The organism is Streptomyces sp. NPDC006339, from assembly GCF_040612775.1.
GTDB lineage: Bacteria > Actinomycetota > Actinomycetes > Streptomycetales > Streptomycetaceae > Streptomyces.
In genome coordinates this window covers 111,983-224,265 of sequence record NZ_JBEXQW010000004.1, presented here as the reverse complement: position 1 = coordinate 224,265, position 112,283 = coordinate 111,983, and the positions used below count along the sequence as shown (strand labels likewise).

At 73.0% G+C, this 112,283-nt stretch carries 102 protein-coding genes (2 of these 102 running past the window's edge); 64 read left to right on the top strand and 38 right to left on the bottom strand.

The genetic code is table 11. From position 1 onward, the window contains the following. The 3 genes from ABZ135_RS05025 to ABZ135_RS05015 form a co-directional block, all read left to right on the top strand. Positions 1–1,556: the 3' portion of a lytic murein transglycosylase gene (locus ABZ135_RS05025; protein ID WP_356691863.1), read on the top strand. 208 nt of this gene lie to the left of the window's left edge; the window shows 1,556 of its 1,764 coding nt (coding positions 209–1,764); its start codon lies beyond the left edge, outside the window; the stop codon is at positions 1,554–1,556. Between the two features lie 158 nt (positions 1,557–1,714). Beyond that, a complete protein-coding gene (locus ABZ135_RS05020) occupies positions 1,715–1,855 on the top strand; it encodes an SPW_0924 family protein (RefSeq protein WP_356691861.1) in 141 nt (46 codons plus the stop codon). Between the two features lie 11 nt (positions 1,856–1,866). Further along, complete coding sequence (locus tag ABZ135_RS05015) at positions 1,867–2,841, top strand: DUF3068 domain-containing protein (protein WP_356691859.1); 975 nt, start codon at positions 1,867–1,869, stop codon at positions 2,839–2,841. Here ABZ135_RS05015 and hrpB read toward each other — a convergent pair. Next, a complete protein-coding gene (hrpB, locus tag ABZ135_RS05010; protein ID WP_356691857.1) occupies positions 2,825–5,398 on the bottom strand; it encodes an ATP-dependent helicase HrpB in 2,574 nt (857 codons plus the stop codon). The two genes, ABZ135_RS05015 and hrpB, sit on opposite strands and share 17 nt — an antisense overlap. Before the next feature lie 92 nt (positions 5,399–5,490). Further along, positions 5,491–6,324, bottom strand: coding sequence for a class I SAM-dependent methyltransferase (locus tag ABZ135_RS05005; protein ID WP_356691855.1), 834 nt, complete (start codon positions 6,322–6,324; stop codon positions 5,491–5,493). A 361-nt stretch (positions 6,325–6,685) separates the two neighbouring features. On the opposite strand from ABZ135_RS05005, the gene rpsA reads away from it, so the two are divergent. Continuing rightward, positions 6,686–8,188: a 30S ribosomal protein S1 gene (rpsA, locus tag ABZ135_RS05000; protein WP_345489430.1), complete on the top strand. Its 1,503-nt coding sequence runs from the start codon at positions 6,686–6,688 to the stop codon at positions 8,186–8,188. Between the two features lie 142 nt (positions 8,189–8,330). Here rpsA and ABZ135_RS04995 read toward each other — a convergent pair whose 3' ends face one another. Continuing rightward, positions 8,331–9,281: a right-handed parallel beta-helix repeat-containing protein gene (locus ABZ135_RS04995; protein ID WP_356691853.1), complete on the bottom strand. Its 951-nt coding sequence runs from the start codon at positions 9,279–9,281 to the stop codon at positions 8,331–8,333. Positions 9,282–9,543: 262 nt separating this feature from the next. Between ABZ135_RS04995 and ABZ135_RS04990 the strand changes: the two genes are divergently transcribed. The 3 genes from ABZ135_RS04990 to ABZ135_RS04980 all read left to right on the top strand — a co-directional run bounded on the left by ABZ135_RS04990 (position 9,544) and on the right by ABZ135_RS04980 (position 11,727). Next, complete coding sequence (locus ABZ135_RS04990) at positions 9,544–10,482, top strand: PAC2 family protein (RefSeq protein WP_356691851.1); 939 nt, start codon at positions 9,544–9,546, stop codon at positions 10,480–10,482. 31 nt (positions 10,483–10,513) lie between these two features. Further along, entirely contained in the window at positions 10,514–11,119 is a 606-nt protein-coding gene (coaE, locus tag ABZ135_RS04985; RefSeq protein WP_356691849.1) for a dephospho-CoA kinase, read from the top strand. Positions 11,120–11,355: 236 nt separating this feature from the next. After that, entirely contained in the window at positions 11,356–11,727 is a 372-nt protein-coding gene (locus tag ABZ135_RS04980; protein WP_356691847.1) for a tetratricopeptide repeat protein, read from the top strand. A 17-nt stretch (positions 11,728–11,744) separates the two neighbouring features. Here the strand turns inward: ABZ135_RS04980 and ABZ135_RS04975 are convergent, their stop codons facing one another. Further along, entirely contained in the window at positions 11,745–12,017 is a 273-nt protein-coding gene (locus ABZ135_RS04975) for a DUF6343 family protein (protein WP_356691845.1), read from the bottom strand. A 177-nt stretch (positions 12,018–12,194) separates the two neighbouring features. Between ABZ135_RS04975 and ABZ135_RS04970 the strand changes: the two genes are divergently transcribed. Then, complete coding sequence (locus ABZ135_RS04970; protein WP_356691917.1) at positions 12,195–12,896, top strand: class I SAM-dependent methyltransferase; 702 nt, start codon at positions 12,195–12,197, stop codon at positions 12,894–12,896. A 23-nt stretch (positions 12,897–12,919) separates the two neighbouring features. Here ABZ135_RS04970 and ABZ135_RS04965 read toward each other — a convergent pair whose 3' ends face one another. Continuing rightward, complete coding sequence (locus ABZ135_RS04965; RefSeq protein ID WP_356691843.1) at positions 12,920–13,327, bottom strand: hypothetical protein; 408 nt, start codon at positions 13,325–13,327, stop codon at positions 12,920–12,922. 178 nt (positions 13,328–13,505) lie between these two features. On the opposite strand from ABZ135_RS04965, the gene ABZ135_RS04960 reads away from it, so the two are divergent. The 4 genes from ABZ135_RS04960 to ABZ135_RS04945 are packed head-to-tail and all read left to right on the top strand — an operon-like array spanning position 13,506 to position 20,443. After that, on the top strand, positions 13,506–16,376 hold the full coding sequence (locus ABZ135_RS04960; RefSeq protein ID WP_356691841.1) for a DEAD/DEAH box helicase: 2,871 nt from the start codon (positions 13,506–13,508) through the stop codon (positions 16,374–16,376). Then, positions 16,373–17,707 (top strand): SWIM zinc finger family protein, encoded by a 1,335-nt coding sequence (locus ABZ135_RS04955; RefSeq protein ID WP_356691839.1) that lies wholly within the window; start codon positions 16,373–16,375, stop codon positions 17,705–17,707. The genes ABZ135_RS04960 and ABZ135_RS04955 overlap by 4 nt, the downstream gene beginning before the upstream one ends. Positions 17,708–17,750: 43 nt before the next feature. Further along, positions 17,751–18,215, top strand: a complete 465-nt coding sequence (locus ABZ135_RS04950; protein WP_356691837.1) for a hypothetical protein — start codon at positions 17,751–17,753, stop codon at positions 18,213–18,215. Further along, positions 18,212–20,443, top strand: a complete 2,232-nt coding sequence (locus ABZ135_RS04945; protein ID WP_356691835.1) for a tetratricopeptide repeat protein — start codon at positions 18,212–18,214, stop codon at positions 20,441–20,443. The genes ABZ135_RS04950 and ABZ135_RS04945 overlap by 4 nt, the downstream gene beginning before the upstream one ends. Here ABZ135_RS04945 and ABZ135_RS04940 read toward each other — a convergent pair. Further along, positions 20,415–22,232, bottom strand: coding sequence for a hypothetical protein (locus ABZ135_RS04940; protein WP_356691834.1), 1,818 nt, complete (start codon positions 22,230–22,232; stop codon positions 20,415–20,417). The two genes, ABZ135_RS04945 and ABZ135_RS04940, sit on opposite strands and share 29 nt — an antisense overlap. A gap of 159 nt (positions 22,233–22,391) precedes the next feature. On the opposite strand from ABZ135_RS04940, the gene ABZ135_RS04935 reads away from it, so the two are divergent. Beyond that, positions 22,392–23,141: a chaplin gene (locus tag ABZ135_RS04935; RefSeq protein ID WP_356691832.1), complete on the top strand. Its 750-nt coding sequence runs from the start codon at positions 22,392–22,394 to the stop codon at positions 23,139–23,141. Between the two features lie 224 nt (positions 23,142–23,365). Here the strand turns inward: ABZ135_RS04935 and ABZ135_RS04930 are convergent, their stop codons facing one another. The 3 genes from ABZ135_RS04930 to ABZ135_RS04920 form a co-directional block, all read right to left on the bottom strand. Continuing rightward, positions 23,366–24,025, bottom strand: coding sequence for a DUF2293 domain-containing protein (locus tag ABZ135_RS04930; RefSeq protein WP_356691830.1), 660 nt, complete (start codon positions 24,023–24,025; stop codon positions 23,366–23,368). Positions 24,026–24,072: 47 nt separating this feature from the next. Further along, positions 24,073–24,531 (bottom strand): hypothetical protein, encoded by a 459-nt coding sequence (locus tag ABZ135_RS04925; RefSeq protein ID WP_356691828.1) that lies wholly within the window; start codon positions 24,529–24,531, stop codon positions 24,073–24,075. Positions 24,532–24,636: 105 nt separating this feature from the next. Further along, positions 24,637–25,848, bottom strand: a complete 1,212-nt coding sequence (locus tag ABZ135_RS04920; protein ID WP_356691826.1) for a pyridoxal phosphate-dependent aminotransferase — start codon at positions 25,846–25,848, stop codon at positions 24,637–24,639. An 84-nt stretch (positions 25,849–25,932) separates the two neighbouring features. On the opposite strand from ABZ135_RS04920, the gene ABZ135_RS04915 reads away from it, so the two are divergent. Then, positions 25,933–26,550, top strand: a complete 618-nt coding sequence (locus tag ABZ135_RS04915; protein ID WP_356691824.1) for a helix-turn-helix domain-containing protein — start codon at positions 25,933–25,935, stop codon at positions 26,548–26,550. Here ABZ135_RS04915 and ABZ135_RS04910 read toward each other — a convergent pair. Together ABZ135_RS04910 and ABZ135_RS04905 are read right to left on the bottom strand one after the other, a co-directional pair. Further along, positions 26,547–26,999: a MerR family transcriptional regulator gene (locus tag ABZ135_RS04910; protein ID WP_356691822.1), complete on the bottom strand. Its 453-nt coding sequence runs from the start codon at positions 26,997–26,999 to the stop codon at positions 26,547–26,549. The two genes, ABZ135_RS04915 and ABZ135_RS04910, sit on opposite strands and share 4 nt — an antisense overlap. A 26-nt stretch (positions 27,000–27,025) precedes the next feature. Next, positions 27,026–27,805, bottom strand: coding sequence for an SDR family oxidoreductase (locus ABZ135_RS04905; RefSeq protein ID WP_356691820.1), 780 nt, complete (start codon positions 27,803–27,805; stop codon positions 27,026–27,028). A 215-nt stretch (positions 27,806–28,020) separates the two neighbouring features. Here ABZ135_RS04905 and ABZ135_RS04900 point away from each other — a divergent pair, with 215 nt between their 5' ends. Further along, a complete protein-coding gene (locus ABZ135_RS04900; protein ID WP_356691818.1) occupies positions 28,021–28,656 on the top strand; it encodes a uridine kinase in 636 nt (211 codons plus the stop codon). 24 nt (positions 28,657–28,680) lie between these two features. Here ABZ135_RS04900 and ABZ135_RS04895 read toward each other — a convergent pair whose 3' ends face one another. The 4 genes from ABZ135_RS04895 to ABZ135_RS04880 form a co-directional block, all read right to left on the bottom strand. Further along, positions 28,681–29,571, bottom strand: a complete 891-nt coding sequence (locus tag ABZ135_RS04895) for a PfkB family carbohydrate kinase (RefSeq protein ID WP_356691816.1) — start codon at positions 29,569–29,571, stop codon at positions 28,681–28,683. Then, positions 29,568–30,479: a pseudouridine-5'-phosphate glycosidase gene (locus ABZ135_RS04890; RefSeq protein ID WP_356691814.1), complete on the bottom strand. Its 912-nt coding sequence runs from the start codon at positions 30,477–30,479 to the stop codon at positions 29,568–29,570. Before ABZ135_RS04890 ends, ABZ135_RS04895 begins: the two co-directional genes overlap by 4 nt. A 49-nt stretch (positions 30,480–30,528) precedes the next feature. Beyond that, positions 30,529–31,440 carry a hypothetical protein gene (locus tag ABZ135_RS04885; protein ID WP_356691812.1) on the bottom strand — a complete coding sequence of 304 codons (912 nt, stop codon included), beginning with the start codon at positions 31,438–31,440 and terminating at the stop codon, positions 30,529–30,531. A 289-nt stretch (positions 31,441–31,729) separates the two neighbouring features. Beyond that, the gene (locus ABZ135_RS04880; protein WP_356691810.1) at positions 31,730–32,602 is read right to left on the bottom strand and encodes a hypothetical protein; all 873 of its coding nucleotides are present in this window, start codon (positions 32,600–32,602) and stop codon (positions 31,730–31,732) included. Positions 32,603–32,954: 352 nt separating this feature from the next. Between ABZ135_RS04880 and ABZ135_RS04875 the strand changes: the two genes are divergently transcribed. The 4 genes from ABZ135_RS04875 to ABZ135_RS04860 all read left to right on the top strand — a co-directional run bounded on the left by ABZ135_RS04875 (position 32,955) and on the right by ABZ135_RS04860 (position 37,416). Next, the gene (locus ABZ135_RS04875) at positions 32,955–33,329 is read left to right on the top strand and encodes a cupin domain-containing protein (protein WP_356691808.1); all 375 of its coding nucleotides are present in this window, start codon (positions 32,955–32,957) and stop codon (positions 33,327–33,329) included. A gap of 264 nt (positions 33,330–33,593) precedes the next feature. After that, positions 33,594–34,943 carry a discoidin domain-containing protein gene (locus ABZ135_RS04870; protein WP_356691806.1) on the top strand — a complete coding sequence of 450 codons (1,350 nt, stop codon included), beginning with the start codon at positions 33,594–33,596 and terminating at the stop codon, positions 34,941–34,943. After that, positions 34,943–36,424, top strand: a complete 1,482-nt coding sequence (locus ABZ135_RS04865; RefSeq protein WP_356691804.1) for an MFS transporter — start codon at positions 34,943–34,945, stop codon at positions 36,422–36,424. The genes ABZ135_RS04870 and ABZ135_RS04865 overlap by 1 nt, the downstream gene beginning before the upstream one ends. Beyond that, positions 36,421–37,416 (top strand): hypothetical protein, encoded by a 996-nt coding sequence (locus ABZ135_RS04860; RefSeq protein ID WP_356691802.1) that lies wholly within the window; start codon positions 36,421–36,423, stop codon positions 37,414–37,416. The genes ABZ135_RS04865 and ABZ135_RS04860 overlap by 4 nt, the downstream gene beginning before the upstream one ends. Positions 37,417–37,508: 92 nt before the next feature. Here the strand turns inward: ABZ135_RS04860 and ABZ135_RS04855 are convergent, their stop codons facing one another. Next, on the bottom strand, positions 37,509–38,768 hold the full coding sequence (locus ABZ135_RS04855) for an MFS transporter (RefSeq protein WP_356691915.1): 1,260 nt from the start codon (positions 38,766–38,768) through the stop codon (positions 37,509–37,511). A gap of 170 nt (positions 38,769–38,938) precedes the next feature. Beyond that, a complete protein-coding gene (locus ABZ135_RS04850; RefSeq protein ID WP_356691800.1) occupies positions 38,939–39,502 on the bottom strand; it encodes a methylated-DNA--[protein]-cysteine S-methyltransferase in 564 nt (187 codons plus the stop codon). A 156-nt stretch (positions 39,503–39,658) separates the two neighbouring features. Between ABZ135_RS04850 and ABZ135_RS04845 the strand changes: the two genes are divergently transcribed. The 5 genes from ABZ135_RS04845 (at position 39,659) to ABZ135_RS04825 (ending at position 46,643) form a co-directional block, all read left to right on the top strand. Then, positions 39,659–40,564, top strand: a complete 906-nt coding sequence (locus ABZ135_RS04845; RefSeq protein WP_356691798.1) for an MHYT domain-containing protein — start codon at positions 39,659–39,661, stop codon at positions 40,562–40,564. 106 nt (positions 40,565–40,670) lie between these two features. Further along, positions 40,671–42,803 carry an excinuclease ABC subunit UvrB gene (gene uvrB, locus ABZ135_RS04840; RefSeq protein ID WP_356691796.1) on the top strand — a complete coding sequence of 711 codons (2,133 nt, stop codon included), beginning with the start codon at positions 40,671–40,673 and terminating at the stop codon, positions 42,801–42,803. A 125-nt stretch (positions 42,804–42,928) separates the two neighbouring features. Further along, positions 42,929–43,507, top strand: coding sequence for a TerD family protein (locus ABZ135_RS04835; RefSeq protein WP_352078609.1), 579 nt, complete (start codon positions 42,929–42,931; stop codon positions 43,505–43,507). A 46-nt stretch (positions 43,508–43,553) separates the two neighbouring features. After that, on the top strand, positions 43,554–45,413 hold the full coding sequence (locus tag ABZ135_RS04830) for a TerD family protein (protein WP_356691794.1): 1,860 nt from the start codon (positions 43,554–43,556) through the stop codon (positions 45,411–45,413). A gap of 219 nt (positions 45,414–45,632) precedes the next feature. Next, positions 45,633–46,643 (top strand): TerC family protein, encoded by a 1,011-nt coding sequence (locus ABZ135_RS04825; protein ID WP_356691792.1) that lies wholly within the window; start codon positions 45,633–45,635, stop codon positions 46,641–46,643. A gap of 85 nt (positions 46,644–46,728) precedes the next feature. On the opposite strand, the gene ABZ135_RS04820 is transcribed toward ABZ135_RS04825, so the two are convergent. The 3 genes from ABZ135_RS04820 to ABZ135_RS04810 form a co-directional block, all read right to left on the bottom strand. Next, positions 46,729–48,015, bottom strand: coding sequence for an MFS transporter (locus ABZ135_RS04820; RefSeq protein WP_356691790.1), 1,287 nt, complete (start codon positions 48,013–48,015; stop codon positions 46,729–46,731). Positions 48,016–48,149: 134 nt separating this feature from the next. Beyond that, on the bottom strand, positions 48,150–48,806 hold the full coding sequence (locus tag ABZ135_RS04815; RefSeq protein WP_356691789.1) for an MBL fold metallo-hydrolase: 657 nt from the start codon (positions 48,804–48,806) through the stop codon (positions 48,150–48,152). Between the two features lie 61 nt (positions 48,807–48,867). Next, positions 48,868–49,569, bottom strand: a complete 702-nt coding sequence (locus ABZ135_RS04810; protein WP_356691788.1) for a maleylpyruvate isomerase family mycothiol-dependent enzyme — start codon at positions 49,567–49,569, stop codon at positions 48,868–48,870. A gap of 215 nt (positions 49,570–49,784) precedes the next feature. Here ABZ135_RS04810 and uvrA point away from each other — a divergent pair, with 215 nt between their 5' ends. Further along, positions 49,785–52,793, top strand: coding sequence for an excinuclease ABC subunit UvrA (gene uvrA / locus ABZ135_RS04805; protein WP_356691786.1), 3,009 nt, complete (start codon positions 49,785–49,787; stop codon positions 52,791–52,793). A gap of 54 nt (positions 52,794–52,847) precedes the next feature. Here uvrA and ABZ135_RS04800 read toward each other — a convergent pair whose 3' ends face one another. Then, positions 52,848–53,741, bottom strand: a complete 894-nt coding sequence (locus tag ABZ135_RS04800) for a carbohydrate kinase (protein ID WP_356691784.1) — start codon at positions 53,739–53,741, stop codon at positions 52,848–52,850. Positions 53,742–53,869: 128 nt separating this feature from the next. On the opposite strand from ABZ135_RS04800, the gene ABZ135_RS04795 reads away from it, so the two are divergent. Continuing rightward, positions 53,870–54,295: a Rieske (2Fe-2S) protein gene (locus ABZ135_RS04795; protein ID WP_356691782.1), complete on the top strand. Its 426-nt coding sequence runs from the start codon at positions 53,870–53,872 to the stop codon at positions 54,293–54,295. Between the two features lie 29 nt (positions 54,296–54,324). Here the strand turns inward: ABZ135_RS04795 and ABZ135_RS04790 are convergent, their stop codons facing one another. Next, the gene (locus tag ABZ135_RS04790; protein WP_356691780.1) at positions 54,325–55,254 is read right to left on the bottom strand and encodes a hypothetical protein; all 930 of its coding nucleotides are present in this window, start codon (positions 55,252–55,254) and stop codon (positions 54,325–54,327) included. A gap of 234 nt (positions 55,255–55,488) precedes the next feature. Here ABZ135_RS04790 and ABZ135_RS04785 point away from each other — a divergent pair, with 234 nt between their 5' ends. From ABZ135_RS04785 to ABZ135_RS04730, 12 genes are all read left to right on the top strand, one after another. Further along, positions 55,489–56,079: a papain-like cysteine protease family protein gene (locus tag ABZ135_RS04785; RefSeq protein WP_356691778.1), complete on the top strand. Its 591-nt coding sequence runs from the start codon at positions 55,489–55,491 to the stop codon at positions 56,077–56,079. Between the two features lie 5 nt (positions 56,080–56,084). Beyond that, positions 56,085–56,906: a hypothetical protein gene (locus tag ABZ135_RS04780; protein ID WP_356691913.1), complete on the top strand. Its 822-nt coding sequence runs from the start codon at positions 56,085–56,087 to the stop codon at positions 56,904–56,906. Positions 56,907–57,080: 174 nt separating this feature from the next. Next, positions 57,081–59,078, top strand: a complete 1,998-nt coding sequence (gene uvrC, locus ABZ135_RS04775; RefSeq protein WP_356691776.1) for an excinuclease ABC subunit UvrC — start codon at positions 57,081–57,083, stop codon at positions 59,076–59,078. A 71-nt stretch (positions 59,079–59,149) separates the two neighbouring features. Then, positions 59,150–60,058 (top strand): RNase adapter RapZ, encoded by a 909-nt coding sequence (gene rapZ, locus ABZ135_RS04770; RefSeq protein ID WP_356691911.1) that lies wholly within the window; start codon positions 59,150–59,152, stop codon positions 60,056–60,058. After that, positions 60,055–61,092, top strand: a complete 1,038-nt coding sequence (gene yvcK, locus ABZ135_RS04765) for a uridine diphosphate-N-acetylglucosamine-binding protein YvcK (RefSeq protein WP_356691774.1) — start codon at positions 60,055–60,057, stop codon at positions 61,090–61,092. Before rapZ ends, yvcK begins: the two co-directional genes overlap by 4 nt. Continuing rightward, positions 61,083–62,072 (top strand): DNA-binding protein WhiA, encoded by a 990-nt coding sequence (gene whiA / locus ABZ135_RS04760; protein WP_121830017.1) that lies wholly within the window; start codon positions 61,083–61,085, stop codon positions 62,070–62,072. The genes yvcK and whiA overlap by 10 nt, the downstream gene beginning before the upstream one ends. A gap of 192 nt (positions 62,073–62,264) precedes the next feature. Then, the gene (locus ABZ135_RS04755; protein ID WP_356691772.1) at positions 62,265–65,222 is read left to right on the top strand and encodes a M14 family zinc carboxypeptidase; all 2,958 of its coding nucleotides are present in this window, start codon (positions 62,265–62,267) and stop codon (positions 65,220–65,222) included. A gap of 247 nt (positions 65,223–65,469) precedes the next feature. Next, a complete protein-coding gene (gap, locus tag ABZ135_RS04750; RefSeq protein ID WP_356691770.1) occupies positions 65,470–66,477 on the top strand; it encodes a type I glyceraldehyde-3-phosphate dehydrogenase in 1,008 nt (335 codons plus the stop codon). Between the two features lie 108 nt (positions 66,478–66,585). After that, positions 66,586–67,797: a phosphoglycerate kinase gene (locus ABZ135_RS04745; protein WP_356691768.1), complete on the top strand. Its 1,212-nt coding sequence runs from the start codon at positions 66,586–66,588 to the stop codon at positions 67,795–67,797. A gap of 7 nt (positions 67,798–67,804) precedes the next feature. Beyond that, positions 67,805–68,581: a triose-phosphate isomerase gene (gene tpiA / locus ABZ135_RS04740; RefSeq protein WP_356691766.1), complete on the top strand. Its 777-nt coding sequence runs from the start codon at positions 67,805–67,807 to the stop codon at positions 68,579–68,581. A 121-nt stretch (positions 68,582–68,702) separates the two neighbouring features. Beyond that, complete coding sequence (gene secG, locus ABZ135_RS04735; RefSeq protein WP_030205174.1) at positions 68,703–68,933, top strand: preprotein translocase subunit SecG; 231 nt, start codon at positions 68,703–68,705, stop codon at positions 68,931–68,933. 77 nt (positions 68,934–69,010) lie between these two features. Further along, the gene (locus ABZ135_RS04730) at positions 69,011–69,346 is read left to right on the top strand and encodes an RNA polymerase-binding protein RbpA (protein ID WP_003957010.1); all 336 of its coding nucleotides are present in this window, start codon (positions 69,011–69,013) and stop codon (positions 69,344–69,346) included. 75 nt (positions 69,347–69,421) lie between these two features. On the opposite strand, the gene ABZ135_RS04725 is transcribed toward ABZ135_RS04730, so the two are convergent. Next, entirely contained in the window at positions 69,422–70,273 is an 852-nt protein-coding gene (locus ABZ135_RS04725; RefSeq protein ID WP_356691764.1) for a MurR/RpiR family transcriptional regulator, read from the bottom strand. A 66-nt stretch (positions 70,274–70,339) separates the two neighbouring features. Here ABZ135_RS04725 and ABZ135_RS04720 point away from each other — a divergent pair, with 66 nt between their 5' ends. The 5 genes from ABZ135_RS04720 (at position 70,340) to ABZ135_RS04700 (ending at position 75,876) form a co-directional block, all read left to right on the top strand. Then, a complete protein-coding gene (locus tag ABZ135_RS04720; RefSeq protein WP_356691762.1) occupies positions 70,340–71,254 on the top strand; it encodes a BadF/BadG/BcrA/BcrD ATPase family protein in 915 nt (304 codons plus the stop codon). Positions 71,255–71,332: 78 nt separating this feature from the next. Next, positions 71,333–72,097 (top strand): SIS domain-containing protein, encoded by a 765-nt coding sequence (locus tag ABZ135_RS04715; protein WP_356691760.1) that lies wholly within the window; start codon positions 71,333–71,335, stop codon positions 72,095–72,097. 91 nt (positions 72,098–72,188) lie between these two features. Next, on the top strand, positions 72,189–73,868 hold the full coding sequence (pgi, locus tag ABZ135_RS04710) for a glucose-6-phosphate isomerase (protein WP_356691758.1): 1,680 nt from the start codon (positions 72,189–72,191) through the stop codon (positions 73,866–73,868). Positions 73,869–73,873: 5 nt separating this feature from the next. Continuing rightward, complete coding sequence (locus tag ABZ135_RS04705; RefSeq protein ID WP_356691756.1) at positions 73,874–74,374, top strand: PH domain-containing protein; 501 nt, start codon at positions 73,874–73,876, stop codon at positions 74,372–74,374. Then, positions 74,371–75,876 carry a PH domain-containing protein gene (locus tag ABZ135_RS04700; RefSeq protein WP_356691754.1) on the top strand — a complete coding sequence of 502 codons (1,506 nt, stop codon included), beginning with the start codon at positions 74,371–74,373 and terminating at the stop codon, positions 75,874–75,876. Before ABZ135_RS04705 ends, ABZ135_RS04700 begins: the two co-directional genes overlap by 4 nt. Before the next feature lie 45 nt (positions 75,877–75,921). Here the strand turns inward: ABZ135_RS04700 and pgl are convergent, their stop codons facing one another. From pgl to tkt, 5 genes are read right to left on the bottom strand one after another with little or no spacing between them, the layout of a single operon-like run. Continuing rightward, on the bottom strand, positions 75,922–76,704 hold the full coding sequence (gene pgl, locus ABZ135_RS04695) for a 6-phosphogluconolactonase (RefSeq protein ID WP_356691752.1): 783 nt from the start codon (positions 76,702–76,704) through the stop codon (positions 75,922–75,924). Further along, entirely contained in the window at positions 76,701–77,780 is a 1,080-nt protein-coding gene (gene opcA / locus ABZ135_RS04690; protein ID WP_356691750.1) for a glucose-6-phosphate dehydrogenase assembly protein OpcA, read from the bottom strand. The genes pgl and opcA overlap by 4 nt, the downstream gene beginning before the upstream one ends. Next, positions 77,777–79,309 carry a glucose-6-phosphate dehydrogenase gene (gene zwf / locus ABZ135_RS04685; protein WP_356691748.1) on the bottom strand — a complete coding sequence of 511 codons (1,533 nt, stop codon included), beginning with the start codon at positions 79,307–79,309 and terminating at the stop codon, positions 77,777–77,779. Before zwf ends, opcA begins: the two co-directional genes overlap by 4 nt. Positions 79,310–79,313: 4 nt before the next feature. Then, positions 79,314–80,432 carry a transaldolase gene (tal, locus tag ABZ135_RS04680; protein WP_356691746.1) on the bottom strand — a complete coding sequence of 373 codons (1,119 nt, stop codon included), beginning with the start codon at positions 80,430–80,432 and terminating at the stop codon, positions 79,314–79,316. 32 nt (positions 80,433–80,464) lie between these two features. Then, positions 80,465–82,552, bottom strand: coding sequence for a transketolase (gene tkt / locus ABZ135_RS04675; RefSeq protein WP_356691744.1), 2,088 nt, complete (start codon positions 82,550–82,552; stop codon positions 80,465–80,467). Positions 82,553–82,898: 346 nt separating this feature from the next. Here tkt and ABZ135_RS04670 point away from each other — a divergent pair, with 346 nt between their 5' ends. The 3 genes from ABZ135_RS04670 (at position 82,899) to ABZ135_RS04660 (ending at position 85,528) form a co-directional block, all read left to right on the top strand. After that, a complete protein-coding gene (locus tag ABZ135_RS04670) occupies positions 82,899–83,846 on the top strand; it encodes a heme o synthase (protein ID WP_356691742.1) in 948 nt (315 codons plus the stop codon). Positions 83,847–83,939: 93 nt separating this feature from the next. Beyond that, positions 83,940–84,287: a hypothetical protein gene (locus ABZ135_RS04665; RefSeq protein WP_356691740.1), complete on the top strand. Its 348-nt coding sequence runs from the start codon at positions 83,940–83,942 to the stop codon at positions 84,285–84,287. Positions 84,288–84,448: 161 nt separating this feature from the next. Then, positions 84,449–85,528, top strand: coding sequence for an amidohydrolase (locus tag ABZ135_RS04660; RefSeq protein ID WP_356691738.1), 1,080 nt, complete (start codon positions 84,449–84,451; stop codon positions 85,526–85,528). A gap of 110 nt (positions 85,529–85,638) precedes the next feature. Here ABZ135_RS04660 and ABZ135_RS04655 read toward each other — a convergent pair whose 3' ends face one another. The 3 genes from ABZ135_RS04655 to ABZ135_RS04645 form a co-directional block, all read right to left on the bottom strand. Then, positions 85,639–86,610: a COX15/CtaA family protein gene (locus tag ABZ135_RS04655; RefSeq protein WP_356691736.1), complete on the bottom strand. Its 972-nt coding sequence runs from the start codon at positions 86,608–86,610 to the stop codon at positions 85,639–85,641. A gap of 98 nt (positions 86,611–86,708) precedes the next feature. Beyond that, the gene (locus ABZ135_RS04650) at positions 86,709–87,473 is read right to left on the bottom strand and encodes an ABC transporter permease (protein ID WP_356691734.1); all 765 of its coding nucleotides are present in this window, start codon (positions 87,471–87,473) and stop codon (positions 86,709–86,711) included. Continuing rightward, complete coding sequence (locus tag ABZ135_RS04645) at positions 87,470–88,405, bottom strand: ABC transporter ATP-binding protein (protein ID WP_356691732.1); 936 nt, start codon at positions 88,403–88,405, stop codon at positions 87,470–87,472. The genes ABZ135_RS04650 and ABZ135_RS04645 overlap by 4 nt, the downstream gene beginning before the upstream one ends. Before the next feature lie 120 nt (positions 88,406–88,525). Here ABZ135_RS04645 and ABZ135_RS04640 point away from each other — a divergent pair, with 120 nt between their 5' ends. From ABZ135_RS04640 to ABZ135_RS04600, 9 genes are all read left to right on the top strand, one after another. Then, on the top strand, positions 88,526–89,335 hold the full coding sequence (locus tag ABZ135_RS04640; protein ID WP_356691730.1) for a DUF72 domain-containing protein: 810 nt from the start codon (positions 88,526–88,528) through the stop codon (positions 89,333–89,335). A gap of 103 nt (positions 89,336–89,438) precedes the next feature. Beyond that, positions 89,439–90,170, top strand: a complete 732-nt coding sequence (locus ABZ135_RS04635; protein ID WP_356691728.1) for a metalloregulator ArsR/SmtB family transcription factor — start codon at positions 89,439–89,441, stop codon at positions 90,168–90,170. Further along, entirely contained in the window at positions 90,167–91,582 is a 1,416-nt protein-coding gene (sufB, locus tag ABZ135_RS04630; protein WP_352078648.1) for a Fe-S cluster assembly protein SufB, read from the top strand. Before ABZ135_RS04635 ends, sufB begins: the two co-directional genes overlap by 4 nt. A gap of 66 nt (positions 91,583–91,648) precedes the next feature. Then, on the top strand, positions 91,649–92,830 hold the full coding sequence (gene sufD, locus ABZ135_RS04625; RefSeq protein ID WP_356691726.1) for a Fe-S cluster assembly protein SufD: 1,182 nt from the start codon (positions 91,649–91,651) through the stop codon (positions 92,828–92,830). Then, positions 92,830–93,147, top strand: a complete 318-nt coding sequence (locus ABZ135_RS04620; RefSeq protein WP_356691724.1) for a non-heme iron oxygenase ferredoxin subunit — start codon at positions 92,830–92,832, stop codon at positions 93,145–93,147. Before sufD ends, ABZ135_RS04620 begins: the two co-directional genes overlap by 1 nt. Positions 93,148–93,154: 7 nt before the next feature. Beyond that, entirely contained in the window at positions 93,155–93,919 is a 765-nt protein-coding gene (sufC, locus tag ABZ135_RS04615) for a Fe-S cluster assembly ATPase SufC (protein ID WP_356691722.1), read from the top strand. Continuing rightward, a complete protein-coding gene (locus ABZ135_RS04610) occupies positions 93,916–95,184 on the top strand; it encodes a cysteine desulfurase (protein WP_356691720.1) in 1,269 nt (422 codons plus the stop codon). Before sufC ends, ABZ135_RS04610 begins: the two co-directional genes overlap by 4 nt. Before the next feature lie 10 nt (positions 95,185–95,194). Beyond that, entirely contained in the window at positions 95,195–95,656 is a 462-nt protein-coding gene (sufU, locus tag ABZ135_RS04605; RefSeq protein WP_017238621.1) for a Fe-S cluster assembly sulfur transfer protein SufU, read from the top strand. 98 nt (positions 95,657–95,754) lie between these two features. Continuing rightward, a complete protein-coding gene (locus ABZ135_RS04600; protein ID WP_356691909.1) occupies positions 95,755–96,069 on the top strand; it encodes a metal-sulfur cluster assembly factor in 315 nt (104 codons plus the stop codon). A 101-nt stretch (positions 96,070–96,170) separates the two neighbouring features. Here ABZ135_RS04600 and ABZ135_RS04595 read toward each other — a convergent pair whose 3' ends face one another. Then, positions 96,171–97,244, bottom strand: coding sequence for an oxidoreductase (locus ABZ135_RS04595; protein ID WP_356691718.1), 1,074 nt, complete (start codon positions 97,242–97,244; stop codon positions 96,171–96,173). A gap of 207 nt (positions 97,245–97,451) precedes the next feature. On the opposite strand from ABZ135_RS04595, the gene dapD reads away from it, so the two are divergent. The 3 genes from dapD to ABZ135_RS04580 all read left to right on the top strand — a co-directional run bounded on the left by dapD (position 97,452) and on the right by ABZ135_RS04580 (position 99,566). Next, positions 97,452–98,435 (top strand): 2,3,4,5-tetrahydropyridine-2,6-dicarboxylate N-succinyltransferase, encoded by a 984-nt coding sequence (dapD, locus tag ABZ135_RS04590; protein ID WP_356691716.1) that lies wholly within the window; start codon positions 97,452–97,454, stop codon positions 98,433–98,435. Between the two features lie 64 nt (positions 98,436–98,499). Further along, a complete protein-coding gene (locus tag ABZ135_RS04585) occupies positions 98,500–98,727 on the top strand; it encodes a hypothetical protein (RefSeq protein ID WP_356691714.1) in 228 nt (75 codons plus the stop codon). Positions 98,728–98,828: 101 nt separating this feature from the next. Beyond that, positions 98,829–99,566 (top strand): SDR family NAD(P)-dependent oxidoreductase, encoded by a 738-nt coding sequence (locus ABZ135_RS04580; protein ID WP_356691712.1) that lies wholly within the window; start codon positions 98,829–98,831, stop codon positions 99,564–99,566. Positions 99,567–99,626: 60 nt separating this feature from the next. Here the strand turns inward: ABZ135_RS04580 and ABZ135_RS04575 are convergent, their stop codons facing one another. Continuing rightward, positions 99,627–100,076: a GNAT family N-acetyltransferase gene (locus ABZ135_RS04575; protein ID WP_356691710.1), complete on the bottom strand. Its 450-nt coding sequence runs from the start codon at positions 100,074–100,076 to the stop codon at positions 99,627–99,629. Positions 100,077–100,176: 100 nt separating this feature from the next. On the opposite strand from ABZ135_RS04575, the gene ABZ135_RS04570 reads away from it, so the two are divergent. Continuing rightward, a complete protein-coding gene (locus ABZ135_RS04570; RefSeq protein WP_356691708.1) occupies positions 100,177–100,842 on the top strand; it encodes an antibiotic biosynthesis monooxygenase in 666 nt (221 codons plus the stop codon). A 21-nt stretch (positions 100,843–100,863) separates the two neighbouring features. Here the strand turns inward: ABZ135_RS04570 and ABZ135_RS04565 are convergent, their stop codons facing one another. Continuing rightward, on the bottom strand, positions 100,864–102,741 hold the full coding sequence (locus tag ABZ135_RS04565) for an endonuclease/exonuclease/phosphatase family protein (RefSeq protein WP_356691706.1): 1,878 nt from the start codon (positions 102,739–102,741) through the stop codon (positions 100,864–100,866). Positions 102,742–102,945: 204 nt separating this feature from the next. Between ABZ135_RS04565 and ABZ135_RS04560 the strand changes: the two genes are divergently transcribed. Continuing rightward, entirely contained in the window at positions 102,946–104,430 is a 1,485-nt protein-coding gene (locus ABZ135_RS04560) for a hypothetical protein (RefSeq protein WP_356691704.1), read from the top strand. 683 nt (positions 104,431–105,113) lie between these two features. Here the strand turns inward: ABZ135_RS04560 and ABZ135_RS04555 are convergent. Next, on the bottom strand, positions 105,114–105,881 hold the full coding sequence (locus tag ABZ135_RS04555) for an SDR family oxidoreductase (RefSeq protein ID WP_356691702.1): 768 nt from the start codon (positions 105,879–105,881) through the stop codon (positions 105,114–105,116). 88 nt (positions 105,882–105,969) lie between these two features. Here ABZ135_RS04555 and ABZ135_RS04550 point away from each other — a divergent pair, with 88 nt between their 5' ends. The 3 genes from ABZ135_RS04550 (at position 105,970) to ABZ135_RS04540 (ending at position 109,200) form a co-directional block, all read left to right on the top strand. Beyond that, positions 105,970–107,382, top strand: coding sequence for an alkaline phosphatase PhoX (locus ABZ135_RS04550; protein ID WP_356691700.1), 1,413 nt, complete (start codon positions 105,970–105,972; stop codon positions 107,380–107,382). A 61-nt stretch (positions 107,383–107,443) separates the two neighbouring features. Beyond that, a complete protein-coding gene (locus tag ABZ135_RS04545; RefSeq protein ID WP_356691698.1) occupies positions 107,444–108,100 on the top strand; it encodes a GntR family transcriptional regulator in 657 nt (218 codons plus the stop codon). 80 nt (positions 108,101–108,180) lie between these two features. Further along, positions 108,181–109,200, top strand: a complete 1,020-nt coding sequence (locus ABZ135_RS04540; RefSeq protein WP_356691696.1) for a 1-aminocyclopropane-1-carboxylate deaminase — start codon at positions 108,181–108,183, stop codon at positions 109,198–109,200. Between the two features lie 39 nt (positions 109,201–109,239). On the opposite strand, the gene ABZ135_RS04535 is transcribed toward ABZ135_RS04540, so the two are convergent. Together ABZ135_RS04535 and ABZ135_RS04530 are read right to left on the bottom strand one after the other, a co-directional pair. Further along, complete coding sequence (locus ABZ135_RS04535) at positions 109,240–110,484, bottom strand: TerD family protein (protein WP_356691694.1); 1,245 nt, start codon at positions 110,482–110,484, stop codon at positions 109,240–109,242. Between the two features lie 36 nt (positions 110,485–110,520). Next, entirely contained in the window at positions 110,521–110,760 is a 240-nt protein-coding gene (locus ABZ135_RS04530) for a hypothetical protein (protein WP_356691692.1), read from the bottom strand. A 54-nt stretch (positions 110,761–110,814) separates the two neighbouring features. Here ABZ135_RS04530 and ABZ135_RS04525 point away from each other — a divergent pair, with 54 nt between their 5' ends. Continuing rightward, positions 110,815–111,780, top strand: a complete 966-nt coding sequence (locus ABZ135_RS04525) for an AraC family transcriptional regulator (protein ID WP_356691690.1) — start codon at positions 110,815–110,817, stop codon at positions 111,778–111,780. Positions 111,781–112,024: 244 nt separating this feature from the next. Here the strand turns inward: ABZ135_RS04525 and ABZ135_RS04520 are convergent, their stop codons facing one another. Beyond that, positions 112,025–112,283, bottom strand: the final stretch of a protein-coding gene (locus ABZ135_RS04520) for an NAD(P)-dependent oxidoreductase (RefSeq protein WP_356691688.1). It continues 563 nt past the right edge of the window; 259 of the gene's 822 nt are visible here — the last part of the coding sequence; the start codon falls outside the window, past its right edge; it ends in the stop codon at positions 112,025–112,027.

Genomic DNA, 112,283 nt, shown 5'->3' with positions numbered 1-112,283 from the left:
AGCTGCCCCCGCTGAACACGCCCAACAAGCCGGGCGCTCCCGCCGATCCGCCGCTCATCACCGGCCCCGCCCAGGCCGGCATACCCGCGACCGTCCTCGCCGCCTACCAGCGCGCCGAGCAGTCGATCCGCTCCACCGACCCCTCGTGCAACCTGCCCTGGCAGCTCCTCGCCGGCATCGGCAAGGTCGAGTCCGGGCAGGCGCGCGGCGGTGCGGTCGACGCCAACGGCACCACCACCTCGGCGATCCTCGGCCCCGCCCTCAACGGTGTGGGCTTCGCCAACATCTCGGACACCGACGACGGCGCCTACGACGGCGACAAGGTCCACGACCGCGCGGTGGGCCCGATGCAGTTCATCCCGTCCACCTGGGCCACCTGGGGCCAGGACGCCAACGGCGACGGGAAGAAGGACCCGAACAACATCTACGACGCGGCCCAGGCCGCCGGCCTCTACCTCTGCGCCAACGACCGCAACCTCGCCGTCAAGGCCGACCTGGACCGGGCGATCCTCAGCTACAACCGCTCGCGGGAGTACCTGAACACGGTCCTGTCCTGGTTCGAGTACTACAAGCGCGGCACCCACCAGGTGCCCGACGGCACGGGCGTGCTCCCCGGCGCGCGCAACGACGACCGGGTCACCACCCCCGGCCGGACCACCCCGCCCGCGACGACGCCCGCCAAGCCGACGCCGACGCCCACGCCCACGCCGAAGCCGACGCCTTCCAAGCCCGTCACCCCGAAGCCGACCGACCCGCCGACCACCTCCCCGGCCGCCAAGGTCGTACGGATCGAGAAGACCGGCTCCGGCACGCTCACCGCCACCGCCGGCGGCACCTTCGCCACCCGGCCCACGGTCCTGGCCGTCGACCTCGCCGGCAAGCCGGTCGCCGGCGTCCAGGTCCGCTTCCGGATCACGGGCGACACCGACGCCCGCTTCGGCATCGGCGCGCGGGAGATCACCGCCACCACCGGCAGCACCGGCAAGGCCGCCGCGCCGAGCATCAAGGCCGGCGAGCGGACCGGCGGATTCACCGTCGGCGTCACCGTGGTGGGCCGCAGCCTGAACGCGGTCTCGTTCGCCGCGACCGTGACCGAGCGGGCCGCCGACACGCTCACCCGCCTCGACGCCAAGGAGCCGGCGGCCACCACCGGCGCCCAGTTCGCCGACCGGGTCCGGGTGAAGGCCACCCACGGCGGGGCGGCCGCCGCCGGCGTCGCCCTCACCGCCACCTTCGTCACCTCGGCGGACGGCTCGCAGACCGCCACCGACGGCCCCTTCTTCAAGACCGCCGACGGCACCGCCGTCCGCACCCTCACCGGCCTGAAGACGGACGCCGACGGGTTCCTCACCCTGCCCGCGATGTACGCGGGCGAGAAGACCGGCACCTTCCTGCTGCGTCTGACCGCCCCCGGCGGCGGCACGGTGACCGTCCAGCTCAAGGTCACCGCCCCGGCCCCCGAGCCGACCCCGACCCCGACGCCGTCCCCGGACTCCTCGTCCTCGCCGTCTCCGTCGCCCTCCACGAGCACGCCGGAGACCACCCCCTCCTCCTGACACCGGCGCCCCCGGTGTCCGACGCCGCCTCCGCGTCCCTCCCGGGACGCCGAGGCGGCGTCGCGCGTTCCGCGCGCGAGCTGTTCTCATCTCACGGCCGCGTTGCTACGGTGCCCCCGCCCTGACGACCTATCAGATCGAGCACCGGGAGGCCGACCATGCGCGCCCTTGCCGCCGCCGCCATCGGACTCGTCCCCGTCCTCCTGTTCATGCTGCTCGTCTCCCTGGTCGACCTCCCGCCGGACGGGCCCACCTCGCCCCAGCCGCTGCTGACCGCCGATCCCGGCCCCAAGAAGTGAGGGGCCGACCGATGCGCCGACGCGCCGGCCTCGTCCTGCTCTCCTTCGCCGTCTTCTTCGCCGCCATGGCCCCGACCCTGCGCTGGTACGCCTTCCCCCGTCTCGCGAAGATCCCGCCGAACCAGTACCAGGAGACCGTCCTGGAGGCGAAACCCGCCACCCTGCTCAACTACACGACCCTCAAGGCCGAGAAGGTCGAGAGACTCACGATCGTCCAGACCCTCAAGGGCAATGTGGAGGAGTCCCGGAAGATCGAGCGCGACGCCGGCCGGGACGTCGTCGTCTGGGACTCCCTCTCCTACGTCATCGGCCCCGACGGCACGATGGTCTCCAAGATCCCCGAGCGCTACATCTTCGACGCCCACACCCAGGACCCGGTCCACGCCACCGGCGAGATGGTCGACGGCGACCCGGTCCGGCGCGAGGGCATCGAGTTCAAGTGGCCCTTCCTCACCGAGAAGCGGGACTACCAGTACTTCGACGCCCAGACCCGCACCTCCGCCCCCATCCACTACAAGGGCACCCGCACCTTCCGCGGCCTGGAGGTCTACTACTTCGAGCAGACCGTGCCCTGGACCAAGGTGCCCATGCCCAAGACCATGCCCGTCCAGGGCATCACCCCCGACGTCCTCGCCAAGACCGGACTCACCCGCTGGTACACCACCAAGCGCATGTTCTGGGTCGACCCCGTCACCGGCGCCCCCGTCAACGGCGAGGAGATCCACACGGAGGAGCTCCGCAACGCCCGGGCCCTCATGGGCCAGGACACCGTCACCGTCTTCGACGGCCACGTGAAGATGCGCGAGGACTACATCGCCCACATCGTCGAACTCGTCGAGTCCAACCGCCTGATGGTGCTGCTGCTCGTCTCATACCTCCCCTGGGGCTTCACCGCCCTCGCCCTGCTCCTGCTCGGCCTCTCCCTCTGGCTCGAAGCCCGCTCCCGCCGCCCCGCGGCCGCCCCACCCGTCACCGCTCCCGCCTGAGCCGGGCACTGGTGTGCCGGGTCGGCTCCGCCGTCGAAGGGTCCTCCGGCCACGGGTGCCTGGGATAGCGCCCCCGCAGCTCCGCCCGCACCGCGCGATAACCCTCCCGCCAGAACGAGGCCAGATCGGACGTCACCGCCGCCGGCCGCCCGGCGGGGGAGAGCAGATGCACCAGCACCGGAACCCCCGCCACCCGCGGTGTCTCCGCGAGCCCGAACATCTCCTGGAGCTTCACCGCGAGCACCGGCCGCTCCCCGCCGTACTCCACCCGGATCCGTGAACCGCTCGGCACCTCGATCCGCTCCGGCGCCAGCTCGTCGAGCCGCCCCGCCTCACCGGTCGCCCACGGCAGCAGCCGCCGCAGCCCCTCACCGGCGTCGATCCGGCCCAGATCCGCCCGCCGCCGCGCCCGGGACAGCTCCGGCTCCAGCCACTCCCCGGCCCGCCCGAGCAGCGCCTCCTCCGACACGTCCGGCCACGGCTCACCCCTCTCTCGGTGCAGAAACGCCAGACGTGCCCGCAGCTCCTCGGCCTCCCGGCTCCAGCGCAGCAGCCCGGTGCCCTCCCGGCGCAGCCCGTCGAGCAGCGCCTCCCGAACGAGGGCCGGATCGGCGTCCCGCAGCGGGCGGACCGTCAGCTCCACCGCCCCGAGCCGCTCCACCGACCGGGCCACCACGTCCCCGCCCTCCCAGCGGACCTCCTCGCCCGCCCGCAGCAGATGCCCCGCCGCCCGCCGGGCGACCCGCTCGTCCACCACGGCCGCCAGCCGCACCCGGGCCGTGGCGCTCTGCGCCGTACGGTCCGCCACCGCCACCGCCAGCCACGCGCCGGTCCCCAGCCGCGACCCCTCGGCCAGCCGGGCACCCGTACCGGACACCATCAGATAGCCGCCCAGCTCCCGGGCCCGCGCCACCCGCTCCGGGAAGGCGAGCGCCGTCACGAGCCCGGCCACCCCCTCCTCGCCGCCGGCCGCTCCCGCCGCCTCGACCGTCCCGGCACCCGCACCCGCATCCGCGCCCGGTCCCGCCCCGGAGGCCGCCGAGCGCTCCAGCCGCCGCGCCTCCGCCTTCCACCGCGCCGCGTACCCGTCGCCGCCCCGCCGCGCCTCACGCCAGGCCGCCGCCAGATCGTCCCCGTACTCCCGGGGCGGCTCCTCGCTCAGCAGCGCCACCACCTCGGCAGCCCGCCGGGCACCCACCTCGGCGGCCCCGTCGAGCAGCGCCCGCGCCAGCCGCGGGTGCAGCCCGAGCCGGGACATCCGCAGTCCCCGCTCCGTCGCCCTGCCGTCCGCGTCCACGGCACCGACCGCCGCCAGGACCTGCCCGGCGGCCGCCATCGCGCCGGCGGGAGGCGCGTCGAGCAGCGCAAGGCCGGCCGCCGTCGGATCGCCCCAGCACGCGACCCGCAGGGCGAAGTCCGCCAGGTCGGCGATCCGGATCTCGGGGGAGGGGAAACGGGCCCGGTTCCCGTCCTCCGCCTCGGACCAGCAGCGGTACACCGTGCCGTGGGCCTCACGGCCCGAGCGGCCCGCCCGCTGGGTCGCCGCCGCGATCGACACCGGCACCGTGGCCAGCGAGCCCAGCCCCCGCGCGTGATCCATCCGCGGCTCCCGGGCGAGCCCCGAGTCCACCACGATCCGCACGCCCGGCACCGTCAGGCTCGACTCCGCCACCGAGGTCGACAGGACCACCCGCCGCCGCCCGTCCGGCCCGGGCCCCCGCAGCACCGCGTCCTGCACCGCCGCCGGAGCCCGCCCGTGCAGCGACAGCACCTCGGCGTCCAGATCCGCCAGGAGCCCCGCCGTCCGCGCGATCTCCCCGGTGCCGGGCAGGAAGCACAGCACGTCGCCCTCGTGCCGCTCCATCGCGATCCGCACCGTCGCCGCCACATGGCGCAGCAGCGCCGGATCCACCCACGTGCCGTGCGCCGGCCGGATCCCGGCGGGCGGCGCCGCGTAGTGCACCGCGTACCCGTGCACCTCTCCCTCGGCCCACACGACGGGAGCGGGCCCGCTCCCGTCCAGGACCGTCAGGAGCTGCGCCCACGCCTCCGCGTCGCTCGTGGCCGACGCGGCGATCAGCTTCAGCTCGGGACGCAGCGTGGCCCGCACGTCCACCAGGAACGCCAGCGCCGTGTCGGCGTCCAGGTGCCGCTCGTGGCACTCGTCCAGCAGGACCACGTCCACCCCCGCGAGCTCCGGATCACGCTGGAGCCGCTGGAGCAGGACGCCCGTCGTCACCACCTCGACCCTGGTCGCGGGGCCGGCCCGCCGCTCGCCCCGCACGGAGAAGCCGACGGACCCGCCGACCTCCTCGCCGAGCAGCCACGCCATCCGCCGCGCCGCCGCGCGCACCGCCATCCGGCGCGGCTCGGCCACCAGCACCCGCCGCTCCGGCCCGTCCCCTATGAGTCCCGCGAGCGCGAGCGGGACCAGCGTGGTCTTGCCGGTCCCGGGCGGGGCGTACAGCACGGCCGTGCCGCGCTCGTCGAGCGCGGTCAGCAGCTCGGGGACGGCATGGCGGACGGGAAGGCGGTCGAGTGCGTCGTTTCGGATCACGCGGCAAGTCTCGTACGCCGGACCGACCCCGTGCGCCCCGTCATCCACAGGACCGCCGATTCATACGACTAACGGGATCGGACGCCTGTCCCCTATCTGTCGACGCGCTCGCACACGAAGATCGCCGTACCCGGGATCAGATTCCCCCGCAGCGGGGACCAGCCGCCCCACTCCTGGCTGTTCCACTCCGGCCACTCCGGCTCCACCAGGTCGAGCAGCCGGAAGCCGCCCGCCACCACGTCCCGCACCCGGTCGCCGATGGTCCGGTGGTGCTCGACGTACACCGCCCGCCCTTGCTCGTCCTGCTCGACGTACGGCGTGCGGTCGAAATAGGAGGCCGCGACCGAGAGCCCCTCGGGCCCCGGCTCGTCCGGGAACGCCCAGCGGATCGGGTGCGTCACCGAGAACACCCACCGGCCGCCCGGCCGCAGCACGCGGTGCACCTCGCGGAAGACCCGGACCGGATCCGCGACGAACGGCACCGCGCCGTACGCCGAGCAGGCCAGGTCGAACGAACCGTCCCGGAAGGGCAGCGCCCCCGCGTCCGCCTCCACCAGCGGCACGTCCCCGCCGATCCGCAGCGCGTGCTGGAGCTGCCGGTGCGAGAGGTCGAGGGCGACCGGCCGGGCGCCCTGGGCGGCCAGCCAGCGCGAGCACTGCGCCGCGCCCGCTCCGATCTCCAGGACGTCGAGACCCTTCAGCGAGCCGGCCGGTCCGAGCAGCCCGGCGTCCGCCTCGTCCAGGCCCTCCGGCCCCCAGACGAACCGGTCGTCGCCGAGGAACGCCCCGTGCTCGGTCTGGTACTCGTCGGCGTTGCGGTCCCACCAGCCCCGGCTGGCCCGGCTGCTCTCCGTTTCCCCCGCGTCACGCCGGGTCGCCTCCGCCTCTTCCCCGGGGCCGTCTTCCTGTCCGTAGTCTTGGTTCATCTCGCCCGTCGATGTAGTTTGCGCTCAGAGCCGCCGCGCGAGAGCGCGGGCGGTTTTCCGCGGCCAGGACGGCCTGGGGCGACACGAGTTGTGCCGGGTATGCGGCGATCCGCCCCCGGTGCGCGCTTCGCGCATTGACCCTGTCCGGCCGCCCCCGTATGCTAAAGGTTGCGCTGCGGGCCTGCGCGCCTCAGACGGAGCAGGCCGCGCTCGCACCTGTTGTATGTCCCCTCGGTTTTCGAGGCGTCCCCCGCTTTCGCGGGAAGGCGCTTCATTGGCTGTCCGGCTTCTTCAGTGCGATACGGGCTCACGGCGTAGCAGTACCTACGACTTTCTGTCCGTAACCGGAGCCCTTTCCCACATGACGAGCAGCACCGAGACCACCGCCACCACCCCGCAGGTTGCGGTCAACGACATCGGTAACGAGGAAGCCTTCCTCGCCGCGATCGACGAGACGATCAAGTACTTCAACGACGGCGACATCGTCGACGGCGTCATCGTGAAGGTCGACCGGGACGAGGTCCTGCTCGACATCGGTTACAAGACCGAAGGTGTCATCCCGAGCCGCGAGCTCTCGATCAAGCACGACGTCGACCCGAACGAGGTCGTCAAGGTCGGCGACGAGATCGAGGCCCTGGTTCTCCAGAAGGAGGACAAGGAAGGCCGCCTGATCCTCTCGAAGAAGCGCGCCCAGTACGAGCGTGCCTGGGGCACCATCGAGAAGATCAAGGAAGAGGACGGCATCGTCACCGGTACCGTCATCGAGGTCGTCAAGGGTGGTCTCATCCTCGACATCGGCCTCCGCGGCTTCCTCCCGGCCTCCCTGGTCGAGATGCGTCGCGTCCGCGACCTCCAGCCCTACGTGGGCAAGGAGCTCGAGGCGAAGATCATCGAGCTGGACAAGAACCGCAACAACGTGGTCCTGTCCCGCCGTGCCTGGCTCGAGCAGACCCAGTCCGAGGTCCGCCAGACCTTCCTCACGACCCTGCAGAAGGGTCAGGTCCGCTCCGGCGTCGTGTCCTCGATCGTCAACTTCGGTGCCTTCGTGGACCTGGGCGGCGTCGACGGCCTCGTGCACGTCTCCGAGCTGTCCTGGAAGCACATCGACCACCCGTCCGAGGTTGTCGAGGTCGGCCAGGAGGTCACCGTCGAGGTTCTCGACGTGGACATGGACCGCGAGCGCGTCTCCCTGTCGCTGAAGGCGACCCAGGAGGACCCGTGGCAGCAGTTCGCCCGTACCCACCAGATCGGCCAGGTCGTCCCGGGTAAGGTCACGAAGCTGGTTCCGTTCGGTGCGTTCGTCCGCGTGGACGAGGGCATCGAGGGTCTGGTCCACATCTCCGAGCTGGCCGAGCGCCACGTGGAGATCCCGGAGCAGGTCGTCCAGGTCAACGACGAGATCTTCGTCAAGGTCATCGACATCGACCTCGAGCGTCGTCGCATCAGCCTCTCGCTGAAGCAGGCCAACGAGTCCTTCGGTGCCGACCCGGCCTCGGTCGAGTTCGACCCGACCCTGTACGGCATGGCCGCGTCCTACGACGACCAGGGCAACTACATCTACCCCGAGGGCTTCGACCCCGAGACCAACGACTGGCTGCCGGGCTACGAGGCCCAGCGCGAGGCGTGGGAGACCCAGTACGCCGAGGCGCAGCAGCGCTTCGAGCAGCACCAGGCTCAGGTCATCAAGTCCCGCGAGGCCGACGAGGCCGCCGCTGCCGAGGGTGGCGCCGCCGCTCCGGCCGGTGCCCCGGCGGGCGTGTCCGGTGGCTCCTACTCCTCGGAGTCGGACGACAACTCCGGCGCCCTGGCGTCGGACGAGGCGCTTGCCGCCCTGCGTGAGAAGCTGGCCGGCGGCCAGAGCTGAAACGCTCACCGCTGAGCTTCCGTAGCTAGCGTCGAGGCCCGCCTCCCTTCGGGGAGGCGGGCCTCGGTCGTTTCCACGGGACCACCGAACCGCAGGGCCGCCGGACCACCGGGCCGCCGGACCGTCCCCGCGTCGCGTCGCGTCAGGAAGTGACGGCGATGTTCGTCAGCCCGTAGCCGCCCGTCACCGTGTTCGAGCTGTAGACCGTGGTCGTGCAGGACCCGCTCTGGTTGGTCACGTAGACGGCCAGCCGCTTGGCGCCCGTCGCGCCGGTGAGGTCGGAGCGGTTGCCGCGGAAGACCGTGCCGCAGCCCCAGCCGCTCTGCTGGGTGTGGGTCTCGTAGCCGTTGTTGGTGGTGCCGCGGCCGGTGTTGTTCTCCACCAGGACGTTGTTCCCCTTCACGTCCACCCAGGAGTCGTCGTAGTGCACGCCCGTCAGGCCGCTGCCGTCGAAGCTGTTGCCGATGATCCGCGCGCCGGTCGTGCCCTCCTTGATGTCGATGTTCTCGCCGCCGACGTCCGGGCCGATGACGTTGTTCAGGATCTGCGCGTGGTCGCTGCGGTCGGAGAGCGTGTTGGCCGTGCCGACGTAGACGCCCTCGCCCATGCCCCGGCCGTCGTTGCCGGTGTCGTAGATCCGCGAGTTCTTGATGACCGCGTTCTTGCTGGAGTTGCGGAAGTGCACGCCCTCCATGTCGAGGTCGTGCACGGTCACCCCGTCGATGACGACGCCGTTGGCGTAGTCGGTCATGATCCCCTTCTGGCCGCCGGTCACGGTGACGCCCTGGACCGTCCAGTAGGAGGCGCCGTTCAGGTGCAGCCCGTAGCCGCCGCCCGCCTTGAGGACGGCCCGGGGCGAGCCGGTGAGCGTGATGCGTGCCGTGGAGGTGCCCGCGACCGTGGCCTTGAAGTTGCCGGTGTAGGTGCCGTCCGCGAGGCGGATGGTGTCGCCGGGGCGGGCGTTGGTGAGGGCCGTCTTCAGTTGGGTCGCGGTGGACACCTCGATGGTGGCCGCCGAGGCCGGCGCGGCCGTGGCGAGGGGGAGGGCGAGGAGCGCCGGGAGCAGGGGGACGAGCAGCGTTCGGGTGCGCATGGGGGATGCCTTCCGCTCGATGCCAGAGGTTCGGTCGATGCCAGAGGTTCTCAAGGGTGTTCTCGTATGTGTACGAGGAACGAGATGCTGAACGCGGTGCTGTCCCGTGACGGTAGGGAGACGCTGTGGGCATGTCAAGGTCTGGACCAGTGGGCCGAGGTGCCGTGACGGAACGCCGGGCCGGCACGGGAAATCCGCCCGGCGGGAATGGTGCCGGGCCGGACCGCGTTGTCCAGGGAGAACGCGAGGAGGAGCGGAAATCGTGCTTGATCCCCAGGGTTTGTACGAATGGGACCAGAAGGGCCTGGCCGTGGTCGACATGGCCCTGGCTCAGGAGTCGGCCGGACTGGTCATGCTCTACCACTTCGACGGTTACATCGACGCCGGGGAGACCGGCGAGCAGATCATCGACCGCGTGCTCGACACCCTGCCCCACCAGGTGGTCGCCCGCTTCGACCACGACCGGCTCGTGGACTACCGCGCCCGCCGGCCCCTGCTGACCTTCCGCCGCGACCGCTGGACGTCGTACGAGACGCCCGTCATCGAGGTCCGCATCGTCCAGGACGCCACCGGGGCGCCCTTCCTGGTGCTGTCCGGCCCCGAGCCCGACGTCGAATGGGAGCGGTTCGCCGCCGCCGTGCGCCAGATCGTCGACCGCCTCGGCGTCCGGCTCGCCGTCAACTTCCACGGCATCCCGATGGGCGTCCCGCACACCCGCCCCGTCGGACTCACCCCGCACGGCAGCCGCACCGACCTCATGCCCGGCCACCGCAGCCCCTTCGACGAGGCGCAGGTGCCCGGCAGCGCCGAGTCCCTCATCGAATTCCGGCTCACCGAGGCGGGTTACGACACCCTCGGCGTCGCCGCCCACGTCCCGCACTACGTCGCCCGCTCGCCGTACCCGGACGCCGCCCTCACCGCGCTCGAGGCCGTCACCGCCGCCACCGGCCTCGTCCTGCCCGGCGTCGCCCACGCCCTGCGCACCGAGGCGCGCCGCACCCAGACCGAGATCGACCGCCAGATCGGCGAGGGCGACGAGGAACTGGTCGCGCTCGTCCAGGGCCTGGAGCACCAGTACGACGCGATGGCCGGCGCCGAGACCCGCGGCAGTCTGGTCGCCGAACCCGTCGACCTGCCCTCCGCCGACGAGCTGGGCCGCGAGTTCGAGCGCTTCCTCGCCGAGCGCGAGGGCGACGTCTAGCCGCCCGCCGGCGGGCTCTAAGCTGCCGCTCATGCTGAAAGTGGGCCTGACCGGCGGAATCGGTGCCGGCAAGAGCGAAGTGTCCCGGCTGCTCGTCTCGTACGGAGCCGTACTGATCGACGCCGACCGGATCGCCCGCGAGGTCGTGGAGCCCGGCACCCCCGGGCTCGCGGCCGTCGTCGCGGAGTTCGGGCCGGAGATCCTTGACGCCCGGGGCGCCCTGGACCGGCCGAAGCTCGGCGCGATCGTCTTCGCCGACCCCGAGCGGCTCGCCGCCCTGAACGGCATCGTCCATCCGCTCGTCGGCGCCCGCTCCGCCGAGCTGGAGGCCGAGGCCGGCCCCGACGACGTGGTCGTCCACGATGTCCCGCTGCTCACCGAGAACGGACTGGCGCCCCTGTACGACCTGGTCGTCGTCGTGGACGCCTCCCCGGAGACCCAGCTCGACCGCCTCGTCCGACTGCGCGGCATGACCGAGCCCGAGGCGCGTGCCCGCATGGCCGCCCAGGCCACCCGCGCGCAGCGCCGCGCCGTCGCCGACGTCCTCGTCGACAACGACGGCCCGCTGGAGGCGCTGGAGCCGCAGGTGCGCAAGCTCTGGGACGAACTCCGGCAGCGGGCCGCGGACTCCCGGTGACCGAGCCCCGGCGGAGGCACTGACAGGGCCTTGACGGGGTCGGCGGCTCCGACGGGTCCGACGGCTCCGACGGCTCCGACGGTCCGATCCGCGAACGGTCGGGGCACGGCGCGTCGCAAAGGCCCCCCGGCGGGGTAGAGATGACCTTCGCGAGGATCGGCGCACCGGTCGGGCCCCGTGGAATACGGCCGCCGTGCCCACTGTTGAACCGCCGGAGCGAGGGAAGGAAGACCACTGTGGCCGAGAGGAACCCGGAGACCCACGTCATCGACTTCCGCGCCGCCGAGCAGTTGCTGGCCGCGCGGGACCCGCGCGGTGCGGTCAAGCTGCTGGACTCGGTGATCGCCGCCCACCCCGAGAACACGGCCGCGCGGCTGCTGCGTGCCCGTGCCTTCTTCGCCGCCGCCCAACTCAGACCCGCCGAGCTCGAGTTCGAGCTGGTCCTGGAGCGCGAGCCGGACAACGCGTTCGCGCACTTCGCCCTCGCCCGGACCTACCAGCGCTCCGGCCGCCCCGAGCAGGCCACCCGCCATTTCCGCCTCGCCGCCGCGCTCGACCCGAAGCCGGAGTATCTGGAAGCGGCCCGCTTCGACCCGACGCCCGAGTAGCCCCGGGCCCGGGAGGCTCAGCGGCGCCCGCGGCCGCCGCGATCGGGCTCGTACGGCGGGATGTCACGCCCCGGCTGCCAGTGAGGCCCCTGCCGGATGTGCCGGGACACCACGATCAGGTCGACGGCCGCCACCACGAACAGCACGCCGCACGCCGCCGCCCACCCCGGGCGCCCGACCAGCGAGAACGCCGCCGTCCCGAAGGCGCCCCACAGCACGCCCCACAGGCTCAGCCAGAACCGCAACCGCAGCGCACTGCGCGCGGTCGCGGGTTCACTCCCCGTACGCATCACGTCGCCTCTCCCGGGTGAGAGGACCCCGAGAACACTTCCAGCATCCACCCACACCCCACGATCCGAAAGGGCGGCCGAGGTCCGACGGATGCGTCGGCGGACGGTCGGACCCTGGAGGGAGAGGACGCGAGAGGCATGGACGCAGACAGCGACACGGGCAGGCGGGAGAACCCGATGCGGAACGGGCACCAGGGGACCGGACCGGGGCCGATCACCCCGGACGGCTGCGCCGTGGAGCTCTACCGGCGTCTGTCCGTCGGCAGCGAACCGGACATGATCGGAGCGGCCGTACCCGCCGGCGCCACACTGCTCGAACTGGGCAGCGGCGCCGGCCGGGTGACCGTCCCGCTCGTGGAACGCGGCTTCGCCGTCACGGCCGTGGACGAGTCCGCGGAGATGCTGGTGGCCCTCGCCGAGCGGGCGCCGGGCGTCCCGACCGTGCACAGCTCCATCGAGACGCTACGGCTGCCCCGCCGGTTCGACGCGGTCGTCCTCGGCTCGTTCCTGGTGCACACGGCCGACCACCGGACCCGTCAGGCCCTTCTGGAGACCTGCCGGCGGCACGTGAAGGACGACGGGCTCGTCCTCGTCCAGCGCGAGGGAGCGGACTACCACGACGACGTGCCCCGCGAACGCCGGGACCCCGCCGGATGCACCGTCCGCATCGTGTCCTCGGAGCCGATCGGCGACGGCGTCGACCGCGTCTTCGCCGAATACCTCTTCCCGGACGCGCGCTGGACCCAGACCTTCCTGTCCCGGCGGCTGACCAGGGATGCCTTCGAAGGCCATCTCGCCGAGGCCGGACTCGTCGTCGACCGCTATCCCACCGACGACGGCACCTGGGCGCTGGCCCGGCCCGCGCCGGCCGGCCGCTGACGCCGGTCCGTGGACGACGTCCGTCAGTGCACGAAGCTGTAGCTGCGCCAGGGCGGTGTCCCCGGCACGATCTCGTCGCCGCTGTTGCTCGGCAGATACGTGTACTCCCCGCCCCGGCAGTCCGGCGTCGCGTACAGCCGCATGTCCACCAGCGTGCCGTTCTCCACCCGGCTCGCGCCCTCCGGGGCCAGCTTGTGGCAGCCCTTCACCGAGGGGCTGGTCACCAGCGCCGCGGCCGCCGGCTCCGCCGTGTGCGCCCCCTCCGGCTCGGCCTCCTGCCCGGCCTCGTGTCCGGCCTCCTGCCCGGCCCGGGGCCCCGTCTCGTACGAGATCGTGCCCACCGCGGTGCGCCCCAGGTCCGAGCAGCCCGCGACGGCGAGCGAGAGCAGGGCGGCCCCGGTGGCGATGGTGAGACGCCGGTGAAGGGACATGGCGGGATCCTCGTCTGTCGGGCGCGGGCGGCCGAAGCCTGTTCCCCGCCACCCTGCCGCCTCCCCGCAGCGGGTGTCATGTCCGGTTGGGCCGCCCGGGGGAAGCGCCGCGGAGGTCCGTTGTCAGACCCCACCCGTAAGGTCGGAGGTCCAGTCGGAAACCGTCGCGGACCGGGAGGTGAGCATCGCCGTGACCAGCGCCCTGATCGGCCGTGCCGCCGTCTTCCTGCCCGCCGCCCTGCCCCGGGAGGGCCGGGTCGCCTTCTGGTCGCCCGACGGGACCGACCCGGCGGCGGGTGAGCTTCCGTCCGGCTCCGCCGAGCGCGGTGAGATCACCGTCGTGCGCCGCCACGGCGCGGGGGTGCGCGGCCGGACCGTGCCCGCCGTTCTGATGCCCGTCGGCGAGGCCCTGCCCCACCTGGTCGCCGCCCGCCACCACCCGGCCGCGCACCCCGCGGCCGCCTGCTGGGGCGCCGCCGCCCTTCACGCCCTGCACCTCGTCGCCCGCGGCCGCCTGCTGCCCGGGCTCACCGCCGACGACCACGACGCCTGGCGAGCCGGGCCGCTCGACGCCGACGACATCGCCCACCTCCGGGCCGTCGCCGCCGCCATGCCGTACGAGGCCCACGCCACGCCCGTCCCCGGCCGCGTCCCGCTCCACCTGCCCGAGCCCGAGGCACTGGTCCGGGCCTTCCTGGACGCCGTCGCCGACACGCTGCCCCGGACACCCGCGGCGCCGCACGCGGTCGGCGCGCCCTTCGCCGCGCGCGAGCCCCGACACCTGCCCCGCGCCCGAGCCTGGGCCGCCGAGGCCGCCGCCGGCATGGACGCGGGCGTGCGCGTCTCGCTCCGCCTCGACCTGTCCGGATACGAGCTGTTCGACACCTCGGACGACGGCACCGGCGAGGAGCGGCAGGCCGCCGCGGCCCTCCTCCAGGTGCACAGCCTCGCCGACCCCACCCTCGTCATCGACGCCGCCGCCCTCTGGGCCGGGGACGGCGACGAGCACTTCGGGCCCCGCGCCAGGATCGACGCCGTCCTCGCCCTGCGCCGGGCCGCCCGCGTCTGGCCACCGCTCGGCCGCCTCCTGGAGCGGGACGTGCCCGACGTGCTCGCCGTGTCCGAGGACGAGCTCTACGAGCTCCTCGGCCCCGCCGCCGCCCGCCTGGCCGACGCGGGGGTCGCCGTGCACTGGCCCCGGGACCTCGCCCGCTCCCTCAGCGCCTCCGCCGTCGTCCGGCCGGCCCGCTCCGCGCCCGGCTCCGCCACCGACGGCACCGCCTTCTTCGACAGCGAGGAACTCCTCCGCTTCAACTGGCAGCTCGCCCTCGACGGCGACCCCCTCACCGAACGGGAGATGGACGCGCTCGCCGAGGCCCACCGCCCGGTCGTCCGCCTGCGCGACCAGTGGGTGGTCGTCGATCCCGACCTCGTCCGCAAGGCCCGCAAGCGCGAGCTCGGCCTCCTCGAACCGGTCGACGCGCTCGCCGTCGCCCTCACCGGCACCGCGGACATCGACGGCGAGACCGTCCCCGCCGTCCCCGTCGGCGCCCTCGCCGCCCTCCGCGACCGGCTCCTCGCCGGACCCGAGGACGTCCCGCAGCCACCCGGCCTCGACGCCACCCTGCGCGACTACCAATTGCGCGGCCTCGCCTGGCTCGACCTGATGACCTCCCTCGGCCTCGGCGGCTGCCTCGCCGACGACATGGGCCTCGGCAAGACCGTCACCCTCATCGCCCTCCACCTGCGCCGCGCCCGCCGCGCACCCACCCTCGTCGTCTGCCCCGCCTCGCTCCTCGGCAACTGGCAGCGGGAGATCCGCCGCTTCGCGCCCGGAGTGCCCGTCCGCCGCTTCCACGGCGCCGACCGCACCCTCGAAGGACTCGACGGCGGCTTCGTCCTCACCACCTACGGCACCCTGCGCACCAGCGCCCCCCAGCTCGCCGAGCAGGAATGGGGCATGGTCGTCGCCGACGAGGCCCAGCACGTCAAGAACCCCTTCTCGGCGACCGCCAAGGCGCTCCGCACCGTCCCCGCACCCGCCAGGATCGCCCTCACCGGCACCCCCGTGGAGAACAACCTCTCCGAGCTGTGGGCGCTGCTCGACTGGACCACCCCCGGACTCCTCGGCCCCCTCAAGGCATTCCGCTCCCGGCACGCCCGCGCCGTGGAGAACAGCGAGGAGATCGACAACGAGGAGGCGGTCGAGCGCCTGGCCCGGCTGGTCCGGCCGTTCCTCCTGCGCCGCCGCAAGTCCGACCCCGGCATCGTCCCCGAGCTGCCGCCCAAGACCGAGTCCGACCACCCCGTCGCCCTCACCCGCGAGCAGGCCACGCTCTACGAGGCCGTGGTGCGCGAGACCATGGCGCAGATCGAGGGCGCCGAGGGCATGGCCAGGCGCGGGCTGATCATGAAGCTGCTGACCTCGCTCAAGCAGATCTGCAACCACCCCGCCCAGTACCTCAAGGAGCAGCCTGCGCACGGGCCCGGCGGCAGGCCCGGCACGGTCCGGCTCGCCGGCCGCTCCGGCAAGCTCGCCCTGCTCGACGAACTCCTCGACACGATCCTGGCCGAGGACGGCTCCGTCCTCGTCTTCACCCAGTACGTGTCGATGGCGCGGCTCCTCGCCGACCACCTGGCCGGCCGCGGCATCCCCGCCCAGCTCCTGCACGGCGGCACGCCCGTCGCCGAGCGCGAGCGCATGGTCGACCGCTTCCAGGCCGGCGAGGTCCCCGTCTTCCTGCTCTCCCTGAAGGCCGCGGGCACCGGCCTCAACCTCACCCGGGCCGGCCACGTCGTCCACTACGACCGCTGGTGGAACCCGGCCGTCGAGGACCAGGCCACCGACCGCGCCTACCGCATCGGACAGACCCAGCCGGTCCAGGTCCACCGGCTGATCGCCGAAGGCACGGTCGAGGACAGCATCGCCGAGATGCTGCGCGCCAAGAAGGCCCTCGCCGACGCCGTCCTCGGCTCCGGCGAGGCCGCCCTCACCGAACTCACCGACCGCGAACTGGCCGACCTGGTGTCCCTGAGGAGGCCCGCATGAGCCCCGACGGCCCCCGCCTCCCCGGCACCCCTCCCGGCCGCCCCCGGTCCTCCTCCCGGCTGCGCGCCGGCGCCGCCCGCCCCGCCACCCTGCCCCGGCACGACGACCGGCGCAGGACCTTCCCGGCCCTCGCCCCGCACGAGGCCCCCGACGGCCGGTTCGCCGCCACCTGGTGGGGCAACGCCTGGGTGGACGCCCTGGAGGACACCGCCCTCGACGCCGCCCGGCTCGCCCGCGGCAAGGCGTACGCCCAGCGCGGCCACGTCGACGCGATCACCGTCACCCCCGGCCGGGTCGTCGCCTACGTCCACGGCAGCAGGCCCCGCCCGTACCGCACCGAGATCCGGCTGCGGACCCTCGGCGACGACGACTGGGAACGGTTCCTCGACGAGGCCGCCGCCCGCCCCGAGCACATCGCCGCCCTCCTCGACAAGGACGTCCCGCACGCCCTGGAGGCCGTCACCGGACTGCTGCCCGCTCCCGGCGACCTCGTCCCCGACTGCTCCTGCCCCGACGACGGCTACCCCTGCAAGCACGCCGCCGCGCTCTGCTACCAGTCCGCCCGCCTCCTCGACGAGGACCCCTTCGTCCTCTTCCTCATGCGCGGCCGCGGCGAGCAGGAGCTCCTCGCCGCCCTCACCCGGCGCAACGCGGCCCGCTCCGCCGCCGAGAGCGCCACCACCGCACCCGCCCTGCCCACCGTGCCGGCCCGCACCGTGCTCGCCCCGACCACCGGCCACCACCTGCCGCCGCTGCCCGCGCCGCTCCCCGCGCCCGCGCACCCCGGCCGCCCCGCCGTCTTCCCGGCCGACCCCGACGCGCCCGACCCCCTGGCCCTGGACCTCCTCGCCACCGAGGCCGCCGCCCGCGCCCACACCTTCCTCACCACCGGACACGACCCGGTCGCCGACCTCACCCCCTGGCAGGACGCCGTCCGGCTGGCCGCAGCCCACCCCGGCTCCGGTCTCACCGCCTCCACCCGCGCCCTCTACCGGGACCTTGCCTACGCCCTCGACCGCACCCCCACCGACCTGGCCCGCGCCGTCGCCGCCTGGCGCCAGGGCGGCATCGCCGGACTCGCGGTCCTGGAGGAGCCCTGGGACCCGCCCGCCGGCCCCTTCGACCGCGCCCGACCCGCCCTGCTCGCCGCCGACCTCCCCGCCTTCCGCCCTTGGCGCAACCGGCTGTCCACCCGGTCCCTCCAGCTCCGCTTCGGACGTGACGGACTCTGGTACGGATACGAGTCGGACACCGACCGCGAGGACTGGTGGCCGCGCGGCACCCCCGACGCCGACCCCGTCGGAGTGATCACCGACCTGCTGGGACGGTGACCGATAGGCTGAGGACGACGAACGACGCTTCGAAGGGGGACCGATGGAAGCCGAGTTGGTGGCACTGGCGTCGGCGGGGGCGACCGCCCTCGTCCAGCAGATGGTCGGCGAGGGCTGGGAGCGGGCGCGGACCAGGATCGCGGCGTTCTTCGCCGCCCGCTCCGGCACCGACGCGGAAGCCGTCGGCGCCGACCTCGACGCGGCCCGCGACGACCTGCTGCGCGCCGAACGGACCGGCGACCAGGACGCCGTGGACACGGCCAGGGACGAAGCCCGCGTCGAATGGCGCGCCCGCATGCGCCGCAGCCTGCTCGCCGACCCCCGGTCCGCCGACGAACTGCGCGCCATCCTCGACGAGTTGGGTACGGAACCTCAGCCACAGCCCGGCACGGTGATCAACAACACCCTGTCCGGCGACGTCCACGGGATCGCCTTCCAGGTCGGCACGGTCGGCCGGATGACGAACCACCTGAGCGGCGACGGCGGTGCGGACGGACGACGGCCGTGAACCCCGCCGTGCGCAACGAGGTCGGCGGCGCGGTGCACGGAACGGTCGTGCAGGCAGGTCACATCGCCACCCTCACCGTGGAGCACGCCGTCGTGCCGGCGATCCTCCCCGGCAGTCCACCGCCCCGGTTACTTCCCGCGCCCACCCGCCACTTCACCGACCGGCACACCGAACTCGACCGGCTCACCGCCCTGCTGGAAGGCGGGGACGACGACCCGGCGCCCCGCGTGGTCGTCCTCACCGGGACGGGCGGCATCGGGAAGTCGGCCACCGCGCTCCACTTCGCCGCCCGCCTCAAGGACCGCTACGACGGCGGCCAGCTCCACGCCGACCTGCACGGCGACGCCACGGCCACGGCGGCCACCCCCTCCACCGTCCTCGTCCGCTTCCTGCGCGCCCTCGGCGTCGCCCCGCAGTACGTACCGGCCGACGAGCAGGATCAGATCGACTGGTTCCGCAGCCTCACCGCCGACCGCCGCCTCCTCACCGTCCTCGACAACGCGCACTCGGTCGCCCAGGTGCTCCCGCTGCTGCCCACCGGACCCGGCTCGCTCACCCTCGTCACCAGCCGCCGCCGGCTCGCCGGCCTCGGCAGCGCCGTCGGCGCCCACCACCTCGCCCTCCCCCCGCTCGGCCCCGCCGACGCCGCCCTGCTCCTCACCCGGCTCGCCGGCCGGCCCACCGCCGCCACCACCGGCGAGGCCGGTTCCGACGGCGCCGAGGCCGTCGCCCGCCGCTGCGGCGGACTCCCGCTCGCCCTCTGCATGGCCGGCGAACGCCTCGCCGTACGCACCCACCTCACCTGGCGGCAGTTGGAGCAGGACATGGCCTCAGCGGCAGCGCACGACGGCCCCGGCGCCCCCGGTGGTCCGGACGGCCCGGAGCGCGACCCCGTCAGCGCCGCCGCCGACACCTCCTACGGCGACCTCGGCCCCGACGCCGCACGCCTCTACCGCCTCGGCGGACTGCGCCCCTGGACGGCCGGACTCACCGCCCCGGCCGCTGCCGCGCTCGCCGAGGTCCCCGAGGAGCGCGCCGCCGCCCTGCTGGAGGAACTCGCCTCCCTCCACCTCGTGGAGGAGCACGCACCCGGCCGCTACCGCCACCACGACCTGCTGCGCGCCCACGCGGAGCGCCTCGCCCTCCGGACCGACGGACACGCCCGCTCGGCCGCCGCCGTCGGAAGGCTGCTTCGCCACCACCTGGCCGCGGCCGCCGCCGCGGACGCCCGCGTCATGCCCGGCCGCTGGCACCTCGGCCCCGCCTACGACCGCCTGCCCGACGACCCCAGGACCACCGACCCCAGGACCGCCGACCAGGCCACCGACTGGCAGCTCGCCGAGCGCGAGAACCTCGTCGAGGCGGTGCGGGCCGCCGACGAGTACGGACTCGACGACCTCACCTGGCAGTTGTGCGAGGCCCTGTGGAGCCTGTTCTTCCGGCAGGGCTACCACCAGGACTGGCTCGCCACCCACCGGCTCGGCGTCCGCGCCGCCGCCCGCTGCCCCGCGACCCCCGAGGCGGAGGGCCGGATGCACGCCCAGCTCGGCTTCGCCCTGCTCGGTCTCGGCCGGCACGACGAGGCCGAGCAGGCGTTCAGCGCCGCGGCGGAGGCCGACCGGCGCTGCGGACACCGCAGGGGAGAGGCGACCGCGGTCGAGTCCCTCGGTCTGGTACGGCTCGCCCAGGGCCGGTACGAGGAGGCCGCGGACCACTTCCGGGCCGCACAGGACCTCGCCGAGGACCCCCGCGCCCGCGCCCTCCTCGCCCACCACCTGGGCCGCGCCCTCTCCGGCCAGGGCCGCCACGCCGACGCCGCCGCCGCGCTGCAACGGGCCGGGCGGCTGATGGCCGCACTCCCGGTTCCCGACCCGTACAACGAGGCCCGGGTCCTCACCAGCCTCGGCGAGGCGGCGCTCGCCGCCGGTGACCCCGCGCGCGCCGCCGACCTCCTCGCGGAGGCGGCCCGGCGGATGTCCCTGGAGCGGGTCCCGGTCCAGGAGGCGGCCATCGCGGCCCTCCGCGCCCGGGCCGCGGCCACCCCCGAGGAGCGCGAGCGCTTCCTGACGGAGGCGATCGAGCGGTACGAGCGCCTCGGCTCTCCCACGGCGGCCACCCTGCGCGCCGAACGGGACCAGGCGGACCGGGACCAGGCGGACCGTGACCAGGCCGACCGGGACCGTGCCGCAGAGGGCGCCGTCAGCCCGCCGGGGCAGCCCGCACCGTGACTTGGTGGCGGACGGCTCCCGTCACCACCGTCATGACGCCCGCGTCGACGAGCGCCGCGAGCGGCCGGCCGCCGGTCCACCAGGCGTACGCGGCGGAGGCGTACGCGAACGGGTCGCAGGGATCGGCGAAGCCGTCGGGGCGGGGGAGCGCGGCCAGTTCGAGGACCGTGCCCTCCCGGCCGCGGATCAGACAGCGCCCGCGGCCGGTCCGTACGGCGGCGAGGCCGGCGTACGGGTGCTCCATGAGCAGCTCCGCCGCGCGCGGGCCCGCCGCCTCGCCGCTCCTTCCGTCGTCCAGCACCACGTCGGCGAGGGACAGCCGCCCCTCGTCGCCGGTCCAGGCGTCCACCGCCGTGTGCGCGTCCTCGGCCTCGGGCGCGTCCGGTTCCGCGGCGGGGTCGGCGAACCGGATGACGGCGATCTCGGGCAGCCCCTCCGCCGGCACCCGGACCGTGGTGAGGACCCGGACGGGCACGGTGAGGTGCGGTGTGCCGGTGTCCTCGGGCAGCAGGGGCCGCGGGCGGGCCGGCCGTACGGGCTCGGGCAGGTCCAGCATGGAGTGGAAGAGCGACCGCAGCAGCCCGGCCGAGGCACCCGGGTCGGACGTCGCCGCCGCCGCGAACGCGTCGTAGCGTCCCGGCACATGGCCGTCGATCACCGCGTCCACCTGCGGGCGCAGCGGCGCGTCCGGGCGCAGTCGAGGGGCCGCCCGCCCGAGCGCGGCGACCGGCGACGCGGGGTCCAGGTCCCGCTGCGCGAACGCCCCCAACAGAACGGGGACTCCGAGGGCGGCCGCGTAGTAGGTGACGGAACCGTGGTCGCCGATGACGCAGTCGGCCGCCGCGACCGCCTGCCGCCAGGGCCCCAGGGGATCGACCGGGGTGAGCCCCGCGTCGGCGGCCCGGCGCAGCCAGGCGCGCACCTGTCCGGGCCCGTGGCCGTACCAGATGTTGGGGTGCAGCACCGCGCACAGCCGGTACTCGTCGACCGGGAAGGTCTCCGTCAACTCCCGCAGCAGAACGGGAAAGGTGTCGGAGCCGAGGAGCGAGGCGCGGCCCCAGGTGGAGTTCAGGACGACGAGCCGGCGCCCGTCGCCCGCGCCGAACGCACGGCGCAGCGCGGGCCGTCGGCGGTGCAGCGCGAGCATCCGGTCGAAGCAGGGGTCACCGGCGAGGACGGCGGTCGCGGCGGCCTCGGGGCAGTCGCGGCGCAGCCGGTCGAGCTGTTCGGGATGGGACAGCACGGTCGCCGCCGCGAGCGGCCTGCCCTCGTGGAGCACCCACGCCGGATCCGTACCGAACACGGGCGCGATCCCGTCCTCGCCTCCCGGCTCCCACTCCCCGCGTCCGGTGTCCGGTGTCCGGTGTCCGGTGTCCGGTGTCGCCAGCCTTTTATTGTATCCAATGCCATGTGAGAGGATGGCCAACTTCCCCTGGAACGCATGGAGTTCCCCGCCGTAGCTCGCGGCGACCGCGAGGTCGACCGCTCCGCGCGCGGCCAGTTCCTTCGCCTGCTCCCACGGGACCACCGGCAGCCCGGCCGCGTCGAGGAGCTCGGGAACGCCGGCCAGGAACGGGGACGATCCCGTGCAGGTCGCGAGCGTCTGCACGTCCAGGGCGTCGTCGAAGAGCGGCAGTACGTCGAGCAGCCGGGTCGCCGAGGTGACGTTGTGGACGACGAACAGCACCGTGCGCGCGGGTTCCCGGGTGCGCCAGCGCGCCGCGTCCCGACCGACCGGTACCCGCAGCCGCTCCTGCCCCACCGTCACCTCACCCGCCTCCCGCGTCACGGTAACCCACCGCACACGCCCGACGTCGGGACATGATCCGCCGCGCCACACTCCCTCGATGGAGTGAAACACGCCGACGGCCGGATCCGCGCTCCTCACGGACGGCGTTATTTCGGGTACGGGCGAGTGCCCGTGAAGACATCCGGAAGGCAGGAAGCCATGAGGCAGATTCGCCGAAGTGGTCTGGCCACTCTGTTGGTCACCGGTGGCGCGCTCGCGCTCTCGGCGGGCGCCGCCCACGCCGACTCAGCGGCGGAGGGCACCACCGTCGGTTCGCCGGGGGTCGGCTCCGGCAACACGGTGCAGCTACCGGTGCACGTCCCCGTGAACGTCTGCGGGAACACCGTCAACGTCGTCGGACTGCTCAACCCGGCGGCCGGCAACAACTGCGCCAACCGCTCCGACGGCCACGGTTCCGGGAACGGCGGCCCGACGCACAAGGACGTGCCGGGCACCGCCCACGGCGGTTCCGCGGACCGCGGTTCGCGCGACGGAGGGGCCTCCAACGGCGGTGGCGCCACCGCGGAGAGCCGCACCGAGGGCTCCCCGGGCGTGCTCTCCGGCAACGGCATCCAGCTCCCGATCGACCTCCCCGTCAACGTCAGCGGCAACTCGGTCAACGTCGTCGGCATCGGCAACCCGGCCACCGGCAACTCCTCGGTCAACGAGTCCGAGGAGGAGTGCGAGCACCCGGAGACCCCCACCCCGCGCCCGCAGACCCCGGTGCGCAACATCCCGCCCGCCCCGAGCGGCGACGACGCCCCCGCGCCCGCCCCGCAGTCCAGCTCGGTCTCGCTCGCCAGCACCGGATCCGACAGCGTCGGCTACGCCGCTTCGGCCAGCGCCGCGCTGCTCCTCGGCGGTGCGATCCTGTACCGCCGGGCCCGCCGCGCGGGCGGCGAGGTCTGACCGACGGACGGAACGGAGCCGTCCCCCTGCCGACCCAGGGGGCGGCGCCCAGCGCCGCCGGCCCGGCCACGACCGCCGACGACGACCGTCCGCCGACGGCCGCCGCCCCGTTCGTCCGGTCGCGCCGCTCGGCCCTCGCGCCCGGTGACCGCGCCCGCACCTCCGGCCCCGCGCCCGGTGGCCACCCCCCGCATCCCCGGCCCCGTGACCGGGGCCGGGCCCCCTCAGTCCGCGCGCCAGGCCAGGAGCACCGCCTCGATGGCCGGTGCCACTCTCGTCCGCGCCTGGTGACGGGGCACGCCCGACATGAGCAGCGCGTCGTAGTCGGTGTCGACATGGCGTACGGCGGCGCGCACCGCGGCGGTGACCGCGCCCCGCTCCAGGGACCGGCCGGCGGCCGTGCGCCCCACCCGCCCGCTGCCCTTCGCCGAGGCGTGCGCGGCGATCCGGGCGGCCCGCTCGGGCGGGCAGCCCGGGAACAGGCGCAGGATCTCCGCCTCCAGGGCCGCCGTGACCTCGGCGTCCCGCTCGGCCCGGCGCGCCGCGTCGCGGGCCCGGCGCCGCGCCCGCGCCTCGGCGTCCGCGAGACAGGCCGCCTCCGCCCTGGCCAGCGCCGCCTCCTCGACGAGCAGGCCCTGGCGCTCGTACCGCGTCCGGCGCCGGTTGTGCCGGACGACCACCGCCCACAGGCCACTGCCCTCGCGGGCGCGCCGGGTGAGGGCGGTGTCGCCGCGGGGCAGGAAGACGAGGTGGCCGAGATCGGCGCAGTCGAGGCACACCGGTGCGTTGAACTCGACGATCATCCGCTCCAGCGGACCCTGGCGGCACTCCGAGCAGCGGCGCCGCCGGAGCGGCTCGACCACGACCGGGGCGACGAGATCCACGAGGGTGTTCTACCCGTACGCCCGCGCGCGCATCCCCGAGCGGCTCGTCAGCGCACGCTGGGCGCGGCGGCCGCCACGAAGTCGGCGAGTGCCTCCTTCGAGGAGGCCGAGCGCCGGGCCCGGTCGGCCTCGTCCGTCGCTTCGTGCATGCAGTGGGTCGCCTCGAAGGCGGCATCGGCGAGCCGGCGGACTTCGGGGTCGTCACAGATCAACTGGACCCGGAACAGCGCCTGTCGGGCGGCGGTGCGCTGTCGGTACGAGGCGTACCGCGACTGCTCGGCCTCCTCGGAACCCGGTTCCTCCCGGGCGCGGTACCAGCGGTCGTTCTGGCCGAGCCGGTAGTCGACCACCGCGCCGGCGAAGGCGCTGTAGGTCGCGATCCGTTCCTGGCGCAACTGCTCGGTCCTGGCGAGCGCGGCGGTGCGCTCGGCGGTCCGGCCCTGGAACCAGTGGGTGGCCACCACGCCCAGCAGGGTTCCGGCCACGGCTATCAGCGCCGCATCCATGGCGGATCGACTCCTCTCCTCTTGCTGATCCTCGTTCCTCGTTCTGATCGGCATCCTGCGATGCCGTCAGATCATCGCAGCAGGGGGCGAGTTCAGCGGGGCCGGCTACTGGCGGTAGCTGCTCAGGAAGCGGCCGATGCGGCTGATCGCGGCGTCCAGGTCGTCCGCGTAGGGCAGGGTCAGGATGCGGAAGTGGTCCGGGCGGTGCCAGTTGAATCCGGTGCCCTGCACCACCTGGATCTTCTCCCGCAGGAGAAGGTCGAGGACGAACTTCTCGTCGTCGTGGATCGCGTGCACGGCCGGGTCGAGGCGCGGGAAGGCGTAGAGCGCGCCCTTCGGTTTGACGCAGGAGACACCGGGAATCTCGTTGAGCTTCTCCCAGGCCCGGTCGCGCTGTTCGCGCAGCCGTCCGCCGGGGGCGGTGAGCTCGTGGATCGACTGCCGGCCGCCGAGCGCGGCCTGGATGGCGTACTGGGCGGGCGCGTTGGGGCACAGCCGCATGGAGGCCAGCATGGTCAGGCCCTCCAGATAGCTCTTGGCGTGCTCGCGCGGGCCGGTGACGACGAGCCAGCCGGAGCGAAACCCGGCCACCCGGTACGTCTTCGACAGACCGCCGAAGGTGAGGACGAGCAGGTCGGGGGCGAGGGAGGCGGTGGGGTGGTGGACGGCCTCGTCGTAGACGATCTGGTCGTAGATCTCGTCGGAGAAGACCATGAGGCCGTGGCGGCGGGCGAGGTCGAGGATGCCCTCGACGATCTCCTTCGGATAGACCGCGCCGGTCGGGTTGTTGGGGTTGATGACGACGACGGCCCGGGTCCGGTCGGTGATCTTCGAGGCCATGTCGTCGAGGTCGGGGTACCAGTCGGCGGACTCGTCGCACAGGTAGTGCACGGGCTTGCCGCCCGCGAGGGTGGTGACGGCCGTCCAGAGGGGGTAGTCGGGGGCCGGGATGAGGACCTCGTCGCCGTCCTCCAGGAGGGCCTGGGTGGCCATGGAGATGAGCTCGGAGACGCCGTTGCCGAGATAGACGTCGTCGACGTCCACCTCCGTCAGGCCCATGGACTGGTAGCGCTGGACGACGGCGCGGCGGGCGGACAGGATGCCCCGGGAGTCGGTGTAGCCGTGCGCCTTGGGAAGCATCCGGATCATGTCCTGGACGATCTCCTCGGGGGCCTCGAACCCGAAGAGCGCGGGGTTGCCGGTGTTGAGGCGCAGGACGCTGTGGCCCGCCTCCTCCAGGGCGTTGGCCTGCTCGATGACCGGGCCGCGGATCTCGTAGCAGACCTCGCTCAGCTTGCTCGACTGCCGGAACTCCATGTGCCGACCTCCCCAGAAGTGTTGATGCTTGGTTTTACCAAGTTCGAGCTTGGAAAGTCCAACAACATGTCTAGACTGCGTCGCATGCCACGCCAGCCTCGCCGTCGAAGCTATGACCAGTACTGCGCCGCAGCCCGCGCCCTCGATGCCGTCGGCGACCGGTGGACCCTGCTGATCGTCCGTGAACTCCTCGCCGGGCCGCGCCGCTACACCGATCTGCACGCCGACCTCCCGGGCGTCAGCACCGACATGCTCGCGGGCCGGCTCAAGGACATGGAGGGCGCCGGACTCGTCACCCGCCGCCGGCTGCCGCCACCCGCCTCCGCGTCCGTCTACGAACTCACCGGCCGTGGCCGCGAGCTGCTGCCCGTCCTGCGCGCCCTCGCCGCCTGGGGCGCGCCCGCCCTCGACGAGCCCCGGCCCACCGACGCGGTGCGCGCCCACTGGTTCGCGATCCCGCTGCTCACCGCCCTGGCGGAGCTGGGGGAGCGGGTCGTCCAGGTGACCCTGGACGAGGGGGTGTTCCACGTACGGACGGGGGACGACGGCCAGGTCGAGTACGGGGACGGGCCGGCCAACGACGCCCAGGTGTTCCTGCGCACCGACACGCCGACCTGCCGGGCCCTGGCCGGCGGGGAGCTGACCCTGCCCGAGGCCGTCGCCTCCGGCCGCGCCGAACTCCACGAAACCGCCGCGGTCTAGGCGACCTCGCGGCTCCCCGGAGAAGGGGCGTGGTCGGCGGAGGAGCCGGTCGTCGGCGCGGCGGTGGTGTGCGCGAGGGGCGCGGCGGGCTGATCCGGGGCGGCGGCGTGGGAGGTCAGGGCGGCCGCGAGCCGGTCCCTCGCCGCCGTCTGCGCCGCGATCCGCGCGTCCAGCACGGCGAGCCGGTCCCACGCGATCGCGAGCCCGCGCGGGGAGGGTGGCGTCGCGGGCATGTCCCCGTCGAGGCAGGGCTCGAACGCCGCCACGTCCTCCAGGGTCAGCCCGGCGTCCAGCAGATATCGGATATTGGATACACGGACCACGGCGCCCTCGTCGTACACCCGGTATCCATTGGCCGCGCGCACCGAGGAGATGAGCCCCGACTCCTCGTAATGACGCAAGGCGCGAGCCGTCGTCCCGGTCCTCCGGGCCAGTTCACCGATGCGCACGGGCGCCACCTCCCCGGGCAGTCGTATCACGACACCAGGGCGCCTCCGTCGACGGGCAGCACCGTGCCCGTCAGGAAGGCGGCGTCCGGCGAGGCCAGCGCCGTGACGGCCCAGGCGACCTCCTCCGGGCGACCGATCCGGCCCAGCGGCGTGTGCGCGATCTGCCACGCGCGCACCGCCCGGCGCTGCTCCGGCGTCAGGCCGGTGTGGTCGGCGATGGGCGTGTCGATCGCGCCGGGCGCGACCGCCACCACCCGCACACCGCGCGGGGCCAGCTCCAGCGCCCAGCAGCGGGTCAGCGTCTCCAGGGCGCTCTTGGTCGCCGGATACACGGAGTTGTTCGGCCAGCCGCGCTGCCCGACCGTGGTCGTGACGTTCACGACCACCCCGCGGGCCGTCGTCAGCGCGTCGAGCGCGGCCTGGGTGAGCAGGACGGGGGCGACGAGATTCGTCTCCAGGAGCGGGCCGATCGTCTCGCGGCCGAGTGTGCCGAGCGGGCCGCCGGTCGCGATGCCGGCGTTGTTGACGAGCACGTCGAGGCGCCCGTGGTTCCCGACCGTCGTGCGCACGATGTCCTCGGGCGCGCCCGGGGCCGTGATGTCCGCGACCAGCGGCCGGATCCCCGGAAAGCCCTCCGCCGTCTCGTCGAGCGGCCCCCGCCGGCGTCCGACGGCGACGACCGTCGCCCCTTCCCGGGCGAAGGCCCGCGCCGTGGCCCGGCCGATACCGGTACCGGCGCCGGTGACGACGACCACTCGGTCCGTGCTGTCGACGCGGGTGTTCTGCTGCTGAGTCCGGTTGTTCATGCGGCGATCGTCGAACCCTGCCGCCAGTGGCAAGGTCAAACGCGAGGCGCCGGATCCAGGATCCAGGATCCAGGATCTTGGATCCTGGATATTGGATCCAATATCCAGGACCCCCTATCCCGGATCCGATATCCCCGACCTGGATATCGGATCCCGGCTCCAGGATCCGATCTCCAGGATCCGGTCTCCGGGATCCATGCGGCAGGATGGGACGGATGCGATTCGAAGCGATCAGTTGGGAGCGGCTGACCGACGCCGTGGCCGACCGCGTCGACGGTGCCGAGCCCGCGGACGGCAGCACGTGGCTGAAGGTGGGCGTCGACGGCGCCCCCGCCGCGCCCGGCGGGGAGTTCGCCGAACGGGTCGCCGAGGCGCTGCGGCTGCGCGGGCGCTCCGTGCTGGTCGTCGCGAACGGCGGCTTCCTGAGGCCGGCGTCGCTGCGCTTCGAACACGGCAAGCAGGACCCCGACGCGTACTACAGCGACTGGTACGACACCGGAGCGCTGTGGCGGGAGGTGTTCGGCCCGCTGGAGCCGGGCGGCAGCGGGCGGGTGCTGCCCGACCTGTGGGACCCGGTCACCGACCGCGCCACCCGCAGCCCCGCCGTACCGCTGCCGCCCGGCGGCGTCCTCGTGCTCCACGGGCCCTTCCTGCTCGGCCACTGGTTCCCCTTCGACCTGAAGGTGCACCTGCGCCTGTCCGCCGGCGCGCTCGCCCGCCGCACCGAGCAGCCGTGGACCCTGCCCGCCTTCGCGCGCTACGAGGAGGAGGTCGGCCCCGCCGGCGTCGCGGACGCCGTCGTCCGCGCCGACGACCCCCGTCGCCCGGCCTGGACGGGCTTCACCGGCTAGCGGGCGCGGCCCCGTGCCGCCGTCTCAGGGACGGCCGCCCATCCGCGTCACGGCCCGGGCGCCCGCCCGGCACCCGGACACGGCCCCCTCGACCGGGTCCGCGCCGGCCAGCAGGGAGGCGAGGAAGGCACCGGTGAAGGCGTCGCCGGCGCCGGTGGAGTCGACCGGGTCGGCCGGGGGCGCCGGCACGCGCGCCGTCACCCGCCCGCCGGTGGCGAGGACGGCCCCGGCGGCGCCCAGGGTGACCGCGACCAGCGGGAAGCGCCGGCTGAGGGCCGCCGCGGCCTCGGCCGGGTCCGCGCGGCCGGTCAGCAGCCGGGCCTCGTCGGCGTTCGGCAGCAGGCACTCCGCGCCGTCCACGGCGTCGAGGAAGGACTCCGTGCCCTGCTCCGCGAGGAAACCGGCCGACGCCGGGTCCACGCTCACCGGCACGCCCGCCGCGGCCGCGTCCCGCAGCACCCGCCCGGCCGTCTCCCGACCGGGCGAGGCGAAGAACAGATAGCCGGACAGGTGCACCCGGGCGACCCCGTCGAGCAGCGCCGGCGTCCAGTCGGCGGGGGAGAGCCGCAGGGCCGCCCCGCTGTCCGTCAGGAAGGTGCGTTCCGCGTCCGCGCCGACGAGCGCGATCACCGACGCCGTGGGCGCCTCCGGATCCGGGACCAGCAGCGGCCGTACGCCCGACCGGCGCAGCGCCCGGTCGTGCCAGGCCGCGGAATCGGTGCCCACGCGCGCGAGGAGCCGTACGTCCGCGCATCCCGAACCCGCCGCCCAGCAGGCCACGTTCGCCCCGGCGCCGCCGGGCAGGGTGCGGATCTCCGCCGCCGTGTCCGTCGCGGGGGCGAGCGGGGTGCGGTGCCGGGCGACCACGTCGGTGACGACGTCCCCCACCACCAGGAGCGCGCCGGACCCGGTCACGGCCGGTCGAGGTAGGCCGACGCGATGCGGGCGGCGAGCCGCACGTTCCCCCGCACCGCGGCGAGGTTGGCCTCCAGGGACGCCCCTTCCGTGTGCGTCGTCAGATATTCCAGCAGGAACGGCGTCACGGCCTGCCCCGTGACGCCCTTCTCGCGCGCCGCCGCGAGCCCCTCCGCGAGGACCCGGTCGTGCAGGTCCGGATCGAGCTGCCGCTCCGGCGCGACCGGATGGGCGACGATCAGCGCCGAGCGCGGGCCGCCGAGCTCGTCCTGGGCGCGCATCACCCGCGCCACGCCCTGCGGGGTGTCCACCGTCCAGTCGACGTCCTCGCCGGAGGAGGTGAGGTAGAAGCCGGGGAAGCTGTCCGTGCCGTAGCCGACGACGGTCACGCCGAGGGTCTCCAGACGCTGCAGCGTCGCGGGCACGTCGAGGATCGACTTCACCCCCGCGCACACCACGGTCACGCCGACCTGGGCCAGCAGCCGCAGGTCCGCCGACTCGTCCTGGGTCTGTGCCCACTCCCGGTGGACCCCGCCGAGCCCGCCGGTCGCGAACACCCGTATACCGGCGGAGTCGGCGAGCGCCGCCGTCGCCGAGACCGTCGTCGCCCCCGTCGCCCCGGCCGCGAGCGCCGGCGCCAGATCGCGGTGGCCGAGCTTGCGCACCGACGGGTCCTCCGCGATCCGGGAGAGACCGGCCTCGTCCAGACCGATCCGTACGGTGCCGTCGACGACCGCGATGGTGGCGGGCACCGCCCCGCCGTCCCGCACCAGGGCCTCCAGCTCCCGGGCGACCGCGAGGTTGCGCGGGCGCGGCAGGCCGTGCGCGATGATCGTCGACTCCAGCGCGACGACGGGACGCCCCTCGTGGAGCGCCTCCCGTACCTCTTCGGACACATGTGTGGGCATGGTGGATCTCTGGCGCGGCCGCACCTCCCGCAAACCTCGAAGGCCGACATCAGCCACAGCGCGGCAGCCCCGGCAGCCGGGCCGCGTCCACCACCTGGATCACGGGGCGCGCACCGGCCGACTTGGCGTTCCCGACGCTGTACGCGACCGCCAGGGCGTTCCCGGAGGCCGCCGCGTAGCCGTACGCCGGGGTGATCGCGGTGTACGCGTCCGAGCCGAGGTCCAGGGCGTACGAGGTCTCCGGCGTGCGCCAGGCGACCAGGCGCCCCGCGACCCGCAGTTGATCCATGCCGTCGGCGGCGGGGGAGGCGGTCACGGCGGCCGACGGGCGGGTCTCGCCCGTGCGCCAGACCATCAGCCGGGGCTCGGTCTCGCCCGCCACCCACGCCCAGGTCGTGCCGTCGGAGACGAGGGCGCGGATGTCGCGCAGGGCCGCGATCGGCGGCGGCAGCGCCGCCGGCCGCCCGTCCCTCAGGGAGACCGCCGCCGGCCGGGTCCGGTCGCCCGCCGCCTCCCGCCACACCAGCAGGCCGCCCGCCGCGAACGGCGTGTCCAGGACCCCCGTGCGCCACGCGCGCGCGTGGCCGCCGCCGGCCGGGGCGGCGTACACGGTCGCCTTCCCCGCGCCCGTGCCCTGCGCCCACAGCACCGTGCCGTCGTGGACGATGGGGCGGGGCAGCGGGCCCGGCCGGTCGGCGCGGGCGAGGCGCCGGGTCCCGCCGGTCACCGCGTCCCACACGTACAGGCTCCACGGGCTGTCGAGCGTCCGGCCCTCCAGGACGGCGAAGGCGGCCCAGCGGCGGCCGTCGAAGTCGGCGGCGAGCAACTGGTGTTCGACCGGGTCGGCGAACCGGAGCAGCGTCCGCGGTGACGTCTCCCCGCGGCGGACGAGCACCGCACGGCGCCCTTGCGCACCGGTGAGCTGGAGCGCGGTCCATCCCGGGCCCGTGTCCGTGAGCACCGGGCGCTCTCCGGCCGGTGGCCGGTAGACGCCGGCGGCCAACGCGCGCCGCCAGGCGGCCGGCAGCGGCACCTCGCAGGCCGCCGCCCGCGCCCGCCCGGCGTCCGGCGCGCTGCTCGAAGGGATGCCCGAGGGCCGCGTTTCCGCCGGCGCGCCCGGGGGAGTGGTCGGGGAAGTGCCCGCGGGGCCCGCAGGGGTGCCGCTTGCGGTCACCATGGGCGCGGCCCCGCCGTCTCCCGGCGAGCACCCCATGAGCAGGGCGCCCGCCAGGAGGAGGCAGCGCAGGTGCCTACCAGACGTAGCCACGGCCGCCCATGATGGTGGTGATCGTGTCGGAGGAGATGTGCGCGGACTTCGGCACGGAGCCCGCCCACGAGATGACGCTCGTGCTCACGCCGCCCACCGGGTCGAGGTAGTTGACCTGCCCGGCGGCGGTGTCGGTGTTGTAGCCGTCGATCGCCACCCAGTGGAAGATCTCGATGTTGGGATGGCCCACGAGGTGCGGGCCGCCCGGCACCTCCCAGGCGTTGCCCGCGATCGCGAAGTCGTTGTCCGTGTTGTGGGTGATGTGCTGCTTGAAATTGGTCTTGTCGGTGGCGGTCGGGGTGTAGGGCAGCGCCTTCGGTACGTACCCGGCTCCCGGGAGGCGGTGGTTGAGGGCGTCGGCCATGGGGTAGCCGGTGGGGCTGGGCACGTTGATGTCGATCCCGTACCAGGCGGTGCCGTTCGTGGTCGTCTTGAGCAGGGTCGCCGCGTCCTGCTGTGAACGGCCGCCGACCTCGTCGCGGGCGGACTGGGTGATCACCAGGGTGGCCGGGCCGCACCAGTAGGAGGTCTTCTGCGACTGGTGGATGCCGCCGGACAGCTTGTACCCGGCGAGGGCGCCGGAGGCGCCGAGCGCGCGCACCCGTTCGTACGTTCTGGCCGCCTCGGCCTGCTTGGCGTCGGCGCGCCGGCGCTGTTCGGGCGTCAGGCGCTGCGGTCCCAGGGTGTCGTGGGCCGCCTTGTACGCGGCGCCGGGCGCGCTCCCGGCCGTGGGCGCCGGTTCCCCGGACGGGGCGGTTCGGGCCGCGGGCGTCGCCGAAGCGGCGGGGACGGTCGCGGCGGCGGCCAGCAGCGCGGCGGCGCCGAGGACGGTGACGCGGACATGGGTGGGGGTCATCGCACTCTCCTGTCCGGAGTGGGGGGAGGAGCGGGAAGGGGGGAGGGAGGGAGGAGCGGAGAGCGGGGGGCTCGGGGGGAGTGTGACGCCGTCGCGCCCCGCCTGTCAGGGGGCGCGGCGCAATCTCCGGGACCAACATTGGGCCCACCAAAGGCGCCGCCTCCGACCAGCGGAGACCTCCGCGTCCGACGCCCGGCGGGTCCGGGGTTTTCGGCCTCGGACGCCGCGCCGGGCCCCCGTACGGCCTCGGTCCGGCTCCGCAGGGTCCCGGCCCCGTGCCTGCCCCCGAGGCCCGGCTCCACGCGGTCCCGGCCCCGTGCCCGCCCCCGAGGCCCCGCTACAGTCACCGCCCATGACCACACACGCCACAGACGCCACACACGCGCAGCCTTCCTTCGCCGTCCACATCCCCGACGCCGACCTCGAGCCCGAGCCGCTCGATCCCGGTCAGATCGTCTCCGGCAGCCCGGAGGTGACCGGCAAGGTCCTGTGGGAGTCGGCCGACGGCAAGCAGATCCGGGGCATCTGGCAGATCACGCCGGGCGTGGTCACCGACACCGAGGCGAACGAGCTCTTCGTCGTCGTCAGCGGCCGGGCGACCGTCGAGGTCGAGGGTGGCGAGACCCTGGAGATCGGCCCCGGCGACGCCTGCGTGCTGCGCGAGGGCGACCGCACCACGTGGACGGTGCACGAGACGCTGCGCAAGGCGTACCACATCAGCCTCTGAAGTCTCCCGGCCCCGACTCCCTTGCGGAAGAGCCGCGTTCGCAGTCTGGTAGGAAACTTTCCTATCAGCTAGCATCCCGGGCGGCGGCTTGGCGCGGCGCCCGTTCCCCGACGTCCTCGGGGGACGGGCGTGACGCGCTCAGCGAGAGCTCTGACCCGGCCGCCGCACCGCGCCACGCCCTCCGGCGCCGGACGCCGGCGGGCCGGCCGCGCTGCCCGCACCGGTGCCCAGCTCTCACCGTTCCCAGGCAAGGGAGTCCCAGGTATGCGCCTGAACACCTCAGCCCCACCGCACCGCCCCGTCCTCACCCCCGCCCTCACCCTCCTCCTCGCCGCCGTCGTGCTCCTCACTGGCGGCCTGCTGCTCGCCGCCCCCGGCCGCGCCGACGCCGCCGACCCGCTGCTCTCCCGCGGCAAGCCCGCCACCTCGTCCTCGAACGAGGACTCCGTCCTCACGCCCGACAAGGCGTTCGACGGCGACCCCACCACCCGCTGGGGCAGCGTGGAGGGTTCCGACCCCCAGTGGCTCCGCGTCGACCTCGGCACGACGGCCTCCGTCTCCCGCGTCCGCCTCTCCTGGGAGGTCGCCTACGGCAAGGCGTACCGCATCGAGATCTCCGCCGACGGAACCACCTGGACCACCCTCGCCACCGAGACCGCCGGCAACGGCGGCACCGACGACTGGACCGGTCTCACCGGCAAGGGCCGCCACCTCCGCGTCTACGGAACCGCCCGCGGCACCTCGTACGGCTACTCCCTCTACGAAGTAGAGGTGTACGGAATCGCCGACGGCACCACCCCGCCGCCCACCACCGGCGCCTTCACCGTCGTCGCCGCGGGTGACATCGCCGCGCAGTGCACCGCGTCCAGCAGCTCCTGCGCCCACCCGAAGACCGCGGCCCAGGCCCAGCGGATCAACCCGAAGTTCTATCTGACGATGGGCGACAACCAGTACGACGACGCCCGGCTCTCCGACTTCCGGAACTACTACGACAAGACGTGGGGCGCCTTCAAGGCCAAGACGCGGCCCGCGCCCGGCAACCACGAGACCTACGACCCGGCCGGCCCGCTCGCCGGCTACAAGGCGTACTTCGGCGCCCTCGCCTACCCCGCCGGCAAGCCCTACTACAGCTACGACGAGGGCAACTGGCACTTCATCGCCCTCGACTCCAACTCCTTCGACGACCCCGCCCAGATCCAGTGGCTCAAGGACGACCTCGCCCGCACCACCAAGGGCTGCGTCGCCGCCTACTTCCACCACCCGCTCTACTCCTCCGGCGGGCACGGCAACGACCCCGTCTCCAAGGCCGTCTGGCGGATCCTCTACGCGGCCAAGGCCGACCTCGTCCTCAACGGACACGACCACCACTACGAGCGCTTCGCCCCGCAGGACCCGGACGGCCGGGCCACCCCCGACGGCATCGTCGAGATCGTCGGCGGCATGGGCGGCGCCGAGCCGTATCCCATCGAGACCGTCCAGCCCAACAGCCAGAAGCGGATCAGCGGTCCGTACGGGGTGCTGAAGCTGGACTTCACCGACACCACCTACACCTGGCAGTACGTCGGCACCGACGGCCAGGTCAAGGACGCCGGCCCGACCTACACCTGCCACTGATGTACCTCGCGACCACCGGTCGCCGCAGCGTGCCGCCCGCCCCCTCCGGGGCGCGGCGGCGCGTCTCCGGCACCGTCCTCGCCCTCGGCACGGTCAGCCTCGTCACCGACGTGTCCTCCGAGATGGTCACCGCCGTCCTGCCGCTCTACCTGGTGCTCGGCCTCGGCCTCACCCCGCTCCAGTTCGGCTTCCTGGACGGGCTGTTCACCGGCGCCACCGCCCTCGTACGGCTCGTCGGCGGCCACGCCGCCGACCGCGGCGGCCACCACAAGAGGGTCGCCGGCCTCGGCTACGCCCTGTCCGCCTGCTCCCGGCTCGGCCTGCTCCTCGCGGGCGGCGCGACCGGCTGGATCGCCACCGCCCTCGCCGCCGACCGGCTCGGCAAGGGCATCAGAACCGCCCCGCGCGACGCCCTCATCACGCTCGACAGCCCGCCCGACGGCCTCGGCCGCGCCTTCGGCGTCCACCGCGCCATGGACACCACCGGCGCGCTCCTCGGCCCCCTGGCCGCCTTCGCGCTGCTGTGGGCCACCGCCGACGCGTACGACGCCGTCTTCGTCGTCAGCTTCTGCACGGGACTGCTCGGCGTCCTGCTCCTCGTCGTCCTCGTCCCCGGCGGACGAAGGACGCCGGACGCGCCGGCCGGCAGCGCGCACGGTCACCGGGGCGCACGCCCGCGCACCACCTGGCGCGAACTCACCACCCCGCTCCGGCTGCCCGCCGTACGCCGGGTCACGCTCGGCGCCGCCCTCCTCGGCGCGGTCACCGTCGGCGACGCCTTCCTCTACCTGCTGCTCCAGCACCGGACCGACCTGGCCGCCACCTGGTTCCCCTTCCTGCCGCTCGGCGCCTCCGCCGCCTATCTGCTGCTCGCCGTCCCGGCCGGCCGGCTCGCCGACCGCGTCGGCCGCGGGCGCCCCTTCCTGTACGGGCACGGGGCCCTGCTCCTGGCCCTGGGACTGCTCCTCGCGCCGCTGCCGGGCCCCGTCCTCCTCGTGGGGGTCCCGGTGCTGCTCGGCGTCTTCTACGCGGCCACGGACGGCGTCCTGATGGCGCTCGCCGGCCCCCTGCTGCCCCCCGCGCGGAGGGCGAGCGGGCTCGCCCTCGTCCAGACGGCACAGGCCCTCGCCAAGGTGGCCGCCGCGGCCGGCTTCGGCGCCGCGTGGACCCTCTGGGGGCCGACGACCGCGCTCGCGCTCGCCGCCGCCGGGCTCGCGACGGCGCTGTGCTGCGCCGTGCGTCTGCTGCGGGCGGGAGGGCCGGCGGACCCCTCCGGAGAACACGGGGGCGCCGCCACCGACCCCGTCCCGCCCACCGGTCCGCCCCAGCCCACCGGCCGGTCCGAGCCCGTCGGCATGCCCCAGCCCGTCGGACCCGTCGGACCCGTCGTACCGGCCGCACCCGCCGTACCCGCCGGACCCGCCGGGCCGGCCCAGAGCGCCGATCTGCCCGCGTCGTCTCGTGAAAGGGAACCGTCATGACCCCAGGCACCGCGGCGAACGGCCCGGCCCGGCGCCGCCTGTGGGCGCTCGTCCTCGGCGTCCTGCTGCTCGCCGGCGGCGCCACCGCGTACACCGTGCGGGCCGTCGCCGACCGCCCCGGCGCGACGGCGGCCGCCGCCGACGAGGGCTTCACCCTCGACGGGCCGCCGGGCGCGTTCTGGTTCCGCGACACCGCGAGCGGGCGCGTCGCCCGCCAGGACCCGTCCGCGCCGGGTGGTCGCGTCGCGCTCGGGCCGCGCTGCGACCGCTTCCACGCCGCCGGGGACACCGCGCTCTGCCTCCAGCGACGCCCCGGGGTGCCGGCCCGCTCGTACGTCCTCGTCCTGGACCGGCGGCTGCGCGAACTGCGCAGGATGAGCCTGCCCGGCATCCCCAACCGCGCCCGGGTCTCCGCCTCCGGACGGGTGCTCGCCTGGACCACCTTCGCGACCGGTGACTCCTACGCCACCTCCGCGTTCTCCACCCGGACCTCGATCCTCGACCTGCGCACCGGCTACCTGATCAAGAACATCGAGCAGATCCCGCTCACCCTGAACGGGCGCCGCCACCACGCGCCCGACGTCAACTACTGGGGCGTCAGTTTCGCCCGCGACGACAACCGCTTCTACGCCACCGTCGCCACCCAGGGGCGGACGTATCTCGTCGAGGGCGACCTGCGGGCATGGTCGGCGCGTGCGCTGAAGGAGAACGTCGAATGTCCGTCGCTCTCCCCGGACGGCACCCGCATCGCCTACAAGAAGAAGGTCTCCCAGGACCCCCGGGCCCCCTGGCGGCTGCACGTCCTCGACCTCGCCACCCTGCGCGACCATCCAGTCGCCGAGACCCGGTCGGTCGACGACCAGGCGGCCTGGACCGGCCCCGGCACCCTCTCCTACGCCCACGAGGGCGCGCTGTGGAGCGTGCCGGCCGACGGCACGGGCGCCCCGCGCCGGGTGGCGGTGGGGGCGACGTCCCCGGCGGTGCCGCGATGACGGACGTGGCTGGATATCGGATCCGGGATCCAGGATCCGGGATCCGCACGCTGGATATCGGATATCGGATATTGGATCCAAGATCCCCCGGCTCAGCCCCGCCGCACCACGCCCCGCACCGCCAGCAACGTCATCGGCACCAGCAGGCACGCCCCGACGGCGTTCAGCCAGCCGTATCCCGCCTGGGAGACGATCAGCCCGGCCGCGAGCCCGCCCACGCCGGCGCAGGTGTTCATGGTGAAGTCGGAGAGCCCCTGGGCGGCGGCCCTCGCCGCCTGGGGGACGGAGTCGGTCAGGAGCGCCGAGCCCGCGACCAGCCCCGCCGACCAGCCCAGGCCCAGGACGAAGAGGCCGAGGGCGACCTGACCGTGGCTCGGGCCGGCCGTACCGGCCAGCAGGGCCGCCACCGCGATCAGTGCCACGGCGAGGCCGATCACCGTGAGCCGCCCCAGTCGGTCGGAGAGCCAGCCCATGACGGGTGAGAAGGCGTACATGCCCGCGATGTGCACGCTGATCACCAGGCCGATCAACCGGATGTCCGCCCCGTGGTGGGTGAGCGCCACCGGGGTCATCGACATGATCGACACCATCGCGGTGTGCGAGCCGGCCACGGTCACCAGGGCGAGCCGGGCCCGGGAGGACTCCCGTACCGCCCGCAGCCCGGCCCTCAGGGACCGGCCGGCGGCCGCCTCCGCCTCCTCGGGGCCGGCCAGCACCCGGGCGGTCAGCAGCGGGTCCGGGCGGAGCAGCAGCGCCACCATGACGGCGGCGGCCACGAACACGCCCGCGGCCCAGACGAACGGCCCGGCCGCCGGAGGGATGCCGAGACCGGCCACGCTCGCGCCGGCCGGGGCGGCGATGTTGGGACCGAGGACGGCGCCGATGGTGGTGGCCCACACCACCGTGGAGATGGCCCTGGCCCGCCGGTCCGGCTCGGCGAGGTCCGCGGCGGCGAAGCGGGCGGCGAGGTTGGCCGAGGAACCGGCCCCGAAACCGACCAGGCCCGCCAGAAGCAGCGGGAAGTCACCGACGGTGGCGCCGAGGACGGCGACCCCCGCGCCGACGGCCCCGACGAGGTACGCCAGGACCAGCCCGGCCCGCCGCCCGCGCCGGGCCATCAGGGCGGCCAGCGGCATCGCCAGCAGGGCGGGCCCCGCGACCGCGGCCGTCGAGGCGAGCCCCGACAGCGCCTCCGTACCGCTGACCTCCGTGGCCAGCACCGCGGCGAGCGCGAACCCGATGGCGCTGCCGAGCCCGCCGAGGATCTGGGTGGCGATCAGCACCGCCTGGATACGGCGCCGCAGGGCCGGGAGCCGGGCGGGGGAGACGGCCGCGGGTATCTCGGCCGCCACGAGCGCGTCAGGAGTGTCAGGGGCGTTGGTCACTTACGCATAGTGCCAGCCGTCCCTGGAGCGGGGAATGCCGGAGGCCCCGCCCGGTGGCCGGTCAGGGCGCCGCCCGCCCGGCCCTGCCCCGGCCCTGCCCCGGTCGTCCTTCCGCCCGCCCCGGTCGGCCGGACGGGTCAGAACAGCGGCTCCGGCAGCACGCCCTCCAGGGCGAGCAGCCTCCGCTTGGTCTCCAGCCCGCCGCCGAAGCCCCCGATCCCGCCGTCGCTCTCGACCACCCGATGGCACGGCACCACCAACGGCAGCGGATTGGATCCCATCGCCGCGCCGACCGCCTGCGCCGCCGCCGGCTGCCCCACCCGGCGGGCCAGCTCCCCGTACCCCACCACCGTCCCGTACGGGACCGTGTCCGCCAGCTCCCGCAGCACCCGGCGGTTGAATCCGGTCACCAGCGACCAGTCCAGCTTGACGCCGAAGCTCCGCAGACTCCCGCCGAAATAGGCCCCTACCTGCCGTATCGGCTCGGCGAGCCGGCCCGATCCGCTCTCCACGAGCTCGCCGCCGAGCGCCCCCGCGAGCCTCCCCAGGACACGGTCCCGCACCCGCTCCCCGGCGTGGAAGCTCACGCTCACCAGGCCCCGGTCCGTCGCGGCGAGCAGCAGGGGACCGATGCCGCTGGGCACCACCGCCCACTCCACCCGTCCCGCCGTCCGCTCCGCCACCGGCTTCTCGTGCTCCATGCCGATCACCGTACGACCCGCCACCGACAAAGGGGCAGACCAATTCCCGGACGGCATGGCCGACGGGCACCGCCGAGCGCCATAATCCGAGAGCACTACTCAGCGGTACCGACTGTTTTCGGACGACGTTGCACCAGGGGTGGAGGACGGACGCTCATGCAGGGCACGGTCGACGGATTCAGCTACGGACTGGTCACCCCGGTGGCCGCCTTCCTCATGGCCTGCCTCGGCGGGGCACTCGGACTGCGCTGCACCACCAGGTCGCTGCGCCACCAGGACACCTTCAAGGCGGGCTGGCTGGCGCTCGGCGCCACCTCCATCGGCACCGGCATCTGGACCATGCACTTCATCGCCATGATGGGCTTCTCGGTCCGACAGGCGCCGATCAGCTACGACCGGCCCCTCACCTTCGCCAGCCTCGGCGTCGCCATCGTCATGGTCGGCATCGGCATCTTCATCGTCGGCTACCGGGGCGCGACCCCGCTCACCCTGGTCACCGGCGGCACCATCACCGGCCTCGGCGTCGCGACCATGCACTATCTGGGCATGGCCGGCGTGCGCCTGCACGGCGAGATCCAGTACAACTCCCTCACCGTCGCCCTGTCCGTCGTCATCGCCGTCGTGGCCGCCACCGCCTCCCTCTGGGCCGCCGTCTCCGTGCACGGCTTCCTGGCCAGCCTCGGCGCGAGCATCGTGATGGGACTCGCGGTCAGCGGCATGCACTACACCGCCATGGCGGCCGTCGACGTCACCGTGCACGGCACGCCCACCCCCGGCGGCGGCGACACCGCCACCTCCCTGCTGCTGCCCATGCTGATCGGACCGGCCGTCTTCCTGCTGCTCGCCGCCGTCGTGGTCATGTTCGACCCGCTGCTCGTCATGGGCGAGCCCGACTGGCAGCGGCCCGCCGCCCGCGGCGCCCACGGCCACGGCCTCCCCGGCCTGCCCACCCAGCGCCGGGCCCCGGCCTACGGCGAGCCCGCGAACTGGTCGGCACGCCCCGCCACCCGCTCCGGCCGCAAGGGCGTGCACCGCGACACGTACCGCTCCCAGGACTGGTGACCGGCGGCCGGACCGCGACCGACGACCCGCCACCGGCCCCCGCCCCGACCGGGAGCCGGGGGCCGATCACCCCCCGACTGTCGGTGCCGGGTCGTACGGTGGTTGCATGCGGCCCGTTTCCAAGATCGAACGTACGGTGGCGCCCTTCGAGGTCGTCAGCCCCTACCAGCCCAGCGGTGACCAGCCGGCGGCCATCGCCGAGCTCGACCGGCGCATCCGCGCCGGCGAGAAGGACGTCGTGCTGCTCGGCGCCACCGGCACCGGCAAGTCGGCGACCACCGCCTGGATGATCGAGAAGCTTCAGCGCCCCACCCTGGTGATGGCGCCGAACAAGACACTGGCCGCCCAGCTCGCGAACGAGTTCCGCGAGCTCCTGCCGAACAACGCGGTCGAGTACTTCGTCTCGTACTACGACTACTACCAGCCCGAGGCGTACGTCCCTCAGTCCGACACCTACATCGAGAAGGACTCCTCCATCAACGAGGAGGTCGAGCGGCTGCGCCACTCCGCCACCAACTCGCTGCTGACCCGCCGCGACGTCGTCGTGGTCGCCTCCGTCTCCTGCATCTACGGCCTCGGCACCCCGCAGGAGTACGTCGACCGGATGGTCTCCCTCAAGGTCGGCGACGAGATCGACCGCGACCAGTTGCTGCGCCGCTTCGTGGACATCCAGTACACCCGCAACGACCTGGCGTTCACCCGCGGCACCTTCCGCGTCCGCGGCGACACCATCGAGATCTTCCCGGTCTACGAGGAGCTCGCCGTCCGCATCGAGATGTTCGGCGACGAGATCGAGGCGCTCTCCACGCTCCACCCCCTCACCGGCGAGGTCATCAGCGACGACCGGCAGCTCTACGTCTTCCCCGCCAGCCACTACGTCGCCGGACCCGAGCGCATGGAGCGGGCCGTCAACGACATCGAGCGCGAGCTGGAGCAGCGGCTGAAGGAGCTCGAGAAGCAGGGCAAGATGCTGGAGGCCCAGCGGCTGCGCATGCGGACCACGTACGACATCGAGATGATGCGGCAGATCGGCTCCTGCTCCGGCATCGAGAACTACTCGATGCACTTCGACGGCCGCGAGCCCGGCTCCCCGCCCAACACCCTCCTCGACTACTTCCCCGAGGACTTCCTCCTCGTCATCGACGAGTCGCACGTCACCGTCCCGCAGATCGGCGCCATGTACGAGGGCGACGCCTCCCGCAAGCGCACCCTCGTCGACCACGGCTTCCGGCTGCCCTCCGCGCTCGACAACCGCCCGCTGAAGTGGGAGGAGTTCCAGGAGCGCATCGGCCAGACCGTCTATCTCTCCGCCACCCCCGGCACCTACGAGCTGTCCCGCTCGGACGGCTTCGTCGAGCAGATCATCCGCCCCACCGGACTCGTCGACCCCGAGGTCGTCGTCAAGCCGACCGAGGGCCAGATCGACGACCTGGTGCACGAGATCCGCCTGCGCACCGAGCGCGACGAGCGGGTCCTGGTCACCACCCTCACCAAGAAGATGGCCGAGGACCTCACCGACTACTTCCTCGAACTCGGCATCCAGGTGCGCTACCTCCACAGCGACGTCGACACCCTGCGCCGCATCGAGCTGCTGCGCGAGCTGCGGGCCGGCGAGTACGACGTCCTGGTCGGCATCAACCTGCTCCGCGAGGGCCTCGATCTGCCCGAGGTGTCCCTGGTCGCCATCCTCGACGCCGACAAGCAGGGCTTCCTGCGCTCCGGCACCTCCCTCATCCAGACCATCGGCCGCGCCGCCCGTAACGTGTCGGGCCAGGTCCACATGTACGCCGACACCATCACCCCGGCGATGGCGCAGGCCATCGACGAGACCAACCGCCGCCGCGAGAAGCAGGTCGCCTACAACACGGCGCACGGGATCGACCCGCAGCCGCTGCGCAAGAAGATCAACGACATCGTCGCGACCATCGCGCGCGAGGAGGTCGACACCGAGCAGCTCCTCGGAACCGGCTACCGCAGCGCGAAGGACGGCAAGGGCGCCAAGGCCCCGGTGCCCTCGCTCGCCGCCCACGCCCCCAAGGGCAAGCGCGCGAAGGCCGGCTCCACCGTCGAGCTCGGCGACCGTCCGGCGACCGAACTGGCCGGGATCATCGAGGAGATGACGGACCGCATGAAGGCGGCCGCCGCCGAGCTCCAGTTCGAGGTCGCCGCCCGGCTCCGCGACGAGGTGTCGGAGCTGAAGAAGGAGCTGCGCCAGATGAAGGAGGCGGGCCTGGCCTGACCGCCGCCGCCGACGGCCCGCGACGGCCCGGTGTGTTGCAAGACCGACACAAAACCGGGCCTCTCCGGGCACGGTGTCAGTGCCCCTGCGTAGGGTGCTGCTCACACCGATGAGAGGGGCAGCGCGTGACGGTCAACATGACCAAGGGACAGGCCATCAACCTGGAGAAGAAGGACGGGGGGAGCCTGACCTCCGTGCGGATGGGCCTGGGCTGGAAGGCGGCGCCCCGTCGCGGACTGTTCGGTTCGCGCACCCGTGAGGTCGACCTCGACGCGTCCGCCGTCCTCTTCGCCGACAAGCAGCCGGTGGACGTGGTCTTCTTCCGCCACCTGGTCAGCGACGACGGCTCCGTGCGCCACACCGGCGACAACCTGGTCGGCGGCGCCGGACAGGGCGGCGACGACGAGTCGATCCTGGTCGACCTCCAGCGGGTCCCGGTCCACATCGACCAGATCGTCTTCACGGTGAACTCCTTCACCGGCCAGACCTTCCAGGAGGTGCAGAACGCGTTCTGCCGCCTCGTGGACGAGACCAACGGCCAGGAGCTCGCCCGCTACACCCTCGACGGCGGCGGCCAGTACACGGCGCAGATCATGGCCAAGGTGCACCGGGCCGGCTCCGGCTGGCAGATGACGGCCCTGGGCAACCCGGCCAACGGCCGCACGTTCCAGGACCTGATGCCCTCGATCTTCCCGGTGCTGTAAGCACCTTCCCGGTCCCGGTTCGTACGCACGGAGAGACGACAAGCCCATGACCGCCGAGCTGGTCCGGGGGCAGAACCACCCCCTGCCCCACACGCGCCTGGAGATCCGGGTCTCGGCCGGTCATCCGGTCGTCGCCGCCGTCACCCTCGGCGACGACCGGGGCCGCATCCCCGGCGCCGAGGCCGTCGCCCACCCCGGCTCCGCCGCGCTGCCCGGGGTCGAGGTGCCCCGGCAGGCCGCCGTCCGGCACCGGCTCGCGGTCGACCTGGAGGCGATACGGGACACGGTCCACCGGGTCTCCGTCCTCCTCGCCCTGCCCGTCGGCGGGGACGGCCCGGTCCGGTTCGGGGCCGGCGCCGCCCCCGTCGTCACGGTCACGGCGCCGGACGGCACGGGCATCGCCGACTACACGATCACCGGACTCGACCGGGAGTCCGCCGTCGTGGCCCTGGAGCTCTACCGCCGCCAGGGCGCCTGGAAGGTCCGGGCCGTGGGCCAGGGGTACGAGGGCGGGCTCGCCGCCCTCCTCGCCGACCAGGGCCTCACGCGCCCCGCCGAACTCGCGGGCGGCATCATGGAGGCCGTCGCCCGGGGACTGTCCCGCTCGGTCGCCGCCCCGCCCCCGCGCGTCCCGGACGCCGACCGGGCCCGGCAGCCCGCCCCGGCCGCGGGCGGCGGGCCCATCGACTACACCCACCCGAGCCGCCGCCCCGCCGCCCCCGAGACGCCCCCGCCGCCCCAGGACCCCGCGCCCGCCGCGGCTCCGGCCCCTGTCGCCGGCGACGCGAGCGGCTGGTCCATGGACGAGCGGCTCTACAACCAGGTGTGGGGCATGTTCGAGGACCTGGCCCGCACCACCGCCGCGTACCGCAGCGCCTGCCAGTTCGCCGAGTCCCGCCTCGACCAGGAGCTCGACCGGGTCCTGTCGGACCCCCGCAGCCGGATCGGCGGGGCGGGGGACGCCGCCCGGGCCGCGGCCAAGGCGAAGCACGACGAGCTCACCGCCCGCGCGCAGGAGGCACTGGACCGCGACCTGGCCCAGCTCACCGCCGAGTCCGAGGTGGTCGAGCCCGCGCTGCCCGCCGCCTACGCCCGCTGGGACAGCCCCGTCTGGCAGGGCTACCGGGTCCCCACGGAGGCGCCGATGGCGGTCCGCCTGGGCGACCTCCACCTGCCCGAGCGGACCGGGCTGCGCATCCCCTTCCTGGCCCGGCTGCCGCTGGCCCGGGGGCTCTGGGTGGACAGCGGGCGCGGCCACTCCGAGGCGGCGGCGCTGCTCGACACCTCCGAGCTGCGCGGGCTGGCCCTGGACGCCGCCGTGGCGCACGCGGTGCGGCTGCTCGCCGTGCACCCGGTGCACCGCTTCCACGTGCAGGTGATCGACGCGGCGGGAGCGGGCGCGAGCGCGTTCGCGCCGCTCGTCGAGGCGGGCGTCCTCCAGGCTCCGCCGGCGGCCGGGGCGGCCGGCGTCTCGGCCGTCCTGAAGGGGCTCACCGAGCGGGTCGACCTGTTGCAGATGGCGCTGCGGGGCGGGGCCTCCGACGACCTGCCGCCGGGCCTGGACACCGCCGAGCACCTGCTGATCGTGCACGACTTCCCGCACGGCTTCGACGACCGCGCCGTCACCCGGCTTCGCTATCTCGCCGACGAGGGTCCGGCGGTCGGCACCCACCTCCTGATCGTCGCCGACCGGGCGGACGCGGCCGCGTACGGGCCGGTGCTCGATCCGCTGTGGCGCTCGCTGACGCGGCTCACGCCGGTCCCCGACGACCACCTCGCCGACCCGTGGGTCGGCCATGCCTGGACGTACGAGCCGCCGGCCTTCCCGGTGGGCAGCGGTGTGCTGCGGCAGGTGCTCGCGCAGATCGCGGAGGCCCGGCGGCAAGGGCGGCCGTCCCCGTCCTGACCTGCGCTCTTGGAGTCTCTTTACCTATTTCTTTACCTTTCCTTGGTTCTTCGGGTAGTGTTCTTGGTGCGGAGGGGAGTACTCCCCATGCGCGGCGCACCCGTCAGTACGGACAGGTCGGACACCTGAGCCCGGGGCGTCGGCCCGGGCCGTCCCGGGTGGAAGAGACCTCCGGCAACGACGAGGCTGTGTGGACAGCCGTACGACGCCGGAGGCGCAGTGGACGTTTCGATGACCCTGTGGGTGCTGACCATTCTCGGTCTGTGCGCCCTGATCGCGGCCGACTTCTTCATCGGGCGCAAGCCCCATGACGTGTCGGTCAAGGAAGCCGGAATCTGGACGGTCGTCTGGATCGTCCTGGCCGTGCTGTTCGGCCTCGGCCTGCTGGTGTTCGGCAACGGCCAGGCATCCGGCGAGTTCTTCGCCGGATTCATCACCGAGAAGTCGCTCAGCGTCGACAACCTCTTCGTCTTCGTCCTGATCATGGCGAAGTTCTCGGTGCCCTCCCACCTCCAGCAGCGGGTGCTGCTCATCGGTGTGCTGATCGCCCTGGTGCTCCGCGCCATCTTCATCGCCGCGGGTGCCGCGATCATCGCCAGCTTCTCGTGGGTCTTCTACCTCTTCGGCGCCTTCCTGATCTACACCGCCTGGAAGCTCATCCAGGAGGCGCGCGCCGACGAGGAGGAAGAGGAGTTCGAGGAGAACCGTCTCCTCAAGTCCATCGAGAAGAAGTTCGGCGTCGCCGACCGCTACCACGGCACCAAGCTCTTCATCCGCAACAACGGCAAGCGGGTGCTGACCCCGCTCATGGTCGTCATGCTGGCGATCGGCACCACCGACGTGCTGTTCGCGCTCGACTCCATCCCGGCGATCTTCGGCCTCACCCAGGACCCGTACATCGTCTTCACCGCCAACGCCTTCGCCCTCATGGGCCTGCGCCAGCTCTACTTCCTCATCGGCGGCCTGCTCAAGAAGCTGGTCCACCTCAGCTACGGCCTGTCGGTGATCCTCGGCTTCATCGGCGTGAAGCTGGTGCTCCACGCCCTGCACGAGTCCGGGGTGCACGTGCCCGAGATCTCCATCCCGTTCTCCCTCGCGGTCATCTGCGGCGTCCTGGTCGTCACCACGATCACCAGCCTGATCGCCTCGAAGAAGCAGGCGGAGCGCGAGGCCGCCGAGAGCGGCGGGACCCCGGCCGGCGAGATCGAGAAGGACAGCGTCGGGTCCTGACCCCGGACCCGACCTCGCCGGACACCCGCAGGGGCCGGTGCGGGCGGCTCACCGCCGCCCGCACCGGCCCCTGCCGTATGCCTCTCTACGCGGGCACGCCCTCCGGCTCCCGCTTCTCCGTACCGGCCGGCAGGGTCTCCGGGAGCAGCGCGAAGCAGACCAGGCTCACCAGCGCCACCACCGTCAGATAGGCCGCCACGCCCCACGGCGGGCCCGAGCCGCCGTCCGAGAGGGCCGTCGCCACGATCGGGGTGAGCGCACCGCCGAGCACCCCCGCCAGGTTGTAACCGACGGCCGCGCCCGTGCAGCGCACCCTCGGCTCGTACAGCTCCGGCAGATACGCGGCGACCACCGCGAACATGGTCATGAAGGCCAGCAGCGAGCCGAGGAAACCGAGGAACATCAGCAGCGGCCGCGCGGTGTGCAGCAGCGCCACCATCGGGAACATCCACAGCGCCGAGGCCGCGCAGCCGGCCAGGCACATCGTCCGGCGGCCGAAGCGGTCGGCGAGCATCGCGAGGAACGGCGTCAGCACCCCCTTGATCGCCACCGCGGCCATCACACAGGTCAGCATCACCGAGCTGGACACGCCGAGCCGCTCGGTGCCGTAGGACAACGCCCAGGTGGAGACCGTGTAGAAGACGGCGTAGCCGACGGCCAGGGCTCCCGCCGTGAGCAGCACGAGCCGCCAGTGCCCGCGCACCACCTCGGCCAGCGGCGCGTTCGCCTGCCGCCCCTCGGCGGCCAGCCGCTCGAACTGCGGGGTCTCCGCGAGTGAGGAGCGCAGCGCGAGCCCGGCGGCGGCGAGCAGCCCCGCCGCCCAGAACGGCACCCGCCAGCCCCAGGAGCGGAAATCCGCGTCGCTCAGCCCGGCCGTCAGCGCCAGCATCACCCCGTTGGCCAGGAGGAAGCCGACCGAGGGGCCGATCTGCGGGAAGCTCGCCCACAGGGCCCGCCGCCGCTCCGGCGCGTGCTCGGCGGTCAGGAGCACCGCCCCGCCCCACTCCCCGCCGAGGCCGAGCCCCTGGAGGAAGCGGAGGACGAGCAGCAGTGCGGGCGCCGAGACGCCGATCGTCTCGTACGTGGGGACGCAGCCGACCGCGACCGTGGCGCAGCCGGTGAGCAGCAGCGAGGCGAAGAGCACCGGGCGCCGCCCGTACCGGTCGCCGACGTGGCCGAAGACGATCGAGCCGAGCGGCCGGGACAGGAAGCCGACGGCGAAGGTGCCGAAGGCGGCGAGGGTCCCGGCGACGGGGGAGAAGGTCGGGAAGAAGAGCGGGCCGAGCACGAGCGCGGCGGCGGTCCCGTAGACGAAGAAGTCGAAGAACTCGATGGCGGTGCCGGCGAGGGAGGCCGCGGCGATCCTCGCCATCGACGGCGGGCGACCGGACGGAGGACGATCCGACGGAGGGTGACTCGACGGAGCGTGACTGTGGTGCTGGTGCATGTCGCGCCAACTACCCGGCCGCCGTCCCGGTTACGGGGGCGTGCGGGGGCGCCCGGGGGTCACCAGCCGCGCTCGCGCCACTCCGGCAGGTGCGGGCGCTCGTCACCGAGCGTGGTGTCCCGGCCGTGGCCCGGATAGATCCAGGTCTCGTCCGGCAGCACGTCGAAGAGCTTGGTCTCGACGTCGTGGAGGAGGCTCGCGAAGGCTTCCGGGTCCTTGCGGGTGTTGCCCACCCCGCCGGGGAAGAGGCAGTCGCCGGTGAAGACGTGCGGGTGGCCGTGCGGGTCGTCGTAGATCAGGACGATCGAGCCGGGGGTGTGTCCGACCATGTGGCGGGCGGTGAGCTCGACCCGGCCGACCCGGATGACGTCGCCGTCCTCCACCAGCTCGTCGGTCCCCACGGGGATGCCCTCCGCGTCGTACGCCCCCGCGTAGGTGCGGGCACCGGTGGCGGCGACCACCTCGGCCAGGGCCTGCCAGTGGTCGCCGTGCCGGTGGGTGGTGACGACGGACGCGATGCCGTCGTCACCGATCAGCGTGAGGAGCGTGTGGGCGTCCGCGGCCGCGTCGATCAGCAGTTGCTCACCGGTCGCCCGGCAGCGCAGCAGATACGCGTTGTTGTCCATCGGGCCGACCGCGACCTTGGAGATCATCAGGTCGCTCAGCTCGTGCACGTCGGCGGGCCCGCCGACCTTCACCGCTCCGCTGTACGTCATGGCCTCAGACTATCGCCGGGGACCGACAACGGCGGCGGCGACCGCGCTCACAGCGGCGGGGTCACAGCGGCGGGAGCTCCGGGACTCCGCCGCCGGAGACCACGGTGAGGCGGGCGCCCTTGTCGCCGCGGCCGGACAGCCAGCCGAGCAGTTCGGCCGCGGTGCCCCGGAGGACCACCGGCTCGCCCTCGGTGCCGCCGGTGCGCCAGCCCGGGTGGTCCTCGGCGCGCTCGGGGCGCAGGGTCACCGGGGGGACGTCGGGGCGGCCGGACCAGCGGTCGGCGAGGAACTCGATCTCCCGGGTGAGGAACTCCTCCGGAAGGTCCTCGAGCTCGTAGCCGGCGTCCAGGTCGACGTGGTGCAGCGCGACCTCGACCCAGCGGCGGAAGGGCACCCGGGCGGCCCGGTCGGTGACGCCGTTGCGCAGCTCCACGGTGCGGTCCCAGTCGGCGGGCTCGCGGCACACCTCCTCGAAGCGGTCGGCGGTGACGCGCAGGTCGGCGAGCTGGGCCTCGACCGGCCGGCCGGCGTCCCGCTCGATGTCGGCCTCGCGGCTCTCGGCGTCCTTGTACATCGGCAGGCCCTGGAGGACGTTCACGAGGGCGTCGGCGTTGCGGGCGAGGTGGGCTAGGACATGGCCGCGGGTCCAGCCCGGCAGCCGTGACGGCTCGGCCAGTGCCGCGTTGTCCCAGGAGGAGACGGCTTCGAGGAGCCGGTCGGTCGCCTCGCGCACGGAGGCGATGTCACGGAGATGGTCGATCATGCCGCCGACCCTAGGGGGTACGGGACCGGTCCGGCCAGGGCGGCGCCCCCTCCGACCAGGGGCGGAGCCCCGCGGCCGCCACTCGTTCGGGTGAAGCGGGCGGCGGGCGTCCGGAAATCGAATGTGCGTGCTATACGCTCGGAGGAAGCATCCGGCATCCTTGGTTGTTGGGTGTGTCAGGCACATCCGCTCTCTCAAGAAAGGTGCGGACCGGCGTGGCCGACCGTCTCATCGTCCGTGGCGCTCGCGAGCACAATCTCAAGAACGTCTCGCTCGACCTCCCCCGTGACTCCCTCATCGTCTTCACCGGGCTCTCCGGGTCGGGCAAGTCCTCCCTCGCGTTCGACACGATCTTCGCCGAGGGGCAGCGCCGGTACGTCGAGTCGCTCTCCTCCTACGCCCGTCAGTTCCTCGGCCAGATGGACAAGCCGGACGTCGACTTCATCGAAGGTCTGTCGCCCGCCGTCTCCATCGACCAGAAGTCGACCTCGCGCAACCCGCGCTCGACGGTCGGCACCATCACCGAGGTCTACGACTACCTCCGTCTGCTCTTCGCCCGCATCGGCAAGCCGCACTGTCCCGAGTGCCGCCGGCCGATCTCCCGCCAGTCGCCGCAGGCCATCGTCGACAAGGTCCTGGAGCTGCCCGAGGGCAGCCGCTTCCAGGTCCTGTCGCCGCTGGTGCGCGAGCGCAAGGGCGAGTTCGTCGACCTGTTCGCCGACCTCCAGACCAAGGGCTACAGCCGCGCCCGGGTCGACGGGCAGACGATCCAGCTCAGCGAGCCGCCCGTCCTGAAGAAGCAGGAGAAGCACACGATCGAGGTGGTCGTCGACCGCCTCACCGTGAAGGAGAGCGCCAAGCGGCGGCTCACCGACTCCGTCGAGACCGCGCTCGGCCTGTCCGGCGGCATGGTCGTGCTCGACTTCGTCGACCTCCCCGAGGACGACCCCGAGCGCGAGCGGATGTACTCGGAGCACCTCTACTGCCCGTACGACGACCTGTCCTTCGAGGAGCTGGAGCCGCGCTCCTTCTCCTTCAACTCGCCCTTCGGCGCCTGCCCCGACTGCACCGGCATCGGCACCCGCATGGAGGTCGACCCGGAGCTCGTCGTGCCCGACGAGGAGAAGTCCCTCGACGAGGGCGCCATCCACCCCTGGTCGCACGGCCACACCAAGGAGTACTTCGGCCGGCTCATCGGCGGCCTCTCCCAGGCCCTCGGCTTCCGCACCGACATCCCGTACGCCGGGCTGCCGCAGCGGGCCAAGAAGGCCCTCATGTACGGGCACAAGACCCAGGTCGAGGTCCGCTACCGCAACCGGTACGGCCGCGAGCGCGCCTACACCACCCCCGCCTTCGAAGGCGCCGTCTCCTTCGTGAAGCGGCGGCACAGCGAGGCCGAGAGCGACTCCAGCCGCGAGCGCTTCGAGGGCTACATGCGCGAGGTGCCCTGCCCCACCTGTGAGGGCACGCGCCTGAAGCCGATCGTGCTGGCGGTCACGGTGATGGACAAGTCCATCGCCGAGGTCTCCGCCATGTCGATCAGCGACTGCGCCGACTTCCTCGGCCGGCTCACCCTCACCGCCCGCGACAAGAAGATCGCCGAGCGGGTCCTCAAGGAGGTCAACGAGCGGCTGCGCTTCCTCGTCGACGTCGGCCTCGACTACCTGTCGCTCAACCGGGCCGCGGGCACGCTGTCCGGCGGCGAGGCCCAGCGCATCCGGCTCGCCACCCAGATCGGCTCCGGCCTGGTCGGCGTGCTCTACGTGCTCGACGAGCCGTCCATCGGTCTCCACCAGCGCGACAACCACCGGCTCATCGAGACCCTGGTGCGGCTGCGCGACATGGGCAACACGCTCATCGTCGTCGAGCACGACGAGGACACCATCAAGGTCGCCGACTGGGTGGTCGACATCGGCCCCGGCGCCGGCGAGCACGGCGGCAAGGTCGTCCACTCCGGCCCCTTGAAGGAGCTCCTCGCCAACACGGAGTCGATGACCGGGCAGTATCTGTCCGGCCGCAAGGCCATCGGCACGCCGGAGATCCGGCGCCCCGTCGACCCGGCCCGCCGCCTCACCGTGCACGGCGCCCGCGAGAACAACCTGCGGGACATCGACGTCTCCTTCCCGCTGGGCGTCCTCACCGCCGTCACCGGTGTCTCCGGCTCCGGCAAGTCGACCCTGGTCAACGACATCCTCTACACCCACCTGGCGCGCGAGCTGAACGGCGCCAAGTCGGTGCCCGGGCGTCACACCCGGGTAGAGGGCGACGATCTCGTCGACAAGGTCGTGCACGTCGACCAGTCCCCGATCGGCCGCACCCCGCGCTCGAACCCGGCGACCTACACCGGCGTCTTCGACCACGTCCGCAAGCTGTTCGCGGAGACCATGGAGGCGAAGGTCCGGGGCTATCTGCCCGGCCGCTTCTCCTTCAACGTCAAGGGCGGCCGCTGCGAGAACTGCTCCGGCGACGGCACCATCAAGATCGAGATGAACTTCCTCCCGGACGTCTACGTCCCGTGCGAGGTCTGCCACGGCGCCCGATACAACCGGGAGACCCTGGAGGTCCACTACAAGGGCAAGTCCATCGCCGAGGTCCTGGACATGCCCATCGAGGAGGCCCTGGACTTCTTCGAGGCCGTCCCGACCATCTCCCGCCATCTGCGGACCCTCACCGAGGTCGGCCTGGGCTACGTCCGCCTCGGCCAGTCCGCGCCGACCCTCTCCGGCGGCGAGGCCCAGCGCGTCAAGCTCGCCTCCGAGCTCCAGAAGCGCTCCACGGGCCGCACGGTCTACGTCCTGGACGAGCCGACCACGGGCCTCCACTTCGAGGACATCTCGAAGCTGATCAAGGTCCTGTCCGGACTGGTCGACAAGGGCAACTCGGTGATCGTCATCGAGCACAACCTGGACGTCATCAAGACGGCGGACTGGGTCATCGACATGGGCCCCGAGGGCGGCAGCGGCGGCGGCCTGGTCGTCGCCGAGGGCACGCCCGAGGAGGTCGCCTCCGTCCCGGCCAGCCACACCGGCAAGTTCCTCCGCGAGATCCTGGGCGGCCGCGTCAGCGACGCCTCGGCGACCGTCCCGGCCGCGCGGAGCGCCAGGAAGGCACCGGCGAAGAAGACCGCCGCCGGCGCCACGGCCGCCAAGGCCGCCGCCAAGAAGGCCGCGCCCGCGAAGAAGACGGCCGCCAAGAAGACGACCGCCCGGGCCCGCAAGACCTGACGGTCACGGTCGCCCGACCGGCTCCTGAGGGGCGCCCCCGCGCGGGGGCGCCCCTCACGCGTCGCCCAGCTCCCGCCCGTACGGAGGCTCCGCACCCGCCCGCGTACAGGTCACCGCCGCCGCCCGCGCCGCGAAGGACAGCAGCTCCCGCCAGTCCTCCCGGCCGAGCGAGCCCGGCGGACGCCCGCCGAGACCGTGCAGCAGCGCCGCGTTCACGGTGTCGCCCGCGCCGATCGTGTCGACCACCCGCACCCGCACGGCCGGGACGGACACCTCGTACCCGCGCGTGAAGACGGTCAGCCCCCCGCCGCCCCGGGTCAGGACGACCGCCGCCGGGCCCCGCTCCAGCCACCCGGCCGGCGACCCGCCCAGCCAGGCCGCGTCCTCCTCGGACAGCTTCAGCAGCGAGACGTACGGCAGCCAGCCCTCGAACCGCTCGCGGTACGCCACCGGGTCCGGGATCAGGCCGGGCCGGACGTTCGGGTCCAGGAGGGTGAGGACGCCCTCCCGCGAGGAACGCCGCAGCAGCGCCTCGTACGCGCTCGCCCCCGGCTCCAGCACCAGCGAACAGGTCCCGAAGGCCATCGCCCGCACCCCGTCCGGCAGCCGCTCCGGCAGCGCGAAGAGCCGGTCCGCCGTGCCCTCCACATAGAAGCCGTAACGCGCCGAACCGTCCGGCCCCACCGACGCCACCGCCAGCGTCGTCGGCTCGGGGCCCCGCTGGAGCAGACCCGTCGCCACCCCCGCCGCGCGCAGCCCCGCGACCAGCACCTCGCCGAACGCGTCCGTCGAGATCCGCGAGCAGAAGGCGACGTCCGCGCCGATCCGCCCCAGCGCCACCGCCGTGTTGTACGGGCCGCCGCCCGGCCGGGGCAGCAGCGGGGCCAGGGGGCCCGCGGCCCCGTCGGGGACCAGGTCGATCAGGGACTCACCGGCGACGACGATCACGCACCGGAACGTAACCCATGCCCCACCGGTCACGACAGCCCGAAGCAGGCCCCCGCACGGGGACGGCCACGGCCCGCCGGTATCGTCGGATCGGTCCCTGACGTCCCGATCCTCACCGTGGAGCCCTCATGTCCGGCCAGTCCACCCGCCGCACCGTGCTGAAAGGCGCCGCCCTCGCCGGGGCCGCCGGGCTGGGCGTCGCCGCCTGCTCCACCGAGTCCAAGCTCGGCCACGCCGAGAACCCGACCCCCACCGCCCCGGTCGCCCTCGGCGCACCCGACGAGATCCCCGTCGGCGGCGCCAAGCTCTACCGCGAGCAGCGGCTCCTGGTGCACTGCCCGGCCCAGGGCCGGTACAAGGCGTTCAGCGCCCAGTGCACCCACGCCGGCTGCGTCCTGGACAAGATCGAGGACAACGAGGGCAACTGCCCCTGCCACGGCAGCCGCTTCGACGTCACCACCGGCAAGGCCCTCCAGGGCCCGGCGACCGTGCCGCTCCCCGAGGTCCCCGTCCGCGTCGAGAACGGCAGGCTGATCGCGGGCCCCACCGCCTGACCGGAGCGAGGACGGGGAGCGGGGAGCGCCTACGCCCAGTCCCACTCGATCCCCAGGATTCCCGGGCGCACCCCCTGCTCCACCAGATGCACCGCGCGGTGCCGCCCGGACAGCGTCAGCTCGGCCCGGCCGCCGCGCGGCGCACCCGTCGACGCCTGCGCGAAGCGCCGGCACCGTACCGGCAGCGCCGCCTCGTCGAAGCGGACCTGGAGCACGTACTGCCCGCCGGCGAAGCTGAACCCGCGCACGTACTCCCGGCTCGCACCGCCCGTACCGTCCTCGAAGCCGTACGAGAAGACATACGTGTCCCCGGCCCTCAGCCGGGTGTCGAAGAGCAGTTCGGCGACGAGCACGCCCGTCCCGGCGTGCCGCCGCACCCGACCCGTCCGGCAGTTCTCCGCCGCCCGCACCTCCACCCGGTCCGGGTCGCAGCCCGGATCGCCCCGGTGGATCGCCAGATAGCGGTCGACGCCGTCCCGGTGCGCCCGCACCACCTGCTGGGAGTCCCGCCCGAGCAGCTCGCGGCCCGCGCCGATCCGCACCCGCTCGTGATGGCCGACCGTGTGCAGCCCGCCGTCCGCCGGGCACTCCAGCTCGGCGAGCAGCCGCTCCACCACGCCCGATGCCTCGATGAGCGAGCGGTACGAGCGGGTCGCCGGGCGCTCGGTGTCGGCGCGGGCCGCGGAGTCCTCGGCGAGCAGCCGGATCAGCGAGTTCCCCGGCAGTTGGAGCACCTCCTCGAGGGCCCGTACCGCCTTCATCGACTCGGGCCGCTGCGGCCGGCGGGCGCCCTGCTGCCAGTAGCTCAAGGAGGTCACGCCGACCTTCACACCGCGGTGGGCCAGATGGTGCTGGACGCGCTGGAGGGGCAGCCCGCGCACCGCGAGCGCCGTGCGCAGGGCGAGATGGAACGGACCCGTGTGCAGCAGTTGCGCCAGATCGGCCTCGGTGTGACCCACGAGGACTCCTCAGTGAACGTTCACGGTGGGGGAGGGGGAGCAGGCTGCCGCCCCGGCGGGCGGGCAGGTGGACCGGGGACGGCCGTTCACATCCGGGTCACACCGTTCACAGCCCGCCGTCACCCCGCATTGAAGCGTGTTGACCGGATCAGGACAACGCCCGATGCTCCAGACCAGCGTCCGGACGCGCTCCTCTCCTCCAACTCCCCACATCCCCCCATCGGGAGGAACGCGATGCGCAGAAGAAGGCCGGTCCTCGCGGCACTCGCCGCGGCCGCCGCCCTGTCCCTCGTCCCCGCCGCGCCGGCGACCGCCGCGCCGACCGGCGAGGACGTCTCCACCCTGGCGTACAAGCGGCTGAACATCAGCATGCAGGCCCAGCAGAAGACCAACTGGTGCTGGGCGGCGGGCGGCAACACCATCGCCACCTGGTTCGGCCGGAACTACAGCCAGAACCAGTTCTGCAACGCCGCCTTCAACCGGCAGCAGGGCTACGACTGCCCCAACTGGCAGGCCACCCTCGGCAACGTCCAGACCGGACTGCGCTGGGCGGGCGTCAACCCCGGCTCGTACGTGGACGGCTGGCTGCGCTATTCGACCGTGCAGACCGAGATCAACGCCGACCGGCCCGTCGAGACGAGGATCCAGTGGTCGAGCGGCGGCGGGCACATGCACGTCGTCTACGGCTACGACGACGCGAACAACTGGGTGTACTGGGGCGACCCGTGGCCGTCGAGCGACCGCTACAACTGGGCCTCGCACTCCTGGTACGTGAACAACAGCTCCTTCTCCTGGACCCACTCGCTCTACCGGATCGGGGCGTGACGACGATGAGCGACGTACGGATACGTCCCCGCGCCCTCGGTGCCGGTGCGGTGACCGGCCTGCTGGCCGCCGCCGTCCTCGTCGGCCTCGGGACGGTCCCGGCCGACGCCGCCGAGGCGCTGCCCACGGCCGCGACGCCCGAGCAGGCGGCGGCCGCGCCGCGGACCCTCGACACGGTCGCCCGCTTCTTCGCCCGGGACGGCGCCCCCGCCCGCACGGCGGCGGCGCAACCCCGCATCGAGGGCGGGTCCGTGCCGGTGCTCCTCCTCTCCCCGGACTTCGTCGCGGGGAAGCCGGGGGCGCCGGTGGCCCGGGTCGCGTTCCACGCCAGCAAGGCGGTCGCCGCGGACGGCCGGACGGCCTCGCTGTGGACGGTGCGCGGCGCGGGCGGCGGCTGGCAGGTGGTGAACATCGCCACCGGCGACGACGAGCTGCGCTACACCGAGCAGGGGCGGCGGGCGCTGCCCGGCGGGACGGTCTTCCGCGAGCCGCAGATCGACGCGTGGTACGTGCACAAGGGCGCGAAGGTGCTGCCGCTCGACGAGGACGCGGTGCGGGCCGTCGGCGGGAACGGCACCACCCTCGCCGCGTACCGCGAGCGGGTGGCACGGGCCTACGGGGACAAGCTCCCCGGCTCCGCCTACGCGGCCAAGGGCGCGGCCGGCGGCTACGCCCCGACGACCGCCGCCCCGCGCGAGCCCGCCACCGACCCGGCCGTGACCACCGCCTCCGCCGCGGCGGCCGCGGGCGCCCTGCTCGCCCTCGCCCTTGGCGCGGGCAGGGCCCTGCGGCGCCGGGGGGCCGGCTCCCGGCCGACGGCGCCCTGACCGTCCGGGCGCGGGCCGGGGGCCGTCCCCGGCCCGCGTCCCGGCCCGCGCCCGCCCGGCCCGCCGGACTCCGTGCCCGCCCGCCCCGGCGGGCCTTCGCCCGGCCCCGTTCCGCGGGGCCGGGCAGCGGGCGCGTGCGGTCGGAGTGTCGGTGGCCGCCAGTAGGGTGGGAGCATGGCCGACCCCTCCAGCTACCGCCCCAAGCCGGGACAGATCCCCGACTCGCCGGGGGTCTACAAATTCCGTGACGAGCACCGCCGGGTGATCTACGTCGGGAAGGCGAAGTCCCTGCGTCAGCGGCTGGCCAACTACTTCCAGCCGCTGGCGAGCCTCCACCCGCGCACGGCGACGATGGTGACCACGGCCGCCTCGGTCGAGTGGACCGTCGTGTCGACCGAGGTCGAGGCGCTGCAGCTCGAATACTCCTGGATCAAGGAGTTCGACCCCCGGTTCAACGTCAAGTACCGGGACGACAAGAGCTACCCGTACCTCGCGGTCACGCTGAACGAGGAGTTCCCCCGCGTCCAGGTCATGCGCGGCCACAAGAAGAAGGGCGTGCGCTATTTCGGGCCGTACGCGCACGCGTGGGCCATCCGCGAGACCGTGGACCTGATGCTGCGGGTGTTCCCCGTGCGGACCTGCTCCGCCGGGGTGTTCCGCAACGCGGCCTCCGCCGGCCGCCCCTGCCTCCTCGGCTACATCGGCAAGTGCTCGGCGCCCTGCGTCGGCCGGACCGACCCCGAGGAGCACCGCGAACTGGCCGAGGAGTTCTGCGACTTCATGGCCGGCCGCACCGGCACGTACATCCGCCGGCTCGAGAAGCAGATGACGATCGCGGCCGAGGACATGGAGTACGAGAAGGCCGCCCGGCTGCGCGACGACATAGCGGCCCTGCGCAGGGCCATGGAGAAGAACGCGGTGGTCCTCGCCGACGCCACCGACGCCGACCTGATCGCGCTGGCCGAGGACGAGCTGGAGGCCGCCGTCCAGATCTTCCACGTCCGCGGCGGACGCGTCCGCGGCCAGCGCGGCTGGGTCACCGACAAGGTCGAGGCCGTCGACGCCGCCGGCCTCGTCGAGCACGCCCTCCAGCAGTTGTACGGGGAGGAGAGCGGTGACGCGGTCCCCAAGGAGGTCCTCGTCCCCGCCCTGCCCGAGGACGCCGCCGCCGTCACCCAGTGGCTCTCCGGCCGCCGGGGCTCCCAGGTCTCCCTGCGGATCCCGCAGCGCGGCGACAAGAAGGCCCTGATGGAGACGGTCGCCCGCAACGCCCAGCAGGCCCTCGTCCTGCACAAGACCAAGCGGGCCAGCGACCTGACCACCCGCTCCCGGGCGCTGGAGGAGATCGCCGAGGCCCTGGACCTGGACTCCGCGCCGCTGCGCATCGAGTGCTTCGACATCTCGCACCTCCAGGGCGAGGACGTGGTCGCCTCCATGGTCGTCTTCGAGGACGGCCTGCCGCGCAAGAGCGAGTACCGCCGCTTCCAGATCAAGGGCTTCGAGGGCCAGGACGACGTCCGGTCCATGCACGAGGTGATCAGCCGCCGCTTCAAGCGCTATCTCGCCGAGAAGGAGAAGACCGGCGAATGGCTGGACGGCGACGGTGAGGTGCCGGCGGACGCCGGGCCCGAGGGCCGGGACGAGGAGGGCCGGCCCAAGCGCTTCGCGTACCCGCCCCAGCTCGTCGTCGTCGACGGCGGACAGCCCCAGGTGGCCGCCGCCCGCCGCGCCCTGGACGAGCTCGGCATCGACGACATCGCCGTCTGCGGTCTCGCCAAGCGCCTGGAGGAGGTCTGGCTGCCCGGCGACGACGACCCGGTCGTGCTGCCCCGCTCCAGCGAGGGCCTCTACCTCCTCCAGCGGATCCGTGACACGGCTCACGACTTCGCCATCCGCTACCAGCGGTCCAAGCGGAACAAGCGCATCCGCACCAGCCCCCTGGACGACGTCCCCGGCCTCGGCGCGACCCGCAAGCAGGCGCTCATCAAGCATTTCGGCTCGGTCAAACGGCTCCGGCAGGCGACAATCGAGCAGATCTGCGAGGTCCCCGGCATGGGCCGCAAGACGGCCGAGGCCGTGGCGGTGGCCCTCGCGCAGGCGGCCCCGGCCGCGCCCGCCGTGAACACGGCAACAGGAGAGATCATGGAAGACGACGGGGGCACCACGGCATGACCACGCACGAAGAGCACCACGCGCACGACCCGAGCGAACCGCACCACGAGCACGAAGACGGAGCACCGGACATGGACACGGGCACCACCGAGCCCGCCGCCGACACCAACGGCGACGCGCCCATCCCCGAGCTGGTGATCATCTCCGGCATGTCCGGCGCCGGCCGCTCCACCGCCGCGAAGTGTCTGGAGGACCTCGGCTGGTTCGTCGTCGACAACCTGCCGCCCGCGCTCATCCCCACCATGGTGGAGCTCGGCGCCCGCTCCCAGGGCAACGTCGCCCGGATCGCCGTGGTCGTCGACGTCCGCGGCCGGCAGTTCTTCGACAACCTCAAGGACTCCCTCGCCGACCTCGACGCCAAGCAGGTCACCCGCCGGATCGTCTTCCTGGAGTCCTCCGACGAGGCCCTGGTCCGGCGCTTCGAGTCGGTCCGCCGCCCGCACCCCCTCCAGGGCGACGGCCGCATCGTCGACGGCATCGCCGCCGAGCGCGACCTGCTGCGCGAGCTGCGCGGCGACGCCGACCTGGTGATCGACACCTCCAGCCTCAACGTGCACGAGCTGCGCGCCAAGATGGACGCCCAGTTCGCCGGCGACGAGGAGCCCGAGCTGCGGGCCACCGTCATGTCCTTCGGCTTCAAGTACGGCCTGCCCGTCGACGCCGACCTCGTCGTCGACATGCGCTTCCTGCCCAACCCGCACTGGGTCCCGGAGCTGCGCCCCTTCACCGGTCTGAACGAGGAGGTCGCCGCCTACGTCTACAACCAGCCCGGCGCCAAGGAGTTCCTGGACCGCTACACCGAGCTGCTCCAGCTCATCGCCGCCGGCTACCGCCGCGAGGGCAAGCGGTACGTGACGATCGCCGTCGGCTGCACGGGCGGCAAGCACCGTTCCGTGGCCACCGCCGAGAAGCTGGCCGCCCGCCTCGCCTCGGAGGGCGTGGAGACCGTCGTCGTGCACCGGGACATGGGGCGCGAGTGAAGCCGTACCGCCGGCGCACGTCCACCCTCGCGGTGCGGCGTACGCTCCGCAGGCGCGGCGCCCAGCCCAAGGTCGTCGCGCTGGGCGGCGGCATGGGCCTGTCGGCCTCCCTCGCCGCCCTGCGCCGCATCACCGGCGACCTGACCGCCGTGGTCACCGTCGCCGACGACGGGGGCTCCAGCGGCCGGCTCCGCGAGGAGCTGGGCGTGCTGCCCCCCGGAGACCTCCGCAAGGCGCTCGCCGCGCTCTGCGGCGACGACGACTGGGGCCAGACCTGGGCCAGGGTGATCCAGCACCGCTTCCAGTCCAAGGGCGAGATGGGCGGCCACGCCGTCGGCAACCTGCTGATCGTCGCGCTGTGGGAGCAGCTCGGCGGCGACCCCGTACAGGCCCTGGACCTGGTCGGCAAGCTGCTCGGCGCGCACGGCCGGGTGCTGCCCATGTCCGCCGTGCCGCTGGAGCTCCAGGCCCTGGTCAAGGGCCACGACCCGGCCCGCCCGCAGGACGTGGACACCGTCCGCGGCCAGGCCACCGTGGCGCTCACCCCCGGCGAGGTGCAGTCCGTGCACCTGGTGCCGCACGACCCGCCGGCCGTGCCCGAGGCGGTCGCCGCCGTCCTCGACGCGGACTGGGTCGTGCTCGGCCCGGGCTCCTGGTTCTCCTCCGTCATCCCGCACCTGCTGGTGCCCGAGCTGCTCGACGCGCTCATGGAGACCAAGGCCCGCCGGGTGCTCTCGCTGAACCTCGCGCCGCAGCCCGGAGAAACCGAGGGCTTCTCCCCGCAGCGTCATTTGGAGGTTTTGGCACGACACGCCCCTAAACTCGCCCTGGACGTGGTGCTGGCCGACGAGGCCGCCGTGCCCGACGCGTCAGCGCGAGAACCCCTCGCCGAAGCCGCCAAGCGGCTCGGCGCCGCGGTCGAGCTGGCGCCGGTGGCCCGGCCCGACGGTGCTCCGAAGCACGACCCGGAGCTGTTGGCCGCCGCGTACGACCGTATTTTTCGGATGCATGGAAGGATCGGCCCATGGCGATGACGGCAGCGGTGAAGGACGAGATCTCCCGGCTCCCCGTCACCCGGACCTGCTGCAGGAAGGCCGAGGTCTCGTCGATCCTGCGGTTCGCGGGCGGGCTGCACCTGGTGAGCGGCCGGATCGTGATCGAGGCGGAGCTGGACACCGCGATGGCGGCCCGCCGGCTCAAGCGGGACGTCCTGGAGATCTTCGGGCACAGCTCCGAGCTGATCGTGATGGCTCCCGGCGGACTGCGCCGCGGCTCGCGCTTCGTCGTGCGCGTGGTCGCGGGCGGCGACCAGCTCGCCCGCCAGACCGGTCTGGTGGACGGCCGGGGCCGGCCCATCCGGGGCCTGCCCCCGCAGGTGGTCTCCGGGGCCACCTGTGACGCCGAGGCGGCCTGGCGCGGCGCCTTCCTGGCGCACGGCTCGCTGACCGAGCCGGGCCGCTCCTCCTCCCTGGAGGTCACCTGCCCGGGCCCCGAGGCCGCGCTCGCCCTGGTCGGCGCCGCCCGCCGGCTCTCCATCGCCGCCAAGGCCCGCGAGGTCCGGGGCGTGGACCGGGTCGTCGTCCGCGACGGCGACGCCATCGGCGCCCTGCTGACCCGGCTCGGCGCGCACGAGTCGGTGCTGGCCTGGGAGGAGCGGCGGATGCGGCGCGAGGTCCGCGCCACCGCCAACCGCCTGGCCAACTTCGACGACGCCAACCTGCGCCGCTCGGCCCGCGCCGCGGTCGCCGCGGGCGCCCGGGTGCAGCGGGCCCTGGAGATCCTGGGCGAGGAGGTGCCCGAGCACCTCGCGGCCGCCGGCCGGCTGCGCATGGAGCACAAGCAGGCATCCCTGGAGGAGCTGGGCGCCCTCGCCGACCCGCCGCTCACCAAGGACGCGGTCGCCGGCCGGATCCGCCGCCTGCTCGCCATGGCCGACAAGCGGGCCCAGGACCTGGGCATCCCCGGCACCGAGTCCAACCTGACGGAGGAGCTCGACGACAGCCTCGTCGGCTGACCGTTCGCCGAGGCGGGCCGACGGAAGCCCCGCCTCCGCTCGACCGCCGATCCAACTCACCGCTGCCGGTGCCCCGCTGAGGCATCGGCAGCATCTTTTCCGGCCACGCCGGAGGCACCCTTGACGCGCCCGTGAACCCCCACGAGCCTGGCGTCCGTTCACTTTCGTGGCAGACGACAGCAAGGGGGGCTCATGAGACGCAGAGCGAGATCGATCCTCGCCGCGGCTTCACTGCTGATCGCGGGTCTGGCGGCGGCACCCGTCGCCGGAGCGCAGAACCACCCCGCCGACGACGACCTCGCCCACCTCTCCGTGTGGCACGCGAAGGTCACCAGGGAACAGGTGCCGCTCCTCCTGGAGGCCGGCACCGACGCCCACGAGCTGACCGAGCAGGTGCCCGCGCGGGGCACCGCCACCCTGGAGCTCCACCTCACCGGCGAGCAGGCCGGCGCCCTGCGCCGGCAGGGCGTCGAGCTCACCGAGCACACCCTCACCGACCGGGCCGAGCGGCGGGTCGCCGCCGCCGGCGACGGCGTCTTCCGCCCGTACGGCGGCGAGAACGGCCTCAAGCAGGAGATCCTGGACACCGCCCGGGCCCACCCGGCGCTCACCAAGGTCGTCTCCCTCGGCAAGACGGTCCGAGGACAGGACATCCTCGCCCTCAAGCTGAGCAAGGACGCCCGGAAGATCCGGGACGGCGGCAAGCCCGCCACGCTCTACCTGTCCAACCAGCACGCCCGCGAGTGGATCACCCCCGAGATGACCCGGCGGCTGATGCACCACTACCTCGACCACTACGGCGAGGACCCGCGGATCACGAGGATCGTCGACACCACCGAGCTGTGGTTCGTGCTCTCCGCCAACCCCGACGGCTACGACTTCACCCACGCCGACCCGGCGAACCGCCAGTGGCGCAAGAACCTGCGCGACAACGACGGCGACGGGCGCGTCGCACCCGGCGACGGCGTCGACCTCAACCGCAACTTCGCCTACAAGTGGGGCTACGACGACGAGGGTTCGTCCCCCGACCCGGCCGACGAGACCTACCGCGGCAGCGGCCCCATGTCCGAGCCCGAGACCCGCGCCCTGGACGCCTTCCAGAAGCGCATCGGCTTCCGGTACGGCATCAACTACCACTCCGCCGCCCAGCTCATCCTGTACGGCGTGGGCTGGCAGGTCGCCACCGACACCCCCGACGACGTGGCCCTCGCGGCCCTCGCCGGCACCCCGCAGAAGCCCGCCGTCCCCGGCTACCGCCCGCAGGTCTCCTCCGAGCTCTACACCACCAACGGCGAGGCGGACGGACACGCCGCCAACGTCAACGGGATGCAGATGTTCACCCCGGAGATGTCCACCTGCGCCACCGCCTCCCGCGTCGACCCGAACGACGCCTGGGACCCGGCCGACTGCGCCTCCGTCTTCACCTTCCCCGACGACGAGCGACTGATCCAGGCCGAGTTCGCCAAGAACGTCCCGTTCGCGCTCGCCGTCGCCGAGTCCTCCGCCCACCCGGACCGCCCGGTCTCGCCGGTCGGCATCGAGGCCCCCGACTTCACCCCGGACGCCTTCACCACCTCGTACGCGGCCGGGGGCGCCGCCCAGGAGGTCTCCGTCACCGCCCGCGCCTCGCTGCGCGGCAAGACCCTGAACTACCGGATCAACGGCGGCCGCACCCACCGCGCCGGCCTGGAGCCCTGGAAGGGCGGCGAGACCTACGGCGGCGAGGACAACCTGTACTTCGACGCCTACCGCGCCGAGGTCAGGGGCGCGCGGCCGGGCGACACGGTCGAGGTCTGGTACACCGCCCGCACCCGCGAGGGCCGGGCGACCGCGTCCACCCCGTTCACGTACACCGTGGCCGAGCGGCCCCGCGCCGACGTCCTCGTCCTCGCCGAGGAAGGCGGCACCACCGCCGCACGCCACGCCGGCACCTATGTGCGGGCGCTCGCGGCGAGCGGACGCCGGGCCGCCGTCTGGGACGTCGCCACGCAGGGCGCCCCGCACGCCCTCGGCGTCCTGAGCCACTTCCGTGCCGTCGTCTGGTACACCGGCGCGGAGCAGCCCTCCGGCGCCACCCTGCTCGCCGTCCGGGCCTATCTCAACGAGGGCGGCAAGCTGGTCACCGCGGGCGAGAAGTCCGGCGGATCCGCCCGGGTCGGCCGGGCCCAGTCCGACGACTTCGCCCAGTACTACCTCGGCGCCTACCGCCGGGCCGGCCTCCAGGCCCCGCCGTCCTTCGCCGGAACCGGCCGGCTCGGCGGCGCGGCCGGCGGCCTCGGCGCGGCGGCGGACAACCCGCTCGACCACGCCGGCACCTTCACCGTCACCTCCGACACCCTCGCGCCCGAGCGCTTCCCGCAGTTCGCGAGCAGCGCCGCCGCCGGCGGCTACCCGGGCGTCCGCACCCCCTTCGAGCCGTACGAGGGCAGCCGCTTCGCCGCCCTGCGCCACACCGACGGCACCTGGGCCCGGCTCGGCCGGACCGTGGACCTCACCGGCGTGGACGCCGCCGCGAAGCCGAGGCTGACCTTCCAGGTCAGCCATGACACCGAGCCCGGCTACGACCACCTGGTCGTCGAGGCCCGCACCGTCGGCCAGGACGACTGGACCACGCTGCCGGACGCGGGCGGCGGCACCTCGGCCGAGCCGCCGGCCGACTGCGGCGAGGGCTACTACGTCCGCCAGCACCCCTTCCTCGCCCGCTACCTCACCGTCGGCCCGGACGGCTGCGCCGCCACCGGCACCACGGGCGCCTGGCACGCCTTCACCGGCCCCTCCAACGGCTGGCGGCAGGCGAGCGTCGACCTCGGCGGCTACGCCGGCAAGCGGGTCGAGCTGGCGATCTCGTACGTCTCCGATCCCGGCAGCGGCGGGACGGGCGCCTTCGTCGACGACCTCCGGCTCACCGCCGGGGCGGTGACCGACACCGAGGGCTTCGAGAACGGCACCGGCGCCTGGACCGCCTCCGGACCGCCGGCCGGCAGTCCCGCGACCGGCACCCGCTGGACCGTCTCCGAGGCGCTCTTCCGCTCCCACGCGGCGGTCACCACCCGTGACACCGTCCTCTTCGGATTCGGTCTCGAGCACGTCCCGAATACGACGGAACGGGCGGCTCTGCTCGGAAAGGCCCTTAATTCGCTCCGACGCTGAATCGGGCGCTCAGGAGAGCGCCGATTTCGCTCACGCTCCGTAATCGGGACCAAGGTCCCCCGGCGGCCCTTACCCGTTGGTAGGCAAGGACTGTCGGCCTTTTTCCCGTGCTTTCCGGGCGTGTACGGGTGCACTCGATGTCACGCCGAGCCATCTGGAGAGGTAGGGTCGTAAGCGGTCGGGGACATCCCAAAAGAGAAGCTCGCCGGGCGTCGAAACCCGGCGTACCTAACGAGGAGATCGGTTCGTGACGATCCGCGTAGGCATCAACGGCTTTGGCCGTATCGGTCGCAACTACTTCCGCGCGCTCCTTGAGCAGGGTGCCGACATCGAGGTCGTGGCCGTCAACGACCTGGGTGACACCGCGACCACGGCGCACCTGCTGAAGTACGACACCATTCTGGGCCGCCTCAAGGCCGAGGTGACCCACACCGCCGACACCATCACCGTGGACGGCCACACCATCAAGGTGCTGTCCGAGCGCAACCCGGCCGACATCCCCTGGGGCGAGCTGGGCGTCGACATCGTCATCGAGTCCACCGGCATCTTCACCAAGCGCGAGGACGCCGCCAAGCACCTCGCCGGTGGCGCCAAGAAGGTCCTCATCTCGGCTCCGGCCAAGGACGAGGACATCACCATCGTCATGGGCGTCAACCAGGACAAGTACGACCCGGCGAACCACGACGTCATCTCCAACGCGTCCTGCACCACCAACTGTGTCGCCCCGATGGCCAAGGTCCTCGACGAGAACTTCGGCATCGTCCGCGGCCTCATGACCACGGTCCACGCGTACACCAACGACCAGCGCATCCTGGACTTCCCGCACAAGGACCTGCGCCGCGCCCGCGCCGCCGCGGAGAACATCATCCCGACCACGACGGGTGCCGCCAAGGCCACCGCCTTGGTCCTCCCGCAGCTCAAGGGCAAGCTCGACGGCATGGCCATGCGCGTGCCCGTCCCGACCGGCTCGGTCACCGACCTGGTCGTCGAGCTCTCCCGCGAGGTCACCAAGGACGAGGTCAACGCCGCGTTCAAGAAGGCCGCGGACGGCGAGCTCAAGGGCATCCTGTTCTACACCGAGGACGAGATCGTCTCGTCGGACATCGTGAGCGACCCGGCCTCCTGCACCTTCGACTCGTCGCTGACGATGGTCCAGGAGGGCAACTCGGTCAAGGTCCTCGGCTGGTACGACAACGAGTGGGGCTACTCCAACCGTCTCGTCGACCTCACCGTCTTCGTCGGCGGCCAGCTCTAAGCTTCAGGGCGGGCTTTCGATGTGAAGCAGGGCTCGGGCAGTGCGATGACGCACTGCGCGAGCCCTGTGTCGTGTGCTCCATCGCGTGTACCAAGGAGTCAGGAACAGATGAAGACGATCGACGAGCTGCTCGCCGAGGGTGTCTCCGGCAAGCGGGTGTTCGTCCGCGCCGATCTCAACGTGCCCCTCGACGGCACCACCATCACCGACGACGGCCGCATCCGCGCCGTCGTCCCCACCGTCAAGGCGCTCGCCGAGGCCGGCGCCCGCGTGGTGGTCGCCTCGCACCTGGGCCGCCCCAAGGGCGCCCCGGACCCGGCCTTCTCCCTCGCCCCGGCCGCGAAGCGCCTGGGCGAACTGCTCGGCGCCGAGGTCGCCTTCGCGACCGACACCGTCGGCGAGTCGGCCCAGGCGGTCGTCGCGGGCCTCACCGACGGCCGGGTGGCCGTCATCGAGAACCTCCGCTTCAACGCGGGCGAGACCTCCAAGGACGACGCCGAGCGCGGCGCCTTCGCGGACGAGCTGGCCGCCCTCGCCGACGTGTACGTCGGCGACGGCTTCGGCGCCGTGCACCGCAAGCACGCCTCGGTCTTCGACCTCCCGGCCCGCCTCCCGCACGCCGCGGGCCACCTCATCGCCACCGAGGTCGGCGTCCTGAAGAAGCTCACCGAGGACGTCAAGCGGCCCTACGTCGTCGTCCTCGGCGGCGCCAAGGTCTCCGACAAGCTCGGCGTGATCGACCACCTCCTGGAGAAGGCCGACCGCATCCTGGTCGGCGGCGGCATGGCCTACACCTTCCTCAAGGCCCAGGGCCACGAGGTCGGCATCTCCCTGCTCCAGGAGGACCAGATCCCGGCCTGCCTCGACTACCTCGAGCGCGCCAAGGAGCGCGGCGTGGAGTTCGTGCTCCCCGTCGACGTGCTGGTCTCGGCCGAGTTCCCGGACCTGAAGACCAAGGCTCCGGCCAACCCGACCACGGTCGCCGCGGACGCCATCCCGGCCACCGAGGAGGGCCTGGACATCGGTCCGGAGACCCGCAAGCTGTACGCATCGAAGCTCGCCGACGCGGCCACCGTCTTCTGGAACGGCCCCATGGGCGTCTTCGAGCACCCCGACTACGCCGAGGGCACCAAGGCCGTCGCCCAGGCACTCCTCGACTCCCCGGCCTTCACCGTGGTCGGCGGCGGCGACTCCGCCGCGGCCGTCCGGCAGTTGGGCTTCGACGAGAACGCATTCGGCCACATCTCGACCGGCGGCGGCGCCTCCCTCGAATACCTCGAGGGCAAGATGCTTCCCGGCCTCGCCGCACTGGAGGACTGACCCCTTTATGAGCACCCGTACCCCGCTGATGGCGGGCAACTGGAAGATGAACCTCAACCACCTCGAGGCCATCGCCCACGTCCAGAAGCTCGCCTTCGCCCTCACCGACAAGGACTACGACGCCGTCGAGGTCGCCGTCCTCGTCCCCTTCACCGACCTGCGCTCCGTGCAGACCCTGGTCGACGGCGACAAGCTGAAGATCAAGTACGGCGCCCAGGACATCTCGGCCCACGACTCCGGCGCCTACACCGGTGAGATCTCCGGCCTGATGCTGTCCAAGCTGAAGTGCGCCTACGTCGCCGTCGGCCACTCCGAGCGCCGCCAGTACCACGCCGAGACCGACGAGGTCTGCAACGCGAAGGTGAAGGCCGCCTTCAAGCACGGCGTCACCCCGATCCTCTGCGTCGGCGAGGAGCTGGAGGTCCGCGAGGCCGGCAACGCCGTCGCGCACACCCTCACCCAGGTCGAGGGCGGCCTCAAGGACATCCCGGCCGAGCAGGCCGAGACGATCGTGATCGCCTACGAGCCGGTGTGGGCCATCGGCACCGGCAAGGTCTGCGGCGCCGACGACGCGCAGGAGGTCTGCGCGGCGATCCGCGGCAAGCTCGCCGAGCTGTACTCGCAGGAGCTGGCCGACAAGGTCCGCATCCAGTACGGCGGCTCCGTCAAGGGCGGCAACGTCGCCGAGATCATGGCGCAGGCCGACATCGACGGCGCGCTGGTGGGCGGTGCCTCGCTGGACGCCGACGAGTTCGTCAAGATCGTGCGCTTCCGCGACCAGTGATGATCGGGCGCTGACGTTGTAGAGCGTCGGCGACGATCCGTCGTACCCTTGCGGGGGTCGGGCAGGTACCCTGTCCGACCCCCGTCCGTATAAGTCCGAGGAAGTTGGTCCAGCCGTGGTTATGGGGTTCTCGATCGCCCTGATCGTCTTCAGTGCGCTGCTGATGCTGCTCGTGCTGATGCACAAGGGGAAGGGCGGCGGCCTCTCCGACATGTTCGGTGGCGGCATGCAGTCGTCCGTCGGCGGCTCCTCGGTCGCCGAGCGCAACCTGGACCGCATCACCGTCGTGGTCGGTCTGCTGTGGTTCGCGTGCATTGTCGTACTTGGTCTGCTGATGAAGCTGGACGGGTAACTCCAATCACTGGACGCGCGTTGGGCCTTACGTAGACTGGGGCATCTTCGAGCACCATCACGCAGGGAGTTACGACCGTGGCAAGTGGCAACGCGATCCGGGGAAGCCGGGTCGGAGCGGGGCCGATGGGGGAGGCCGAGCGAGGCGAGTCGGCACCTCGTCTCCGCATCTCCTTCTGGTGCTCGAACGGGCACGAGACCCAGCCGAGCTTCGCCAGTGACGCACAGGTTCCGGACACCTGGGACTGCCCGCGCTGTGGATTCCCGGCCGGCCAGGACCGGGACAACCCGCCGGACCCGCCCCGCACCGAGCCGTACAAGACGCACCTCGCCTACGTACGGGAGCGGCGCAGCGACGCCGACGGCGAGGCGATCCTCGCCGAGGCGCTGGCCAAGCTCCGGGGCGAGATCTGACGTGATGAGGGGCCCCGCCCGCGAACGACTTCGCGGGCGGGGCCCCTTCCGCGTCCGTGGGGAGGCCGCGCGCCTTCAGCGGTGGTGGCCCGCGATGTGCGCGGTGAGCGCCAGGGCCGCCGTGGCCCGCGCGTAGGTGAGCTGCGCCACGCGCGCGTACAGACAGTCGAGGATCAGCAGCACCGAGTGCCGGGTGCCGAAACCGCCGTGCCGGAAGCCGGTGGGCGCGGCGGTCGACGTGAGGTGCGTGCCGGCCGCGCGGGCCACCGGGGAACGCGGGTCGGCGGTCACGGCGACGGTCGCCGCGCCCCGCTCGGCGGCGAGCCGCAGCGGGGCGAGGACCTCGCGGGTCGCGCCCGAGTGCGAGAGCGCGACGACCGCGTCGGCGGGCGTCAGCAGGGCCGCCGAGGTCTCCGCCGCGTGCACCTCCGTCCAGGCGCGGGCCTCGCAGCCGATGCCGAAGAGCCGGGCCTGGGTCTCCAGGGCGAGCACGCCGGAGGCGCCGACCCCGTAGACGTCGATCCGGCGGGCCTGCGCGAGGGCGCGGGCGGCCCGCTCCAGGGCAGCCAGGTCGAGCTGTTCGGTGGTGGCGCGCAGGGCCTGGAGGTCGGCGCGGGCGACGGCGGCGACGACCGTGTCGAGCGGGTCGTCGGGGCCGATCTCCGGGCCCAGCGGGCGGATTCCCCCGTCCTCGGCGCTCTCCTGGCCCTCCTCACGGGCCAGTTCGAGCAGCAGCCGCTGGTACGAGTCGAGGCCGAGGGCCCGGCAGAACCGGGTCACCGTCGCCTGGGAGGTGCCCGTGCGGCGGCCCAGCTCCGCGGCGGAGAGCCCGGCGACCCGGGCCGGGTCCGCGAGGACCCAGTCGCCGACCTTGCGCAAGGAGCCGGACATCCGCGGGAGTTCGGAGCGGATCAGTGCGGTGATCATTCACGCTGCCTTCCGGCCTGCCCGGGTCTTGTGGTCCGGTGAATCTATCAACCAGCATGCGGGCTGATGGACGGATCCGGGATTCAGTACGTGGTGGGCCTCGACGCCGGCGGTACGCGGACCAGGGCCCGGCTCGCCGAGGCCGCGACCGGCCGCACGGTGGGGGAGGGCCTGGGCGGGCCGGGGAACGCGCTGAGCGTGCCGGCGGAGGCGCTCGTACGGCATCTGGCCGAGGCCCTGCGGGAGGCGGGGGCGGGCGCGCTGCCGGTCGCCGCCGTGGTGGGCGGGTTCGCCGGCGGCGGGCCGGGCGGCGGGCGCGAGAAGGCGCGGGCGGCTCTCACCGGCGCGCTCGCGCAGCTCGGAGCGGCGCCCGGACGCGTCGAGGTCCGGGGTGACGCGGAGGTGGCCTTCGCGGCGGGCCCCGGTGCGCCGGCGGACGGGCTCGTCCTCATCGCCGGGACGGGGGCGGCGGGCGCACGGGTGCGGGAGCGCCGCATGGTGGCCGCCGTCGACGGGGACGGCTGGCTCCTCGGCGACGCCGGAAGCGGCTTCTGGCTGGGGCGGGAGGCGCTGCGGGCGGTGCTGCGGGCCCTGGACGGGCGCGGCCCGGAGACGGCCCTCGCGGAGCCGGTCGGCGCGCTCTGCGGCGGACTGGCCAAGGAGCGGATCGTGGGGTACGCGTACGGGGCGCACCCCGTACGCCTCGCGGAGCTGAGCCCGCTCGTGGTGCGCGCGGCGGAGGCGGGCGACGCGGTGGCGGCCGGCCTGCTCGACCGCGCGGCGGACGAACTCGCGGGCACGGTACGGGCGTTGCGGCCGGTCGCGGGGGAGCCGCTGGTGGTGACGGGCGGGTTGCTGGGGCCGGGCGGACCCCTGCTGGGCCGGCTGGCCGAGCGGGTCGGGGAGCTGGGGCTGCGGCCGAGTCCGGTGCGGGACGGCGTGGGGGGCGCGGTGGCGCTGGCGCGGCTGCCGGTGTCTTGACGCGCCTCCGCCGGTGCTGGTTCATTGAGCCGGTCGCTTCGCTCGTACCCGGTTCGGTCAACCGAAGGAGACGTCGTCATGGAGCAATTCCCGCCGAGTGCCGCCCGGTTCGTCGATCACGCCCGGGCCGCCGTCGACCGGGTCGTCACCGGGAACAAGGACGGGGTCGCCCGGGCCGCGCGGCTCGTCGCCGACTGCGTGGCCGCCGACGGGGTGGTGCACGCCTTCGGGACCGGGCACTCGCAGGCCGCCGCGCTCGAGATCGCCGGGCGGGCCGGGGGGCTGGTGCCGACCAGCCGGATCGCCCTCGCCGACCTCGTCCTGCGCGGCGGGGAGGACCCGGCGATCCTGCGCGATCCGCTCCTGGAACGCTCGCCCGGCCTCGCCGACCGGCTCTACGCGCTGGCCACCCCGCGGCCCCAGGACCTGTTCGTGATCATCTCCAACTCCGGCGTCAACAACGCCGTCGTCGACCTCGCGCTCAAGGTCACCGCCGCCGGGCACCCGCTGATCGCCCTCACCTCCCTGGAGCACACCCACGCCGTGCCCGCGCTGCACGCGAGCGGCAAGCGGCTCGCCGACCTCGCCGACGCCGTCCTCGACAACGGCGCGCCCGCCGGCGACGCCGTCCTGCCGATGCCCGACGGCGGCGCCCTGTGCGGGATCTCGACCCTCACCTCCTCCCTGCTCGTCCAGATGGTCGTCGCCGAGGCCGTCGCCCTCCTGCTGGCCGAAGGCATCGAGCCGCCCGTGTACGTCTCCGCCAACCTCCCCGGCGGCCACGAGCGCAACGCCCTCCTCGAGGCCCGCTACGCGGGACGGCTGCACCGTGGCGGGCACTGACCGCTTTCGTACACCGGATCAATTAGGTTGGAGGGGCAGCGGGGCACCGACGCAGGACAGGGAGCACGACGAAGAAATGGGCGATGTCGAGATGACCAGCACAGGCCGCACGAGGCTCAACCGGCTGCCCGAGTGGGCGGCCCTCGGCAAGCACCGCGAGCAGGTGGGCGACACCCACCTGCGCGACCTGTTCGCCGCCGACCCCGAGCGCGGCACCCGGTACACGCTGCGCGTCGGCGACCTGTATCTGGACTACTCCAAGCACCTGGTGACCGACGAGACCCTGGCCCTCCTGCGCGACCTGGCCGCCGCCACCGGCGTCGCCGGGCTGCGCGACGCCATGTTCCGCGGCGAGAAGATCAACAACACCGAGGACCGGGCCGTCCTGCACACCGCGCTGCGCGCCCCGCGCGACGCGGTGATCGAGGTCGACGGCGTGAACGTCGTCCCTGAGGTGCACGCCGTCCTCGACCGGATGGCCGCTTTCGCCGACAAGGTCCGGGCCGGCGACTGGACCGGACACACCGGCAAGCCGATCAAGAACATCGTCAACATCGGCATCGGCGGCTCCGACCTGGGCCCCGCCATGGCCTACGAGGTCCTGCGCGCCTACACCCAGCGGGATCTGACGTTCCGCTTCGTCTCCAACGTCGACGGCGCCGACCTCCACGAGGCCGTCCGCGACCTCGACGCGGCGGAGACCCTCTTCATCGTCGCCTCCAAGACCTTCACGACGATCGAGACCATCACCAACGCCACCTCCGCCCGGAACTGGCTCCTCACCGAGCTGCGGGCCGGCCAGGACGCCGTCGCCCAGCACTTCGTGGCCCTGTCGACCAACGCCGAGAAGGTCGAGGACTTCGGCATCGACACGGCGAACATGTTCGAGTTCTGGGACTGGGTCGGCGGCCGCTACTCGTACGACTCCGCCATCGGCCTCTCCCTGATGATCGCCATCGGCCCGGAGCGCTTCCGCGAGATGCTCGACGGCTTCCACCTCGTCGACGAGCACTTCCGCACCGCCCCGCCCGAGGAGAACGCGCCGCTGCTGCTCGGCCTCCTCGGCGTCTGGTACGGCGCGTTCTTCGACGCCCAGTCGCACGCCGTGCTGCCGTACTCGCACTACCTGTCGAAGTTCACCGCCTACCTCCAGCAGCTTGACATGGAGTCCAACGGCAAGTCCGTGACCCGCGACGGGCAGCCCGTGGACTGGCAGACCGGACCCGTGGTCTGGGGCACCCCGGGCACCAACGGCCAGCACGCCTACTACCAGTTGATCCACCAGGGCACCAAGGTCATCCCGGCCGATTTCATCGGCTTCGCCCGGCCCGTCGAGGACCTGCCGCCCGGTCTGGTCGCCCAGCACGACCTGCTGATGGCCAACTTCTTCGCCCAGACGCAGGCACTCGCCTTCGGCAAGACGCCCGAGGAGGTACGGGCCGAGGGCGTCCCCGAGGAGCTCGTCCCGCACAAGACCTTCCAGGGCAACCACCCCACCACGACCATCCTCGCCGACGCGCTGACCCCGTCCGTGCTCGGCCAGCTCGTCGCCCTGTACGAGCACAAGGTCTTCGTCCAGGGCGCCGTGTGGAACATCGACTCCTTCGACCAGTGGGGTGTCGAGCTCGGCAAGGTGCTCGCCAAGAGGATCGAGCCCGTGCTGACCGAGGGCCGGGGTCAGGGCCAGGGAGAGGGCGAGGGCGGCGAGCGGCTCGACTCCTCGACCGCCGGACTCGTCTCCGCCTACCGCGCGCTGCGCGGCCGGAGCTGACCGACGTGACGGGGGAGGACGCGGTACGGCTGCGCCCGCCGAGGAACGCCGTCGACGGGCGGGCCGTCGCCTGGTGGCGGACGCAGGTCCTCGTGGCCGCCGCCCTGCCGGCGGCGGTCCTGGTGGTGCTCGGGATCCTCATCGGGCCGGCCAGGGTCTGGCTGTCGGCCGCCGGCGGGGCCGTGGCCGTCCTCGGGCTCGTGGCCGCCGCGACCCTCCCCGCCTGGTGGTTCCGGGTGCACCGCTGGGAGGTCACCGAGGACGCCGTCTACGTCCGTACCGGCGCCCTCTGGCAGGAATGGCGGATCGCCCCCATGTCCCGGATCCAGACCGTCGACACCGTACGGGGCCCGCTGGAGCAGATGTTCCGGCTCGCGACCGTCACCGTCACCACGGCCTCCTCCAAGGGCGCCCTGCGGATCGAGGGGCTCGACCACGAGCTCGCCGCCGGCCTCGCCGAACGGCTCACCGCGATCACGCAGGGCACCCCCGGGGACGCCACATGAGCGAGGAGTGGCGGCGGCTCGCGCCCCGCACCCTCCTCGCCGGAGCGGCCGTCCTGTGCGGCGTCGCCGGCGGCGCCGCACTGCCCGCCACGCTGACCCTCGCGGGATCCCGGCCGCTCTGGCAGGCCGTCGCCTGGGTGCTCGCCGGGGCCGTGCTGCTCGTCGGCGGCGGCAGCGCCGCCGACTGGGTCCGGCTGCGCCGCACCCGCTACCGGATCGGCCCCGAGCGGGTCGACCTCCACACCGGACTCCTCGTCGTCACCCGCCGCTCCCTGGCCCGCGAGCGCATCCGCAGCGTCGACCTCACCGCCAACCCCCTCGAACGGCTCCTCGGCCTGGTCAAGGTGCGCATCGGCACCGGCGAGCACGCCGGCGGCGACTCCACCCTCGAACTCGACCTGGTCACCCGCGCCGAGGGCGAACGGCTCCGCCGCACCCTGCTGGCCCGGGCCGCCACCGGCGACCCCGGCCACGACGGCGTCCTCGCCGCCCTGGATCCCCGCTGGATCCGCTACGCCCCCCTCTCCTTCGTCGCCCCGCTCCTCGGCGGCGCGGCCGCCGGGGCCGTCCTGCAGGTCAGCGACTGGTTCGGCGTCCAGGACACGGTCCTCCACTGGATAGGAGACCGCTTCCAGGACGTCTCCCTGGTCTGGACGATCGTCGACCTGGCCCTCCTCGCCACCCTCGTCGGCGTGATCGGCGCCCTCGGCCTGTGGATCGAGATGTGGGCGAACTACCGCCTGGAACGCGAGGCGGGCGGCACCCTCAGGGTGCGCCGGGGGCTGCTGACGGCCCGTTCGGTCTCCCTGGAGGAGCGGCGGCTGCGCGGCATCGAGCTCGTCGAACCCCTCGGCGTACGGATGGTCCGCGCCGCCCGCGTCGACGCCGTCGCCACCGGACTCGCCCAGAACGACGACGACAAGCACGCCGACCTCAAGAACCTGCTGCCGCCCGCGCCCCGCGCCGTCGCCGACCGGGTCGCCGCCCAGGTGCTGCGCGAGCCGGAACCGCCCACCGGGGCGCCGCTCGCCGCGCACCCCCCGGCCGCCCGCACCCGGCGGCTGCGCTGGGCGCTGTGGACCGCGCTCGGCCCGGCCGCCGTCCTCGCCGTGCTCGGCGTCCTGCTCACTCCCGTGCTGCTGTACGTGGCGGCCGGGACCGCCGTCGTCCTCGTACCGGCCGGTGTGGTCCTCGCCCTCGACGCCTACCGCAACCTCGGACACGGCGTCAGCGGCGCCTACCTGGTGACCCGTTCCGGCACGGTCCGCCGCTCCACGGTCGCCCTGCAGCGGTCCGGGGTCATCGGCTGGACCGTCAAGCAGTCCTGGTTCCAGCGGCGCGCCGGAGTGCTGACGCTGAGCGCGACGACGGCGGCCGGGGAGGGCGCGTACGACATCCTCGACGCCGGCGAGGGACAGGGGCTGGCCTTCGCGGCCGAGGCCGTCCCCGGGCTGCTGGAGCCCTTCCTGGAGCACACGAAGGCCCCGCCCACCGATCGGTGAGCGGGGCCCCGGTGACGATGCCTCAGGCCGCCGTCTGACGATTCCTCAGGCCGTGGGCTGCGGATACAGGTCCCGCGGCAACTCGGACGCGGCGGCCGCGTCGAGCAGCCAGAGCGTGCGGGAGAGGCCGTGGGCACCGGCCGCGGGGGCCTGCACCTCGCCCGCGCCGGACAGCGCGATGGCCGCGGCCTTCGCCTTGTCCTCGCCGGCCGCGAGCAGCCAGACCTCCTTCGCGGCCCGGATCGCCGGCAGCGTCAGCGAGATCCGGGTCGGCGGCGGCTTCGGCGCGCCGTGCACGCCCACCACCGTCCGCTCGGTCTCGCGGACCGCGGGGAGCTCCGGGAAGAGCGAGGCCACGTGCGTGTCCGGGCCGACGCCCAGCATCAGCACGTCGAAGGTCGGCACCCCGTGGTGGTCGCCGGGACCGGCGGCCGCCGCGAGCTCGGCCGCGTAGGCCGCGGCCGCGGCGTCCGCGTCGGCGCCGTGGGGACCGTCGGAGGCCGGCATCGCGTGCACCCGCGCCGGGTCCAGCGGGACGCCGTCCAGCAGCGCCTCGCGGGCCTGGGTGACATTGCGCTCCGGGTCGCCCTCGGGCAGGAACCGCTCGTCACCCCACCACAGGTCGAGCCGCGACCAGTCGATCGCGTCCCGGGCGGGCGCCGCGCGCAGTGCCGCGAGCAGCCCGTTGCCGTTGCGGCCGCCGGTGAGCACCACCGAGGCGGAGCCGCGGGAGGTCTGGGCGTCCACGATCTTCGTGATCAGCCGGGCCGCGGCGGCCTGGGCCATCAGTTCCTTGTCGCGGTGGACGACGAGCTGAGGCGTGCTCACTTGGCCGCCGCCTTCCTGGCGGGGGCCTTCTTCCCGGCGGGCTTGGCGGCCGGGGCCTCGGCCGGCTCCTCGGCCGGAGCCGGTTCCACGGCCTCGGCCCGGGCCTCGGTCTCGGTCTCGGGCTCCGGCGCGGGGGCGGTGGTCGCCGCCTCCTCGTCCAGGCGCTCCAGGCCGAACTTCAGCGCCGAGGCGTAGGTGTCGTCCGGGTCGAGCCGGCGCAGCTCCTCCGCGATCAGCTCGGCCGTCTCGCGGCGCTTGAGCGCCACGGCACGGTCCGGCTGGCCCTGTATGGAGAGCGTGGCGAGGGAGCCGTCCGCCCGGTCGAGCACGATGGGACCGCAGTTGGTCTCCATCCGCACCGAGGTGAGGCCGGGCCCCGCCGACGTGGAGCGGCGCACCGGGATCTTCAGCCGGTCCGCGAGCCACATGGCGAGCAGCTCGACGCTCGGGTTGAACTCCTCGCCCTCCACCACGGCCGAGGTGACCTCGCACACGACCTGGTCGAGCGCGGCGGCCAGCATCGAGCGCCACGGGGTGATCCGGGTCCACGACAGGTCCGTGTCGCCCGGGGTGTACGCGTCCGCGCGCGCGGTCAGCTCCTGGATGGGCTGCTCGGCCGCGTACGTGTCGGTCACCCGGCGCTGGGCGAGGGCGCCCAGCGGGTCGTTCGCCGGGTCGGTCGGCGCGTTCACCGGCCACCAGACGACGACGGGCGCGTCCGGCAGCAGCAGCGGCAGCACCACCGACTGGGCGTGGTCCACGACGTCGCCGTACAGCCGGAGCACGACCGTCTCACCGGTGCTGGCGTCGGCGCCGAGGCGGACCTCGGCGTCGAGCCGCGCCTGCGCGCGGTCCCGCGGGGAGCGCGAGACCCGCTTGATGACGACGAGGGTCCGCGAGGGGTGCTCGCGGGACGCCTCGTTGGCCGCCTTCAGCGCGTCATAGGCGTTCTCCTCGTCGGTGACGATGACGAGGGTGAGGACCATGCCGACGGCCGGGGTGCCGATGGCCCGCCGCCCGAGCACCAGCGCCTTGTTGATCTTGGAGGACGTGGTGTCCGTCAGGTCGGTCTTCATGGCCGGCGCCAGCTCCTGCCGTCTCGTGCGAGCATCTCGTCCGCCTCGACCGGGCCCCAGGTCCCGGCCTCGTACTGCGCGGGCTTGCCGTGCCGGTCCCAGAACTGCTCGATCGGATCGAGGATCTTCCAGGACAGCTCGACCTCCTCGACCCGCGGGAAGAGGTTGGAGTCGCCGAGCAGGACGTCGAGGATGAGCCGCTCGTACGCCTCGGGGCTGGACTCGGTGAAGGACTCGCCGTAGGCGAAGTCCATCGAGACGTCCCGGATCTCCATCTGCGTGCCCGGCACCTTCGAACCGAACCGCACCGTGACGCCCTCGTCCGGCTGGACGCGGATCACGATGGCGTTGCGGCCGAGCTCCTCGGTCGCCGTGTGGTCGAAGGGGGAGTGCGGGGCGCGCTGGAAGACCACCGCGATCTCGGTGACCCGGCGGCCCAGCCGCTTGCCGGTGCGCAGGTAGAAGGGGACGCCCGCCCAGCGGCGGTTGTCGATCTCCAGCTTGATCGCCGCGTAGGTGTCGGTCTTCGACTGCGGGTCGATGCCCTCTTCCTCGAGGTAGCCGACGGCCTTCTCGCCGCCCTGCCACCCGGCCGCGTACTGCGCCCGGACGGTGGACTCGGCCAGGTCCTTCGGCAGCTTCACCGCGCCGAGCACCTTGGTCTTCTCCGCCGCGAGCGCGTCGGCGTCGAAGGAGGCCGGCTCCTCCATCGCGGTCAGCGCGAGCAGTTGGAGCAGGTGGTTCTGGATGACGTCACGGGCGGCGCCGATGCCGTCGTAGTAGCCGGCGCGGCCGCCGATGCCGATGTCCTCGGCCATGGTGATCTGCACGTGGTCGACGTACGACCGGTTCCAGATCGGCTCGAAGAGGGTGTTGGCGAAGCGGAGCGCCAGGATGTTCTGGACGGTCTCCTTGCCGAGGTAGTGGTCGATGCGGAAGACCGCGTCGGGCGGGAAGACCTCGTGGACGACCTCGTTGAGCTCCTTGGCGGAGGCCAGGTCGTGCCCGAAGGGCTTCTCGATGACCGCGCGGCGCCAGGAGCCGTTCTTCTGGTCGGCCAGACCGTGCTTCTTGAGCTGCTGCACGACCAGCGGGAAGAACTTCGGCGGCACGGACAGGTAGAAGGCGAAGTTGCCGCCGGTGCCCTGCGCCTTGTCCAGCTCCTCGATGGTGGACTTGAGCTGCTCGAAGGCGTCGTCGTCGTCGAAGTCGCCCTGGACGAAGCGCATCCCCTGGATGAGCTGCTGCCACACCTCCTCGCGGAACGGGGTGCGGGCGTGCTGCTTGACGGCGTCGTGGACCTCCTGGGCGAAGTCCTCGTCCTGCCACTCGCGCCGGGCGAAGCCGATCAGCGAGAAGCCCGGCGGCAGCAGACCACGGTTCGCGAGGTCGTAGACGGCCGGCATCAGCTTCTTACGGGACAGGTCACCCGTGACACCGAAGATCACCAGACCCGACGGCCCCGCGATGCGCGGGAGCCGTCGGTCTGCGGCGTCACGGAGCGGGTTGGCTCCGGTGACTGCGCTCAAGGTGTTACGCCTCCGAAGGTGCGAGGCGCTGCAGCTCCGCCTCGGTCGACTTGAGCAGGTCGTTCCAGGACGCCTCGAACTTGTCGACGCCCTCGTCCTCCAGGACCTGGACGACATCGTCGTACGAGATGCCCAGCGCGGCGACCGCGTCGAGCACGGCGCGGGACGCGTCGTACGTGCCGCGGATGGTGTCGCCGGTGACCTCGCCGTGGTCGGCGGTGGCCTCCAGGGTCGCCTCCGGCATGGTGTTGACGGTGCCCGGGGCGACCAGGTCCACCACGTACAGGGTGTCCTTGTACGCCGGGTCCTTCACACCGGTCGAGGCCCACAGCGGACGCTGCTTGTTGGCCTGCGCCTTGTCGAGGGCGGCCCAGCGCTCCGAGCCGAAGACCTCCTCGTACGCCTGGTAGGCCAGACGCGCGTTGGCCAGGGCCGACTTGCCCTTGAGGCCCTTGGCCTCGTCGGTGCCGATCGCGTCCAGGCGCTTGTCGATCTCGGTGTCCACGCGGGACACGAAGAAGGACGCCACGGAGTGGATCTTCGACAGGTCCAGGCCGCGCTCGCGGGCCTTCTCCAGACCGGCCAGGTAGGCGTCCATGACCGCGCGGTAGCGCTCCAGCGAGAAGATCAGCGTGACGTTGACGCTGATGCCGAGGCCGATGACCTCGGTGATCGCCGGCAGACCCGCCCGGGTGGCCGGGATCTTGATGAGGGTGTTGGGACGGTCCACCAGCCAGGCCAACTGCTTGGCCTCGGCGATGGTGGCCGCCGTGTCGTGGGCCAGACGGGGGTCGACCTCGATGGACACCCGGCCGTCCTGGCCCTGCGTGGCGTCGAAGACGGGCCGCAGGATGTCGGCGGCGTCCCTCACGTCAGCCGTCGTGATCATGCGGATGGCCTCGTCCACCGTCACCTTGCGGGCGGCGAGGTCGGCGAGCTGCTGGTCGTAGCCGTGCCCCTCGGAGATCGCCTTCTGGAAGATGGACGGGTTGGTGGTCACACCCACCACATGGCTCTGGTCGATGAGCTCGGCCAGGTTTCCGGACGTGATCCGCTGACGCGACAGGTCGTCCAGCCAGATCGCGACGCCTTCGTCGGAGAGGCGCTTGAGAGCGTCTGTCATGAGAGGTTCTCCAAAAGTCGTATCTATGGACGTCAGCGCGCGGCGGCGTCGAGAGATTCCCGGGCCGCGGCGACGATCGCCTCCGGCGTGAAGCCGAACTCGCGGAACAGGACCTTGGCGTCGGCCGAGGCACCGAAGTGCTCCAGCGACACGATCCGGCCGGCGTCGCCGACGTACTGGTGCCAGGTCAGGCCGATACCCGCCTCGACCGCGACACGCGCCTTCACCGACGGCGGCAGGACGGCGTCCTTGTACGCCCGGTCCTGCTCCTCGAACCACTCCACCGACGGCATCGACACCACACGGGTGGGGACACCGGCGGCCTGGAGCTGCTCCCGGGCCTCGACGGCCAGGTGCACCTCGGAGCCGGTCGCGATCAGCACGACCTGCGGCTCGCCGCCGTCGGCGTCGAACAGCACGTAGCCGCCCTTGGCCGCGTCCTCGTTCGGCGCGTAGGTCGGCACGCCCTGGCGGGTCAGGGCCAGACCGTGCGGGGTGCCCTTGCCGAAGACCTTGGTGTGCCGCCGCATGATCTCGCGCCAGGCGATCGCCGTCTCGTTGGCGTCGGCCGGGCGGACGATGTTCAGACCCGGGATCGCGCGCAGCGAGGCCAGGTGCTCCACCGGCTGGTGGGTCGGGCCGTCCTCGCCGAGACCGATCGAGTCGTGCGTCCACACGTACGTCACCGGCAGGTGCATCAGCGCGGACAGGCGCACGGCGTTGCGCATGTAGTCGGAGAAGACCAGGAACGTGCCGCCGTAGACCCGGGTGTTGCCGTGCAGGGCGATGCCGTTCATCTCCGCGGCCATGGAGTGCTCGCGGATGCCGAAGTGGATCGTCCGGCCGTACGGGTCCGCCTCGGGCAGCGGGTTGCCCTCCGGGAGGAAGGAGGACGTCTTGTCGATCGTGGTGTTGTTCGAGCCGGCGAGGTCGGCCGAGCCGCCCCACAGCTCCGGGATCACCGAACCGAGCGCCTGCAGCACCTTGCCGGACGCGGCACGCGTCGCCACGCTCTTGCCCGCCTCGAAGACCGGGATCTTCCCGGCCCAGCCGGCCGGCAGCTCGTTCGCCTGGATGCGGTCGAACTCGGCCGCGCGCTCCGGGTTGGCGGTGCGCCACTCGGCCAGCGACTTCTCCCACTCGGCGCGGGCCTCGCGGCCGCGGTCGCCGAGCGCGCGGGTGTGCGCGATGACCTCGTCGGAGACCTCGAAGGTCTTCTCCGGGGCGAAGCCCAGGACGCGCTTGGTGGCCGCGACCTCCTCGTCGCCGAGCGCCGAGCCGTGCGCGGCCTCGGTGTTCTGGGCGTTCGGCGCCGGCCAGGCGATGATCGAGCGCATCGCGATGAACGACGGGCGCTCGGTCTCGGCCTCGGCGGCCTTGATCGCCGCGTACAGGGCAGCCGGGTCCAGGTCGCCGTTCGCCTGCGGCTCCACGCGCTGGACGTGCCAGCCGTACGCCTCGTAACGCTTGACCGTGTCCTCGGAGACGGCCGTCTCGGTGTCGCCCTCGATCGAGATGTGGTTGTCGTCCCACAGCATGATCAGGTTGCCGAGCTTCTGGTGCCCGGCGAGCGAGGACGCCTCGGCGGAGATGCCCTCCTGGAGGCAGCCGTCACCGGCGATCACGTAGATCCGGTGATCGAAGGGAGAGGTGCCCTGCGGGGCCTCCGGGTCGAACAGACCGCGCTCGTAGCGGGCGGCCATCGCCATGCCCACGGCGTTGGCGACACCCTGGCCCAGCGGACCGGTCGTGGTCTCCACGCCCGCCGTGTGGCCGTACTCCGGGTGGCCCGGGGTCTTCGAGCCCCAGGTGCGGAACGACTTCAGGTCGTCGAGCTCCAGCCCGAAGCCGCCCAGGTAGAGCTGGGTGTACAGGGTCAGGGACGAGTGCCCGGCGGAGAGGACGAACCGGTCGCGGCCCACCCACTCCGGGTCGGCGGGGTCGTGGCGCATCACCTTCTGGAAGAGGGTGTACGCGGCGGGCGCCAGGCTCATCGCGGTGCCGGGATGGCCGTTGCCGACCTTCTGTACGGCGTCGGCGGCCAGGATGCGGGCGGTGTCCACGGCCCGCTGGTCCAGTTCGGTCCACTCGAGGTCTGTGGTCGTCGGCTTAGTGCTCACCCTGGGTCAGGGCTCCTCTCCGCATGTCTTGAGCCGGTGACTGAGGGTGTCCCGGCGATGTCGAGCCTACCCCCGGAATTCGCCCCTCTTTTCGTGTCCATGCCCCTCATATGAGCGCTTACTTCCAAAGACTGCCGGTGGCCGCGGGAGTTCGCCTCCCGAGCCGGGCGCGGGCGGAGGCGCGGCGTGTCCACCCCTTGGGACGCACCCCGCGTGCGCCGCCTCCAACACGACCCACCCCCGCGAAGATCGGTGTATGGGCAACGTCTACAGTGGCGTGGTACGCGCAAGTTTCATCCCCTCTTCACGCGGGGAGCTTGCTGGGATTTCTCTGTCAGGGGTGTGCGTGACGGCCGTCGAGTCCCGACCCGCCGGGGTCGTCTTGACTCCCAGCCCGGGGGGCCATCGGCCGTTCGGGGCCCGCGTCAAGGCATTCGTGGCGCTGACCAAGCCGCGGATCATCGAGCTGCTGCTCATCACCACCGTTCCGGTGATGTTCCTCGCCGAGCAGGGCGTGCCCGACCTGTGGCTGGTACTGGCCACCTGCGTCGGCGGCTACCTGTCCGCGGGCGGCGCCAACGCGCTGAACATGTACATCGACCGCGACATCGACGCGCTCATGGACCGCACCTCGCAGCGGCCCCTGGTCACCGGCATGGTGTCGCCGCGCGAGGGCCTGGTCTTCGGCCTCACCCTCGCGGTGGTCTCCACCGTCTGGTTCGGCCTGCTCGTCAACTGGCTGTCCGCCTGGCTGTCGCTCGGCGCGCTGCTCTTCTACGTCGTCGTCTACACGATGCTCCTGAAGCGGCGCACCACCCAGAACATCGTCTGGGGCGGCATCGCCGGCTGCCTTCCGGTGCTCATCGGCTGGTCCGCCGTCACGAACTCGATGTCCTGGGCCGCCGTCATCCTCTTCCTCGTCATCTTCTTCTGGACGCCGCCGCACTACTGGCCGCTGTCGATGAAGGTGAAGGAGGACTACGCGCGGGTGGGCGTCCCCATGCTCCCCGTCCTCGCCTCCAACAAGGTCGTCGCCCGGCAGATCGTGATCTATAGCTGGGTGATGGTGGCGGTCTCGCTGCTGCTCACCCCGCTCGGCTACACCGGCTGGTTCTACACGACGGTGGCGCTGCTCACCGGCGGCTGGTGGCTCTGGGAGGCGCACGGGCTGCTGAACCGCGCCAAGGCGGAGGCGACGGGCGCGAAGCTCAAGGAGATGCGCCTGTTCCACTGGTCCATCACCTACGTCTCGCTGCTCTTCGTGGCGGTCGCGGTGGACCCGTTCCTGCGCTGACCCCGACGGTTCCGGTCGACGGCCGGGGCGCGTGGCCCACGCCACGTGCCCCGGCCGTCGCCAGTCGATCTACCCGGCAGTAGCATCCTTGCCATGGCAGACACGAAGCAGGCGGACCAGCAGACGGGCACCAAGGGCGCGGAGCGCAAGGCGGCCAAGCTGGCCCGGGAGATCAAGGCGTTCGCCGCGCAGCACGGCGGCGCCGAGGGCCAGCTCGCCCACATCGGCCAGGCCGGCACCCGGATCGTCCTCGTCGGCGAGGACGGCGGCTGGGGCGACCTGGTGGCCCCGACCTACGCGATCGCGGAGGCGGCCGCCGAGAAGGCCGGTCTCACGCTCCACGAGGAGTTCGACGGCGACTTCGCCGCCAAGGTCGTCACCGGTCCGTACGAGTGGACCCGCATGGCGGGCATCCAGGTGGGCGGCCCCGCCAACGCCTGAGGTTCCGCCGCACCGGTGCGGAGCGCCTGCGCGCCGGTGCGGGGCGGGTGCGGGGCGGGTGCGCGCGGCCGGTGCGGTCGCGCGCCGTGAGGCGACAACCTCGCGCGGGGTTCACCCGTTAGGAGGGGTGGAAGCCCGTCCGCGACGTGGGAGCCCCCCGAATGATCGACACTCCGAGCCTGGTGGACCAGTACTGCCACGGGGTGCTCCGTACGGAGCTCGGCCTCGGCACCTTCGAGACGCACCTCGCCCCGACGGCCGCCCTCCCGGCGGCCGGCACCACCTTCTTCGACACCCAGGCCGGCTTCGCCGTACGCCGCTGGTGCCCGCCGCTCCTCGGCCTCGAACCGCACTGCCCGCCCGCCCGCTACCTCGCCCGGCGCCGTGAACTCGGCGTCCTCGAATCGGGCCGGCGCCTGCTGCGCGCCTCGGGGATCGCCACCTATCTCGTCGACACCGGCCTGCCCGGCGATCTGACCGGACCGGCCGAACTCGCCGCCACCGGCGACGCCGCCGCGCACGAGATCGTCCGCCTGGAGCCGCTCGCCCAGCAGGTCGCCGACACCTCCGGCACCGTCGACGCCTTCCTGGCCAACCTCACGGAGGCCGTGCACGGCGCCGCCGAGGGGGCCGTCGCCTTCACCTCCGTGGCGGGCGTCCGGGGCGGTCTCGCGGCCGTCCCCGAGCCGCCCGGGCCCGGCGAGGTACGTGGCGCGGCGGGGCGCTGGCTGGCCCGGCGCACGGCCGGCGGGGCGGTCGACGACCCCGTGCTCCTGCGCCACCTGCTGTGGATCGCGGTGGGCGCCGGCCGGCCGCTCCAGTTGCACGTCGGCGAGCGAGACCCGGCCGCGCTGGCCGGCTTCGCCGCCGCGACGGGCGGGCTCGGCGCCGACCTGGTGCTGCTGCACGGCTACCCGTACCACCGCCAGGCGGCGCGGCTCGCCGGGCACTTCCCCCACGTCTACGCCGACCTCGGCCCGGTCGTCGCCCGCACCGGCGCCCGCGCGGCGGCCGTCCTCGCCGAGTTCCTGGAGCTGGCCCCGTTCGGCAAGCTGCTCTTCTCCAGCGGTGCCCGCGGCCTGCCCGAGCTGCACGTGGTGGCCGCCAGCGTCTTCCGGGGCGCGCTCGCCCGCGTCCTCGCCGAATGGGTCGGCGACGGCGCCTGGTCCCGCACGGACGCGCAGCGCGTCGCCGAGCTCCTGGCGGCGGGCAACGCGCGGCGGGTCTACCGGCTGGCGTGACTTCCGGCCGCTGCCGTCGTTGGTCGACGTGCTGCACGCCAGCGGGGATGGTCCCTACTGGATGTATCCGACGGCCCCTTGCGCGAGTTGCTCCCCGCGGCGTGCGGCTCTCAGGCCGCCGACAGCGTCCCTTGCTGCGCTTGAGCGGGCAGCGGGGCCGTGCTGTGAGGCCGCTCGCGCAGGCTCAGCGCCAGGCGCAGCACCGCGATCCACATCAGCGAGGAGCCGAGCATGTGGGCGCCCACCAGGAGCTCCGGCACCCCCGTGAAGTACTGGATGTACCCCAGTGCTCCTTGGCAGACCAGCACGATCAGCAGGTCGCGGGCGCGGGCCCGGGTGTCGTCGGGGGCGTCCACCACGCGCAGGACCAGCCACATGGCGAGCGCCAGGGCGCAGACCACCCACGCGGCGATGGCGTGCAGATGGGCCGCGGCGGTCCAGTCCCACGGCATGCGCGGCACGTCGCTGCTGTCGCCCGCGTGCTTGCCGGCGCCGGTCACCGTCGTACCCAGCGCGATCAGCAGCGCGGAGACCAGGACGATCGCCCAGGACAGCTTGCGCACCGGGCCCGGGACGCGCGGCCGCGGCGTGGAGTCGCCCTCGCCGGTGCGGTGCCAGGTGATCACCGCCACCGTCAGGAGCGCGTTCGCGGCGAGGAAGTGGCCGGCCACCGTCCACGGGTTGAGGCCCATCCACACGGTGATGCCGCCGAGGACGGCGTTGCTCATCACGATCCAGAACTGGGCCCAGCCGAGCCGGGTCAGCCCGCGCCGCCGCGGCTTCGCGGAGCGCGCGGCGATGATCGCCCAGCCGACGGCCGCCGACAGGACGTACGTGAGCATCCGGTTGCCGAACTCGATGACACCGTGGATGCCCTGCTCGGCCGTGGCGATCAGGCTGTCGTCCGTGCACTTGGGCCAGGTGTCGCAGCCGAGACCTGAGCCGGTCAGCCGGACCGCGCCACCGGTCACGATGATCACCACGCTCATCACGACGGCGGAGAGCGCGGCGCGCCGGAGCGTCCGGGGGGACGGGGTCCAGCGCTGGGCGATGAAGGCGAGGGGGGTCTGCACGGGCCCCATCGTAGGACGGGGCTTGTGCACGCTTTCACGAGGGGGTGGTTACGGGGCGAGTCGCCTCGAAACGGCCTCGAACCGTCACCGTACGGCTACGCGGAGCGTCACTCCCAGCGGAAGAACCGCGCCGCCGCGCCGAGCCCCAGGACGGCCCACCCGGCCAGGACCAGCGCGTCGCCCCACGGCATCCCGGCGCCGCCCTGGAGGACGTCGCGCAGGCCGTCGGAGAGCGCGGAGATCGGCAGGAACGCCAGCACCTCGCCCGCCGCGCCGAACTTCTCCAGCGGCACCATCACCCCGCCGCCCACGAGCAGCAGCAGGAACACCAGGTTCGCGGCGGCCAGCGTCGCCTCCGCCTTCAGGGTGCCGGCCATGAGCAGCCCGAGCCCCGAGAACGCGGCGGTGCCGAGCACCAGGAGGGCGAGCACGGAGAACGGGTCGCCGTGCGGCGACCAGCCGAGCGCCAGCGCGATCACCGTGAGCAGCACCACCTGGAGCACCTCGGTGACCAGCACCGACAGCGTCTTGGCGGTCATCAGGGCCCAGCGCGGCAGCGGTGAGGCGCCGAGGCGCTTGAGCACCCCGTAACGGCGCTCGAAGCCGGTCGCGATCGCCTGGCCGGTGAAGGCGGTGGACATCACCGCGAGCGCGAGGACGCCCGGGGCGAGGAAGTCGACGGCCTTGTCCGCGCCCGTGTCGACGATGTCGACCGTCGAGAAGAGCACGAGGAGGAGGGAGGGGATGATCACCGTGAGGAGGAGCTGCTCGCCGTTGCGCAGCAGCATCCGGGTCTCCAGCGCGGTCTGCGCGGCGATCATCCGTCCGACGGGTGCGGCCCCCGGCTTCGGTGCGTACGTGCCCGTGCTCATCCGCGCAGCTCCTTGCCGGTCAGCTCCATGAAGACGTCCTCCAGGGTGTGGCGCTCGACCGCGATGCGGTCGGGCATCACGCCGTGCTGGGCGCACCAGCTCGTGACGGTGGCGAGCAACTGGGGGCCCACCTCGCCGGTGATCAGATAGGTGCCGGGGAGGGATTCGGCCGCGGCGGTGCCGTCCGGGAGGGCCTTCAGGAGCGAGCCGAGGTCGAGGCCGGGGCGGCCGGTGAAACGCAGGGTGTTCTCGGCGCCGCCGCGGCACAGCTCCTCGGGGCTGCCCTGGGCGACGACCCGGCCGGCGTCGATGATGGCGACGTCGTCGGCGAGCTCCTCCGCCTCGTTCATGAGGTGGGTGGTCAGCACGGCCGTCACGCCGTCGGCGCGCAGCTCGCGGACCAGGTCCCAGGTGGCGCGGCGGGCCTGCGGGTCGAGCCCGGCGGTCGGCTCGTCGAGGAAGACCAGCTCGGGGCGGCCGACGACGGCCATGGCGAGGGAGAGCCGCTGCTGCTGGCCGCCGGAGAGGCGCCGGTAGGCGGTGCGCCCGCAGGAGCCGAGGCCGAGGCGCTCGATCAGGGCGTCCACGTCGAGGGGGTGGGCGTGCAGCTTCGCCATGTGGCGGAGCATCTCGTCGGCGCGGGCGCCGGAGTAGACGCCGCCGGACTGGAGCATCACGCCGATGCGGGGCCGCAGCGCGGCGGCGTCGGCGACCGGGTCGAGGCCGAGGACGCGTACGGTGCCGGCGTCGGGGCGCCGGTAGCCCTCGCAGCTCTCGATGGTGGTGGTCTTGCCGGCCCCGTTGGGTCCGAGGACGGCGGTGACGGTGCCCGCCCGGACGTCCAGGTCGAGGCCCCGGACGGCGGTCTTCGTCCCGTACCGCTTGACCAGGCCCCGGACCCGGACCACGGACTCGACGGAGTCGTTTCGCATGCCGGGAAGTCTAAGGACCCGCCGGAAACGCCTGGACCGCGGCCCCGGGCGGGGCCACCGGATCCGTCGGTGCCCGGCCCGTGCCGGATGAGCGCGCCCCGGTCGGGGCAGTGGCCCCGTATGACCGTCTTCGTCGGCACGTCGGGGTGGCAGTACCGGGACTGGCGGGGCGTGCTGTACCCGGAGGGCGTGCCGCAGCGCCGCTGGCTGGAGGAGTACGCGCGCCGGTTCGCCGCCGTCGAGAACAACAACGCCTTCTACCGGCTGCCCGAGCGCCACACCTTCGCCGAGTGGCGGGAGCGGACCCCGGACGGCTTCGTCATGGCGGTGAAGGCGAGCCGCTATCTGACCCACATCAAACGGCTCAAGGAGCCGGAGGAGCCGGTGGCGCGGCTCATGGGGCGCGCCGAGGCGCTGGGCGAGCGGCTGGGGCCGGTGCTGCTCCAGTTGCCGCCCACGCTGCGCGCGGACACGGCGCTGCTGGACGCGGTGCTCGCCCGCTTCCCGGCGGGGACGCGGGTGGCGGTGGAGCCGCGGCACGTGTCCTGGTGGACGGAGGAGACGGCGGCGGTGCTGGCGGCGCGGGGCGCGACGCTGTGCTGGGCGGACCGGGGCGGGCGGCCGGTGACGCCGCTGTGGCGGACGGCGGACTGGGGCTATCTGCGCCTGCACGAGGGCCGGGCGCGGCCCCACCCCTCGTACGGCCGGCAGGCGCTGGCGACCTGGGCGCGGCGGCTGGCCGGGACCTGGCCGGAGCGGCAGGACGTCTACGTCTTCTTCAACAACGACCCGGGCGGCGCGGCGGTACGGAACGCGGAGACTTTCCTTGGCCTGATGGAGGCGTGCGGGAGGACGGCGAAGGTGCCAGGGCCCGACGGCGGAGGGGCCGAAACCGCTGGTCAGGGCCGTCGGCATTCGTCCTACGAATGATCGTTTCCGCAGGTCAGGTAAGGCTTACCTGCGTGACGTACCGCACCGCCCCGCGCCCGGACCGCGCTTGTCAGTGCCTGATTAATTACGCAACAATGGCGTTGTGAAAAACGTCGGTGAGGCTCCCACGGAGGAACTCGCGACCGGTGAGCGATCCACGCGCAACCGGGTCGCGCGGTCCATCCTGGACCACGGGCCCTCGACCGTCGCCGATCTGGCCCAGCGGCTCGGCCTCACCCAGGCCGCCGTCCGCCGGCATCTCGACGCGTTGGTCACGGAGAACGTCGTGGAGGCGCGCGAGAAGCGGGTCTACGGCGCCCGCACCCGGGGCCGCCCCGCCAAGGTCTTCGCGCTGACCGACTGCGGCCGGGACGCCTTCGACCAGTCGTACGACACCCTCGCCGTGGAAGCGCTGCGCTGGATCGAGCGGAACGCCGGGGGAGAGGCGGCCGTCGCCGCCTTCGCCCGCGACCGGATCGAGGCCCAGGCCGAGGCGTACCGCGAGGCGATCGAGTCGGCCGACCCCGACCGGCGCACCGAGGCCCTGGCCAGGGCACTGACCGCCGACGGGTACGCTGCCACCGCGCGGAACGCGCCGGTCGGCGAGCAGCTCTGCCAGCACCACTGCCCGGTCGCCCACGTCGCCGAGCAGTACCCCCAGTTGTGCGAGGCGGAGACGGAGATCTTCTCCCGCCTCCTCGGGACCCACGTCCAGCGCCTGGCCACCATCGCCCATGGTGACGGCGTCTGCACGACGTTCATCCCGCACGGCACCCCACCACAGACCACTCCATCCACAGCATCCGCAAGTACGGCCGGGAGGAACCCCGCATGACCACCGAGATCAGCCACCCCGAGCTCGAGGGCCTGGGTCGGTACGAGTACGGCTGGGCCGACTCCGACGCGGCCGGTGCCGCCGCCAAGCGCGGCCTCTCCGAGGACGTCGTCCGCGACATCTCCGCGAAGAAGAACGAGCCCGAGTGGATGCTGAAGCTGCGGCTGAAGGGTCTGCGGCTCTTCGACAAGAAGCCCATGCCGACCTGGGGCTCCGACCTGTCGGGCATCGACTTCGACAACATCAAGTACTTCGTGCGGTCCACCGAGAAGCAGGCCGAGTCCTGGGAGGACCTGCCGGAGGACATCAAGAACACGTACGACAAGCTCGGCATCCCGGAGGCGGAGAAGCAGCGCCTCGTCGCCGGTGTCGCCGCCCAGTACGAGTCCGAGGTCGTCTACCACCAGATCCGCGAGGACCTGGAGGAGCAGGGCGTCATCTTCGTCGACACCGACACCGCGCTGAAGGAGCACGAGGAGCTCTTCAAGGAGTACTTCGGCACCGTCATCCCGGTCGGCGACAACAAGTTCGCCTCGCTGAACACGGCCGTGTGGTCCGGCGGCTCCTTCATCTACGTGCCGAAGGGCGTGCACGTCGAGATCCCGCTCCAGGCGTACTTCCGTATCAACACGGAGAACATGGGCCAGTTCGAGCGGACGCTGATCATCGTCGACGAGGACGCCTACGTCCACTACGTCGAGGGCTGCACCGCCCCGATCTACTCCTCGGACTCGCTGCACAGCGCCGTGGTGGAGATCATCGTCAAGAAGGGCGGCCGCTGCCGCTACACGACCATCCAGAACTGGTCGAACAACGTCTACAACCTGGTGACCAAGCGCGCCGTCGCCTACGAGGGCGCCACCATGGAGTGGGTCGACGGCAACATCGGCTCCAAGGTCACCATGAAGTACCCGGCCGTCTACCTCATGGGCGAGCACGCCAAGGGCGAGACCCTGTCCATCGCCTTCGCGGGCGAGGGCCAGCACCAGGACGCCGGCGCCAAGATGGTCCACATGGCCCCGAACACCTCCTCCAACATCGTCTCCAAGTCGGTGGCGCGAGGCGGCGGCCGTACCTCCTACCGCGGTCTCATCGAGATCGGCGAGGGCGCCCCGGGCTCCAAGTCCAACGTGCTGTGCGACGCGCTGCTCGTCGACACGATCTCCCGCTCGGACACGTACCCCTACGTGGACGTCCGCGAGGACGACGTCTCCATGGGCCACGAGGCCACCGTCTCCAAGGTCTCCGAGGACCAGCTCTTCTACCTGATGAGCCGCGGCCTCACCGAGTTCGAGGCGATGGCCATGATCGTCCGCGGCTTCGTCGAGCCCATCGCCAAGGAACTGCCGATGGAGTACGCGCTGGAGCTCAACCGGCTGATCGAGCTGCAGATGGAGGGCGCGGTCGGCTGACGCCGCCCCGCCGTCCACACCCCCGGTCTTTGCGTAGTTACGTAGGAAGAGAGCAACACGACAGCCATGGCTGAGGCTCAGAACATCCCGGCGGGCTCCACCACCGCCGGCTCGATCGCGGTGGCCGCCGAGTCCACCGTCGCGACGCGCATGAGCGCCCCCCCGTCCTTCGACGTCGCGGACTTCCCCGTCCCGCACGGCCGCGAGGAGGAGTGGCGTTTCACGCCGCTGGAGCGCCTGCGCGGCCTCCACGACGGCACCGCCGTCGCCACCGGCGAGGGCGTCCGCGTCGAGGTCGAGGCCCCCGAGGGCGTCACCGTGGAGACCGTCGGCCGCGACGACGCGCGCCTCGGCAAGGCCGGCACGCCGGTCGACCGCGTCGCCGCCCAGGCGTACTCCTCCTTCGAGAAGGCATCGGTCGTCACCGTCGCCAAGGAGGCCGTCCTCACCGAGCCGATCCGCATCGCCGTGCACGGCCAGGGCGGGGTCGCCTTCGGCCACCAGGTGATCGAGCTCGGCGCCTTCGCCGAGGCCGTCGTGGTCATCGACCACACCGGTGACGCGGTGCTCGCCGCCAACGTCGACTACGTGCTCGGCGACGGCGCCAAGCTGACCGTCGTCTGCGTCCAGGACTGGGACGAGAAGGCCGTCCACGTCGCCCAGCACAACGCGCTGGTCGGCCGCGACGCCTCCTTCAAGTCGGTCGTCGTCACCTTCGGCGGTGACGTCGTCCGCCTCCACCCGCGCGTGCAGTACGCCGCCCCCGGCGGCGAGGCCGAGCTCTTCGGCCTGTACTTCACCGACGCCGGCCAGCACCAGGAGCACCGCCTCCTGGTCACCCACAACGTGCCGCACTGCAAGTCCAACGTGGCCTACAAGGGCGCGCTGCAGGGCCAGGACGCCCACGCCGTGTGGATCGGCGACGTCCTCATCGAGGCCGCCGCCGAGGGCACCGACACCTACGAGCTCAACCGGAACCTCGTCCTCACCGACGGCGCCCGGGTCGACTCCGTGCCGAACCTCGAGATCGAGACCGGCGAGATCGCCGGCGCCGGCCACGCCTCGGCCACCGGCCGCTTCGACGACGAGCAGCTCTTCTACCTGATGTCCCGCGGCATCCCGGAGACCGAGGCCCGCCGCCTCGTCGTCCGCGGCTTCTTCGCCGAGCTGGTCCAGCAGATCGGCCTGCCGGACGTCGAGGAGCGCCTCATCGCCAAGATCGAGGCGGAGCTGGAGGCGTCCGTCTGATGGCCTTCGTCCGCGCCTGTGCGCTGAGCGAGCTGGAGGAGGACACCCCGAAGCGGGTGGAACTCGACGGCACGCCGGTGTCCCTCGTCCAGACCGAGGGCGAGGTGTTCGCGATCCACGACATCTGCTCGCACGCGAACGTCTCCCTCTCCGAGGGCGAGGTGGAGGACTGCCAGATCGAGTGCTGGCTGCACGGCTCCGCCTTCGACCTCCGCACTGGCAAGCCGTCCGGCCTGCCCGCGACGCGCCCCGTCCCCGTATACCCCGTAAAGATCGAAGGGGACGATGTGCTCGTCTCCGTCACCCAGGAGTCCTGAGTCACCCATGGCAACGCTTGAAATCCACGACCTGCACGTCTCCGTCGAGGCCGAGAACGGTCCGCGTGAGATCCTCAAGGGTGTCGACCTGACCATCAAGCAGGGCGAGACCCACGCCGTCATGGGCCCGAACGGCTCCGGCAAGTCGACCCTGGCGTACTCGCTGGCCGGCCACCCGAAGTACACGATCACCGGCGGCACCGTCACCCTCGACGGCGAGGACGTCCTGGAGATGTCGGTCGACGAGCGCGCCCGCGCCGGCGTGTTCCTGGCCATGCAGTACCCGGTCGAGGTCCCCGGTGTCTCGGTCTCCAACTTCCTGCGCACCTCCGCCACCGCCGTCCGCGGCGAGGCCCCCAAGCTGCGCACCTGGGTCAAGGAGGTGAAGGAGGCCATGGAGAAGCTGCACATGGACCCGGCCTTCGCCGAGCGCAACGTCAACGAGGGCTTCTCCGGCGGTGAGAAGAAGCGCCACGAGATCCTCCAGCTCGAGCTGCTCAAGCCGAAGATCGCGATCCTCGACGAGACCGACTCCGGCCTCGACGTCGACGCCCTTCGCATCGTCTCCGAGGGCGTCAACCGCGTCCGCGAGACCGGCGAGGTCGGCACCCTGCTGATCACGCACTACACGCGGATCCTCCGCTACATCAAGCCCGACTTCGTGCACGTCTTCGCGAACGGCCGCATCGTCGAGTCCGGTGGCGCCGAGCTCGCCGACACGCTGGAGAACGAGGGCTACGACAAGTACGTGAAGGGTGGCGCATCCGCGTGACTTCCGCCCATCAGGGGCTGACCGGCCTCCTCGACACCGAGGCGATCCGCAAGGACTTCCCGCTCCTGGATCGCACGGTCCACGACGGCAAGAAGATCGTGTACCTGGACTCCGCGGCCACCTCGCAGAAGCCGCGCCAGGTCCTCGACGCGCTCAACGCCTACTACGAGCGGCACAACGCCAACGTCCACCGCGGTGTCTACACGGTCGCCGAGGAGGCCACCGCGCTGTACGAGGGCTCCCGCGACAAGGTCGCCGCCTTCATCAACGCGCCGAGCCGCGACGAGGTGATCTTCACCAAGAACGCCTCGGAGTCGCTCAACCTCGTGGCCAACATGCTGGGCTGGGCCGACGAGCCCTACCGCGTGGACCACGAGACCGAGATCGCCATCACGGAGATGGAACACCACTCCAACATCGTCCCGTGGCAGTTGCTCTCGCAGCGCACCGGCGCGAAGCTGAAGTGGTTCGGCCTCACCGACGACGGCCGTCTCGACCTCTCGAACATCGAAGAGGTCATCACCGAGAAGACCAAGATCGTCTCCTTCACGCTGGTCTCGAACCTGCTCGGCACGGTCAACCCGGTCGAGACGATCATCCGCCGCGCCCAGGAGGTCGGCGCGCTGGTCTGCATCGACGCCTCGCAGGCGGCCCCGCACATGGTCCTGGACGTGCAGGCGCTCCAGGCCGACTTCGTGGCCTTCACCGGCCACAAGATGTGCGGCCCGACCGGCATCGGCGTGCTGTGGGGACGGCAGGAACTCCTGGAGGACCTGCCGCCCTTCCTCGGCGGCGGCGAGATGATCGAGACCGTCTCGATGCACTCCTCGACGTACGCGCCGGCCCCGCACAAGTTCGAGGCGGGTACGCCCCCGATCGCCCAGGCCGTCGGCCTCGGCGCGGCCGTGGACTACCTGTCGGCGATCGGCATGGAGAACATCGCGCGCCACGAGCACGCGATCACCGAATACGCCGTCCGCCGCCTCCAGGAGGTTCCGGACCTGCGGATCATCGGCCCCACCACGGCCGAGGACCGCGGCGCCGCGATCTCCTTCACGCTCGGGGACATCCACCCCCACGACGTGGGGCAGGTGCTCGACGAGCAGGGCATCGCGGTCCGGGTCGGCCACCACTGCGCGCGGCCGGTCTGCCTCCGGTACGGAATTCCCGCGACCACGCGAGCGTCGTTCTATCTGTACTCCACTCCGGCCGAGGTCGACGCCCTGGTCGAGGGACTGGAGCACGTTCGGAACTTCTTCGGCTAGGGGACGGCTCGTGAAGCTGGATTCGATGTACCAGGACGTCATCCTGGACCACTACAAGCACCCGCACGGGCGCGGTCTTCGGGACGGCGACGCCGAGGTGCACCACGTCAATCCGACCTGCGGCGACGAGATCACGCTCCGCGTGAAGTACGACGGCTCGCGCATCGAGGACGTGTCGTACGAGGGCCAGGGCTGCTCCATCAGCCAGGCATCGGCCTCCGTCCTCAACGAGCTGCTCGTCGGCAAGGAGCTGGCCGAGGCGCAGAAGATCCAGGGCACCTTCCTGGAGCTGATGCAGTCCAAGGGCCAGATCGAGCCGGACGACGCGATGGAGGAGATCCTGGAGGACGCGGTCGCGTTCGCCGGAGTCTCGAAGTACCCGGCCCGGGTGAAGTGCGCGCTGCTCAGTTGGATGGCGTGGAAGGACGCGACGGCCCAGGCACTGGGTGACGCGGAGAGGAAGTCGGCATGACCGAGAACGCGACCGAGAACGCGACCGAGAAGGCCGAGGCCACGGAGCCGGCCGAGGCGCCCGCCGCCGAGACGGCGCAGCCGACCGAGGCGGCCACGATGAAGCCGGCCTCCGAGGAGGAGGTCCGCGAGGCCCTCTACGACGTCGTCGACCCCGAGCTGGGTATCGACGTGGTCAACCTGGGCCTCATCTACGGGATCCACATCGACGACTCCAACGTCGCCACGCTGGACATGACCCTGACGTCCGCGGCCTGCCCGCTGACCGACGTGATCGAGGACCAGGCGAAGGCCGCCACCGACGGCATCGTCCGCGAGCTGAAGATCAACTGGGTCTGGATGCCGCCGTGGGGCCCCGACAAGATCACCGACGACGGCCGCGAGCAGCTCCGCGCGCTCGGCTTCAACGTCTGATCCGACGTCTGACCGACGCCTGACCGGCGTCCGGCCGACGTCGCCACGATGGGCCGCACCCCTCCGGGTGCGGCCCATCGGCGTTCGCGTCGGCGTGAGGGTCAGGACATGGCCGCCGTCTGGGCCAGGGTCTGGGCCAGGTTCTCTCGGCGGATGCGCTGGTCGACGTAGAGGAGGGCGGAGACCAGGGGCGGGAAGGGGGCGGCGACGGCCTGGACGAGGAGTTGGGCGAGGGCCAGGACCGCCATGAGGCCGCCGAACGCGGCGATGAGCTCGCCGGGGGTCGGGTCGCCGCTCAGGTCGATCGTGGCCATCGGGATCGCGCCGATCTGCGAGATGATCTGCTGGATCAGACCGGCGGCCATGCCCACGATCATGACCGTGGCGAGCGTGCAGCCGAAGACGCGCCACCAGGAGCCCTTGACGAGGGCGGAGGAGCGGCGCAGGGAGGCCATCGGGCCCTGGTTCTCGATGACGGCGACCGTCGGGGCGAGGCTGAACTTGATCCACAGCCACAGTGCCGGCGGCAGCAGCGCGAGGGCGCCGACGAAGACGAGGACGCCGATGACGGCGAGGCCGGACCCGTCGTCGGTGCGGCCGCCCTCGGAGGCGGCGAGGGCCTCGAACATGGCCGCCATCAGGAACCCGGCGCCGACCATGAAGAGCACCACCGGGACGAAGGTGGCGAGCATCGCCAGGACGACCGAGCCGATCACCGCACCCAGCCGCGACCAGGCGCGCGCCCACACGGCCCAGAAGCCGATCGGGCGGCCGAGGACGGCCTCCTGGACCACGGCAGGGGCGGCCGCGTAGACCAGGCCGCTGGAGAGCACGTAACCGATCATGCCGACCAGCCAGACGCACACGAAGGCGACGATCAGCGGCTGGAAGTCGGAGAAGTCCGGGCTGTGGCCCTCGGGGGTGTCGATCAGGCGCCGCACGTCGTCACCGACGGCGGCCCAGGCGATCAGGAGCGCCAGGCCGATCAGTGCCGCGGCGGCCGCGTAGGCGGCCACGGCGACGCCGATCAGCGGCTTCCAGTAGCGGCCGTAGGTGGCGAAGGCGCCGGTCAGGATCTCGCCGAAGCCGAGCGGTGCCAGGGGTATGACGCCGGGCTTCGGCGGCGGTGGCGGAGCGGGATAGCCGTATCCGTACGGCCCCGAGGCGTATGTCATGCGCACACCGTAGCCCGGAGCGTCCCGGCCGCCGCCACCCCGTACGCACACAGGGGCGTCCGCGGGCGTCCGCGCGCGACGGGCGCGCGTGGGCCTGAACGATGCGCCCAAGACGGCGGACGCCGGCTCGTCGGAAGCCACGGACCGCCGGACCGACACCTGAGACCGGTTGGCCCGTGCGCCGCCCGGCCGGTTAGGTTTTCCGTCATGACCACTGCTCCTCGCACCACCGGCGCCGTCGCCGCCGGCCTCGCCACCCTCGCCGGTGACGGCACCGTTCTCGACACCTGGTTCCCCGCCCCCGCGCTGACCGACGCCCCCGGCCCCGCCGGCACCGAGCGGCTCACCCCCGAAGCGGCCGTGGACGCCCTCGGCGAGGGCGCCGCCAAGGCCCTCGGCGTGGACGCCCGCCGCGGTGTCGAGGTGGTCGCCGTCCGCACCGTCATCGCCTCCCTCGACGACAAGCCGCTCGACGCGCACGACACCTACCTGCGTCTGCACCTGCTCAGCCACCGGCTGGTCAAGCCGCACGGCCTGAGCCTCGACGGCATCTTCGGCCACCTCGCCAACGTCGCCTGGACCTCGCTCGGCCCCGTCGCCGTCGACGACATCGAGAAGGTGCGGCTCAACGCCCGCGCCGAGGGCCTGCACCTCCAGGTCACCTCGATCGACAAGTTCCCCCGCATGACCGACTACGTGGCGCCCGCCGGTGTCCGGATCGCCGACGCCGACCGGGTCCGCCTCGGCGCGCACCTCGCCGCCGGCACCACCGTCATGCACGAGGGTTTCGTCAACTTCAACGCGGGCACCCTGGGCACCTCGATGGTCGAGGGCCGCATCTCCGCCGGCGTCGTCGTCGGCGACGGTTCCGACATCGGCGGCGGCGCCTCCACCATGGGCACCCTCTCCGGCGGCGGCAACGTCGTCATCTCCATCGGCGAGCGCTGCCTCATCGGCGCCGAGGCGGGCATCGGCATCGCGCTCGGCGACGAGTGCGTCGTCGAGGCCGGTCTCTACGTCACCGCCGGCACCCGGGTCACCATGCCCGACGGCCAGATCGTGAAGGCCCGCGAGCTCTCCGGCGCCTCGAACATCCTCTTCCGCCGCAACTCGGTCACCGGCGCCGTCGAGGCCCGCCCGAACAACGCGGTCTGGGGCGGCCTCAACGAGATCCTCCACAGCCACAACTGATCGGGTCGTTTCCGCGTTACCAAGGTGACGCGGAGCCCATCATCGGACAAGGCGAGGAGTCGACATGAGGACGAGGCCCACCGTTGTCGGTGCGCTGGTGATAGCGGCGGTTCTGCTGCCGGCGGGGGCCGCCTCGGCGGACGAGACGCACACGCGCACGCACAACGGTCCCCAGGTCACCAACGGCCCCAGCCTCTCGCTGCACACCGGGCAGATCGACGACCCGCTCGAGGACGTCCTCGAGCACGCGGCGATCCTCAACAGCCGCACCCACACGACCGACGCCGCCTGAACCCGGCTCCTCGCCGACGGCCCGCCGCCCCTCACCGGGGCGGCGGGCCGTCTGGCATGATCGACCTGCGCGACAGGAGGTCAGCGAAAAGGATTCAGCACATGACCGAACAGCGCGTCGCCCTCGTCACCGGCTCGTCCTCCGGCATCGGAGCCGCCGTCGCCCGCCGCCTCACCGCCGCCGGCTACCGGGTCGCCGTCAACTCCGCCCGCTCCGTCGAGGCCGGCGAGAAGCTCGCCGCCGAACTCCCCGGCGCCCACTACTTCCGGGCCGACGTCTCCGACGAGGCCCAGGCCACCCGGCTCGTCGAGGAGACCGTCGCCCACTTCGGGCGGCTCGACCTCCTGGTCAATAGCGCCGGCACCACCCGGTTCATCCCGCACGACGACTTCGCGGCCGCCTCGCCCGACGTCTGGCGCTCCCTCTACGACGTCAACGTCATCGGCGTCTGGCAGACCGTCACCGCAGCCGTCCCGCACCTGCGCGGGACCGGGGGCGCCATCGTGAACATCTCCTCCCAGGCCGGCGTCCGGCCCGGCGGCAGCTCCATCCCGTACGCCGTGACCAAGGCCGCCGTCAACCACATGACCAAGCTGCTCGCCAAGACCCTCGGCCCCGAGGTGCGGGTCAACGCGGTCGCGCCCGGGCTCATCGACACCCCCTGGTTCGACGGGGTCGAGGGCGCCGACGCCGCCAAGGAGCACGTGGCCTCCGTCGTGCCGCTGCGCCGGATCGGCCGCCCCGAGGACATCGCCGAGGCCGTCCACGACCTGGCGAACGCCTCGTACATCACCGGCGAGGTGCTGCTCGTGGACGGCGGCGGACACCTGCTGGGCTGACGGTCTCGGCCGAGCGCTCCCGGGGGGCCGGTCTCGGGGACCGGTCTCGGCCGAGCGGTCTCAGAGCGCCAGCTTGAAGCCGTCGTGGCTGCGGGCGAAGCCCAGGGACGCGTAGAAGCGGTGGGCGTCGGTCCTGGACTTGTCGCTGGTCAACTGGACGAGCGCGCAGCCACGGGCCCGGGCCCGCGCGACCGCCAGGGTCATCAGCTCCCGGCCGAGCCCGCCGCCGCGCCGGTCGGCCCTGATCCGGACCGCCTCGATCAGCGCCCGCTCGGCCCCGCCCTTGCCGAGGCCGGGGATGTACGTGGCCTGGAGGCAGCCCACGACCGGGCCGCCCTCCTCCGCCACGAGCACCAGCACCTCGTTGCGCGGATCGGCCTCGATGTCCGCGAACGCCCGCTCGTACGCGGGCGTGACGGTCACCGACGCCGGGTCCACGACCCGCTCCTCGTCGGCGAGGAGGGCGAGGACGGCGGGCAGGTCGGCACGCGTGGCGGGACGAAGGATCACGGCCGGAAGTCTCCCACGACCGGCCACGGCCGACTCCGGAGTCCGCTGGGCCTCCCGAGTCCCTTGACCTCAAGCGCGGTTGAGGATCCAGCCTGGGATCATGGACACCATCGAGAACCCCCACGCCCGCCCCGATCTGCGCCACCCCGGAGTCGGCCTCGTCCTGGCCAGCCGATGGCGGGTCGGCACGCCCGAACGGCAGCGGGCGACCGTACGGGCCATCCGGCGGGCCTGGCGGAGCCGGGACTGGCCGGACGCCGGCCTGCTCTCGTACAGCGTCTTCGTCGGCAGCGACGGCGACACCCTCCTGCACCACTCGCAGTGGACGAGCGAGGAGAGGTACCGGGACTTCGTCCGCACCCAGCGCGACGGACGCAACGCCGAGATCGACGCGGCGGTCCCGGGCATCGAGCGCGTCGGACTGCGGCGCCTGGCACCACCGTTCCGTACGACCGTGTACGAGGCGGAGGGCCGGGAGGCCGCGGTGCCCGGGTGCGTGGCCGTCTCCCTCGTCGAGATCGGGCCCGAGGGGCCGGACGCCCTGGCCGACGCCCTGGAGGCGGCGGGGGCCGAGGGCGGCGGCGACGGCCGGATCGCCGCGTACGCCCATCTCACCACCGACGGCACCCATCTCTTCCACTACGCCGAGTGGGAGAGCGAGACGGCACACGTCCGCCGGCAGGCCGAGACGGGGGCCTTCGCGGGGATCGCCGACGACCGCACCCGCAGGTACGCGCCCGCGCTCAGTCTGAGCGCGGGCGCGTGAGCCGAGGTCCCGCGTGCGCCGTTACGGGCGGAAGCGCAGCACCTGCGGGTCGTGGTCGCTGTTCTGGTCCGCGAACTCGGCGTTGATGTGCACGCTGTCATACTCGAAGTGGTGCACGCCGGGGCTGGTCAGGATCTGGTCGAGGACCTGGCTGTTGCCCTGGTAGACGTACGAGTAGCGCTCGCCGCGCGGCAGCGACGTGATGGCCGGGAACAGCGCGCCGCCCTCGGTGAGCGCCTGCGTCGTCCCGGAGAACTCGAAGTCGTTGATGTCGCCGAGGACGACCACGTCGGCCTGCTTGTCGAGAGCCAGGACGTCCTTGACGAAGGCGTTGACGGACTTCGCCTGGAGCAGGCGCTTGGCCTCGGAGGAACGGTTCGGCGGCTGGTGGTGGGAGACGAGCGACTCGTCGCCGCCCTTGGAGCCGAAGTGGTTGGCGACCACGATGACCGTGCGGCCGCGGAAGAGGAACTCGCCCGCGAGCGGCTTGCGGCTGTTGTCCCAGGCGGTGTTCGCCGGGTCGATCCGGCCCGGCGAGACGGACAGGTGGGCGTCGCCCTTCGTGCCGGTCACCGCGGTCGCGGTGCCGGCGTCGCCGCCCGGGCGGTCGACGAAGGAGACCCGCGCCGGGTTGAAGAGGAAGACCTGACGGATGTTGCCGCCGGGCTCGCCGCCGTCCTTGTTGTTCTGCGGGTCGATCGAGCGCCACTCGTACGCCGGGCCGCCGGCCGCCGTGATCGCGGCCGTGAACTTCTTCAGCGTCTCGCCGGCCGTGACCGTGCCGTCGTTCTTGGCGCCGTTGTCGTCCTGGATCTCCTCCAGGGCGAGGATGTCGGGCGAGGCGAGGTTCTCGACGACGGCCTCGGCGAGCGCGTCGAACTTCTCCTGCGGGTCGGTCGGGTCGAGGTTCTCCACGTTGTACGTGGCGACGGCCAGTTCGTTCTTGTGCTGCCGCTCGGTCACCTCGCGCTCCAGGCCGAGGTCCACGTGCTCGCCGAGGGTGTGCGCGACCAGGGTGTAGCCGCCGAACTGGTTGAAGTCCAGCGGGCCCTCGGTGGTGCCGGCCAGCCAGTCGCCGACGTTCGCCTTCGGGAACGGCTTCTGGGAGATCGGGGCGAGCTGCTGGATCTGGAGCCGGCCGGTGTTCTGGGAGTCGTACGAGCCGTAGACCGTGCCGCCGCGGACGTTGTCGTTCTCGAACGGCTTGACCGTCACCCAGAGCTCGGAGTACGGGTCGGTCGCGCCGACCACCCGCGAGGTGCCGATGCGGACGTTGGTGCCCTCCAGGGACTCGTAGTAGTCCAGGGCGTAGGTGTCCGGCCGCAGGGTGAGGCCGTTGATGGAGCCGCCGGCCGCCGGGTCGCCCTGGGGGGTGTACGCGCCCGGGACGGAGCCGGCCGAGATGGTGACGGGCGCGGGGACCGCGTTGCCCTTCGACAGGACGGTGATCGCCGGCTTGGAGATCTGCGTCAGGGACTGGTTGCCGGAGTTCAGGCCGCCCGGCACGTACTCGGTGACGGTGCCGTTGACGCTGACCGCGTCGCCGACGGCGACGGTCGGGACGGAGCTGGTGAAGACGAAGATGCCCTCACTGGTGGCCGGGTTGTCATCGGATATCGGATCCTGGATCCAAAATCCACGCGAACCGTACGTCCGCACACCGGTGACGACGCCCGTGACGCCGGTGACCTGCTTGCCGGCGAGCGGCGAGACGCGGGTGGTGCCCTGGATGTCGTGGATCCGGACGGGGGCCGCCGCACCGGCGGCCGCTGCCGTGGCCGTGGCCGTGTCGGTGGTCGCGTCGTCGGCGGATGCGGACGCGCCGCCGAGCAGACCGGCGGCGAGGGCGGCGGAGACGACGGCGGCGACGGCGGCCGATCTCGGTATGGAGGAAGACATCAAGGTGCTCCGTGAGGGATTGGAGAAACGATCCAACGATCTACGCGCGTCAATTTCGTAGGAGAGCATCGCTCTTGTCAAGGGTTGACGGGTGTACGAAGGCTGACGCCCCGGTGAACCGGCGGACCGCCCCCGAATGCGTCTACGCTGAAGGCTTCGCGCAGCACCCCGAACCCCATCGCCCCGCCGAGGAGAAGACCCCAGATGGCACCGGACCGTCCGACCCTGCCCCCCGTTCGACTGCCCTCGGACGCGGAACTGGCGCGGGACGCCCTGGCCGCACCCCTCCTCGTCCGCGCCGTGCGGCTGGCCCGCTGGGCCGGCCCCGAGACCCGGGTCGGAGCGGGCGGCGAACTCGTCGACGAGCAGCTCCCGGCCGCCGCCGAGCTCCTCGGCCTCGCCGACGACGAGGACGGCGAGGCGTACGCGAGCGAGGCGTGGCGGGTCGCCGTCGACACGGGTCTGATCGACGTCCAGGACCCGGAGGAGGCGGAGGAGCAGGCCGAGGGGCCGACCGAGGGGGAGGACGGTGACGGTGCGGGCACCGCCGCGCCCGGAGAGAACCTCAAGCTCCTCACCGGCGGTTCGCCCCAGGACGTCCTCGCGATCTGGCTCGAGGGCCTGGAGACCGTCTTCGCCGACGCCGCCGCGCCCTACTTCGACGACCTCGACGCGCTCGTCGGCCCCGACGGCGAGATCGACTTCGAGGCGCTCGACTGGGACCCCGAGGGCGAGGCCGAGTTCCTGGAGGGCGTCCTCGGCAACCTCTACCTGCTGACGGTCAGCGAGGGCGGGGCCGGTGACGGCCCGGTGCCGCTGCCCGCGCTCGCCGCGTCCATGGTCGTCCCCGACGACATGGGCGAGCCCACCGACGACGTCCTGGAGCAGGTCTCCGACGCGATGATGCGGCTCGACGAGCAGTTCCGGATCCTCGAACCGATCGGGCTCGTCGAGTACCGGCCCGTGGACGAGGCCCTGATGGTGGAGGAGGGCGAGGCCGGCGAGGCGGTGCCGTCCGTCGACGAGGAGGACGTCAGCCGCTACGGGCTGGTCCGGCTCACCCCGCTCGGTCTCTACGGCATCCGCGCCCGGATGCTGGAGGCCGGCCTCGTCGCGCCCGTGGTCGGCGAGCTCGCCGACAAGGGGGCCGACGTGCTGCTGGACGGCATCGCCGCGTACCCGCAGGACGCGGCCCGCGCGGAGACCGTGGGCTGGCTCGACGGCCGTGACGGTGCCGCGGCGGCCCGCGAGCTCCTCGCCGCGGCCCGGGGCACCGACCCCGGCGCGCCGGTGCGCCGCCTCCACGCCCAGCAGGCCCTGTCCCTCGTCGGCCCGGAGGCCGAGCCGGCCGTACGGGAGGTCCTGGACGACCCGGAGCTCGGCGGCCTCGCCCGGGTCTGGCTCGCCGAGCGCGGCGCGGCGGACGTGCCGGCGCCGCCAGAGTCGATGATCTACTGGCTGGCCGTCGACACGATCGCCGCGCACCTCGACGCCGACGGGGACCCGGAGGAACTGCAGGAGCTCATCGAGGGGCTGACGGGGCGTCACGGGGGCTTCTTCGAGGCGGTGTGGCGCGTCGAGCACCCGGCCACGGCGGATGTCCTCGACGCGATGGGGCGCCTGCACCGGGACAAGCCCACGGCGAAGGAGGCCCGCAAAGCCGCCTTCAAGGCCCGCTCCCGCACCTGACCCCGGGGCCCGGCCCCGCGGGCCCCAAGCCCCCCGCCGGTGCGGGCCCGCGCCCGCCGGGCCGGCGACCCGGCGCCTGTGCGGGCCTGTGTCAGCCCACGCCCCGCTGGGGCAGCGCCCCCATTGCCGCGCGCCTGCGCCTCGGTGCCCGTGTCGGCCTGCGCCCCCGCCCGTGTGGGCATGCGTCCCGCTGGAGCGGTGTCCCTTCCCCGCGCCCTGCGGGCCCGCGCCTCGCGCCTGTGCGGCCCGCGTCCCGCCGGGGCGGTGCCTCTCCCCACCCCCGTGTGGGCATTCGTCCCGCAGGGCGGGACGGGTGGGCACACGGGACGGCGCCCATGCGGGCGCCTTCCGCACCTGTTCCTGCCCGCACCACGAGTACGGGGCACTGGTGGTGCGGGTTCAGGCACCGGGAGCCTAGGCCCGGCAAGGGGCGCCGTTCCGTTGTGCCCACCCGTTCCGCCCCAGCGGAACGAATGCCCACAACGGAGTGGCGGTAGGGCACCGCCCCGGCGGGGCCAAGGCTCCGCGCGCAGCGCCCGGAGGCGGGCGGACAGCGCGTCGGCGGCAGCGCTGGGAGAAGGGCGGGAGCCGCTCCGGCGGGGCGGGCAGAGCGCAGCGCACGGGGCGGCTTCGCCCAATGGGTCGCCGCCCCGGCAGGGTGAGGCAGGCGCCCGCCCCCCGGGTCAGGTTCGTAGGTAGGAGGCGCCGTTCAGGTCCAGGATCGTGCCTGAGGTCCATTCGGCGTCGGGGGAGGAGAGCCAGAGGACGGCGGCGGCGATCTCCTCGGGGGTGGCGACGCGGCCGAAGGGGCTCTGGGCGCGGATGGAGGCGGCCTCGGGGCCCGTCAGGCGGGGCGCGACCCGTTCGGTGGTGAAGAAGCCGGGGGCGACGGAGGCCACGGCGATGCCGTGCGGGGCGAGGGCGACGGCCAGGGACTGGCCCAGGGCGTGGACGGCCGCCTTCGTCGCGCCGTACGCCGGGTGGTCCGGCTCACCCCGGAAGGCACCGCGCGAGCCGATGTTGACGATCCGGCCGCCCCGCCCCGCGTCGATCATCCGCCGCGCCGCCAGATGGCTCAGACACGCCGTACCCAGCAGGTTCACGGAGACGTGCCGCTGCCACAGCTCCACCCACTCCTCGTACGGCGTCGTCGCCGGCGGATGCGGCAGGTTCACGGCCGCGTTGTTCACCAGCACGTCGATGCCGCCGAGCGCCTCCGCCGCCGCGTCCGCGACCCGCGCCGCCTCCGCGGGGTCGGCGAGGTCGCCGGAGACCAGGGCGTGGCCGGTGCCGTCGAGGGAGGCGAGGGTCGCGCGGGCCTCCTCGGCGCGGGAGCCGTAGTGCACGGCCACCCGGTCGCCGTTCGCGGCGAAGGCACGGGCCACCGCGCGGCCCAGACCGCGCGAGGCGCCGCTGACGAGGACGCGCCGTCCATGGGCGGGCAGGTTCATGGGAGTTCGCCTTTCTGTTCAACCGCCGTTTATACGGGGGCGCGACCGTGTGCCGCGACACCGGGTGACGACAGGGAGAGAACCGTTCATGTCCCTCAACCGCAGAGACTTCGCCAGACAGTCCGCCGTCGCGGGCGCCGGGCTCGCCCTGACCGGCGCCGTGGGCACGCTCGCCACCGCGCCGCAGGCGCTCGCCGCCGACGAGCCGCACCCGCACGGTCACGGCCACCGGCTCGGATACGGCCCCCTCCTCCCCGACCCCGACGGCCTCCTCGCCCTCCCCGAGGGCTTCACCTACCGCGTCGTCACCCACAGCGGCGTCACCCGCCTGGAGTCGGGCGAGTTCACGCCCGAGAAGCACGACGGCACCGCCGCCTTCGAGGGCCCGCGCGGCACCACGTACCTGGTGAACAACCACGAGCTCAAGGGCCCCCGCTCGAAGTGGGCGCACCCCGTCCCGCTCGCCGAGGGCCTGGTCTACGACCCGGCGGCCTCCGGCGGCTGCACGGTCGTCGAGGTGCACCGCGACGGCACCGTCGCCGAGTGGGTGGGCATCGCCGGCACCTCCACCAACTGCGCCGGCGGCCGCACCCCCTGGGGCACGTGGCTCACCTGCGAGGAGAACTCCGACCTCGCCGGCGTCAACGGCATGACGAAGGACCACGGTTACGTCTTCGAGGTCGACCCGCACGACCGCCGCGCCAACCGCGACCCGAAGCCGCTGAAGTTCTTCGGCCGCTACGACCACGAGGCCGTCGTCATCGACCCCCGGCGCGGCCACGCCTACCTCACCGAGGACGCCTCCGGCCCCAACGGCCTCTTCTTCCGCTGGGTCCCGCCGACCGGCTTCGAGCACGGCCGCGGGAAGCTGGCCGGCCTCGCCGACGACGCCGGCCGCCTCCAGGCGCCCAAGTGCTACGACGCGGTGGGCCGGTTCGTCGACGACCTCTCCCGCGCCCCGAGGATCGGCACCGTCTACGGTGTGGACTGGGTCGACGTCCCGGACCGCGACGCCCGCACCATCCCCGTACGCCGCCAGTTCGGGCCCGGCGAGGTGACCCGGGGCCGCAAGCTGGAGGGCATGTGGTGGGCCGACGGCGGCGCGTACATCGTCTCCTCGTACGCCCGTGACGAGAGCCCCGGCACTCCGCACGACGGTCAGGTCTGGTTCTACGACCCCAGGCGCCGCACCCTCACTCTCAAGGTGCTGCTCGGCGTCAACGCCGCCCCGGACCAGGACGGCGCCTACGACGGCCCGGACAACATCACCGTCTCCCCGTACGGCGGGCTCGTCATCGCCGAGGACGGCGAAGGCGTCCAGCACCTCTTCGGCGCGACCGAGAGCGGCCGCACGTATCCGATCGCCCGCAACGACCTGAACGACAGCGAGTTCGCCGGCGTCGTCTTCTCGCCCGACGGCGACACCCTCTACGCCTGCATCCAGAACCCCGGCATCATGCTCGCGATCACCGGCCCCTGGCGCCGCCAGCCCCGCCGCTGACCTCGCGGGCGTACCCGCGACTCCTACCCTTACGGGTGATCGACATCTAACATGTCAATGCATGGACGTCTTACGGCCGGTGGGCCGGACCCTGCTGCGCGACCGGGCGTACGACACCCTGCGCGAGGCCATCGTCCGCGGTGACCTCCCGCCCGGCTCCGTGGTCAAGGACAGCGAACTCGCCGAGCGGCTCGGGCTCTCGCGCGCACCCGTGCGCGAGGCCCTGGCCCGGCTCGGCGACGAAGGGCTCGTCGAGACCAAACCGCAGAGCTACACCCGGGTCACCCGGCTGGTCAGCCGGGTCGTGCGGGACGCCGCCTCCGTGGTGCGGGTGATGCACGAACTCGCCGCCCGCACCGCCGTCCCGCTGCTCGGACCCGAGGGCATCCGCGCCATGCGCGAGGCCAACGAGCGGTTCGCCGCGGCCGTGCGCGCCGCCGACGTGGACGCCGCCCTGCGCGCCGACGACGAGCTGCACGACGTCCTCGTCGGCGCGAGCGGCAACCACGCCCTCGCCGCCACCGTCGAGCGCTACACCCCGCTGATCCGCCGCGTCGAGCGGCATCTCTTCGGCGACGCCGGCACCTGTGTCTCCGCCGCCCTGCACACCCGCCTCATCGACGCCTGCGAGGCGGGCGACACGGAGGAGGCGGTGCGGGTCACCTCGGAGATCTGGCGTGCCCTCGAAGAGCTCGCGGACGAGGCCACCGACTCCTGACCGCCGGCCCGTCCCGGCCGGCGGGCCCTCCTCGGAAGCCCCCGGCCACCGCCCTTTGTCACCTCACCCCGGGAGCACGCATGCCGACGATCGCCGACTTCGAGCGCTATCCGCTCCTCTTCGGGCCCTCGCCCGTCCACCCGCTGCCGCGGCTGAGCGCCCATCTCGGCGGTGCCGCCCTGTGGGCCAAGCGGGAGGACTGCAACTCCGGCATCGCCTACGGCGGGAACAAGACCCGCAAGCTGGAGTACCTCGTCGCCGACGCCCTCGCGCAGGGCTGCGACACGCTCGTGTCGATCGGCGGCGTGCAGTCCAACCACACCCGGCAGGTCGCCGCCGTCGCCGCCCGGGCCGGGCTGAAGTGCGTCCTGGTGCAGGAGAGCTGGGTCGACTGGCCGGACTCCGTCTACGACAAGGTCGGCAACATCCTCGTCAGCCGGCTCGCCGGCGCCGATGTCCGCCTGGTCAGGGCCGGCTTCGGCATCGGCTTCAAGGAGAGCTGGGAGCAGGCGCTGCGCGAGGTCGAGGAGGCGGGCGGCCGGCCGTACGCCATCCCGGCGGGCGCCTCCGACCATCCGCTGGGCGGGCTCGGCTTCGCCAACTGGGCGTACGAGGTCGCCGAGCAGGAGCGGGAGCTCGGCGTCCACTTCGACACGGTCGTGGTCTGCTCGGTGACCGGCTCCACCCAGGCCGGCATGGTCGCGGGCTTCGCCGCGCTCGCCGAGGCGGGCGGCCCGGCCCGGCGGGTCGTCGGGATCGACGCGTCGGCGAAGCCCGGGCCGACGCATGAGCAGATCACCCGGATCGCCCGGAACACGGCGGCCCTGATCGGCGTGGAGCGCCCGCTCACCGCCGCCGACGTCGAGCTGGACGAGCGCTATCACGCGGGCGTGTACGGCATCCCGGACGAGGCCACCCTGGACGCGATGCGGCTGGCCGCCCGTACGGAGGGCATGGTCACCGACCCGGTGTACGAGGGGAAGTCGATGGCCGGCCTGGTCGACCTGGTGGACCGGGGCGAGATCGGCCGGGACTCGACCGTGCTCTACGTCCACCTGGGCGGCCAGCCGGCCCTCAACGCCTACAGCGCGCTCTTCTAGCGCCGGGACCTCGCGGCCCGCCGCCTCACCGGGCGCCTCTCACAGGGCCTGGGCGGCGGGCTTCACCATGCCCCGTACGGTCCGGGACTTCACGAACTCGCCCATCGCCGTCATCTCCCACTCGCCCGAGAACTGCTTGATGAGCTTGGCCATCATCACGCCCGTCTGCGGCTCGGCCGTGGTCAGGTCGAAGCGGACCAGCTCCTCGCCGGTGGCCGCGTCCATGAGCCGGCAGTACGCCTTGGCGACCTCGGTGAACTTCTGGCCGGAGAAGGAGTTGACGGTGAAGACCAGGCCGGTGGCGTCGGCGGGCAGCCGGCCCAGGTCGACCACGATGACCTCGTCGTCGCCCGCGCCCTCGCCGGTCAGGTTGTCGCCGGAGTGCTTGATGGAGCCGTTCAGGATCGACAGCTTGCCGAAGTAGCAGCTATCGAGGTGGTTGCGCTGGGGACCGTAGGCGATGACGGACGCGTCGAGGTCGATGTCCTTGCCGCGGTAGGCGGGCTCCCAGCCGAGGCCCATCTTCACCTGGGAGAGCAGCGGACGGCCGCCCTTGACCAGGGAGACGGTCTGGTTCTTCTGGAGGCTGACCCGACCCTTGTCCAGGTTGATCTTCCCGGCGCCGGCGGTGGGCGCGGCCGGCGCGGCGGGAGCGGACGGCGGGGCGGGGGACGCGGGCGCGGACGGCATCGTCGCCGCGAGGCGCGGGTCGACCGGGGGAGCGGCGGGCGGCGCCGGCGGGGCGGCGGGCGCGGGGGCCGCGGCCGGCGTGGGGGTGGGCTCCTCGTCCACGCTGACGCCGAAGTCGGTCGCGATGCCGGCGAGGCCGTTCGCGTACCCCTGGCCGACCGCGCGGGCCTTCCACGCTCCGTTGCGCAGATAGATCTCCACGACCACGAGCGCCGTCTCCGCGCCGAGCTGCGGCGGGGTGAAGGTGGCGAGCACGCTGCCGTCGTCGGCGTTGCGCAGGGTGGCGGTGGGCTCGATGCCCTGGAAGGTCTGGCCCGCGGCGTCGGGGCTCGCGGTCACCACGATCTTCTCGATGCCGGCCGGCACGGCGGTGGTGTCCACCAGGATGGCGTCCGGCGCGCTGCCGCCGCCGGAGCGGTAGGTGACGCCCGGGCCCGCGGGCTGGTTGTAGAAGATGAAGTCGTCGTCGGAGCGCACCTTGCCGTTGGCGCCGAGCAGCAGGCCCGAGACGTCGAGCCGCACCGGGGCGGCGACGTCCACCGCCACACGCGCGGCGGTGAGAGGGATGTTCGAGCCGGGGGTCATAGCGGTCATGTCCCGGTTAACGACCGGGACCCCTTTGCCGTTCCCTTACCTTCCCCGGGTTCGGCCACTCCGGTTACGCGGGTGGTCCCGGGCGGCGCGCTCGTTGCCGAACCGGTAGGCCCCCGTCCAGCGGGCCATCACCAGTTGGGGGTCGCCCGCGCCCACCTCCGCGAGGAACTTCGCCGCGCGTGCGCCGCGCAGGGTGGCGGCCGCGCGGCCGCGGTGGGTGATGACGACGCTGCCGTCCGCGCGCCGCGTGTGGACGAATCCCTGAGGCTGTGGCATGACGGGCATCCTGCCGTTCCGGGTCACGTCCGTCATATGAATATTCTTTCGGTCGTGGGTGGGAGCTCTTTCCGGACGCGGGACGTGGACGAGGCGCGCGAGGAGATCGACGCGCGGTACTACGCGAACTTCATGGACGTCATCGACGCGCGGGACCGTCCCTTCGCCGCTCGGTTCGACACCGTCGCGCTCGGGCCGCTGATGATCGGCGACCTCAGTTGCGGCGCGGACGTGCGGATGCGTTTCGGTGAGCTGGGGGCGTTCCACCTCAACGCGCCGATGAGCGGGACCATGGAGCTGCGGCAGGGCGCGGGCGCGCGCCGGCTGCTCGCCACCGCCGACGAGGCGGTGCTGCTCGACCCGGCCGGGGACACCTTCCTCGACCGGTGGAGCGGCGACTGCCGCACGCTTTCGGTCAAGATCGACGCCGTGGCCCTCCAGGAGCGTCTGGAGCAGTTGCTCGGCCGCCCGGCGGGCCGCCGGCTCGCCCTGGGCTCCGTCCTGGACATCTCGCGGGGTCCCGGTCGGAGCTGGGTGACCTTCGCCCGGCAGGTGGCCGCGGGGGCGCTCGCGGGGGAGGGGCTCGCCACCCACGAGCTGGTGGCGCGGCCGCTTCAGGAGGCGCTGCTCAACGGGCTGCTGCTCGCGGCCGAGCACCCCTGGCGGGACGAGCTGGCGCACCCGGCCGGGCCGGTCAGACCCGCGCCGGTCAAGCGGGTGATGGACGCGGTGCGGGCCCGCCCGGAACACCCCTTCACCAGCACCGAACTGGCCGCCCTGGCCCGGGTGAGCGTGCGCCGCCTCCAGGAGTCGTTCCGGGAGTACGTGGGGATGTCACCGATGGCGTACGTGCGCGAGGTCCGCCTGGAGCGGGTCCACGAGGAGCTGCGGGCGGGCGATCCGGACGGGCTGAGCGTCGGTGAGGTGGCCTGGCGCTGGGGGTTCACCCACCCGGGCCGGTTCGCGGCCCAGTACCGGGCGCGCTTCGGGGAGGCGCCGTCCCGCACGCTGAGGGGCTGAGGGGCTGCGGGGTGAGGAGCTGAGGGGCCGCCGCCGGGGGGCGAGCGGGCCGCTGGGGCGCGCGGCGCCCCCGCCCCGTAACCCGTCGCGCTTTGCGGACAGTTGCCGCGCTCCGCGGCTCGCGATGATCTTGACCGAAACATATCGTCGGATCGTCCGCGTGCGTCATGCGTCGCACGCGTCGACCCGGGCCCCGGCCGGCTCCCCCGCATTGTCCGGCCGGGCCCGAGCTTTTCCGCCGCCGTCAGTGCGGCCAGCGCGGCGGATCCACGCAGAAGTGGCCGCCCAGATAGAGGTCGTCCGCGCTGCCCGGGGCGGGCAGCCCCTTCTCCGCGATCAGCCGTTCGGCGAAGACCTCCGAGTCGTCCTTCGGTTCGTAGCCGAGCGCCCGCGCCGAGGACAGGTCCCACCACGCGCGGGTGTTGGCGGAGGAGCCGTAGACCACCGTGTGCCCGACCTCGGGCGCGGTGAGGGCGGCGTGCAGCAGCCGGGCGCAGTCGGCC

What these genes read in the sequence shown, in the direction of transcription:
- ABZ135_RS05020 (WP_356691861.1), top strand. Translation starts at nt 1,715, where the DNA reads ATGCGCGCCCTTGCCGCCGCCGCCATCGGACTCGTCCCCGTCCTCCTG.
- ABZ135_RS04905 (WP_356691820.1), bottom strand. Translation starts at nt 27,805, where the DNA reads ATGAACAACCGGACTCAGCAGCAGAACACCCGCGTCGACAGCACGGAC.
- ABZ135_RS04715 (WP_356691760.1), top strand. Translation starts at nt 71,333, where the DNA reads ATGGAGCAATTCCCGCCGAGTGCCGCCCGGTTCGTCGATCACGCCCGG.
- ABZ135_RS04780 (WP_356691913.1), top strand. Translation starts at nt 56,085, where the DNA reads ATGAGCGACGTACGGATACGTCCCCGCGCCCTCGGTGCCGGTGCGGTG.
- ABZ135_RS04720 (WP_356691762.1), top strand. Translation starts at nt 70,340, where the DNA reads ATGGACGGATCCGGGATTCAGTACGTGGTGGGCCTCGACGCCGGCGGT.
- ABZ135_RS04860 (WP_356691802.1), top strand. Translation starts at nt 36,421, where the DNA reads ATGACCCCAGGCACCGCGGCGAACGGCCCGGCCCGGCGCCGCCTGTGG.
- ABZ135_RS04870 (WP_356691806.1), top strand. Translation starts at nt 33,594, where the DNA reads ATGCGCCTGAACACCTCAGCCCCACCGCACCGCCCCGTCCTCACCCCC.
- ABZ135_RS04595 (WP_356691718.1), bottom strand. Translation starts at nt 97,244, where the DNA reads ATGACATACGCCTCGGGGCCGTACGGATACGGCTATCCCGCTCCGCCA.
- ABZ135_RS04540 (WP_356691696.1), top strand. Translation starts at nt 108,181, where the DNA reads ATGCCGACGATCGCCGACTTCGAGCGCTATCCGCTCCTCTTCGGGCCC.
- ABZ135_RS04565 (WP_356691706.1), bottom strand. Translation starts at nt 102,741, where the DNA reads ATGTCTTCCTCCATACCGAGATCGGCCGCCGTCGCCGCCGTCGTCTCC.
- tal (WP_356691746.1), bottom strand. Translation starts at nt 80,432, where the DNA reads ATGACAGACGCTCTCAAGCGCCTCTCCGACGAAGGCGTCGCGATCTGG.
- ABZ135_RS04725 (WP_356691764.1), bottom strand. Translation starts at nt 70,273, where the DNA reads ATGATCACCGCACTGATCCGCTCCGAACTCCCGCGGATGTCCGGCTCC.
- ABZ135_RS04645 (WP_356691732.1), bottom strand. Translation starts at nt 88,405, where the DNA reads ATGCGAAACGACTCCGTCGAGTCCGTGGTCCGGGTCCGGGGCCTGGTC.
- ABZ135_RS04925 (WP_356691828.1), bottom strand. Translation starts at nt 24,531, where the DNA reads ATGGATGCGGCGCTGATAGCCGTGGCCGGAACCCTGCTGGGCGTGGTG.
- tpiA (WP_356691766.1), top strand. Translation starts at nt 67,805, where the DNA reads ATGAGCACCCGTACCCCGCTGATGGCGGGCAACTGGAAGATGAACCTC.
- ABZ135_RS04755 (WP_356691772.1), top strand. Translation starts at nt 62,265, where the DNA reads ATGAGACGCAGAGCGAGATCGATCCTCGCCGCGGCTTCACTGCTGATC.
- uvrC (WP_356691776.1), top strand. Translation starts at nt 57,081, where the DNA reads ATGGCCGACCCCTCCAGCTACCGCCCCAAGCCGGGACAGATCCCCGAC.
- ABZ135_RS04935 (WP_356691832.1), top strand. Translation starts at nt 22,392, where the DNA reads ATGAGGCAGATTCGCCGAAGTGGTCTGGCCACTCTGTTGGTCACCGGT.
- uvrB (WP_356691796.1), top strand. Translation starts at nt 40,671, where the DNA reads ATGCGGCCCGTTTCCAAGATCGAACGTACGGTGGCGCCCTTCGAGGTC.
- ABZ135_RS04995 (WP_356691853.1), bottom strand. Translation starts at nt 9,281, where the DNA reads ATGCGCACCCGAACGCTGCTCGTCCCCCTGCTCCCGGCGCTCCTCGCC.
- ABZ135_RS04530 (WP_356691692.1), bottom strand. Translation starts at nt 110,760, where the DNA reads ATGCCACAGCCTCAGGGATTCGTCCACACGCGGCGCGCGGACGGCAGC.
- coaE (WP_356691849.1), top strand. Translation starts at nt 10,514, where the DNA reads ATGCTGAAAGTGGGCCTGACCGGCGGAATCGGTGCCGGCAAGAGCGAA.
- ABZ135_RS04845 (WP_356691798.1), top strand. Translation starts at nt 39,659, where the DNA reads ATGCAGGGCACGGTCGACGGATTCAGCTACGGACTGGTCACCCCGGTG.
- rpsA (WP_345489430.1), top strand. Translation starts at nt 6,686, where the DNA reads ATGACGAGCAGCACCGAGACCACCGCCACCACCCCGCAGGTTGCGGTC.
- ABZ135_RS04550 (WP_356691700.1), top strand. Translation starts at nt 105,970, where the DNA reads ATGTCCCTCAACCGCAGAGACTTCGCCAGACAGTCCGCCGTCGCGGGC.
- ABZ135_RS04545 (WP_356691698.1), top strand. Translation starts at nt 107,444, where the DNA reads ATGGACGTCTTACGGCCGGTGGGCCGGACCCTGCTGCGCGACCGGGCG.
- ABZ135_RS05015 (WP_356691859.1), top strand. Translation starts at nt 1,867, where the DNA reads ATGCGCCGACGCGCCGGCCTCGTCCTGCTCTCCTTCGCCGTCTTCTTC.
- ABZ135_RS04950 (WP_356691837.1), top strand. Translation starts at nt 17,751, where the DNA reads ATGGAAGCCGAGTTGGTGGCACTGGCGTCGGCGGGGGCGACCGCCCTC.
- ABZ135_RS04830 (WP_356691794.1), top strand. Translation starts at nt 43,554, where the DNA reads ATGACCGCCGAGCTGGTCCGGGGGCAGAACCACCCCCTGCCCCACACG.
- ABZ135_RS04795 (WP_356691782.1), top strand. Translation starts at nt 53,870, where the DNA reads ATGTCCGGCCAGTCCACCCGCCGCACCGTGCTGAAAGGCGCCGCCCTC.
- ABZ135_RS04745 (WP_356691768.1), top strand. Translation starts at nt 66,586, where the DNA reads ATGAAGACGATCGACGAGCTGCTCGCCGAGGGTGTCTCCGGCAAGCGG.
- ABZ135_RS04700 (WP_356691754.1), top strand. Translation starts at nt 74,371, where the DNA reads ATGAGCGAGGAGTGGCGGCGGCTCGCGCCCCGCACCCTCCTCGCCGGA.
- ABZ135_RS04875 (WP_356691808.1), top strand. Translation starts at nt 32,955, where the DNA reads ATGACCACACACGCCACAGACGCCACACACGCGCAGCCTTCCTTCGCC.
- ABZ135_RS04640 (WP_356691730.1), top strand. Translation starts at nt 88,526, where the DNA reads ATGACCGTCTTCGTCGGCACGTCGGGGTGGCAGTACCGGGACTGGCGG.
- ABZ135_RS04650 (WP_356691734.1), bottom strand. Translation starts at nt 87,473, where the DNA reads ATGAGCACGGGCACGTACGCACCGAAGCCGGGGGCCGCACCCGTCGGA.
- ABZ135_RS04600 (WP_356691909.1), top strand. Translation starts at nt 95,755, where the DNA reads ATGAAGCCGGCCTCCGAGGAGGAGGTCCGCGAGGCCCTCTACGACGTC.
- ABZ135_RS04955 (WP_356691839.1), top strand. Translation starts at nt 16,373, where the DNA reads ATGAGCCCCGACGGCCCCCGCCTCCCCGGCACCCCTCCCGGCCGCCCC.
- pgi (WP_356691758.1), top strand. Translation starts at nt 72,189, where the DNA reads ATGACCAGCACAGGCCGCACGAGGCTCAACCGGCTGCCCGAGTGGGCG.
- ABZ135_RS04535 (WP_356691694.1), bottom strand. Translation starts at nt 110,484, where the DNA reads ATGACCGCTATGACCCCCGGCTCGAACATCCCTCTCACCGCCGCGCGT.
- ABZ135_RS04580 (WP_356691712.1), top strand. Translation starts at nt 98,829, where the DNA reads ATGACCGAACAGCGCGTCGCCCTCGTCACCGGCTCGTCCTCCGGCATC.
- rapZ (WP_356691911.1), top strand. Translation starts at nt 59,150, where the DNA reads ATGGACACGGGCACCACCGAGCCCGCCGCCGACACCAACGGCGACGCG.
- opcA (WP_356691750.1), bottom strand. Translation starts at nt 77,780, where the DNA reads ATGAAGACCGACCTGACGGACACCACGTCCTCCAAGATCAACAAGGCG.
- sufB (WP_352078648.1), top strand. Translation starts at nt 90,167, where the DNA reads ATGACCACCGAGATCAGCCACCCCGAGCTCGAGGGCCTGGGTCGGTAC.
- ABZ135_RS04810 (WP_356691788.1), bottom strand. Translation starts at nt 49,569, where the DNA reads ATGATCGACCATCTCCGTGACATCGCCTCCGTGCGCGAGGCGACCGAC.
- ABZ135_RS04890 (WP_356691814.1), bottom strand. Translation starts at nt 30,479, where the DNA reads ATGCCCACACATGTGTCCGAAGAGGTACGGGAGGCGCTCCACGAGGGG.
- ABZ135_RS04560 (WP_356691704.1), top strand. Translation starts at nt 102,946, where the DNA reads ATGGCACCGGACCGTCCGACCCTGCCCCCCGTTCGACTGCCCTCGGAC.
- ABZ135_RS04850 (WP_356691800.1), bottom strand. Translation starts at nt 39,502, where the DNA reads ATGGAGCACGAGAAGCCGGTGGCGGAGCGGACGGCGGGACGGGTGGAG.
- ABZ135_RS04915 (WP_356691824.1), top strand. Translation starts at nt 25,933, where the DNA reads ATGCCACGCCAGCCTCGCCGTCGAAGCTATGACCAGTACTGCGCCGCA.
- sufD (WP_356691726.1), top strand. Translation starts at nt 91,649, where the DNA reads ATGGCTGAGGCTCAGAACATCCCGGCGGGCTCCACCACCGCCGGCTCG.
- secG (WP_030205174.1), top strand. Translation starts at nt 68,703, where the DNA reads ATGGGGTTCTCGATCGCCCTGATCGTCTTCAGTGCGCTGCTGATGCTG.
- ABZ135_RS04655 (WP_356691736.1), bottom strand. Translation starts at nt 86,610, where the DNA reads ATGGGGCCCGTGCAGACCCCCCTCGCCTTCATCGCCCAGCGCTGGACC.
- ABZ135_RS04815 (WP_356691789.1), bottom strand. Translation starts at nt 48,806, where the DNA reads ATGACGTACAGCGGAGCGGTGAAGGTCGGCGGGCCCGCCGACGTGCAC.
- ABZ135_RS04820 (WP_356691790.1), bottom strand. Translation starts at nt 48,015, where the DNA reads ATGGCGAGGATCGCCGCGGCCTCCCTCGCCGGCACCGCCATCGAGTTC.
- ABZ135_RS04785 (WP_356691778.1), top strand. Translation starts at nt 55,489, where the DNA reads ATGCGCAGAAGAAGGCCGGTCCTCGCGGCACTCGCCGCGGCCGCCGCC.
- dapD (WP_356691716.1), top strand. Translation starts at nt 97,452, where the DNA reads ATGACCACTGCTCCTCGCACCACCGGCGCCGTCGCCGCCGGCCTCGCC.
- ABZ135_RS04975 (WP_356691845.1), bottom strand. Translation starts at nt 12,017, where the DNA reads ATGCGTACGGGGAGTGAACCCGCGACCGCGCGCAGTGCGCTGCGGTTG.
- ABZ135_RS04865 (WP_356691804.1), top strand. Translation starts at nt 34,943, where the DNA reads ATGTACCTCGCGACCACCGGTCGCCGCAGCGTGCCGCCCGCCCCCTCC.
- whiA (WP_121830017.1), top strand. Translation starts at nt 61,083, where the DNA reads ATGGCGATGACGGCAGCGGTGAAGGACGAGATCTCCCGGCTCCCCGTC.
- ABZ135_RS04880 (WP_356691810.1), bottom strand. Translation starts at nt 32,602, where the DNA reads ATGACCCCCACCCATGTCCGCGTCACCGTCCTCGGCGCCGCCGCGCTG.
- ABZ135_RS04660 (WP_356691738.1), top strand. Translation starts at nt 84,449, where the DNA reads ATGATCGACACTCCGAGCCTGGTGGACCAGTACTGCCACGGGGTGCTC.
- ABZ135_RS04570 (WP_356691708.1), top strand. Translation starts at nt 100,177, where the DNA reads ATGGACACCATCGAGAACCCCCACGCCCGCCCCGATCTGCGCCACCCC.
- ABZ135_RS04585 (WP_356691714.1), top strand. Translation starts at nt 98,500, where the DNA reads ATGAGGACGAGGCCCACCGTTGTCGGTGCGCTGGTGATAGCGGCGGTT.
- ABZ135_RS04665 (WP_356691740.1), top strand. Translation starts at nt 83,940, where the DNA reads ATGGCAGACACGAAGCAGGCGGACCAGCAGACGGGCACCAAGGGCGCG.
- ABZ135_RS04965 (WP_356691843.1), bottom strand. Translation starts at nt 13,327, where the DNA reads ATGTCCCTTCACCGGCGTCTCACCATCGCCACCGGGGCCGCCCTGCTC.
- ABZ135_RS04900 (WP_356691818.1), top strand. Translation starts at nt 28,021, where the DNA reads ATGCGATTCGAAGCGATCAGTTGGGAGCGGCTGACCGACGCCGTGGCC.
- ABZ135_RS04555 (WP_356691702.1), bottom strand. Translation starts at nt 105,881, where the DNA reads ATGAACCTGCCCGCCCATGGACGGCGCGTCCTCGTCAGCGGCGCCTCG.
- ABZ135_RS04920 (WP_356691826.1), bottom strand. Translation starts at nt 25,848, where the DNA reads ATGGAGTTCCGGCAGTCGAGCAAGCTGAGCGAGGTCTGCTACGAGATC.
- sufC (WP_356691722.1), top strand. Translation starts at nt 93,155, where the DNA reads ATGGCAACGCTTGAAATCCACGACCTGCACGTCTCCGTCGAGGCCGAG.
- ABZ135_RS04620 (WP_356691724.1), top strand. Translation starts at nt 92,830, where the DNA reads ATGGCCTTCGTCCGCGCCTGTGCGCTGAGCGAGCTGGAGGAGGACACC.
- ABZ135_RS05005 (WP_356691855.1), bottom strand. Translation starts at nt 6,324, where the DNA reads ATGAACCAAGACTACGGACAGGAAGACGGCCCCGGGGAAGAGGCGGAG.
- ABZ135_RS04970 (WP_356691917.1), top strand. Translation starts at nt 12,195, where the DNA reads ATGCGGAACGGGCACCAGGGGACCGGACCGGGGCCGATCACCCCGGAC.